Annotated in this window: 86 protein-coding genes (2 of these 86 only partly in view); 39 read left to right on the top strand and 47 right to left on the bottom strand. The window is 72.6% G+C overall.

Translation table 11 applies throughout. From position 1 onward, the window contains the following. Nucleotides 1-835: the 3' portion of a catalase/peroxidase HPI gene (gene katG / locus N5875_RS34680; RefSeq protein WP_318206304.1), read on the top strand. The gene continues 1,355 nt to the left of window position 1, outside the view; the window shows 835 of its 2,190 coding nt (coding positions 1,356-2,190); its start codon lies beyond the left edge, outside the window; the stop codon is at nt 833-835. An 86-nt stretch (nt 836-921) separates the two neighbouring features. Here the strand turns inward: katG and N5875_RS34675 are convergent, their stop codons facing one another. The 6 genes from N5875_RS34675 to N5875_RS34650 all read right to left on the bottom strand — a co-directional run bounded on the left by N5875_RS34675 (nt 922) and on the right by N5875_RS34650 (nt 8,180). Next, nucleotides 922-1,506 carry a GAF domain-containing protein gene (locus tag N5875_RS34675; protein ID WP_338498231.1) on the bottom strand — a complete coding sequence of 195 codons (585 nt, stop codon included), beginning with the start codon at nt 1,504-1,506 and terminating at the stop codon, nt 922-924. Nucleotides 1,507-1,531: 25 nt separating this feature from the next. Then, the gene (locus N5875_RS34670; RefSeq protein ID WP_318206306.1) at nt 1,532-2,443 is read right to left on the bottom strand and encodes a S8 family serine peptidase; all 912 of its coding nucleotides are present in this window, start codon (nt 2,441-2,443) and stop codon (nt 1,532-1,534) included. Next, nucleotides 2,440-5,844: an adenylate/guanylate cyclase domain-containing protein gene (locus N5875_RS34665; RefSeq protein WP_338498228.1), complete on the bottom strand. Its 3,405-nt coding sequence runs from the start codon at nt 5,842-5,844 to the stop codon at nt 2,440-2,442. Before N5875_RS34665 ends, N5875_RS34670 begins: the two co-directional genes overlap by 4 nt. A gap of 70 nt (nt 5,845-5,914) precedes the next feature. Then, nucleotides 5,915-6,133 (bottom strand): aroma-sacti cluster domain-containing protein, encoded by a 219-nt coding sequence (locus N5875_RS34660; RefSeq protein WP_318206308.1) that lies wholly within the window; start codon nt 6,131-6,133, stop codon nt 5,915-5,917. Further along, complete coding sequence (locus N5875_RS34655) at nt 6,130-6,684, bottom strand: iron-containing redox enzyme family protein (RefSeq protein ID WP_338498224.1); 555 nt, start codon at nt 6,682-6,684, stop codon at nt 6,130-6,132. The genes N5875_RS34660 and N5875_RS34655 overlap by 4 nt, the downstream gene beginning before the upstream one ends. Before the next feature lie 248 nt (nt 6,685-6,932). Then, a complete protein-coding gene (locus N5875_RS34650; RefSeq protein WP_338498222.1) occupies nt 6,933-8,180 on the bottom strand; it encodes a radical SAM protein in 1,248 nt (415 codons plus the stop codon). Between the two features lie 505 nt (nt 8,181-8,685). Between N5875_RS34650 and N5875_RS34645 the strand changes: the two genes are divergently transcribed. From N5875_RS34645 to N5875_RS34620, 6 genes are read left to right on the top strand one after another with little or no spacing between them, the layout of a single operon-like run. Further along, a complete protein-coding gene (locus N5875_RS34645; RefSeq protein WP_338498220.1) occupies nt 8,686-9,903 on the top strand; it encodes a glycosyltransferase in 1,218 nt (405 codons plus the stop codon). Next, nucleotides 9,875-10,921 (top strand): hypothetical protein, encoded by a 1,047-nt coding sequence (locus tag N5875_RS34640; protein WP_338498218.1) that lies wholly within the window; start codon nt 9,875-9,877, stop codon nt 10,919-10,921. Before N5875_RS34645 ends, N5875_RS34640 begins: the two co-directional genes overlap by 29 nt. A gap of 20 nt (nt 10,922-10,941) precedes the next feature. Continuing rightward, nucleotides 10,942-12,159, top strand: coding sequence for a radical SAM protein (locus N5875_RS34635; RefSeq protein ID WP_318207321.1), 1,218 nt, complete (start codon nt 10,942-10,944; stop codon nt 12,157-12,159). A gap of 2 nt (nt 12,160-12,161) precedes the next feature. Then, nucleotides 12,162-13,157 carry a hypothetical protein gene (locus N5875_RS34630; RefSeq protein WP_338498215.1) on the top strand — a complete coding sequence of 332 codons (996 nt, stop codon included), beginning with the start codon at nt 12,162-12,164 and terminating at the stop codon, nt 13,155-13,157. Further along, nucleotides 13,154-14,629, top strand: a complete 1,476-nt coding sequence (locus N5875_RS34625; protein ID WP_318206314.1) for an MFS transporter — start codon at nt 13,154-13,156, stop codon at nt 14,627-14,629. Before N5875_RS34630 ends, N5875_RS34625 begins: the two co-directional genes overlap by 4 nt. After that, nucleotides 14,626-16,842: a prolyl oligopeptidase family serine peptidase gene (locus N5875_RS34620; RefSeq protein ID WP_318206315.1), complete on the top strand. Its 2,217-nt coding sequence runs from the start codon at nt 14,626-14,628 to the stop codon at nt 16,840-16,842. Before N5875_RS34625 ends, N5875_RS34620 begins: the two co-directional genes overlap by 4 nt. 20 nt (nt 16,843-16,862) lie before the next feature. Here the strand turns inward: N5875_RS34620 and N5875_RS34615 are convergent, their stop codons facing one another. From N5875_RS34615 to N5875_RS34590, 6 genes are all read right to left on the bottom strand, one after another. Then, on the bottom strand, nt 16,863-18,752 hold the full coding sequence (locus N5875_RS34615) for a BTAD domain-containing putative transcriptional regulator (RefSeq protein WP_338498212.1): 1,890 nt from the start codon (nt 18,750-18,752) through the stop codon (nt 16,863-16,865). Between the two features lie 231 nt (nt 18,753-18,983). Next, a complete protein-coding gene (locus tag N5875_RS34610; protein ID WP_338498211.1) occupies nt 18,984-22,070 on the bottom strand; it encodes an AAA family ATPase in 3,087 nt (1,028 codons plus the stop codon). 71 nt (nt 22,071-22,141) lie between these two features. After that, entirely contained in the window at nt 22,142-22,342 is a 201-nt protein-coding gene (locus tag N5875_RS34605; protein ID WP_338498208.1) for a hypothetical protein, read from the bottom strand. Between the two features lie 112 nt (nt 22,343-22,454). Beyond that, a complete protein-coding gene (locus N5875_RS34600; RefSeq protein ID WP_338498206.1) occupies nt 22,455-25,664 on the bottom strand; it encodes a type 2 lanthipeptide synthetase LanM family protein in 3,210 nt (1,069 codons plus the stop codon). Between the two features lie 616 nt (nt 25,665-26,280). Further along, nucleotides 26,281-26,964: a transcriptional regulator gene (locus N5875_RS34595; protein WP_338498204.1), complete on the bottom strand. Its 684-nt coding sequence runs from the start codon at nt 26,962-26,964 to the stop codon at nt 26,281-26,283. Nucleotides 26,965-26,989: 25 nt separating this feature from the next. Further along, on the bottom strand, nt 26,990-29,242 hold the full coding sequence (locus N5875_RS34590; RefSeq protein WP_338498201.1) for a SpoIIE family protein phosphatase: 2,253 nt from the start codon (nt 29,240-29,242) through the stop codon (nt 26,990-26,992). 294 nt (nt 29,243-29,536) lie between these two features. Here N5875_RS34590 and N5875_RS34585 point away from each other — a divergent pair, with 294 nt between their 5' ends. Then, nucleotides 29,537-30,217 carry a hypothetical protein gene (locus tag N5875_RS34585; RefSeq protein WP_318206322.1) on the top strand — a complete coding sequence of 227 codons (681 nt, stop codon included), beginning with the start codon at nt 29,537-29,539 and terminating at the stop codon, nt 30,215-30,217. A gap of 300 nt (nt 30,218-30,517) precedes the next feature. Beyond that, nucleotides 30,518-31,003: a VOC family protein gene (locus N5875_RS34580; RefSeq protein ID WP_318206323.1), complete on the top strand. Its 486-nt coding sequence runs from the start codon at nt 30,518-30,520 to the stop codon at nt 31,001-31,003. A 747-nt stretch (nt 31,004-31,750) separates the two neighbouring features. On the opposite strand, the gene N5875_RS34575 is transcribed toward N5875_RS34580, so the two are convergent. After that, entirely contained in the window at nt 31,751-32,917 is a 1,167-nt protein-coding gene (locus tag N5875_RS34575; RefSeq protein ID WP_318206324.1) for an alanine--tRNA ligase-related protein, read from the bottom strand. A 238-nt stretch (nt 32,918-33,155) separates the two neighbouring features. Further along, nucleotides 33,156-33,740 (bottom strand): XRE family transcriptional regulator, encoded by a 585-nt coding sequence (locus N5875_RS34570; RefSeq protein ID WP_318206325.1) that lies wholly within the window; start codon nt 33,738-33,740, stop codon nt 33,156-33,158. A 47-nt stretch (nt 33,741-33,787) separates the two neighbouring features. Here N5875_RS34570 and N5875_RS34565 point away from each other — a divergent pair, with 47 nt between their 5' ends. Continuing rightward, nucleotides 33,788-35,392, top strand: a complete 1,605-nt coding sequence (locus N5875_RS34565; protein WP_338498197.1) for an MFS transporter — start codon at nt 33,788-33,790, stop codon at nt 35,390-35,392. Between the two features lie 182 nt (nt 35,393-35,574). After that, complete coding sequence (locus N5875_RS34560; protein ID WP_318206327.1) at nt 35,575-36,627, top strand: hypothetical protein; 1,053 nt, start codon at nt 35,575-35,577, stop codon at nt 36,625-36,627. A gap of 56 nt (nt 36,628-36,683) precedes the next feature. On the opposite strand, the gene N5875_RS34555 is transcribed toward N5875_RS34560, so the two are convergent. From N5875_RS34555 to N5875_RS34535, 5 genes are read right to left on the bottom strand one after another with little or no spacing between them, the layout of a single operon-like run. Further along, entirely contained in the window at nt 36,684-38,135 is a 1,452-nt protein-coding gene (locus tag N5875_RS34555; RefSeq protein ID WP_318206328.1) for a cytochrome P450, read from the bottom strand. Further along, nucleotides 38,132-38,755 (bottom strand): ATP/GTP-binding protein, encoded by a 624-nt coding sequence (locus N5875_RS34550; protein WP_338498194.1) that lies wholly within the window; start codon nt 38,753-38,755, stop codon nt 38,132-38,134. Before N5875_RS34550 ends, N5875_RS34555 begins: the two co-directional genes overlap by 4 nt. Continuing rightward, nucleotides 38,736-39,092, bottom strand: a complete 357-nt coding sequence (locus N5875_RS34545; RefSeq protein WP_030319496.1) for a DUF742 domain-containing protein — start codon at nt 39,090-39,092, stop codon at nt 38,736-38,738. Before N5875_RS34545 ends, N5875_RS34550 begins: the two co-directional genes overlap by 20 nt. Next, the gene (locus N5875_RS34540) at nt 39,089-39,496 is read right to left on the bottom strand and encodes a roadblock/LC7 domain-containing protein (RefSeq protein WP_229312772.1); all 408 of its coding nucleotides are present in this window, start codon (nt 39,494-39,496) and stop codon (nt 39,089-39,091) included. Before N5875_RS34540 ends, N5875_RS34545 begins: the two co-directional genes overlap by 4 nt. A 1-nt stretch (nt 39,497) precedes the next feature. Then, entirely contained in the window at nt 39,498-40,943 is a 1,446-nt protein-coding gene (locus tag N5875_RS34535) for an ATP-binding protein (protein WP_338498184.1), read from the bottom strand. 575 nt (nt 40,944-41,518) lie between these two features. Here N5875_RS34535 and N5875_RS34530 point away from each other — a divergent pair. From N5875_RS34530 to N5875_RS34520, 3 genes are all read left to right on the top strand, one after another. Continuing rightward, nucleotides 41,519-42,904 (top strand): rhodanese-like domain-containing protein, encoded by a 1,386-nt coding sequence (locus tag N5875_RS34530; RefSeq protein WP_338499355.1) that lies wholly within the window; start codon nt 41,519-41,521, stop codon nt 42,902-42,904. A gap of 101 nt (nt 42,905-43,005) precedes the next feature. Then, the gene (locus N5875_RS34525) at nt 43,006-43,593 is read left to right on the top strand and encodes a rhodanese-like domain-containing protein (RefSeq protein ID WP_318206331.1); all 588 of its coding nucleotides are present in this window, start codon (nt 43,006-43,008) and stop codon (nt 43,591-43,593) included. Next, nucleotides 43,590-44,525, top strand: coding sequence for a sulfite exporter TauE/SafE family protein (locus N5875_RS34520; protein WP_338498181.1), 936 nt, complete (start codon nt 43,590-43,592; stop codon nt 44,523-44,525). Before N5875_RS34525 ends, N5875_RS34520 begins: the two co-directional genes overlap by 4 nt. Before the next feature lie 69 nt (nt 44,526-44,594). Here N5875_RS34520 and N5875_RS34515 read toward each other — a convergent pair whose 3' ends face one another. Further along, on the bottom strand, nt 44,595-44,987 hold the full coding sequence (locus N5875_RS34515; RefSeq protein WP_318206333.1) for a VOC family protein: 393 nt from the start codon (nt 44,985-44,987) through the stop codon (nt 44,595-44,597). Further along, complete coding sequence (locus N5875_RS34510) at nt 44,984-45,286, bottom strand: metalloregulator ArsR/SmtB family transcription factor (RefSeq protein ID WP_318206334.1); 303 nt, start codon at nt 45,284-45,286, stop codon at nt 44,984-44,986. The genes N5875_RS34515 and N5875_RS34510 overlap by 4 nt, the downstream gene beginning before the upstream one ends. A 474-nt stretch (nt 45,287-45,760) precedes the next feature. On the opposite strand from N5875_RS34510, the gene N5875_RS34505 reads away from it, so the two are divergent. From N5875_RS34505 to N5875_RS34480, 6 genes are all read left to right on the top strand, one after another. Beyond that, nucleotides 45,761-46,429, top strand: coding sequence for a macro domain-containing protein (locus N5875_RS34505; RefSeq protein WP_318206335.1), 669 nt, complete (start codon nt 45,761-45,763; stop codon nt 46,427-46,429). Between the two features lie 124 nt (nt 46,430-46,553). Then, entirely contained in the window at nt 46,554-48,206 is a 1,653-nt protein-coding gene (locus tag N5875_RS34500) for an ADP-ribosyltransferase domain-containing protein (protein WP_338498177.1), read from the top strand. 208 nt (nt 48,207-48,414) lie between these two features. Beyond that, a complete protein-coding gene (locus N5875_RS34495; protein WP_338499353.1) occupies nt 48,415-49,923 on the top strand; it encodes an MFS transporter in 1,509 nt (502 codons plus the stop codon). A 73-nt stretch (nt 49,924-49,996) separates the two neighbouring features. Next, nucleotides 49,997-52,423, top strand: coding sequence for an alpha-N-acetylglucosaminidase (locus N5875_RS34490; protein WP_338498174.1), 2,427 nt, complete (start codon nt 49,997-49,999; stop codon nt 52,421-52,423). Between the two features lie 95 nt (nt 52,424-52,518). Beyond that, nucleotides 52,519-56,427: a Pls/PosA family non-ribosomal peptide synthetase gene (locus N5875_RS34485; RefSeq protein ID WP_338498172.1), complete on the top strand. Its 3,909-nt coding sequence runs from the start codon at nt 52,519-52,521 to the stop codon at nt 56,425-56,427. Nucleotides 56,428-56,471: 44 nt separating this feature from the next. Then, nucleotides 56,472-57,878 (top strand): M1 family metallopeptidase, encoded by a 1,407-nt coding sequence (locus tag N5875_RS34480; RefSeq protein WP_318207324.1) that lies wholly within the window; start codon nt 56,472-56,474, stop codon nt 57,876-57,878. 19 nt (nt 57,879-57,897) lie between these two features. Here the strand turns inward: N5875_RS34480 and N5875_RS34475 are convergent, their stop codons facing one another. Then, a complete protein-coding gene (locus N5875_RS34475) occupies nt 57,898-59,784 on the bottom strand; it encodes an AMP-dependent synthetase/ligase (RefSeq protein WP_338498169.1) in 1,887 nt (628 codons plus the stop codon). 156 nt (nt 59,785-59,940) lie between these two features. Between N5875_RS34475 and N5875_RS34470 the strand changes: the two genes are divergently transcribed. From N5875_RS34470 to N5875_RS34435, 8 genes are all read left to right on the top strand, one after another. After that, nucleotides 59,941-61,527: a hypothetical protein gene (locus N5875_RS34470; RefSeq protein ID WP_338498167.1), complete on the top strand. Its 1,587-nt coding sequence runs from the start codon at nt 59,941-59,943 to the stop codon at nt 61,525-61,527. Then, complete coding sequence (locus N5875_RS34465; RefSeq protein ID WP_338498166.1) at nt 61,524-63,941, top strand: hypothetical protein; 2,418 nt, start codon at nt 61,524-61,526, stop codon at nt 63,939-63,941. Before N5875_RS34470 ends, N5875_RS34465 begins: the two co-directional genes overlap by 4 nt. 109 nt (nt 63,942-64,050) lie before the next feature. Next, nucleotides 64,051-65,727, top strand: coding sequence for an FAD-dependent oxidoreductase (locus N5875_RS34460; RefSeq protein ID WP_318206342.1), 1,677 nt, complete (start codon nt 64,051-64,053; stop codon nt 65,725-65,727). Nucleotides 65,728-65,813: 86 nt separating this feature from the next. Next, a complete protein-coding gene (locus N5875_RS34455) occupies nt 65,814-67,316 on the top strand; it encodes an ATP-binding protein (protein ID WP_338499351.1) in 1,503 nt (500 codons plus the stop codon). Beyond that, a complete protein-coding gene (locus N5875_RS34450) occupies nt 67,313-67,666 on the top strand; it encodes a UBP-type zinc finger domain-containing protein (RefSeq protein ID WP_318206343.1) in 354 nt (117 codons plus the stop codon). The genes N5875_RS34455 and N5875_RS34450 overlap by 4 nt, the downstream gene beginning before the upstream one ends. Before the next feature lie 309 nt (nt 67,667-67,975). Beyond that, nucleotides 67,976-69,193 (top strand): alginate lyase family protein, encoded by a 1,218-nt coding sequence (locus tag N5875_RS34445; protein ID WP_338498164.1) that lies wholly within the window; start codon nt 67,976-67,978, stop codon nt 69,191-69,193. An 87-nt stretch (nt 69,194-69,280) separates the two neighbouring features. After that, nucleotides 69,281-69,853 carry an antibiotic biosynthesis monooxygenase gene (locus N5875_RS34440; protein ID WP_318206345.1) on the top strand — a complete coding sequence of 191 codons (573 nt, stop codon included), beginning with the start codon at nt 69,281-69,283 and terminating at the stop codon, nt 69,851-69,853. Between the two features lie 207 nt (nt 69,854-70,060). Further along, on the top strand, nt 70,061-70,723 hold the full coding sequence (locus N5875_RS34435) for a deoxynucleoside kinase (protein WP_338498163.1): 663 nt from the start codon (nt 70,061-70,063) through the stop codon (nt 70,721-70,723). Nucleotides 70,724-70,792: 69 nt separating this feature from the next. Here N5875_RS34435 and N5875_RS34430 read toward each other — a convergent pair whose 3' ends face one another. The 5 genes from N5875_RS34430 to N5875_RS34410 all read right to left on the bottom strand — a co-directional run bounded on the left by N5875_RS34430 (nt 70,793) and on the right by N5875_RS34410 (nt 78,184). Further along, nucleotides 70,793-72,175: a lamin tail domain-containing protein gene (locus tag N5875_RS34430; protein WP_338499349.1), complete on the bottom strand. Its 1,383-nt coding sequence runs from the start codon at nt 72,173-72,175 to the stop codon at nt 70,793-70,795. A gap of 175 nt (nt 72,176-72,350) precedes the next feature. Continuing rightward, the gene (locus N5875_RS34425; protein WP_338498160.1) at nt 72,351-73,157 is read right to left on the bottom strand and encodes a class I SAM-dependent methyltransferase; all 807 of its coding nucleotides are present in this window, start codon (nt 73,155-73,157) and stop codon (nt 72,351-72,353) included. A gap of 150 nt (nt 73,158-73,307) precedes the next feature. Then, nucleotides 73,308-74,051, bottom strand: coding sequence for an ABC transporter ATP-binding protein (locus tag N5875_RS34420; protein ID WP_338498159.1), 744 nt, complete (start codon nt 74,049-74,051; stop codon nt 73,308-73,310). Beyond that, complete coding sequence (locus tag N5875_RS34415; protein WP_338498156.1) at nt 74,048-76,918, bottom strand: ATP-binding cassette domain-containing protein; 2,871 nt, start codon at nt 76,916-76,918, stop codon at nt 74,048-74,050. Before N5875_RS34415 ends, N5875_RS34420 begins: the two co-directional genes overlap by 4 nt. Nucleotides 76,919-76,930: 12 nt before the next feature. Further along, a complete protein-coding gene (locus N5875_RS34410; RefSeq protein WP_338498155.1) occupies nt 76,931-78,184 on the bottom strand; it encodes an ABC transporter substrate-binding protein in 1,254 nt (417 codons plus the stop codon). Between the two features lie 521 nt (nt 78,185-78,705). Between N5875_RS34410 and N5875_RS34405 the strand changes: the two genes are divergently transcribed. From N5875_RS34405 to N5875_RS34395, 3 genes are all read left to right on the top strand, one after another. Then, nucleotides 78,706-80,025, top strand: coding sequence for a globin domain-containing protein (locus N5875_RS34405; protein WP_338498153.1), 1,320 nt, complete (start codon nt 78,706-78,708; stop codon nt 80,023-80,025). A gap of 89 nt (nt 80,026-80,114) precedes the next feature. Continuing rightward, nucleotides 80,115-80,888 (top strand): pyridoxamine 5'-phosphate oxidase family protein, encoded by a 774-nt coding sequence (locus N5875_RS34400; RefSeq protein WP_338499348.1) that lies wholly within the window; start codon nt 80,115-80,117, stop codon nt 80,886-80,888. 110 nt (nt 80,889-80,998) lie between these two features. Next, a complete protein-coding gene (locus tag N5875_RS34395) occupies nt 80,999-81,805 on the top strand; it encodes a polysaccharide deacetylase family protein (RefSeq protein WP_318206352.1) in 807 nt (268 codons plus the stop codon). Here the strand turns inward: N5875_RS34395 and N5875_RS34390 are convergent. Continuing rightward, nucleotides 81,777-82,595, bottom strand: coding sequence for an LLM class flavin-dependent oxidoreductase (locus N5875_RS34390; RefSeq protein WP_338498150.1), 819 nt, complete (start codon nt 82,593-82,595; stop codon nt 81,777-81,779). The two genes, N5875_RS34395 and N5875_RS34390, sit on opposite strands and share 29 nt — an antisense overlap. Nucleotides 82,596-82,755: 160 nt before the next feature. Then, nucleotides 82,756-82,914, bottom strand: a complete 159-nt coding sequence (locus tag N5875_RS34385) for a hypothetical protein (RefSeq protein WP_338498147.1) — start codon at nt 82,912-82,914, stop codon at nt 82,756-82,758. 223 nt (nt 82,915-83,137) lie between these two features. Here N5875_RS34385 and N5875_RS34380 point away from each other — a divergent pair, with 223 nt between their 5' ends. Beyond that, entirely contained in the window at nt 83,138-83,680 is a 543-nt protein-coding gene (locus tag N5875_RS34380) for a helix-turn-helix domain-containing protein (RefSeq protein WP_318207329.1), read from the top strand. Nucleotides 83,681-83,722: 42 nt separating this feature from the next. Here N5875_RS34380 and N5875_RS34375 read toward each other — a convergent pair whose 3' ends face one another. Then, nucleotides 83,723-84,085 (bottom strand): DoxX family protein, encoded by a 363-nt coding sequence (locus tag N5875_RS34375; RefSeq protein ID WP_338498145.1) that lies wholly within the window; start codon nt 84,083-84,085, stop codon nt 83,723-83,725. 151 nt (nt 84,086-84,236) lie between these two features. Here N5875_RS34375 and N5875_RS34370 point away from each other — a divergent pair, with 151 nt between their 5' ends. Then, nucleotides 84,237-85,088, top strand: a complete 852-nt coding sequence (locus tag N5875_RS34370) for a LysR substrate-binding domain-containing protein (protein ID WP_338498143.1) — start codon at nt 84,237-84,239, stop codon at nt 85,086-85,088. Nucleotides 85,089-85,098: 10 nt separating this feature from the next. Here the strand turns inward: N5875_RS34370 and N5875_RS34365 are convergent, their stop codons facing one another. Continuing rightward, on the bottom strand, nt 85,099-86,025 hold the full coding sequence (locus N5875_RS34365) for a chlorophyllase (RefSeq protein WP_338498142.1): 927 nt from the start codon (nt 86,023-86,025) through the stop codon (nt 85,099-85,101). 177 nt (nt 86,026-86,202) lie between these two features. Between N5875_RS34365 and N5875_RS34360 the strand changes: the two genes are divergently transcribed. Beyond that, nucleotides 86,203-86,793, top strand: coding sequence for a helix-turn-helix domain-containing protein (locus tag N5875_RS34360; protein ID WP_338498141.1), 591 nt, complete (start codon nt 86,203-86,205; stop codon nt 86,791-86,793). A 113-nt stretch (nt 86,794-86,906) separates the two neighbouring features. Here N5875_RS34360 and N5875_RS34355 read toward each other — a convergent pair whose 3' ends face one another. Continuing rightward, nucleotides 86,907-87,509, bottom strand: coding sequence for a TetR/AcrR family transcriptional regulator (locus N5875_RS34355; protein ID WP_338498139.1), 603 nt, complete (start codon nt 87,507-87,509; stop codon nt 86,907-86,909). A 91-nt stretch (nt 87,510-87,600) separates the two neighbouring features. On the opposite strand from N5875_RS34355, the gene N5875_RS34350 reads away from it, so the two are divergent. Both N5875_RS34350 and N5875_RS34345 read left to right on the top strand, forming a co-directional pair. After that, the gene (locus N5875_RS34350) at nt 87,601-88,047 is read left to right on the top strand and encodes a DUF1772 domain-containing protein (protein ID WP_338498136.1); all 447 of its coding nucleotides are present in this window, start codon (nt 87,601-87,603) and stop codon (nt 88,045-88,047) included. A gap of 6 nt (nt 88,048-88,053) precedes the next feature. Next, entirely contained in the window at nt 88,054-88,260 is a 207-nt protein-coding gene (locus N5875_RS34345; RefSeq protein WP_338499347.1) for a ferredoxin, read from the top strand. On the opposite strand, the gene N5875_RS34340 is transcribed toward N5875_RS34345, so the two are convergent. The 7 genes from N5875_RS34340 to rhaI all read right to left on the bottom strand — a co-directional run bounded on the left by N5875_RS34340 (nt 88,257) and on the right by rhaI (nt 98,576). Beyond that, nucleotides 88,257-90,401 (bottom strand): SpoIIE family protein phosphatase, encoded by a 2,145-nt coding sequence (locus N5875_RS34340; RefSeq protein ID WP_338498133.1) that lies wholly within the window; start codon nt 90,399-90,401, stop codon nt 88,257-88,259. The two genes, N5875_RS34345 and N5875_RS34340, sit on opposite strands and share 4 nt — an antisense overlap. Nucleotides 90,402-90,847: 446 nt before the next feature. Beyond that, nucleotides 90,848-91,510 carry an LUD domain-containing protein gene (locus tag N5875_RS34335; RefSeq protein ID WP_338498130.1) on the bottom strand — a complete coding sequence of 221 codons (663 nt, stop codon included), beginning with the start codon at nt 91,508-91,510 and terminating at the stop codon, nt 90,848-90,850. Continuing rightward, a complete protein-coding gene (locus N5875_RS34330) occupies nt 91,507-93,018 on the bottom strand; it encodes a LutB/LldF family L-lactate oxidation iron-sulfur protein (RefSeq protein WP_318207331.1) in 1,512 nt (503 codons plus the stop codon). Before N5875_RS34330 ends, N5875_RS34335 begins: the two co-directional genes overlap by 4 nt. 17 nt (nt 93,019-93,035) lie before the next feature. After that, entirely contained in the window at nt 93,036-93,791 is a 756-nt protein-coding gene (locus tag N5875_RS34325) for a (Fe-S)-binding protein (protein ID WP_338498127.1), read from the bottom strand. Nucleotides 93,792-93,876: 85 nt separating this feature from the next. Beyond that, a complete protein-coding gene (locus N5875_RS34320; protein WP_338498125.1) occupies nt 93,877-95,322 on the bottom strand; it encodes a rhamnulokinase family protein in 1,446 nt (481 codons plus the stop codon). Next, nucleotides 95,319-97,364, bottom strand: a complete 2,046-nt coding sequence (locus tag N5875_RS34315) for a bifunctional aldolase/short-chain dehydrogenase (RefSeq protein ID WP_338498123.1) — start codon at nt 97,362-97,364, stop codon at nt 95,319-95,321. The genes N5875_RS34320 and N5875_RS34315 overlap by 4 nt, the downstream gene beginning before the upstream one ends. A 51-nt stretch (nt 97,365-97,415) precedes the next feature. After that, nucleotides 97,416-98,576 carry an L-rhamnose isomerase gene (rhaI, locus tag N5875_RS34310; RefSeq protein WP_318206366.1) on the bottom strand — a complete coding sequence of 387 codons (1,161 nt, stop codon included), beginning with the start codon at nt 98,574-98,576 and terminating at the stop codon, nt 97,416-97,418. Between the two features lie 328 nt (nt 98,577-98,904). Between rhaI and N5875_RS34305 the strand changes: the two genes are divergently transcribed. Both N5875_RS34305 and N5875_RS34300 read left to right on the top strand, forming a co-directional pair. After that, entirely contained in the window at nt 98,905-99,225 is a 321-nt protein-coding gene (locus N5875_RS34305; RefSeq protein WP_318206367.1) for an L-rhamnose mutarotase, read from the top strand. Between the two features lie 136 nt (nt 99,226-99,361). Beyond that, entirely contained in the window at nt 99,362-100,387 is a 1,026-nt protein-coding gene (locus N5875_RS34300; protein WP_318206368.1) for a LacI family DNA-binding transcriptional regulator, read from the top strand. A gap of 138 nt (nt 100,388-100,525) precedes the next feature. Here the strand turns inward: N5875_RS34300 and N5875_RS34295 are convergent, their stop codons facing one another. After that, nucleotides 100,526-102,739: a non-ribosomal peptide synthetase gene (locus N5875_RS34295; protein WP_338498121.1), complete on the bottom strand. Its 2,214-nt coding sequence runs from the start codon at nt 102,737-102,739 to the stop codon at nt 100,526-100,528. A 348-nt stretch (nt 102,740-103,087) separates the two neighbouring features. Between N5875_RS34295 and N5875_RS34290 the strand changes: the two genes are divergently transcribed. Continuing rightward, nucleotides 103,088-103,990 carry a GNAT family N-acetyltransferase gene (locus tag N5875_RS34290; RefSeq protein ID WP_318206370.1) on the top strand — a complete coding sequence of 301 codons (903 nt, stop codon included), beginning with the start codon at nt 103,088-103,090 and terminating at the stop codon, nt 103,988-103,990. Nucleotides 103,991-104,048: 58 nt separating this feature from the next. Here N5875_RS34290 and N5875_RS34285 read toward each other — a convergent pair whose 3' ends face one another. The 7 genes from N5875_RS34285 to N5875_RS34255 all read right to left on the bottom strand — a co-directional run. Beyond that, nucleotides 104,049-104,771 carry a 2-phosphosulfolactate phosphatase gene (locus N5875_RS34285; protein WP_318206371.1) on the bottom strand — a complete coding sequence of 241 codons (723 nt, stop codon included), beginning with the start codon at nt 104,769-104,771 and terminating at the stop codon, nt 104,049-104,051. 82 nt (nt 104,772-104,853) lie between these two features. Then, nucleotides 104,854-105,897: an ornithine cyclodeaminase family protein gene (locus tag N5875_RS34280; RefSeq protein WP_318206372.1), complete on the bottom strand. Its 1,044-nt coding sequence runs from the start codon at nt 105,895-105,897 to the stop codon at nt 104,854-104,856. Continuing rightward, nucleotides 105,894-106,700, bottom strand: a complete 807-nt coding sequence (locus N5875_RS34275; RefSeq protein WP_318206373.1) for a phosphosulfolactate synthase — start codon at nt 106,698-106,700, stop codon at nt 105,894-105,896. Before N5875_RS34275 ends, N5875_RS34280 begins: the two co-directional genes overlap by 4 nt. 73 nt (nt 106,701-106,773) lie before the next feature. After that, nucleotides 106,774-108,378, bottom strand: a complete 1,605-nt coding sequence (locus N5875_RS34270) for an amino acid adenylation domain-containing protein (protein WP_338498119.1) — start codon at nt 108,376-108,378, stop codon at nt 106,774-106,776. 151 nt (nt 108,379-108,529) lie between these two features. After that, complete coding sequence (locus tag N5875_RS34265; protein ID WP_318206375.1) at nt 108,530-108,745, bottom strand: MbtH family NRPS accessory protein; 216 nt, start codon at nt 108,743-108,745, stop codon at nt 108,530-108,532. 133 nt (nt 108,746-108,878) lie between these two features. Beyond that, on the bottom strand, nt 108,879-114,179 hold the full coding sequence (locus N5875_RS34260) for an amino acid adenylation domain-containing protein (RefSeq protein ID WP_338498118.1): 5,301 nt from the start codon (nt 114,177-114,179) through the stop codon (nt 108,879-108,881). Nucleotides 114,180-114,229: 50 nt separating this feature from the next. Next, on the bottom strand, nt 114,230-115,343 hold the 3' portion of the coding sequence (locus N5875_RS34255; RefSeq protein WP_318206377.1) for a condensation domain-containing protein. The gene runs 278 nt beyond the window's last position; the window shows 1,114 of its 1,392 coding nt (coding positions 279-1,392); its start codon lies off the right edge, out of view — the gene reads right to left on this strand; it ends in the stop codon at nt 114,230-114,232.

Genomic DNA, 115,343 nt, shown 5'->3' with positions numbered 1-115,343 from the left:
CGACGCGGGTCTCTCCGTCTCCCGACTGGCCACCACCGCGTGGGCGTCGGCGGCGAGCTTCCGCGGCACGGACAAGCGGGGCGGCGCCAACGGTGCCCGGATCCGGCTCGCGCCGCAGAAGGACTGGGAGGTCAACGCCCTTCCCGAGGTGACCGAGACGGTGGCCGTCCTCGACCGGATCGGGCAGGAGTTCAACGGCTCCCAGGCCGGCGGCGTGCGGATCTCGCTCGCCGACCTGATCGTCCTCGGCGGTTGCGCGGCCGTCGAACAGGCCGCGAAGAGCGCCGGCCACGACATCACGGTCCCGTTCTCGCCGGGGCGCACCGACGCCTCGCAGGAGCAGACCGACGTGGAGTCGTTCGCCGTGCTCGAACCGCGGTCGGACGGGTTCCGCAACTACCTCCGGGCGGGCGAGAAGCTGTCGCCGGAGACCCTTCTCCTCGACCGCGCCAACCTGTTGACGCTGACGGCGCCCGAGATGACCGTCCTCGTCGGCGGTATGCGGGTGCTGGGCACCGGCTTCGGCGCGTCCCGGCACGGGGTGTTCACCGACCGGCCGGAGACCCTGACCAACGACTTCTTCGTGAACCTGCTCGACATGGGCACGGAGTGGAAGCCGTCGACCGCCACCGAGAACGTCTACGAGGGCCGGGACCGCGGCACCGGCGAGGTCAGGTGGACGGCCACCGCGGCCGACCTCGTCTTCGGCTCGAACTCCCAGCTCCGCGCGCTGTCGGAGGTCTACGGGTCCCGGGACGCGGGCGAGAAGTTCGTCCGCGACTTCGTGGCGGCGTGGAACAAGGTGATGAACCTGGACCGGTTCGACCTCTCCTGACCCGGCATCCCGGCCGGCCCCGGCCTGCCCCGGCCTGCCCCGGTCGCTTGTCGGGCGGCCGGGGCAGGCCGGGGCACCTCGGGTGCTCACCCCTCCAGGAGGCGGCGGGCCTCCGCGAGGAGGCGCAGGAGCTCGGTGCGCGCCGGGTCCTCGGATGCGGCGGGCTCCGCCCGGCGAGGTGCGTGGGTGGTGAGGACGTGCAGGGCGACGGCGGCCTGCCGGGCGAAGAGGCTCAGCAGGTCGAGCTCGGACAGACTGGACCGGGCCTGCGGAGACGGATCGAGGACCTCCAGTACGCCGAGGACCCGGTCCCCGTGCACGAGCGGCGCGGCCATCAGGGCGTTCGGGACGAAGCCGGTGGACTTGGCGACGTCCCGGTCGAAGGACGTGCTGTCGTGCAGGTCGTCGACGACCATCGGCTCGCCCGAGGCGGCGACCCAGCCGGCGATCCCCCGGCCCGCCGGGAACCGCCGGCCCACCAGGAACTCCTGTCCCTGCCCGGAGACGGCTTCGAAGACGAGTTCGTCCGCCGCCTCCTCCAGAAGCAGGATGGAGCTCGCCTCGGCGCCGAAGATGGCGCGCGCGGTGTCCACGACCGACTGCAGAAGCTCCGCCATGGCCGGATCGGGCCGGGGCGCGGGTGACATGGCGGGGGCGATCGTCTGGGCCATGGGGGTTCCCTTCCGGCGCCGGTCGTTACCGGCGGCCGTGGACACGGACGTTGGCTGCGGACAGGTACAGGGCGTTCTTCAGCTGGAACGGCGTCAGCCGCGGTCGGCTCGACAGGATGCGCGCGCAGAGCCCGGCGACGAAAGGGGTGGCGAAGCTGTTGCCGGACGTACGGATCGACGTACCGCCGAGCCACGCCACCTGCACCCGCTGGCCCGGGGCGAAGAACTCCACCGGGGGCTCCGGGTTGTAGAGGTGGAGGTCCGGGTCGTCCTCCTGGTGGCTGCCGACCGAGATCACCGAGGAGAAACGCCAGGGAAAGCTCTCCACGTGGGTGTTGTGCGCGGAGGCGACGATCACGGTCTGCTGGAAGTACGCCTCGTCGGCGAGCCGCCTCAGTTCCTCCACGAAGCGGTCGTGGCTGGTGGAGAGGCTGAGGTTCACGACGTCGAAGCGCTGACGGACGGCCCACCTGATCCCTTCGAGGAGGATGTCGCCGCTGCCGGAGAACCGCTCGCCGAGCACCCGGACGCTGGACAGCTCGCAGTCCGGGGCGGCGCGGCGGATGATCCCGGCACAGGCGGTGCCGTGACCGCAGGTATCGCCCTCGTCGGTCTCCTCGACGTGGACGCCGTCGTCGTCCTTGACGACGCGCCAGGACCGGTCGACGGGGCCGACCATGGGGTGGTCCCGTTCGACCCCGGAGTCGACCACGCAGACGCGGACGCCGCGCCCGGTCCCGCCGACCAGTCCGCCCTCGGGCGGCTCCGGTGGCTGGTCGGCCTCCACGGGTACGTCGGCGGGGCCGCGGCCCCGGAGGCCCCAGGTGAGTCCGGGGGCGGAGGTCGGGGCCCCGGCCCTGCCGGGTCGGCCCGCCGGCGCCGGCGGGCTCGGCGGGGCGGGGGCCGACGTCTGGGCCGGTCGCCGGCCAGTGGTCATCGCGGTGCGTCCTTTCCTGAGCCGCCGACCGCCGGGCCGACGGCGTCCGGCCACGGCGGGCGCGCCTGGCAGTACAGGGCGAGGGCCTCGGCCTCGCGGGCGGCGGGGAGGTGGCCCTTGGCGGCGAAGCTCCACCGGGCGCGCGCCGCCGCCTCGGCCGCGTCCTTCGTACGTCCCGACGCGAGGGCCGTACGGGCGGCGTCGAGGGCGGCGAGGCCCTGGACGATGGGCGAGTCGGTACGGACCGCGGTGGCGAGCGCCCGGTCGGCCAGGCGGGTGGCGGTCGCGGCCTCCCCTCGTACCGCGGCGATCCGGGCGCGCAGTCCGTCGAGGTCGGCCGACTCGGCGCGCGGCCGGGCCGCCGCGGGCTGCCCTCCCGGCGGTTCGAGTTCGGCGAGGGTGTCGTGTGCGGTACGCCAGTCGCCGAGGTCGAGGCGGATGCGGGTGGCGTCGAGGAGGGCGTTGCGCAGGAGGCCGGTGGCGCCGAGCGCCCGCGCGGCGGCTGCGGCCCGTTCCAGACTGAGGAGGGCTTCCTCGCGGCGGCCGGACAGGGCGTCGACGGTCGCGGTGAAGAGGGGCAGGAAGGCGTCGGTCTCGGCGTAGCCGAGCCGCTGGGCGAGTTGTTCGGCCTCCGCGAGGCAGGCGAGTGCGCCTTCGCGGTCGTCGTGGAGGGCGAGGACCACGGCCAGCGGGCAGTTGAGCGTCAGCCGAACGGCCCGGCGGCCGGGCCCCTGCTCGGCCAGCAGGGCAGTGCAGCGGGTCACGGCGTCCGCGACGGGCACGGGTCCGCGCCAGAGGGACACCCCCATGGCCCCGAGCGTCGCGGCCCGCTCCGGCTCGGCGTCGGCCCGTACCGCGTGGCCGAGCGCCCGGTCGAGCAGTCGCTCGGCCTCCCGGTGCCGGCCCTGCTCCTGAGCATGCTGGGCGAGCCGCAGACAGGCGCGGGCCTGACCGAACTCGTCACCGGCGGCGGCGAAGACGGGCAGGGTGACGGCGGCGGCCTCGGCCGGCGACTCGCCGCTCGGCGCGGACGGGGCGCGCGTCGCTTCGTCCGCACGGCTCCCTGCCGCGGCCGGCCCGCCGTCCGAACGGTCCGACCGTCCGCCGTCCGACCGGCTGTCGTCCGACCGGCTGCCCTCCGACCGTACGCCGCCCGACCGGCTGTCGTCCGGGCGGCTGCTGTCCGAACGGCTGCTGTCCGGGCGGCCCTCCTCCGTCCGGCTGTCTGCCGATCGGCCGGCGGACGCCAGACCCAGACGGGCGTGCGCGGCCTCCACCGCGTCCGTACGGGAGACGTCCGCCGGAACCTCGGCCAGGACCTCTTCGAGCAGTGCCCGGCCTTCCGTCACGCGCCCCAGGTCGAGCAGCGTCTGGCCGAGTCGTCGTCGCGTCGCCGTACTGCCCGGCTCGCCCGCCATGTACCGGGCCGTGGCCCGGCCCAGCAGGTCGGCGGCCCAGACGGGGTCGGCGTGGGCCAGCGCCAGACGGCCGCCGTCCGCGAGGGCGTCGGCGGCGCGTTGCCGCAGCCCGTCCGTGTGCGCGTCCTGGGCGCCCAGCTCGACGCGGTAGCGGTACGCCTGTTCCAGATGGGCCCCGACGGCGGCGCTGCCGCGCTGCCGGACGGTGTCGAGGCGTGCCGCGCGTTCGTGCCGGTCGGCACGGTCCTGCTTGGACTGGCTGGTGTGGACGACCTCCTGGATCAGCCCGCCGGCGAAGCGGAACGCTCCGCCGTCCGGTCTGATGAGACGGTGCCGGACCAGCCGGTGCAGGGTGGTTCGGAGCTCGGACTCGGTCCACGTCTCGGCGGGATGACCGGCGAGCGCCATGAGTTCGTCGGCGGTGAAATCGCCGCCGAGGACGGACGCGAGGCCGAGGGCCCGTTGTTCGGGCGGATCGAGCGCGTCGATCCGAGCGCCGATCAGGGCCTGGAGGGGCAGCGGGACGCTGTCCGCGTCGACGGGACCGCCCGCGACCAGCAGCTGCTCCAGATGCAGCGGGTTCCCGCCGACCCGCACCAGGACCTGGGGCGCGAGCGGCGCGCTCTCGGCCGTGTGCCCCGTCAGCTCGGCGGCGAGGAGCTGCGCCTCGTCGTCGGAGAGGCCGCCGAGCAGGACGGCGTCCGGGGCGAGGTCGGGCCGTACGTCGAACAGTTGGGGGCGGGTGAGCAGGACGATGAGGACGGCAGCGTCGGTCAGTGCGCGCAGGAGCCGGTCAAGGGCGTCGAAGAGCGGTTGGGCGGCCCCGTGGCAGTCGTCGATCACCAGCACGACGGGCTGCGTCTCGGACACCTCGGCGAGGACCTTGGCGAGCGCCGCGCAGGTGTCCGCCGGGGATGGATTGGGGGTCCCGTCGAGAAGCAGGCCCTGGTGGAGCAGGTCGAGTTCCGGCGAGGGCGCGACGGTGCCGACGCTCTTGAGCAGTCCGGCCACGGCATCGGCGAGCGGCCCGAGACTGGGCTGCTCACCCCGAGTCCGACAGCGGCCGACGCCGTAGCGGGGATCACGGGTGGGGAGCGGTGCGGGGAGCCGTGCTGCCGATGCGTCCGTCCGCCGCCCCGTGGTTGTCGTGCGGTGGAGCCACTCTCGTACCAGGCGGGTCTTCCCCTGGCCCGCCTCTCCGACCACCACCAGGCGCTCCACGCTCCCCACTCGCGCCACCCGGGTCAACGCCTCGTCCATCAGTGCCAGTTCGGGTCCGCGGCCGACGAAGCCGATGTCGAAGCGGCGTAGGGCTTCCGGGTCGTCCTCCTCGTCCACGGCGATCAGGCGGTGCGCCGCCACCCGCTCGCTCTTGCCCTTGAGGAGCAGGGGGCCCGTCTCCGTCGTCCGGATGCCCGGCCCGGCGGCCGCCAGGGTGTCGGGACCGAGCAGGATCTCCCCCGCGGCCGCGTTCTGTTCCAGGCGTGCGGCCACGTTCACCACCTCGCCGGAGACCATGGCCTGCCGCTGCGTGGCCGAACCCGTCACCGCCTGACCGGTGTTGATGCCGATCCGCATCTCAAGGCGTACCCCCACGGCCTCCTCCAGGCGCGCGTTGAACCCGGTGAGCGCCTCCCGCATCGCCAGGGCCGCGGAGGCCGCCCTCCGGGCGTCGTCCTCCCGGACCGTCGGCACGCCGAACACCGCCATCACCGCGTCCCCGATGAACTTCTCCACGGTGCCGCCCTGCTCCTCGATCCGCAGCCGCATCAGGTCGAACCAGCGGAGCGTGACCGACCTCAGGGTCTCCGCGTCCAGGGCCCCCGAGAGCGCGGTGGAGCCCACCAGGTCGCAGAAGAGGACCGTCACCACCTTGCGGCCGGTCGGCCGGGCCGTGACCGGCCCGGAAGCACACGGGCTGCCGCAGGACGGGCAGAACCGGGCTCCGGGCGGCAGTGCGCTCCGGCACGAGGCGCAGGGCATGGGTTCCTCCGGTGGACGGGGGACGAACGGGGCGAGGGGAGGGGACGTCCGAGGCGGCGGTGCGCCCGCGTCAGAACAGCGCGCCGCCCGCCACGTCCGCGTGGGCCTGGACCTCGGGGGCCGCCGCGTCCAGCCGTCCTCTGATGTCGACGAGCAGGGCCAGCTCCTCCGGCGTCAACGCCCGTACCACCTCCTGCTGTTCGTCGCTCAGGGCGTCCACGTCGAAGCCGGCGGCTGCGAGCGCCTCCAGCGTGGGCTCCGTGCCGTGCGGGATCGCGTTGTCGGTCATGGGTTTCCTCCGGGGTCCTGGGCGAGGGAAAGGAACAGGCGGGTGAGCAGGTCGGCCGTGTGCAGCGCGCTGACGGAGACCGCGGTCCGCTGGGCCGGAGTCGGCGCGAGTGCGTCGAGTACCCGGTACAGCTCGTCGAGGTGGCCGCCGTCGAGCTCCGCGTGTTCCCTGAGCGTGCGGAACGCGCCGCTCGGCAGCCCGGTGACCTCGGCGAGGCGGTCGGCGAGCCGGGGCCCGGGGGCGTTGCCCTCCAGGACCGCGATGTAGCCGAGCAGCGTCACGGGGTGCTCGTGCTCGATCCGGTAGTACTGCGCCCCGGCGAGTTCCACGACGATCGGGTGCGGCACGGCCGCCGGACCGGCCCCGGCGGCGGCCAGGTCGTCGAGGAGCCAGGCGTCGTGGTCCCGTTCCTCCTCGGCATGACGGAGGCAGTACGCGGCCAGGCGCCGCGCGGCCGGGTCGTCGGGCTCGGCGGCGCACCGCTCGGCCGCCCGTACGAGCAGCGGCACCGAGGCCCGTACGAGCGGCTGCATGGCGGCCAGATAGCGCACGTACCGCTCCCGCAGGGCGTCCGGTCGCCAGAGGGCTGCGGTGGCGGCCCTCAGGACGGGGGCGGTGGGCCTGAGTTTGGTCCGGAGCGCGAGGGATGCGGATGCCGTGGCCGTGGCGGTGCTCGGCGCTGCGGCTGTGGTTGCAGATGTGGCCGTGGCGGTGCTCGGAGCTGTGGCTGTGGCTGCGGCTGTGGCTGTGGCTGTGGCTGTGGCCGTGGCAGCGGTATCGACGGTGGTGGCGGTGGCGTTCATCGGCTGCTCCTCTCCTCTGCGGTGGGCGACGCTTGGGTGAGTCGGGGCGCGTTCGTGGGCACGAGTTCCTCTCCGGGCGGCGGCTCGACCAGGTGCGCATAGCGCGCACAGCCCATGCGCCGCACCAGCGCGGCGGGTCCCGCCGCGCGCTGCTGCTCCGTGGTGAGCCGGTCGAGGAGTTCGCCGACCCGGCCGCCGGCGTCCCGGGCCGCGCCTTCCAGGACGCTCGGCCGGTCGGCGAGCGCGTGACAGCTGCGGCAGTAGCCGGCCGGCGCGGGCGTGGTCTCGTAACGGGCGTGCAGCCGCCGCGGGCCGACCGCGCGCAGCATCCGCAGCACCGGGGAGCCGAGCGAGCGTTCACGGACGGTGGGCCAGTCGTCCTCGGCGATGTGTCCGAGCCGCAGATGTGGCGGGACGGGCCGCCGGTCGACCGTCCACTGGTTGCAGCAGGCCGCCACCGTCCCGTCGAAGGCGATCACCGGCCAGGCCGCGAGGGCGCAGGGTGCCGCCAGGCTGTCGTCCGGTCCCGGCGGTGTCGGCCGGACGATGCCGGCGGCGCGGCCGAGCGGCCGCACCTCGTTGACCAGCATGGGCATCCGGGAGCCGAAGACACGGCGCACGTCCGCGACGACATCCACCAGGTACGGGTCGTCGATGTCCGCTCCGATGCCGGTACCAGTGCCGGTACCAGTGCCGGTGCCGGTGAGGTGGATGCTGGCGGTGACCCCGGCGTCGAGTACGGCACGGAGGGCCCGCAGGACGTCCGCGCGGGGGACCTCGCGCTCGTGGTGGACGTCCAGACTCGCCGAGAAATGGTCGAGGGCGCTGATCGTCCGCATGATCCGGTCGGGGACGCGTCCCCCACGGGCGAAGAACATCCCGCTGAGCAGTGCGACCCGCGCCCCCTTGGCCTGCGCGAGACCCGTCACACGGGCGGCCAGCTCGGGCAGCAGCAGCGGTTCACCGCCGGTCAGCATGACCGCTTCGGGACGGTCTTCGGCACCGAACGAGCCGATGAAATCCAGGAGTTGTCGCTGGTCGGGCTCGCCCGAGACCTCCATGGAGGAGTTCGTCGAGCAGTGGGCGCAGCTCAGGGGGCAGCGGCGGGTGAGCGCCACCAGGAGGCCGCCGCAGGGCACCGGCCGCAGGCCGATGAGCTCCGCCAGGTCCATGTCCGACTCCTCCTCCATGAGTTCGCACGCGGCCGCACTCGTACCGCGCGCGGACCATGTCCGGATCGTCACCCCGGGCGGCAGGCTTCCGGTTCACGAACGCCTGGTGATCGGTTAAGTCCCAGGTCCGGAGGGTTGCGGGCACGCTACGGACGACCGGGCGCGGCGGCCCGGCAGGGGCAGCGGGCCACGTCCCGGGGTCGTACCGCTTCCGCGTCGTCGGCGTATACCGGCGTCGAACCGACGACCAGGCGTTCCCATACCCGCCGTTCGTACGTTTTTCCCAGCCGGCGCAGCGACGCCGCCAAACGAGGAGGACGAACATGCCCGAGAACACGAACCCGAAGCCGGTCGAGGACGAGGACATCGAGGTCGTGGCGCACGGGGAGGCCGAGGAGGACGAGGCCGGCTGCATCATCAACAACTCCAGCGACATCTCCTGACGCGACTCGTCTCGTCCTGAGTACTTCGCGGGCCACCCGGTTCCCGGCAGATCGCGCCGAGAACCGGGGGGCCCGCGGCCACTCGCCCGCCGACCACCGTCGGTCCCGCCCGACTCCGAGGGAGCGCGCACGTCGTGAAGATCCTGCTCTGCCCGCTCAGCGACGGCGGCTACCTCTACCCGGCGATCGCGGCGGGCCGCGAGCTGCACCGCCGCGGCCATCACGTCAGCGTCCTCGCCAGGTCCTCCGCCGGGCCCGTCGTGGCCGAGGCCGGGCTGCCCTGCGCGGTGGCCGAGGATCTCGGCGGCCACCGGGCGTTCTCCGCCACGTGGTGGGGGAAGACCGGTGCCGCGCAGTACCGGGCGATCCTGCGCGCGGCGCGGGCGACACAGGCCGATCTCCTGGTCACCTCGGTGCTGTGCAACGGCGCCCTGCTCGCCGCCGAGGCCCTGGACATTCCGGTGGTCGTGGTCGGGCTCTCGGTTCATCTGTGGGACTACCGGAGCGGCGGCGACGGGGAGCCGCACCTGGGCAGGACCCGGGAGAGCCGGACCCACGACAGCCGGGCGCTCCATGCCGCCGTACGGGAGGAGGTCGGTCTGGCCGGGCGCGCCTCCCGCTGGGAGGACGATCCGCTCCTCGGTGACGCGCTGCTGCTCCGCGGGGATCCGGTACTGGAGCACCCGGGCGCGGAACTCCCCGAACGGGTCCGTCACGTGGGACCACTGGCCTGGGAACCAGCCCCCGGAAACGGCGAGTTGGAGGCCATCGAGGATCACCTGGAGCGGACGGGGACGCGGACTGGTGCGGGGAAGCCCGTCGTCTACGTCCATCTCGGCCGCTTCTTCGGCGGCCGGACCCTGTGGCCTCGACTCAACGACGCTTTCACCGGCGGACCGTTCCAGGCGGTGGTCGAGCAGGGCCGGTCCACCGAGCCCGCGCCCGCCCCCGAGGCCGACATCCTGCTCGTACGGAAGCCCTGGATGGGACCGCTCGTCGACGCGGCCGACCTGGTGCTGTCCAACGGCACTTCGGCCCCGGTCCTGTCGGCTCTCCTGCGCGGCCGCCCCCTGGCGCTCTCGCCCAACGGGTCCGAACAGCCGCTGCTCACCGGCGCCTGCGTACGGGCCGGCGTGGCCGTGCGCGACCCGAAGACCCCGTCCGTGGACCTGTCGGCGCTGCTGGAGTCGGTGTCGCGCGACGAAGGACTGCGGACCCGAGCCCGCGCGCTCGGCGACAGGCTGGCCGCGGTGGACGGCGCGGCCCGCGCGGCCGACATCGTCGAGCGGGTGGCTCAGGCATCCGCAACCCCGAAGGAGAACCATGAGTACGCGATCAGTCGGCCTCGATGAGGCCGTGGCGAGTCTGTCCATGGGTGCGCGGCACTGGATAGCGCGGCACGCGGGGTACCTCGACTCCCCCGCCGGTCACGCGGAGCTGCCGGTGACCCCCCGCGTCAAGGCGCTCCTGCAGCTCGCGCTGCTCTGCCGCTACTGGGGAGAGGCCGCGCCGGCGGAGACCGCCCTGCGCGGGGCCACCTCGATCGTCGAACGGGCCTGGCAGCGGCCGGACTTCCCGCAGCTTCTCACCCTCGACCCGCGGTACGCCCGGCAGTTCGAGCTGATGTACGCGGCACTGGCGCCCACCGGGTCCGTCACCGACGCCCCCCGCGCCGTCCTCGCCCGGTTGAAGGAAGACGGCTATCTGGCGCCGCTCCGCAAGGCCCCGTACCTCCATCTGGAGGCGAGGTTCTACGCCGATCTCGCGGGCGCGGACCATGAGTTCGCCTCGTACGACGAGCTGTACGCGGCCAGTCTTCCGGCCCGGGCCGCCACCCTTCCCGTGGCCGACCTGGACGCCTGCGTGGTCACCCACACCGTCTTCTACCTCAGCGACTTCGGCCTCCGCGACCCCGGCCTGACCGACGAGGCCCGCAAGCAGGCCCTCCAGGTCGTGGAGCGGCTCACCCAGCACTGCCTGGGCCTCGGCGAATGGGACCTCGTCGGCAAGCTCGTCCTCGCGCAGTACTGCCTCGGCGCCGATCCCCTGGGTACGCCCTCCGGGGCGGCCGGCATCCGGATGCTCGCCGAGGTCCAGGCGCCGGACGGAGCGATCCCCGGGAAGTCCGTCGTCCGGCGCGCCCCCGCGGACGCGACACCGGTGCAGTACTTCCGGAAGTCGTACCAGGCGACCCTCGTCACCGCGCTCACGACGCTGATCGTAGGGAACGGCCGCCCCGCCACGCCCGCCGCTCGCTCGATCGCAGGAGGCGTGGGAGGCCTGGGAGGCGCACGAAGCGCAGGAAGCACAGGAAGCACAGGAAGCACAGGAGCCACCGGGGCGACGGCAGTACGGGAGGCGACACGGTGAGCATCGACCCTTCGACGCGTGTGGAGGGGGCGGCCCTCTCCGCCCCGCCGGCCGGCACCGACCTCCTCGCGTCCTCCGGCGCCCGCCTCCTCCAGGGCGAGCGCACCTGGTGGTTCCTCGGTCCGGGCGGCGTCGCCCGGCTCGCCTCCCGCCACGTCACCCCCGAGGGAGGACTGCGCCCCGAGGCCGAGCAGCGGCTCCGCGAGAGCGGCATGTTCACCCCCGCCACGGTCCGCGCCTACGCCCTGACAGTGCTCACCAGCACCCACTGCAACCTGGGCTGCGGCTACTGCTTCCAGAACACGGCTCAGGACCTGGCGGGCGGGAGCCGTCCGCCGCGGATCGCCCGGACCCGGCTCACCTCGGAGACGATCACCTCGATCCTCGGGTTCACCGAGCGCCGGATGGCCGCCGCGGGCCTGGAGAAGCTCAGGATTCTCCTCTTCGGCGGTGAGCCCCTGCTCAACCCGCGCGGGTGTCTCGAACTCCTGGAACGGGCCGCGGACCTCGCTCCCACCTCGGCCTGGATGATCTCCAACGCGACCCTGCTCACCCCGTCCCTCGCGCGCCGGCTCCACGACCGCGGCCTGACCTCCGTCCAGGTCACCTTCGACGGCGACCGCGACGACCACGACCGGATCAGGGTCGGCAGGGCGGACGGCAGCGGGACCTTCGACAAGATCGTCCGCAATATCGTGAAGGCCTCCGAGGCCACCCCGCTGCGGTGGACCCTGCGGGTCAACGTCTCCCAGGAGACCTTCCACGGCGTCGACGCGCTGATCGACCGACTGGGGGCCGCGCTCGACCCCACGCGCTGCACGCTGTACTTCGCCCGGATCGGGGATGTCGGCGTCGGATACGCCAACAGCCTCCTGCACACCGGTGAGCTCTCCTCCGCCTTCACCCGGTGGCAGCGCAGGGCACTCGACCTCGGCTTCGCCGTGAACCGCCCCGGTGGCCGGAAGACCTGCGTCACCTGCGGTCACACCGACGGCCGTTACGGAGCGGTCGTGAGCGCGGACGGGACCCTGGCCAGCTGCTGGGAGACCGCGGGCAAACCCGACTGGGAGGTCGGCACGGTCACCGACGGCTACCTGCCCAGCGCGGAGACCGGTGACCGGTGGATCGCCTGCCAGGACCTCTACAGCTACGACGAGGACGCCCGGACGCTCGCCAGGTTCCGCGACACCGTCGACACGGCCCTGCTCGACCATCTGCACGAGACGGGGCGCCTGTAGCCATGCCGCCCTCACCCCTGGAGCAGCTCTCCGTCGGCGCGCTGGACTGGCTGGCCGGGAACCTCGACCACTTCGACCCGTTCTCGGCTTCCGCCTCGTCGGCGACCCATGGAAAGGCCAAGGCCGCACTGGAGTTGGGGCTGCTCTGCCACCGCGCGGCGCGCCCGGACGACACCACCCCGGACCCGCTGGGCGGGGCGACCGCACTTGTACGGAAGCTCTGGCAGGACCCGGAGTTCCCGCGGCTCTTCGACGACAGCCCGGCGTACGCCTCCACGTACCGGCTGGTCCACGCCGCGCTCGCCCCCGACGGAATCGACGACACGGCGTGCCGGGAGGCGCTCGCGCGGCTCGACCCCGACTTCCTCTCCCCGGGCGGGAAGTCACCGTACCGGCGCATCGAGATCCGCTACTACGCGGACAAGGCGGGTGTCCGCCACGGCATCGAGCCGTACGCCGAGCTCCTCCCGCAGAGCCCGCTCGTCGCGTTCCCCGCCGCCGGGGCCACGGTCGCGGCCTCGAAGGGCACGGTGGCGCCGCTCACCGTCCCGCAGGCGTACGCGCTGACGCACACCGCCTTCTACCTGGGCGACTTCGGCCGCACCGGCCCTCGTGTCGCCGGAGCGGACCTGGACCACGCGCGGGACCTGACCCACCGGATGCTGCTCCACTGCGTCGCGGACGATCTCTGGGACCTGGCGGCGGAGCTCGTCCTCACGCAGTTCGTGCTGGGCGAGGATCCGCGCCGTACGTCCTCGGGAGCGGCGGCCCTGGAGTGCCTGGCGCGCGCCCAGCGACCCGACGGGGCGATCCCCGGAAGGTCGGCGGCGCTCGCGGGCGCGCCGCAGGTCACGGCCGCGCCGCAGGTCACAGACACGCCGCACGTGACGGACGCACCGCCGGTCACGTCCGGCGAGTTCTTCCGGAAGGCGTACCACACGACCCTCGTGACGGCACTCATGGCGTCGATCGTCTCGTCGCCGGGGCGGCTCTCATGACGCCGCGCCTGACGCTGATCAACCGCGACTACACCCGCCTCTGGTTCGGCCAGGCCGTCTCGTCCGTCGGCGACGCCGTCTTCAGCACGACGCTGGTGCTCTGGGTGGCGACGGTACTGGCGAAGGACGAGTCGTGGGCGCCGCTGGCGGTCAGCGGCGTACTGATGGCGTCCAGCGTCGCCGTCCTGGTCATCGGCCCGCTCGCGGGCGTGTTCGTCGACCGCTGGGACAAGCTCGCCACGCTGCTCCGCACCGAGGTGGTGCGCGGCACGCTCGTGGTGGTCCTGACCGCCGTCTCGTTCCTGCCGACCGACGCGCTGCCGGTGGGCGTGTGGCTCGCCCTCGTCTACGTGACGGTGCTCCTGCTGCACGCCTCCGGCCAGTTCTTCTCACCGGCGCGGTTCGCCATCCTCGCCGACCTGGTGAAGGGGGACGCCAACCGCGCCCGGGCCGCCGGCATCGGTCAGGCGACCGGCGAGACCGCCTGGATCATCGGGCCTCCGCTCGCCGCGCCGCTGCTGTTCGCCGCCGGAATCCAATGGGCCCTGCTCTTCAACGCGTTGTCCTACGCCGTGTCGTACGTGGCGATCCGGTCCATCGAGGCGCCCGCGCCTGCAGCGACACCGGACGGCGGGAAGCCCGCTCCCGGGCCCGCTGCGAGCGACGCGAAGCCGGCCGGGCGGCGGTCCAGTCTGCGCGGCGAGTTCGCGGACGGCGTGCGCTTCTTCGCCCGCAGCCGGTTCCTGGTCGTCCTCCTTCTGCTCGCCGTCATCGGGCAGTTCGGGCTCGGCGCGCTCAGCACCCTCAACGTCTTCTTCACCACCGACAACCTCAACGCCGACGCCCATCTCTACGGATACATCGGCATGGCGATGGGAGTGGGCGGCATCACCGGCGCGTTGAGCGGGGGCCGGGTCGTGCAGTGGCTCGGGGCGCGCCGGAGCACCTGGATCAGCCTGCTGGTGAGCGGTGTCCTCCTGATCGCCTACTCCCGGCAGACCACCTTCCTCGGCGGCATCGCGCTGCTCTTCGTCTTCACGGTGCCGCTGACCGTCCTCAACACCGCGATGGCACCGCTGCTGCTCGATGCGGCGCCCCCGGCCTTCCGGGGACGGGTGATGGCCGTGTTCTACCCGGTGACGAAGCTGGCGTCGATGCTCGCCGCGGTCCTGTCCGGCTGGCTCGCCGGCTCGGTACTGACGGACGTCGCGGGCTCGGTCGCCGGGGTCCGGTTCGGCCCGATCGACACGATCTTCGCGGTGTCCGGGGTGATCGTCGTCCTGTCGGGCGTCTTCGCGTGGCTTGCCCTGCCGGGCACGGAGACCGCGGAGAAGGGCGCCGGGGCGACCGAGGGGCCGGATGCCGAACCGGGTGCGGAGAAGGCCGCTGCGCTCACGGTCGACGTCACGGCTCCGGCCGGACCCCGCGGCCACCGTCCGGCCGCCGACGACGAACGAGGGAGACCGGAGTGACCACCGACGCGCGACGGACACGGCGCCCGTACCCGCACGCGGAGCGGCAGGACGTCGTCCAGGAACTCCACGGGGTGCTCGTCCCCGACCCGTACCGCTGGCTGGAGGACGCCGAGACCGCCGAGACGCGCCGCTGGAGCGCCGAGCAGGAGGCCCTGTACACGGCGGAGCGGGCGGCCTGGCCGGGGCTGGAGCGGTGGGAGGCGGAGGTGGCGGCGCTCGGCGCCGGCGTTCGTGTCCGGTCGCCCAAGGTCCGCGGCGGCAGGGTCTTCTGGCTGCGGCAGGAGGCGGGCCAGGAGCATCCGGTCCTGGTGGTGGCGGAGACCGGGGTGGGCACGGGTCGGGTCTCCGGTGCGGCCTCGGAGCGGGTCCTGCTCGATCCCAGCGCCCTCGATCCGTCCGGTCGTACCGTGCTCGACGCCTGGGAGCCCTCACCGGAGGGCGATCTGCTGGCCTACCAGGTGTCCCGGGACGGCACGGAGGACTCCCTGCTCCGGGTGATCGACGTGGCCACGGGCGAGGTCGTGGACGGGCCGGTGGACCGGGTGCGGAAGTCGTCGATCGGCTGGCTTCCCGGCGGCGGGGCGTTCTACTACGTCCGGCGCCTGGACCCCCGCCTGAACCCCGGCGAGGAGCGCTACCACCGCAGGGTCTGTCTGCACCGGCTCGGCACGTCACCGGACGCGGACGCCGTGGTCTTCGGCGAGGGGCGGGACAAGACCCAGTTCTACAGCGTGTCCGTGACCGGGGACGGTCGCTGGCTCGGCATCACGGCCACGCTCGGCACCGGCCGTGGGACCGACGTCCACCTCGCCGATCTGTCGGCCGGGCCGCTCGACCGCCCGCTGCTGCGGCCCGTCCAGGAAGACATGGGGGCCGCCACCCGGCTGCACGCCGTGCCCGGTACGGGCCCGGCGGACCGGGTATGGCTCCGCACCGACCGCGACGCGGCCCGCGGTCGTGTCGTCGCGTGCCGCCCGGACGAGCTCCACCTGGGCCCCGCCGCCTGGCACGAGGTCGTCCCCGAGCGACCGGACGCGGTACTGACCCATCTGGTCGTGCTCTCCGGTCCCGAGCTGAAGAACCCGCTCGGCCTGGCCGCCTGGACCCGCGACACGGTGGCCGAGGTGACGTTGCACGATCTCGTCGAGGGCCGCCAGGTGGCCACGGTGCCGCTCCCCGGCACCGGCGCGGTCGGCGACTTCTCGGCCGTGTCGTCGGGCGGTCACGAGGCCTGGTTCGCGTACACGGACTTCGTCACGCCGGTACGCGTACTCCACTTCGACGCGCGTACGCACCGCCTGACGCGCTGGGAGCGGGACGCCCCGGCGGACGGTCCGGAAGGTCCGGCGGTGGGCGGTCCGGCAGCGGGCGCTCCGGCGGTGGACGGCGCGATGACCCGACAGGTCGCGTTCCCGTCGCGGGACGGGACGACGGTACGGATGTTCGTGATCTCCCCCAGCGGGCACCCGGACCGGCCGCGCCCGGCGCTGCTCACGGGGTACGGCGGCTTCGGCCGCACGATGTCGCCCCGCTACCGCGCCCAGGTCCTGGCCTGGGTCAGGGCGGGTGGGGTGTTCGCCTGGGCGGGTCTCCGCGGCGGCGGCGAGGAGGGCGAGGCGTGGCACCGGGCCGGGAGCGGGGAGCACAAGCAGAACACCTTCGACGACTTCGCCGCGGCGGCCGACCGGCTGATCGAGGCGGGCTGGACCGAGCCCGGCCGGATCGCGATCATGGGCGGCTCCAACGGCGGGCTGCTCGTCGGCGCGGCACTCACCCAGGAGCCGGGGAAGTACGCCGCCGTGGTGTGCTCCTCCCCGCTCCTGGACATGGTCCGCTACGAACTGTCCGGCCTCGGCCCCAGCTGGACACCGGAGTACGGCAGCGCGCAGGACCCGGCGCGGCTCCCGGTGCTGTTCGGCTACTCCCCCTACCACCGGGTCACCCCCGGGACCGCGTACCCGGCGGTGCTGCTGACCGCCGCGGACGGCGACACGCGGACCGACCCCCTGCACGCCCGCAAGATGTGCGCCGCGCTCCAGCACGCCACGGCGGGCACCGGCCCGGTCCTGTTGCGGCTCGAACACGGCGTCGGCCACGGGGACCGGGCCGCGTCCCGCGCGGCGGCGCTCCAGGCGGAGTGCCTTGCCTTCCTGGCATCCCACGTGGGTCTCCCGGCCCCGGGCTCCGACGCGGCTCCGTCGCAGCGGTGAGGTGACGGCGGCGACGGCCCCTACGTCAGCACCGGTGTCCCGTAGCCGGCACCCCGTGCGTAGAGCCGTATCAGGTGCGGCATGTCGTACTGCGCCGCGTGCGCGGTCACCTCGCCGCCCGGCGAGGTGACCATTCCGGCGTCGATGAGCGCTTCCACCACCCTCATCGCATGCCGCTCGTCGCAGCCGAGCGCCTCCGCCGCCTCCGTCAGGCCGAACGGCCCGTCCCCCGTGCCCGCGGCCAGGCGGCCCGCGTCCCTGCCCCGCTCCTCCGGGAGCGTCTCCCAGCCGTGGGCCAGCCGCTGCCGTACGGACACGTCCCCGGCGGTCAGTTCGTCCAGGGCGCCGGTGGGATCCGTCAGCCGGTCGGCGAACTCCCGCAGCGGTACGTGGCGGAGCACCGCGAGCCGCATCCCACTCACCCGGACCGCGAGCGGCGACCCACCGCACGCCCGGACGATCCGCAGCGCGGCCTCCCGGTCGGCCCGCACCCGCCGCGGGCCGACGAGCCCGGCCAGGAGTTGCACGGCCTCGGCCGTGTCGAGCGGCGGGACGGTGATCCGGTGCACCGGTGCCAGCCCGCCCAGTTGGCCGCGCGCGGTGAGCAGCACCCTGCCCTGTCCGCCGCACGGGAGCAGCGCTCGTACGGCGCGTTCCTCGGGTACGTCGTCCAGGATCACCAACACCTGGTGCCGCGCCAGCCACTCCCGCCACGCCTCGGGAGTCGACAGTCCGGTCCGACCCGTTCGTTCGCCGAGCTCCGCGAGTACGGCGGACAGGGACCGGGTGCGGCCGTCCGCGTCCCGTAGGGAGACGCAGAGCCGACCCTCGGGAAACCTGCTGCCGAGGAGGTGGGCGGCCCGCACCGCCAACGTGGTCTTCCCTGCACCCGCGGGGCCGGACAGCAGCACGACATGGCCCGCCTCGCCCGCACCAGCCACCCCACCGGCCCCGCCTGCCCCACCGTCCCCATGGTCGCCCTCCAGCAGGTCCAGGACGTCATGGAGTTCCTCGCCGTGTCCGGTGAAGTCGACCAGGTCGGGCGGCAGCAGCACGGCCGCCTGCGGTACGGCGGCGGGTCTCGCGCCCGGCGGCCCGCCGGCTGTGCCCGCCCCGGCGGCCCGGGTGTCCCCCGCGAGGATCGCCCGGTAGCGGGCGGCCATCGCGCCGCTCGGCTCCAGGCCCAGCTCCCGGGCCAGCAGCTGCCGGTAGTCGTCGTGGACCGCGAGCGCCTCCGGCTGTCGGCCGGAGGCGCTCAGCGCGCACATCAAGGCCGAGCGGAGCCGCTCCCGTAGCGGATGCCGCTCCACCAGGTCGCGCAGCCCCTCGACCACGGCCGGTGCGCGGCCCAGCTCCAGCTCCGCCTCCGCCCAGCTCTCGTACGCCGTCACATGCCGCAGCCGCAGCCGCTCGGCCTCCTCGGCCAGCGTGGGCGACTGACGGAGGTCGTCGCCCAGCGGCGGCCCCCGCCACAGGTCGAGTGCCTGTCTCAGCAGTCGGGCGGCGGCCTGGGGCGGCCGGCCCTCGGCGGCCCGTACCAGGGAGCGGAATGTCAGCAGGTCGAGTTCCTCCTCCGTCACCCGCAGCACGTATCCGCCGCCCGTGTGCGTGAGCCGTGGCCGGTCCCGGGCGTCCCGGTCGTCCTGCCCGAACAGCGCACGCAGGGCGCTGACGTACACCTGGATGTTCTTGCGGGCGGTCCGAGGGGGCTCCTCCGGCCAGACCGCCTCGGTCAACGCGTCGACGGACACCGGGGAGTTGACGGCTCCCAGGAGCGTCGCCAGGACCATGCGCTGCTTCAACGGACCGAGGGGCAGCTCCCGTTCACCCCGGTGGACCGTGAGCGGGCCGAGGACGGAGAACCGGAGTGCGCCGGGTGAGGCGGCGGGCTGCGCGGACGGACTCGGCATCGAGCGAACCTCCGTATGGTGACGGGAGTTGGTCGGTCCGCTCGATGATCCATCGCGCCGGACCTTCACACATCGGTACCGGACCCTCACAGTCGCGCCTCCGCCGACGGTGTCCTGGGGGACAGGACCCCCATGAGGGCGGGAGCGCCCCCCATCCCGGGTTCGCCGAGCCCCCACATCACCGGATCGGCCGGACCTGGCACGAGAGCCCCGGGGGGCCGTCGTCCCGGATCAGGCCGACGGCTGCCGGAACGCGATCCCGGCCGGTCCCCCGTCCTCCGCCCGCTCCGCCGACAGCGCGCAGAGCGCCGAGCGGTCGACGCAGCCGGTCTTGGTCATCAGGCTCGCCATGTGCTTCTCCACCGTCCGGGGCGAGATGCACAGCCGCTGGGCGATCTGCAGGTTGCCCGGACGCTCCATGAGCAGCACGAACACCTCGTACTCGCGCGGTGTGACGCCCGCGGTGCGCAGCTCCGCCGGGATCCGTTCCCGGCCGCCCCGGCGCTGCGGCACACTGACGCCCGCCTGCCGCAGCAGTGCCCGGCAGGCACCGGCCACCGGCTGTACGCCCGCCTCGTGGAAGTACTCCTCTGCGGTCCGCAGCCAGGCGACCGGTTCGCCCCAGGAGTCCGCGAGCGCCGCCTCCGCGACCAGCCGCAGGGCGAGATGCCAGGCCTGCGGGAACACGGTCGCCGCACGTCCGGCCTCGGCCACCGCGCGCCGCGCGCCGTCCGGATCACCGCCCCGGCCACGCAGGACCGCGTCCGCCATCCCGAGGAACATCCGGTTCCAGGCCAGCTGCCCGCCCGGGGAGGCGAGCGCCTCCCGGTACGCCTCCCGGCCCCCGTCTCCACCGCCTTCGCCTCGGTCGCCATCGCCGTCGCCGTCGACATCGCCATGGCCGTCGCCGTCGCCGTCGCCGTCGCCGTCGAGGATCCGTAGCAACGGGCGGAGCCCGTACCGACCGCTGAGGTAGAAGAAGCTCGGATGCTCCCGTTCCCATGCGCGCGCCGCGTCGAGCTCGGCCGTGGCCCGTTTCCGGTCCTCGGCCATGAGCGCGCCGATGGCCTGGCACAGTCCGCGTTGCAGAGGTACGAGCATCGAGTCCTCGCCACCCGCCCGGCGGAACCGGGCGAGGGCACGTTCCTGTTCGCGGGCCCGCCCCTGGTGGGCGGCGAGCGTGGCGTCGACGAGGAGCAGATAGCGGTGGGCCGACAGGTTCTGGAGGCGGGCGCTGGCCTCCACGGAACGATCGACGGTCTCCCGGGCCCGGTCCCAGCGGCCGGCGAGGACGCTCTGCATGGCGAGCAGCCCGTCGACGGTCTGGAGCACGGTCAGCGAGCCGAGTTCGTGCGCCGCCGCGCGGGCGGTCTCCAGCTGGGTCGCCTCTCCGGTGCGCATGAACGCGTTGGTGCCGAGCCGCACCAGTGCCTCGGCCCGCGACACCGCGAGCCGGTGCTTCTCGGCGACCTCCAGCATCCGCACCAGACAGGCGTCGGCCTCGTCGAACCCGCGCTGCCGGGACAGCAGGGCGAGGAGCTGCCAGGCCTGGCAGGCCACCACGGGCCGGCCACGCTGCTCCGCGGTGAGCGCGGCGCTCCTGGCGGAACGTTCCGCCTCCTTCAGTCGCTCGCGCCCGTCCTGGCCCGCAGGGCTCCGGGGGTCGCCCTCCTGCTCCGGCAGGAGCGCCAGATGGCCCTCGACCACCACGAGTGCCGCCTCCTGCTCCGGGCGGGGCTCGGCCCCGAGCAGAGCGCGGGCCGCCCGGATCCGGCGGCGTGCCTCCTGCTGCTGCTCGGCCATCGTCGCGACCCAGGCGACCTGGGTGTGCGCCTGCGCCCGCTCCTCCGCCGCAGGGGTCCCGACGGGCACCGGTGCCAGGTCGTCGAGCAGCGCGGATGCCAGATCGATCCGCCCGGACTCGGCCTGGGCAAGGGCGAGTTGAACCGTGACCTCGTCCCGTTCCCCGTCGGCCGCGAGACCCCGGGCCCGCTCCAGGAGCACGGCGGCCGAGCCCGAGGCACCGGCGTCCAGCATCTGCCGGCCGACCTGGGCGAACTGCCGGGAGGCCGCCGCCTTGTCACCTGCCGCGAGCCGCAGGGTGGCGACCAACTGGCTCTGCTCCCGAGCCAGTTCGTCCGCGCGATCACCGGAGTGCGACGCACCGGCCGACTGCTCGATCGCCGAGGCCGCACGGCGGGCGAGCGCGGCCTGCTCGGCGGGCGGCAGCGACGCCCTGAGCGCGTCCGCGGTCAGGACGTGGCGGAAGGTGTAGTGGTCGTGGGCCGCACCGTCCGGGGCGATGATCCCGGCCTCGGAGGCGGACCGGAGGTGGGCGAAGAGAGCCCGGTCGTCGAGCCCGGTCACCGCCCTCAGCGCCCCGACCGAGAACCGGCCGCCGAGCGTCGCCGCGATGAGGAGCAGCTCGCGCACCGGCTCGTCGAGCCGGGCGAGGCGGCGCGCCCAGCTGCGTACCGCTCCCGTGGGAACCGTCGCCTCGCCGTGGTCGGCGAGCAGCCATTCGCCGTCCGCCCGGCTCAGCCGCCCCATGTCCAGCAGGTCGGCCAGAAGCACCTCCACGAGGTACGGGTTCCCGCCCGCGCGCTCCGAGAGGTGCCGATGCGCGGCCGGGGGCACCTCGCCCGGGGCCGCGTCCAGGCACGCGTCCACCATGTGCCGTACGGCGGTCTCGTCCAGCGGCCCCAGCTCCGTCACCGAGGCGGTGTTGCGCAGCTCGGCGGCGAGGGCGAGGTCCGACGCCGGGCCGGGGTCGGGCCGGAGCGTGCCGACCAGCAGGACCGGGAGGTCCGCGACATTGTCGGCGACGTACTCGACGACCGCGATCGTCTCGGTGTCGGAGTCGTGCAGGTCCTCCAGGAGGATCACGCAGCCGCGCTCCCGGCCCAGCACGGCGAGCAGTCTGAGCAGTGCCTCGGCCAGTTCGACGAGCGAGATGGCATAGCCGGGCGCCGTCGTGGCGGCCCGCCATTCCGGCACCAGGCCGGCCAACGCGGGCCGGTAGGGGTCGAGTTCCGGATCGTCCGGTGCTCCGGCTGCCCGGAACCGCGAGGACAGTGCCTCGACCAGGGGGCGGAAGGGGACGACGAGCCCGGTGGACGTGGCGCGGCCGCGCAGCACCGGCATGTCGCGGCCGTAGGCGCGGAGAGCGCACTCGCCGGCCAGCCTGGACTTTCCGATCCCCGCCTCGCCGACGAGGAACACGGCCCGTCCGGCACCCCTCCGGGCGCTCTCCAGGGCCTCGTCCAGTAACTCGATCTCGGCGTCCCGCCCCACGATGACCGACGACGTCGCACGCATGTCCGCAGGCTACTTGATCCTTTTCGTGCACGGCAGTGGGCCGGGGAGCCCCCGGCCCAGCCGCTCTCGCGTCAGGACACCGTGATGGTGCCCGTGGTGAAGGGCATGTCCCACGAGGCGACCGTGTCCACATCGGCCGTTCTGAGCAGCCGGCTGCGCCGCCCCAGCATGCCGCCGGTGCCGAGCGTCACCTCGCCCACCGGGTCGTCCTGGGCCGCGGCCTCCGTGCCGGCTCCGCCGTTGACGTATGTCACCGAGTCACTGATCTGCATGGTCCTCACTCGTCCTTCGTGTCCGCGGGAGTGGTGGTCGTGCCGAGCTGTGCGTGGGGTGTTGGTAGGTGGGTCGGGTATGCCGGGTTCGTACGTGGCGGTGCTCGTACGTCTATGGGGTGTGCAGCAGGAGGAGCGACGGTACGCGCTCCGGGAATCCCGCCCGGAGGAGTCCGTGGCCGATCCCCGCGAGACCGGTCAGCAGGCCGGGGTGCGGCACTCCGTCCGGGGCGCCGCTCCTGGCGTCGTTCTCCTCGACGGAGGCGAGGAGCGCCCCCGCTCGGCGGATCCAGTGCGGTCGCGCCTCGGGGAGCGCGGCATGGCCGAGGAGCTCGCACAGGCCGGCCTCGCCGTGGCACAGGCTGTCGTCGGGAGCCGTCCCGTTCTGCCCCAGCCGCTCGACCGTCCCGCGCGCCCAGGCCGCGAGGTGCGGGTCGGCCAGGGCGCCGGGGGCGTCCAGCACGGCGAGTGCGATGCCGGCGTCTCCCCGGCACCAGGCCGAGGCCCTGGCGATGCCGGCGAGCCCGGCGCCCGGGGTGGGGGCGGAGACTCCCCTGCGGCCTCCGCCGCCCGGACTCGGGCTCCCGTCCGGCGCATCCGCGCCGACGGCCGCCCGGAGCAGGGACAGCCCCGCGAGCCGGTACGGCTCGGCGCCCCTGAGTCCCGCCCCGGCGGCGGCCCCGGCGACGGCCCCGACTGTGTCCCCGGCAATGGCCTCGGCCTCGGCCTCGGCCTCGGCTTCGGCTTCGGCTTCGGCTTCGGCTTCGGCGAACCGCAGCAGGGCCCATCCGACCCCGGCAGCCCCTTCGGTGAAGCCCCGTCCGAGGGTGGGGAGTTGGGCCTCCATGGGATCGGAGGCGGCGGAGTGGGCGGCGACGACCAGCCGGTCCGCGCAGGCCCGAGCAGCCCGCGCGATCTCCGCACCGGCACCCGCACCGTCGCCCGTACCGGCACCCGGCCGACCGCCGCGCGCGGCCAGCAGCGCCACGAGACCGCCCGCGAGCCCTGCGCCCACCCCGTACTCCGGTTCGGCCCCCGTCGCCGCGGCGGCCAGCCGCACCGCACCCGAAGCCCATGCGCCGACCTCCGGATCGTCCAGCAGCCGTGCAGTCTCCCCGAGCGCGTACGCGATGCCGCCGAGGCCGGAGAAGGCCCCCGAGCCCACCGCGCCGAGCTCTTCGGGTCGGGCGCGCAGCGCGTCGAGCAGTACGGGCATCGGCGCCAGGGCCGTACGGGCCGCGTCGGCGTAGTGTCCGGCGCCCGTGAGGGCCGCCAACTGGGCCAGGAACAGCGCCGGACCGGTGTAGCCGTCGGCCAGACCGGCCGCCATCGGACCGATCCGCCAGTAGCGGTCGGCGAGGAGTTCCAGGCCGATCCAGTTGCTGCGCGGCCCTTCGCGGTACGCGAGGGAGACCAGCTGGTCCCCGACGGACCGGGCCGCCGAGAGCAGCCGCTCCGGCTCGGGGGCGCGGCCCGCGACACGAGTGCGCCGCCCCTCGACCGGCCGGTGTGCGGGGGCGCGGGAGGTCGTCGCCATCGCGGCCCGTACGATCCGTTCCTGGTCCTGCCGGTCGACGGTGTCCAGGGCATCGAGCTTCGCGGTGACGCGGTCGATCCCCGGCAGGTCCGTACGGTCGGCCGGCGGTCGTCCCGGCGCGCCCCGTAGGCCTGTGCGACCGGGCCGTGCGGTGAACAACGGCACGTCCCCGTCCCAGAGTTGGGCGATCTCCTCGTCGATCACGCCGGGCGCGAGGAGAGGGCCGAACTGCTCGGTCCGCAGGGTCTCAAGGACCCCCTGCCGCGCGTCCGCGTCCTTCAGGAGGTCGGGGTGTGTCGACTCGTCGAGCAGCAGCGTGTACACCCAGGTGGGACGTACGACCACCCGCACCTCGTCCTCCTCGAACGACCTCAACAGGCCCGCGTGGCCCAGCAGTTCGTCCCCGGCCGCGCCCATGGCCGTATAACCGGCCCGGAACCCGGCGCAGAGCGCGTCGATGTGGGCGCCCGGTTCGACGGGCGCGCCGTCCGCCGCCCGGGGCTGGTTGGCGGATTCACCGAACGTCCCGGCCCTGCGCACCAGTCGCATCCGGTCGGTGCCTGCGTCGGCGAAGTCCGCACGCGCGACGGGCGACACGCCCTCATGGCCGCCTCCGACGGCCGATACGTCCAGGGCGCTGTGGTCGCCCACCAGGAGCTGCGGCAGCAACCCGACCCGGTACACCGAGTCATGGAGCGCGCGGGCGGCGGGATCGGCCGTGCCGGAGCCCGGCAGCGGCGGATGGAACAGGGTCTCCACGTCGACGAGGACGGGGTGGGCGCCGACGGCGATCAGGTTCTCGTGGTGCAGGTCGGTGCCGTCGAGCAGGTGCAGCAGCGCGAGCAGCGCGCCCTGGCGGCGGTAGAACGTCTCGACCTCCGCCGCGGAGGCGCAGGGTCGCGCGGCGACGAACTCCACCCATCCGTACGCGCCCCGGTCGAGCAGCCGCAGGGTGCGCAGGTCCACGGTGCCGGGGAGTCCGTTGAACCAGGCGACGAGGTCGTTGAAGTGGCGGTGTACGGCGAGGGGGCGCGGCTTGTACACCAGCCGCGCGCCGTCGGCGAAACGCAGCAGCATCACGGTGCGCCCGCCCCGGTGTCCGTCGCCCGCGCCGGGCTCGATGCCCACGAGCGGTCCCGGGTCGCCGCCGGACTCCGCGAGAAGGCCGGAGGCGATCAGGAGCGCGCGGTCGTCCGCGAGCCGTTCCAGGGCCTCCGCCACCGCGTCCGCCGCGTCGAGCGCGGTCCGCCCCAGGATCCGCGCGAGTACCGGACGTCCGGCCAGCAGGTCGGCGAGTCCGCGCCGGGACGCGGTACGCGCCAGGAAGTCCCTGAACCGGGCCCGCGCGTCGTCCCCTTCGATCCGCCCGGCACCGCGCGCCTCGTGCAGCTCGCGGACCAGCGTCCGCGCGGCCGCCCGCGCCAGCCTGCCGCTGAGCTGTCGCTCCAGGTCGTCCCGTACGGCGGTCAGGTCCACGAGCGTCCGCGCCCGGCCCGACAGACGCCGCTCCAAACGCTCCCCCGCGCAGCCGGTGAACGGCCGCAGGACCCATTCGAATCCACTGAGCCCAGGAAGCTCCCCGGCGGGCACCACGGCGTCTTCGGTAGCGGCGGGGTCCCCGTCAGGGGCGGCCACGGCCACGTCAGGGGCGGCGGCCACGGCCTCCTCGGCCAGCGCGGCCCAGTCCGGCCGCTCCTCGTCCCTGCCGCCGCGGACCAGCCCGCTGTCCCACCACCGCTCGACCGCCGACAGCGAGGCCGCCGCCCGCTCATGCCCGACTCTCACCGCCGTCCCCCCTCCTCGAACCGACCCGGCCCACCGCTCCGGGCCACGTCAGATCCTGGTACGGGGTGGACCTCCGGGACATGGGGAAGAACCCCCCATGTTTTCCACCGGGAGGCGACGGAGCAGAACGGCCGCTCGTAGGGGCGCCGGGACGGCCGCGCGCCACAGCGCCGTCAGCCCGCCGGAGACCCGGGTCACGGGTCGCGGCGCAGCAAGGCGTAGTACGCGCCGTCGTCGGGGTCCCCATGAGTGACACATACAGCTTCGGGTGTTCCGCGCTCCCCGAGACCAGCCAGTCGTCCATGGCGCAGCCTCCGACGGACACGGTCACCCTCTGGGAGCCGGGGGCAGTGCCCGTGTCGTACGTCCAGGTTCCGGTGCCCGTGCACGCGCGTACCTCGACCCTCGACCTCGAACGCTTCGCCGAAGTCGAACGTCTCGATCCGGGTCGCCGTGGCCTTGCCGTCCGACGACAGGGTGAGCGTTCCGTACAGCGCCACCCACCCGAACACCGCTTTTGTCGCTGTCCGAGTTTCTGAACGCATTCAAATCCCTCCCGCCCCGCATACTCCCCCATGCGGAACGGGCCCCCTCCACCGGGGTCGCCTGTGCACGCTCAGGCGCGTGCCGCGGGTTCCTCGCCGCGGGTGATGCCGAGGGTGGCGAGCAGGTCCTCGTGGAGTTCCATCCACACCGTGTGGCAGGAGTCCTCCTTGACCCGGTCGACCCACGACAGTTCGCCGCGTCGGACCCGCGCGAGCGCGCCCGTGAAGCGGGAGCCGTACCCGCCGAGGCGGTCGATCCGCGTCCCCAGCTCCTCCGACAGCACCTCGATGACCCCGCCCAGGGCGGCGAGTTCGTCGAGCACCCGCCCGTCCCAGGCCGCGTCCCCGTGGTTGTTGACGGCGAGCCGCCCCGCGTCGTCCGGCCGCAACTGCCAGTCGGTGCACGCCCGGAGACAACGGGCGTTGTGGGCGAGGAACGTCTCGTACCGCTCCCGTACGAAGGATCCGAGCCCCGCAGCCGCCAGTTCCCCGGCGAGCTGCCGCTCCCCCTCGGCCCGGCCGGAGTCGGTCAGGGTCCACCCCCGCGTCCCGGCGAACGCGCGCCGGGTCACCCAGCCCCTCGCCTCGTGGTCGAGAAGCGCTTCCCGTACGACCTCGGGGTCGAGCCCGTAGCGCGCCGCCGCCTGGGCGTCGTCGGCCACGCCCTTGAGCCGTACGGCATGCAGGGCGAGCAGCTCAGGGGCGGAGACGACGGGGCCGGCCGAGGAGTCCTGGAGATCGCTGGGGTTCACCACACGTCAGAGCATAGGTCGCCGGTGGCTACGGCGAAGGCGGAGGCGACTGCGGTGGTCTCCCTACCAGGAGGAGGGCCACGTCGTCGGTACGGTGGGCGCTGTCCCTGACGTGCAGGGTCAGCTCGTCCGCGAGCCGGTCCAGGTCAGGGGCGCCGGACGCCCCGAGCCGCTCCGCCAGGTCCGCCATGGCCGTACCGATGTCGAGGCCCGGTGCCTCGACGAGGCCGTCGGTGTACAGGGCGAGGACGGAGCCGTGGTCCCAGGGCAGCTCCATGGTGTCGTACGTGACGTCCGTGGCGATCCCGAGCAGGAGCCCCGGCGGGACCTCGAGCACCTCGGCGGCGCCGTCCGCCCGGCGCAGGAGGGGCGGCGGATGGCCCGCGCTCGCCAGCCGCAGCCGGTTCTGGGCGAGGTCGAACTCGGCGACCAGACAACTGGTGAAACGGTCCGCGTCGAGGTCGTCGAGCAGCCGGTTGGTGCGCGCCAGGATGTCGCCGGGCGACGCACCGGCCGTCGCGTGAGCGTGGACGGCGGTCCGCACCTGCCCCATGAGAGCGGCGGCGGTCGTGTTGTGCCCCTGGACGTCACCGATGACGGCGACGACGGAGGTGGGAGTCGCGCGGACGAGGTCGTAGAAGTCCCCGCCGATGTCCATGCCGTGGCCCGCCGGCAGATAGCGGGCGGCGACGTCGATGCCCGGGAGCGGGGTCAGACTGTGCGGCAGCAGAACGGTCTGGAGGCTCCGCGCGAGGGAGTGCTCGGCGTCGTACAGCCGGGCCCTGTCCAGCGCCTGGGCGATGAGCCCGGCCAGCGAGGTGAGCAGCGCGCGCTCCGCCGACGGGAAGGGGCGCGGCCGTTCGTACGAGAGGACCAGCGAGCCGACGGGACGGCCGGAGGCGATCAGGGGCAGGTGCGCCCAGGCGTTGCGGCCCTCGTAGCGCGGGGCGTGTGGGTGGGCGCGGCGGAGATCCTCGTACGTGGGGAAGAAGAGGGGGAAGCCGGTGGAGAGCACCTGGGTGTCGGCGACCGGCGCCGTGAGCGGTTGGCCGTCGAAGCGCTCGACGAACTCGTCGCTGTAGCCGCGGTGACCGATGACGCGCAGCCGGCCCTCGTCGACGCTCATGAGGGCGAGGCCCTCCGGGCCGAACGCGGGCACGATCTGGTCGGCGACCAGCTCGACGACGTCGCGCACGCCGGCCGCCTCGGACAGGGAGGCCGCCAGATGCATCAGCTGGTAGACGGCGGTCGCACCGACGGGCTCGCCGGGGCGGGTCGGCAGCGTCGGGACGGGGGCGGAGCCGGACGAAGAGACGGAGCCGGGATCGGGGCCGGACTCTGGAGCAGTCCCGGACCCGGGGGCGGACCCCTCGTAGGGCACGGGCACGGGGCCGTCCTGGAGCGTGGGCTCCTCCGCCTTCGGGATGATGAGCACACTGATGCCCGTCGCGTCCGGGTACAGCTCGAACAGCAGCGACGCCGCCGGCCGTCGCACCACGGTGAACGACGTCGGCCGCCGGGTCACGACGGCGGCGCGATAGCGGTCCTCGAAGGCGGGGTCGTTCAGCCACAGCAGCGCCTCCCACGGCCGCCGCCCGAGGAGCGCTGCCGCCCCGGCGTTGACCAGCTCGGCGGCGGCGGTGTTGATGAAGGTGATCCGCCCGTCGAGGTCCAGCGCGCAGCACCCCACCGGCAGCCGCTCCGCGAGGTCGAGGGCGGCCGCCGCGAGGGCCGGGTCGGCCTCGGAGGGGCGCTCCGGGTGGACGACGAGCGGCTCGGTGGGGTGGGGCGGCGGCGGATCCTGGTCGGCGGCCCGCCGCAGCAGCCGTGCCGACAGGCGACAGTGGGCGTCGAGCGTCTCGTGCTCGCGCGCGTCGAGTTCCGGCGGATGCGAGACCGGCCAGAGCAGGACGACACCACCCCATACGGTCGTGTCGTCGGCGATGGGGGCGGCCGCCAGCATGAACTCGTACGGCAGCACGATCCCGAGCCGCGGGTAGTGGTGGGCGATCTCCTGCAGACCGCTCAGCCAGACGAGCCTCCGCTCCCGGATGGCGTCGGCGACCGGGATCGGGGCGTCGGCCGGGATCCGTACCCAGGGGGCGGCGATCTCCCGGGACAGGCCCGAGATGAGCACCAGGCGCAGCATTCGTTCCCCCGGGACCAGCAGGTAGACCAGCCCCACCGAGGCTTCGGTGTCCCGCACGAGACCGGTGAGTACGGCGGCCATCCGGCCGTCGGCGAAGACGTCCTCGGGCCCGCTGCCCGCGCTCCCGCCCACGGGCCTCATCCGCCTGCGGCGGCCGGCAGGGCACCGCGCGGGTCTCGGCGTCGAGTACGGCGGAGTCCACCGGCCCGCGCGTCCGGGCCCGGCGGCCCGGAGCGCCGTCGACGGTGGCATACGCGCTCGTCACGCATATTCGGACGATACGTCGCCCACCCGGCGCCCGCGCGACGGAGCCCCCTCCGCCTCCCTTCCGCCTTCCAGTCCGCCTTCCAGCCGCCGCCCGTGGGCTATCGTGCACCGTCGCCCGCAGTCCCTCCGTGAGGGGCGCTCAGAACCAGGAGAACGTGCATGTCAGAGGCCATACCCGGCAGCGCGGCAGCACCCGGCGTCGGCCATCCGCCCGCCTCCGTGCGCCGGTCCGCCCGACGGCGTACGGCGGTGGGTCGCACCCTCGCCCTGGTGCTGTACGTCTGGGGTTCGGCCGCTGTGGTCTCGGGTGTCTCGTTCCTCGTCCCGAGCGCGGAATGGGTCGCCATCGCCGCCGGAGTGGTGCTGTGCGTGGTCTTCGGGGTGCTTCTGCACGCGCTGCACCGGGGCATCTGGCTGGTGCTGCTCGCGGCAGCTCCGGCGCTGTTCGTGCTGGTCGGCGCGGTCCAGTACGCGCCCGAACTGGCACTTGAGCGGTACGGGATCCGTGAGGACGTCGTCGTGGTGGCCGACAGCGCGGCCGGCACCACCAGCAAGAACCACGAGCTGACCCTGCGCGGCTCCGACGGCCAGGAGCTGGCGGAGAGGTTCGTCCACCGCGGCAGCGGCGCCCCGGAGGTCGGCGAACGCCTCGCCGTCGTGCGCGACTCACGCGGCAAGGTGCCCATGGAGCAGGCCGACGAGATCGACGCGGCCGGCCGGCTGGACGGGCTCGTCGGCGGCCTCGTCGCCTGGACCGTGCTGGTGCTGCTGGCCGGCTGGCGCGGCCATGTGTCCCGCCGCCGTGACCTGGAGCGATACGTCGGCGGCGCCCCCCGCTGAACCACCGGAGGGCCCGCACGGCGGCCTGCCGGATCGTTCATGCGGTGAAGCCGTTCCGCCAAGCGGCGCACCCGCCCCACCGGTGACCGCGGGTCCGCGCGTACGGACGGGTAGCCCCACGGGCGTCACAGGCCGTCGCACGGTCGCGGGACGAATGGGCGCCGACGACGCCGCTGCCGCTCTTCGGGGCATCCAGTGGCCGCCCGCCGCGCGGCTTCGGTGGCCGGCCCGGGGCCCCGGGATATCAGTGGGCGGAGGTGGCGGTCGAGGCGACCGCCCTTGTCGGGAAAGGCGGAAACCGTGACCGTACAACCCATCCCCGAGGGGTACCCGCGGGTCACGCCGTACCTCTGTATCGACGGAGCCGCGGCCGGGATCGACTTCTACACGGCCGTGCTCGGCGCCGAGGAGCGCATGAGGATGCCGGCCCCGGGCGGCAAGATCGGCCACGCGGAGCTGGCCCTCGGGAACGCGGTCATCATGCTCGCGGACGAGTTCCCGGACATCGGGTTCCGCTCCCCCAAGGCGATCGGCGGCACGCCGGTCACCCTGCACGTGTACGTGGCGGACGTCGACGCGGTCTTCGCCAGGGCGCTCGCCCAGGGCGCGAAGGAGCTGTCGGCGGTCAAGGACGAGTTCTACGGCGACCGCACCGGCCAGTTCGAGGACCCCTTCGGGCACCGCTGGAGCGTCGCCTCGCACATCGAGGACGTCCCGGCCGAGGAGATGGGCAAGCGGGCCAAGGAGGCGATGGAGTCCAGGACTCCCGGGGCGAACGGCGGCTGATCCCCGGGGCGAACGGCGCCTGATCCCGGGCGCGGATGCTCAGCGTCCGTACATGCCGCGGCACAGGTCCGCCGCACCCATGGGGGCGTCGATGTCCTGGGCCTGACGGCACAGTTGACGCATGGCCGGAGTGCCCGCGGTCGTCGGCTGCGGCCCACCGCGCGGGGCGGACGGCGCCTTGGGGCGTGGTGTGCCTCGCCGCGACGGGACCGCCGCCCGGAGTTCCGTCCCTGTACGCGTCTTCCCCGCGGCCGGCTTCGCGGGATCCACCGGATACACCGGATTCACCGGATTCCGCGTGGCCGTCGTGCCTGTGCGCGCCGGCGGCGCCGGAATTCGCCGCTCCGGTGACCGCCCGGCGGCGGGAACTCCGGCGGCGCCCCCCACTCGCTGGGTGACCGGCCGCCCCCTCGGCCTCCCGGTCGGCGTGCCGGGGAGCGGTTCCGTGTCGGCGATCTCCTCGTGCGGGACGGGCTGCGCGGGTACGGGCCAGGCGGGGACCGGGATCGGGGCCGGAGGCCGGTCGGCGGCCGGCGCCGGCCCTCCGGGCACGGGCTGAGGCCGGGGCGACGGCGGGTGGGGAACGGCCACACAGCCGGCCGTGAGGAGTACGGAGAGCAGGAGCAGCGTCGTACGGCGGGGGTGCATGAGGATCACCGTGCCCGAACCGGCTCGGGGTGCGTGGCGGCTCGGACCGGGTCCACCGTCACGGGTGAACCCGGTCGTGCCGACGGGGATTCACACTCCTCACTCCTCGCGCAGAGTCCTCACCAGGTCCCGGGGCAGGCCATGCGTGTCGTGGAGGTAGTGGAGGTCCTCCTCGTCCAGCGGACGCCGGAACCGCGGACGGGCGAGCACCTGCCGGCCGCGTTCGAGGAGCCGCCCGAACCGGCGTTCCTCGTCGAGGAGCATCCGGCGCACGTCGCCCGGGTCCGTGTCCTGCCGGAAGTGGTCCAGGGTGTGCTCGATCAGTTCGGACGGCAGGTCTCCCAGGCTGCGCGTCGGATCGTCCCGCCACAGCACGGTGAGCACCCGGCGGACCAGGCGGCGGACCACATAGCCCCGTCCCGTGCTGCCGGGGCGTACCCCGTCGCCGCTCACCACGACGGCCGAGCGCAGGTGGTCGTGGACGACACGCCGGGTCGGTTCGTCGAGCGTCCAGATCAGGGGGACAAGCCGACGCCAGGGGTCGAAGACGTCGCATTCGAACACGGACGGCTTCCCCTGCAGCAGCGAGGCGAGCCGCTCCAGGCCGAGCCCTGTGTCGACGTTGCGCTGGGGAAGGGGGAGGAGGGAGCCGTCCTCGAGGCGTCGGTGACGCATCATCACGTGGTTCCACACCTCGACCCAGCGGTCGTCGTGGGTGGGTGTCGAGCGGGGCGGGGTGTCCCCGCTCCACAGGAAGATCTCCGAGTCGGGGCCGCAGGGGCCGGTCGGCCCGTTGGACCACCAGTTGTCGGTGACGGTGAGTTCCACGGGGACGCCGCGGTTCTGCCAGAGCTCCAGCGAGGCGCTGTCCTGTCCCGTCCGTTCGTCTCCGGCGTACACCGTGGCGTGGAGGAGGCCCGGATCGATGCCGAGGCCCTCGGTGAGCAGGCCGTATCCCCAGTCGAGGCTCTGGGAGCCCTCGTAGTCGCCCAGCGACCAGGTTCCGAGCATCTCGAAGACGGTCAGATGGGTGGCGTCACCGACCTCCTCCAGGTCCGTCGTGCGCAGACAGCGCTGCACGTTGACGAGCCGCCGTCCCTTCGGATGGGGACGCCCCTCCAGGTAGGGGGTGAGCGGGTGCATGCCGGAGGTGGTGAACAGGACCGGGTCGCCGGGCGGTGGCAGCAGCGTCGACCCGGTGATGCGGTGGTGGCCGCGCTCCTCGAAGTACTCGACGAACGTGCGGACGATGTGCTCGGTCTTCATGGGATGGCTCCTTCGCGTACGGCAAGGGAGGCACCGGAGAACGGGTCGGCACGGTCGTCGAAGCGGGCTGAGGAGCCACGGAACCACCGGCGGGCCGTTTCCGGTCGCCAGTGGGAGGGGGAAGGTCAGGCGGCGGCAACCGGCGAGCTGGTCGCTCGCGCGGTCGCGGTGAGGCTTCGGCCGGTGACGTTCATACGAGCGACCGTAACGCACCGCCGTCGTGCGGGCACCCGGTTTTTCACTGCGCCGTCCCGCTCGGGTCCTTCTCCGTCCGGTGTCCGCGGCGGGCGTCGCGGTCGAAGATGCCGAGGATCTCGCACGGACCGCCCTCGGCGCCGATGGCGTGGGGCAGCATCGTGGGGAACTCCGCGGCCTGGTTGGTCTCCACGCGGAAGCGGCGGTTCCCGAGCAGCAGGACGGCGGTGCCGGAGAGGACGACGAGCCACTCGCGGCCCGGGTGGGCGCGCAGGCGCGCGGGGTTGTCCGGTGGCGGTTCCGTCATCCGCTGGCGTACGACGGTCATGCCCGGTTCCGCCTTGATGGGCCAGCGCATCAGGCCGTGGGCCCCGTCGATCATCGGGCTGGTGATGATGTCGTCGGTGGCCGTCTCGACCAGCTGGTCAAGGGTGGTGTCCAGGGCTCGGGCGAGGGTGACGAGCTGGTCCAGGGCCAGGCGGCGCCGGCCGTTCTCGATCCGGCTGAGGGAGGACTGGCTGAGGTTCGCGCGGGTGGCCAGTTCTTCGAGGGACCAGCCCTGAGCGACGCGCAGGGCGCGGATCCTCTTGCGTACCAGGCTGTCCAGCTCACCATCTTCTTGCGTCATAGGCATCAATGTATGCCCTTTCCGCAAAGCGTGCCTACCGTCGGGGCATGAATCCGAACCAGTCTGCCGACGAAGGCGCACCCGATGCGCGTCGTCGTCGCACGATCCTGATCGCCGTCTGTGTCGCCCTCATGGCCGTCATCGCCTCCGTGTCGGGTCTGAACGTGGCCCAGCCCGACCTCGCCGTCATCTTCGGCGCCTCGCAGAGCACGATCCTGTGGATCATCAACATCTACACGCTCGCCCTGGCCGCGCTCCTGCTGCCGCTCGGCGCGATCGGCGACCGCCTCGGCCGCAAGCCCATGCTGCTCGGCGGCCTGGCCGTCTTCGGGGTGGCCGGAGTGGCCGCAGCGCTCGCCCCCTCCACGGAGGTCATGCTCGCCGCGCGTCTGCTCAGCGGTGTGGGCGCGGCCATGATCATGCCGATCACCCTCGCCGTGATCACCACGACCTTCCCCGAGGAGGAGCGCGGCCGGGCCATCGGGGTGTGGACCGGTGTGGCCGGTGGCGGCGGCGTCCTGGGCATGTTTCTCTCCGCCGCCCTGGTCGACGTGGCGAACTGGCGGTGGCTGTTCGCCCTGCCCGTCGCACTCGTCGTCGTGGCCTTCGCCATGACGCTGCGGTCGGTGCCCGACTCCAGCGAGACCTCGGGGCACCCCTTCGACTCCGTCGGCGCGCTGACCTCGGTCGTCGCCGTGGTCGGCCTCATCTTCGTCCTCCAGGAAGGCCCGGAGCGGGGCTGGTCCGCCCCCGCGACCCTGATCGGCGGCGCCGTCGGTGTCGTCGCCGCCGCCGGTTTCGTCGGGTGGGAGCTGCGCCGCCGGGACGCGGCCCTGCTGGACCTGCGTCTCTTCGGCAAGCGCTCGGCCGCGGCCGGATCGTTGACGCTCCTGGCGCTGTTCGGCGTCCAGGCGGGCATCTTCGTGGTCCTCTTCCCGTTCTTCCAGGCCGTGCTCGGCTGGTCCGCCCTGCTGTCCACGCTGGCGCTCATGCCGATGGCCGTGGCCATGATGGCGGCCTCGGGTCTCGCCCCGAGGCTCGCGGTGCGGGTCGGCGCCCGGTCGACGATGGCGAGCGGCACCCTGCTGGCCGCCGCCGGTCTGGTTCTGATGGCCACGTTCGTCTCCGTCGACGGCGGCTACCCGGCCCTGCTCCCCGGCATGCTCGCCATGGGGATCGGCATGGGTCTGGCGATGACGCCCTCGACCGAGGCCCTCACCGGTTCCCTGCCGCGGGAGCGCCAGGGTGTCGCCTCCGCGCTCAACGATGTCACGCGCGAGTTCGGTACCGCGCTCGGCGTGGCGCTGCTCGGCGCGCTCGTCTCCGCCGGATACCGCAGCACCATCGGCACCCGGCTCGACGGCGTCCCCGGGGGTGTGGCCGACACCGCCCGCGAAGGCGTCGCGAACGCCGTCGAGGCGGCGGGCGGAGCCGGTGTCCATGGGCGGGTGCTGATCCGCGGGGCCCAGGAGTCCTTCGTCGACGGCTGGCAGCAGGCCATGTGGGCGGGCGTCGCCATGATGGCCGCCCTCCTCCTCTACATTCTCACCCGCGGCCCGCAGGGCAGTCGGGTGGAAACACCCGGGAAGGATGACGACACTGTGCGCAGAATTGCGGAACGTTCTCCAGAAGGATCGTTTCCTTCCGCATGAAGCTGTTCTGAATACTGGTCAGGAACAGTTGAGGGGTTGACGATCGTCCTTGGCGGGCAGGTTTGGAGGGCCGTGGGCCGGGCATCGTCCGGCGTCACGGCAGTGCGGCCGTCACCACGTGCGGGAGTCCACACAGCCCACCGCGTCCCTCCGCGGCCGAACGAAGAAGGAGGTTGGTCCCCATGACAGTGCGTGCTCTCGAGCAGCCCCGGCTGTGGATGCCCTATCCGCTGCGGGTGAATCCGTATCTGTCGGCCCTGCACGAGGAGAGCGAGACGTGGGCACGCGCGATGGGCATGCTGGACGGTGCGGAAGGACCGTCCGGCCATCCCCCCATATGGACCCGGTCGCAGTTCCATGCCATGACGGTCGACCAGTTGACCGCCTGGGCACTGCCCGACGCCTCGTTCGCCGACCTGCGGCTCAACCACCGGTTCAACATCTGGGCACTGGCCTGGGACGACTACTTCGCCACCGCCTTCAAGCAGACCGGTGACCTGCCCGGCGCCGCGGCCTTCACCGCCCGGCTGCGCGAGTTCCTGCGGCCGGACTTCGGCACCGGGGCCAGGTCGCCCGAGCCGTCGAACCCGGTCGAGCGGGGTATCGCCGATCTGCAGCGGCACTTCTTCCCGCCCCGACTGGCGCACTGGCGGCACGAGTTCAACCGGGCCCTGGTGCGCTACGTCGACGCGGGAGTCGAGGAGCTCGCCAACAGCCGAGGCGGCCGTGTCCCCCATCTGATCGAGTACGCCCCGTTCCGGCGCGAGAGCTTCGCCGCCCACACCGCCCCGTACTCCGTCGAGCTGGCCACCGGCGCCCGCATACCCGAGCAGATCCGGCACAGCCGGACCGTGCGGGCCCTGCTCGACGCCTTCATGGACTACATGGGGCTGGCCAACGACCTCGCGTCGTACGAACGGGAGGTCCACGAGGAACACGACGTCAACAACCTGGTCGTGGTCCTCGGTACGTCCCTGGGCATCGCCCTCCACGACGCCGTACCCGCCGCCCTCAACCTGGTGAACACCAGGCTGCGGGACTTCGAGCACCTCCGGCAGAGCGAACTGCCCCAGCTGGTACGGCGATCAGGTCTCGACCACGACGAGCGGGCCGAACTGGAGACCTGGCTCCAGGGAGCCTGCGGCTTCCTGTCCGGCATCCATGCCTGGTACACCGGCGCCCCCCGCTACGCCGCCGCGGACCTCTCCGTACCGGAACAGCGGCAGCGGTCCTGATCACGACGAGGGGGATACCGGCGGACCGGCCGCCGGCAGCCCCCTCGACGTGCGGTCTACCGCATCCGCAGGAGGCGCTTGAGCCGTGACCGCCACGAGGGACGGGGGGCGGGCCCGCGCTCCGGCTCGGGCTCCGGCTCGGCCGCCTGCCACGGCGGCGCCGCCGGCGTCCCGACGCTCGGGGCCGGCGGGGTCGGCAGCGGGCTCGGGACGTCGAAGTCCTGCGGTGCGCGGGCGGCGAAGCTCACGGGCAGGGCCGTCAGGTGCCGGGCCCAGGTGGAGGAGCGCCAGGCGAGGTCCTCCTCGGGGATGGACAGGGCGATGTCGGGGAGCCGGGTGAGCAGGATGTCGATGCCCGTGTCGGCGATGATGCGGCCGATGTCCTGCCCGGGGCACTCATGGGTGCCGGCGCTGAAGGACAGGTGCGCGCGGTTGTGGTGCACCGGCGTCGAGGGATCGGGGCGGATCGCCTCGTCGACGTTTCCGGCGGCCAGGCCGAGCAGGAGCATGTCTCCCGCCTTGATCTGCTGTCCCCCCAGGGTGGTGTCGCCGTTGGCCCAGCGGCCGGGGCACACCATCAGCGGGGGCTCGTCCCAGAGGACCTGCTCCACCGCTTCCGGCAGGGTCATCTGACCGCCCGCCAGCGACCCGCGGAACCGGGGGTCGGTGACCACCATGCGCAGGACGTTGGACATGAGGTTGGCGGTCGTCTCGTACCCGGCGAGGAGGATGAGGCGCAGGTGGTGCTGCACCTCCTCGTCCGACAGGTTCGCGGGGTGGGCCATCAGCGCGGACGCGATGTCCTGCCCCGGGCGGGCCCGCTTGGCGTCGACGAGCTGCGCGAGGCTCTCCAGGACGTACGCGTTGCTGGCGAGCGAGGTCTCGGTGGCCTTGAAGAGGTCACGGGCGGCGTGGACGAGCCGGGGGCCGGCCTCGTCCGACATGCCGAGCAGATGGGTCAGCGTGAGCATGGGGACGTGCTCGGTGAACTGGCCGACCAGTTCCGCCTCGCCGTCCTCGCAGAACGTGTCGATCACCTGGTGCGCGAAGCGGGTGATGTGGCGGCGGATGCCGCGGTGGTCGAACTGGCTGAGGCCGGCCGTGACCGCGCCGCGCAGCCGCTGGTGCTCCTCGCCGTCCGCGCAGACGCAGTCGGGGCGCCAGCCGATCATCGGCACCAGGGGCGAGGTGGCGGGGTCGATCTCGCCGCTGCGCCAGCCGTGCCAGACGCGCGGGTCGCGGGAGAACTGGGTCGGGCGGCTGGCCACGTCGCGGTTCTCGAGGTAGCCCAGGACGAGCCAGGCGCGTACGTCGCCGTCGAGCAGTACGGGCGCCACCGGACCGTGTTTGGCGCGCAGTTCCTCGTACAGGCCCATGGGGTCCGTCTCGGCGGCGCCGCCGTAGAGACGGGTCGCTCCCCCGGGTCCGGTGGCGACGTGGGCCGGGCAGCCCGGAGGGGGGATCGCCCCGGGCGTCTCCGTGGTGTGTTCGGCGGGTGGGAGGGTCATGCGGTCTCCTGGGCGGCGGCGAGGGTGCGCAGGTAGACCATCAGCGAGAGCAGGGCGTCGCGGCAGGACGCCCGGTCACGTGCGTCACAGGTGACCATGGGCACGGATTCGCTGAGGGCCAGAGCAGCGCGCAGTTCTTCTGCGGGGTGGTGCGGAGCCTCCGGGAACGTGTTGACGGCCACGACGAACGGGACGCGGCGGTCCTCGAGGCGGGTGATGACTTCGAAGCAGACTTCGATCCTGCGGGTGTCGACGAGGACGACGGCGCCGAGCGCGCCTTCGAAGATGCCGTTCCACAGGAACCAGAAGCGCTCCTGTCCCGGCGTCCCGAACAGATAGAGGATCAGCTCCTCGTTGATGCTGATCCGTCCGAAGTCCATGGCGACGGTCGTGGTGTTCTTGCCGTGGGCGCCGGGGTTGTGGTCGATGCCCACGCCCGCCTGCGTCATGGTCTCCTCGGTGGTCAGGGGCGGGATCTCGCTGACCGCCCCGACCATGGTCGTCTTGCCGACCCCGAAGCCTCCGACGATCACGACCTTGACGCCCCTGGCACTGTGGGGCAGCGGCATGTCTGTGCCACGTGGGCCGGCATCGCGTACGTCAGAGCTTGCGTAGTCCATGGATCACCGCCTCCAGCAGGCCGCGTTCGGGGAATGCCGCGACGGGCACGGGTGCGATGGCCTCGACCCGTTCGTCCTCGACGAGTTGGGAGAGCAGCGTGGTGACGACGCTGAACGGAAGGCTGAGGTAGGCCGAGACCTCGGCCACCGAGAGCGGGTAGGCGCACATCGTGAGGATGGCCGCCTGCTCGGGCTGCATCGCCGCGTCGGGCTCGGAGCGCGTCGCGATGAGGGTGACCAGGTTGAAGGTGTTGGCCGCGGAGCCCGTGCCCCCGGTAATGACGTAGAGCGGAACGGGATCGTTTTCATTCCAGGGGTCCTGGTTCTCCGATGTCACATCGCCTGCCCGACGTCCTCACGAGGAGGGCTGGTCATGTGCTGCCCGATCCGGACCACCAGCGTCCGCATGCGGTCGCCCAACAGGCCGGCGTCCACCTGGTCGTCGGCGAGCACCGCGAGGTAGGCCCCGGGGCCGGCCGCCATCAGGGAGAAGTAGCCGCCGTCGGCCTCGATCCCGACCATCCGCGTCGAGCCGTCGCCCTCGGGGAACCGCTGGGCGATGGCCCTCGCCAGGCTCTGGATTCCGGAGCAGGCCGCGGCGATCGCGTCGGCCGTGTCGGGCTCCGTGTTCGACTGCCCGATGCACAGGCCGTCCGCCGACAGCACCACGACGTGTCGTACGTACGGGACGCCGCCCACGAGCTCCTTGAGCATCCAGTCCATGTTCGGCAGTGGCAGCATGTTACTCGACCTCATCTGAAGGATCGCTGTGAGAAGGGGAAGGTTCGGCGGTCGCGCGCTTGTCGCCGTTGAAGGCCTCCCACATCAGACCCGGCTGACGGGTCGTGCCGGAGGATCCCCGGCCGGCGGCCGGAGCGGGGGGTGTGGGGCCCACCTGGACGATCGGCGTCTGGACGGGGGTCTCCCGTCGCCGCTGCGGGAGTCCGTTGACGGTCTTCCTGACCTCCGCGGATTCCTTCGGGGCATCGCCCGGGGGCGTCGGCCTGGGCAGGATCGGGCCTCCCGTGCGTCGCCGGGCGGGCGGCTGCGGGTACCGCACCGCGGACTGCGGCACCGTGGTGATCAGGTTCCTGGGGACCAGCACCACGGCCCGTACGCCTCCGTAGGCGGAGGTGCGCAGGTCGACCTCGCAGCCGTGCTCACGGGCCAGCCGGCTGACGACGGGCAGACCGAGCTGCGTCACCTCGCCGAGTCCGGCCAGGTGGATGCCCGACGCCGACTGCGCCATGATGCGCTCGACGCGCCGGCGGACCTCCTCGGTGAGTCCGACTCCGCGGTCCTCGATCTCGATGGCGATGCCGGAGGGCACCTCGCTCGCGGACACCTCCACCGGGGTGTGCGGCGGCGAGAACGTGGTGGCGTTGTCGAGCAGTTCGGCGAGCAGGTGCATGAGCGGCTCGGCTCCGGGGCCGACGACGGCCACGGCGGTCACCGACTGCAGCTTCACCCGGGGGAAGTCGACGATGCGCGACATGGCTCCGCGCAGGACGTCGTAGAGCGGGATCGCCTTCGACCACTGCCGGCCGGGCCGGGCGTCGCCGAGGACGGCGATGCTGGCCGCGAGGCGGCCGATCAGGGCGGTGCGGTGGTCGACGCCCTGGAGGCCGCGGGAGACCACCAGATCGGTGCCGTGGAGGATCTGCATCGAGCGCAGGTCCTTGGCGAGCTGGTGCACGATCGCCTGGACGCGGCGCGCGACGGCGACGAGTGCCCGCTGGGAGGCGTCCCTGGTGTACTCCTCGGCCTCCACCGCTTCCAGGAGCGTCTGCAGAGCCCCCCGGACCGCTTCGGTGAACTCCTCGTCGAGGTGCGCGCCGAAGTCGACGGTCCGCAGGATCTCGGAGGCGGGGTCGCCCTTCTTCATCCGGGCGACCGCGGCCGGGAGCAGCTCCTCGGCGAGCCAGACGGTGGTGGCGCGCTGGTCGGCCAGCCGTCCGAGGAGCGCGGCCTCGCGTTGCGCGTAGTACTCCTGCGCGTCGGCGATCGCCCGCTCGTAGCGCAGCACGCCCCCCGACCGCAGACGGCGCGCGGTCACGGCGGACGTGACGGCCGTGAGGGCGACCGCGGCGAGCCCGCACCAGGCGACCGGTGTCCGTATCTGTGCGGAGGAGAAGAGAAACGCCAGGGCAAAGGCTCCGGCCAGAACTCCAGGGGGGAGGAGCCACACGCGATCGACCGCGGGTGGCCGGGCTCTGGAAGACGAACCTGCACGAACCATCAAGGGGTCCCTAATCAGTCTGGAATGAACGGACTGAGGTGATGCGATGCACCGTCAGGAACGAATCGGGCTTCATTCGGGCGAGTGCCACGTTCCGTCCGTGCGCACCACAGCGTTCATGACTCGCTGTGATCGCAGCGCAACACACGGGGGAGCATAGTCAGTTCGGGTTCGCCATGTGCCCGTGCTGGAAGGGCTGCCTCCAGTGGTCATCCTCGACCCATAAAACGACCAATCACCGCACGGAAAATGCAATGAACCGATCACATCGTGGCGCCCGTTCATCAGATTTCCCGGTCCCCGAACAGACGCCCGCCCTGCGGGGGGCGCGGGGCGGGGGCGGCTCTGCGCCGTTTCGCACCCTCGGCGCCCTCACCCCCGCCTCAGCCTCCCTGGGACGAATACCTCGGGGGGTATTTGACTTGTCGCGACGAGTCCCCTTACGGTCGAGTGCGCACATACCCAGGGGGGTATGAGGGGTCAAGGGGTACCCCGGTACGTGCATGCCGCACGAAAGGATGGCCGTGTTCTTCGCCCAGTACTACCTCGACTGCCTCTCCCAGGCGTCGTACATGATCGCCGACGAGCGGACCGGCCGGGCGGTGGTCGTCGACCCGCGCCGGGACGTCTCCGAGTACCTCGCCGACGCCCGGACCCACGGTCTGACCGTGGTCGGCGTCATCAACACCCACTTCCACGCCGACTTCGTCGCCGGCCACCTGGAACTCGCCGACAGCACCGGCGCCTGGATCGGCTACGGCAGCCGGGCCGAGACCGAGTATCCGATCCGCGAGCTGGCCGCGGGCGAGCGGATCGCCCTCGGCGACGTCGCCCTGGAGATCATGGAGACACCAGGACACACCCCGGAGTCGATCAGCGTCCTGGTGTACGAGCACGGCGGCGACACCGTCCCGTACGGCGTCCTCACCGGCGACGCCCTCTTCATCGGCGACGTCGGCCGCCCCGACCTGCTCGCCTCCGTCGGCGTCACCGCCGAGGAACTCGGCGCGATGCTCCACGACAGCGTCCAGAACAAGCTGATGGCCCTCCCCGACGAGGTACGGGTGTTCCCGGCCCACGGGGCCGGCTCCGCCTGCGGCAAGAGCCTCTCCACCGAGAAGCGGTCCACGATCGGGGCCCAGCGCGCCACCAACTACGCCTGCGCGCCGATGAGCCGCGACGCCTTCGTCGCGCTGGTCACCGCCGGGCAACCCGCCGCGCCGGGCTACTTCGCCTACGACGCCGAGCTCAACCGCAAGGACCGGGGCCGGTACGACGCAGCGGCGGCGCGCCCGCTCTCCCGGGCAGAGTTCGCCGAGCTGCGCCGCTCGGGCTCGGTCGTCGTCGACGCGCGCTCACCCCAGGACTTCGCGGCGGGCCATCTGTACGGAGCGGTGAACGTTCCGGCCGACGGGCGGTTCGCCGAGCAGGCCGGCACCGTCCTCGACCCCGTCGACGGGCTGGTCGTCATCGCGCCGGAGAACCGTGAGGAGGAGGTCGTCACCCGCCTCGCCCGGATCGGCTTCGACCGCGTGGCGGGTTACCTGCGCGACCCCGAGGAGGCCCTGGAGGAACTGGCCGACGAGGTCAGCCCGGCGAGCCGGCTGACCGCGGCCCAGCTCCGGGCCGCGCTCGCGGGCGACCGCCCTCCCGCCGTCGTGGACGTCCGCACCCTGGGCGAGCGCGAGGCGAACGGCTTCGTCGACGACGCCCTGCACATCGCCCTGAGCGAGCTTCCCCGGCGTACGGCCGAACTGCCCACCGACCGGCCGCTGGTCGTGCACTGCGCCGGCGGTCACCGCTCGTCCATCGCGGCGAGTCTGCTGCGCCGGCGCGGCTTCGAGGACGTCTCCGACGTCCTCGGCGGCTACGCGGCCCTGGCCCGGCCCGTGGTCCCGTCCACCGACTGACCTGCCGGCCGCTCCCGGGGGCCGCGCCACTCCCCCACCGCGGCCCCGCACGCCCTCTCCTATACCCCTACAGGTATCCCGTCGCCCCTCAGGAGTCACGCATGAGCCCCACGCCCTCGGCCACCCCGCCCTCCCTCACCCCCGCCGTCCTGCACCGGCTCGTCCGGGAAGGGCGCGCCCCGCGCCTCCTCGACGTCCGCACGCCCGGCGAGTTCCGTACCGTCCACATCCCCGGCTCGTACAACGTCCCCCTGGAGACCCTGCGCGAGCACCGCGCCGAACTCCTCTCCCACCTCGACGAGGACGTCGTCCTGGTCTGCCGGTCCGGAGCCCGGGCCGCACAGGCCGAGCAGGCGCTCGCCGGGGCGGGGCTGCCGAACCTCCGCGTCCTCGCCGGCGGAATGAACGCCTGGGAGGCGGCCGACGCACCCGTGAACCGCGGCCCCGAGCGCTGGGACATCGAGCGCCAGGTGCGCCTCGTCGCCGGCTCCATCGTCCTGATCACCGGTCTCGTCGGCATCCTGGTGCCGGGCGTCCATCTGATCGGGACGGCGATCGGCGCCGGACTGACCTTCGCGGCCCTCAGCAACTCCTGCATGATGGGCGTCCTGCTCTCCAAGCTGCCGTACAACCGCGGTCCGCGTCCCGACATCCGCTCGGTGATCGCGGAGCTGCGGAGCACCCCGTGATCGTGCTCGTCGTCGCCGCCTCCCTGCTGATCGGCGTCAGCCTCGGCGTGCTCGGGGGCGGCGGCTCGATCCTGACCGTGCCGATCCTGGTGTACCTGGCGGGTCAGGGCACCAAGGAGGCGATCGCCACCTCGTTGTTCGTGGTCGGCGTCACCAGCCTGGCCGCCCTGGTCCCGCACGCGCGGGCGCGACGGGTCCGGTGGCGGACCGGGCTGCTCTTCGGCGGGTTCAGCATGGCGGGTGCGTACGGGGGCGGGCGGCTCGCGGAGTACGTGCCCGGCACCGTCCTCCTCGCCGGCTTCGCGCTGATGATGTTGGCCACGGCGGTGGCGATGCTGCGCCGGCCACGTCCAGGGCGTGAGGCGGATCGGCCCGCGGTGGCGCGGCCGGAGGAGGAGCGGCCCGAGGAGGTCCGGACCGAGGAGGCGGTGGCCGAGAAGGCCCGGACCGAGGAGGGTGGTCCGGTCCTCGCGGGCCTCGCCGCCAAGGGGCTGGCCGTGGGTGCCGTGACGGGACTGGTCGGCTCCGGCGGCGGGTTTCTCGTCGTCCCGGCCCTCGCGATCCTCGGCGGACTGCCGATGGGTGTCGCGGTCGGGACCTCGCTCCTCGTCATCGCGATGAACTCGTTCGCCGGACTCGCCGGTCACCTCACGGGCGTGACGCTCGACGGGGGTCTCGCCCTGACCGTCACCGCGGCCGCCGTCATCGGCAGCACGGCCGGCGCGCGCCTGTCGGGCCGCATCCCGCAGGACACCCTTCGGGCGGCCTTCGGCTGGTTCGTCGTCGTCATGGGGGTCTTCGTCCTGGCGGAGCAGCTGCCCCCGGCCGCCTGGACGCACCCCGCCACCTGGGCCGTTCTCGGAGCGGGCTTCGGAAGCGGGCTGACGGCCGTGGCGGCCTCCCTCGTACGGCGCGCCCCGCGGCACCCCTGACGGGACGCGCGGGGGCACGGCGGCTGTCGCGATCCTCGCGCGCGAGCCGCCGCCGTACGTACTCCGCCGCTACTCCGGCTTGGTCGCGATCTGGATCAGGTTGCCGCAGGTGTCGTCGAAGACGGCGGTGGTGACGGGCCCCATCTCCAGGGGCTCCTGGGTGAACCGGACCCCGAGGGCGGTCAGGCGCTCGAACTCGGCCCGCACGTCGTCCACGGCGAACTGGGCGAGCGGGATGCCGTCCTGGACGAGCGCGTCGCGGTACGGCTTGACGGCCGGGTGGCCGGCAGGCTCCAGGAGGAGTTCGGTGCCGTCGACTTCGTCGGGCGAGACGACGGTCAGCCATCGGTCCGTCTCGCCCAGCGGAACATCGTGCTTCTTCACGAAGCCGAGGATCTCGGTGTAGAAGCGCTCGGCCTCGGCCTGGTCGTCGACGAAGACGCTGGTCAGGTGGATCTTCATGGGGTGTTCTCCTCCGGTCCGGACGGGTGGGGGGCGAGCCACCGGTCGGCGATCTGCCGCAACGGGGCCGTGTTCAGGTCGTGGAACTTGTAGCGCCCCTCCCGTCGGGTCTCGACGAGCCCGGCGCCCTCCAGCACGGCAAGATGCTGGGAGACGCCCTGGCGCGAGATGCCGAGCTGGTGCTTCATGCTCAGCCGGGCGCAGATCTCGAACAGCGTCTGTCCGGACTTCTGCGTCAGCTCGTCGAGGATGGTGCGGCGGGTGGGGTCGGCCAGTGCTTTGAAGAGGTCGTCGGCCACCACCCCAGGATAGGCAAGCATCCACTTGCCTATCAAGTCGAGGGGAGCCACCTGGGGCCGGCCGGGGCCGCCGAGGCGACCGGGCAGCCCAGGAACCGGCGGCCAGGGTCCGCGGCGGAGCGGCCGCGACCTGCTTCGCCGTCCATCCGGACGGCACCGCGAAGGCGACGGTCCGGTCGCGGCCGTGGTGGCGGGCCTGGTTCCGCTCGGCGAAACGGCCGGCGAAGGTGCCGTCGCGGACCTCGGAGCGCAGTGACACGTTGGTGTCGGGCAGCCGGGGCCGGACGATGTCCTCGCCGGATCCTGGAGTCAGCGGCTCGGGCTGTCACCCAACCGGCGCACTCCCCCGGATCCGGGCACGGGGTCCGTCCCACCGGCGCCTGCGGGCCGCCGCCGTCTCTGTCACGGCCGCGTTGTCAGTGCCTCGCGATAGCTTCGATCTTGTTCGAGCGGTAGTGCGAGAGGGGCGAATTCGTGGGTGTCGAGCGTGCGTTGAGGGTCGTTCTGGTCGATGTCAACGACGAGGTGGTGGCGGCCTGGCGGTCCGCGTTCGCGGACACGCCCGAGGTGGAGATCCGGCGCGGCTCCCTGCTCGACGTGGATGTCGACGCGTGGGTGTCCCCCACCAACGCCCGGGGCCGGATGGACGGTGGCGTCGACGCCGTCGTCAAGCGGCACCTCGGCGCGGGAATCCAGGTGAGGGTGCAGCGGGCGATCCGCGACCGGTTCGGCGGGAGCCTGCCGGTGGGCAGCGCGGTGTGCGTCCCGTCCGGGGCGGCCGTACCGCGGTATCTGATCTCGACGCCGACCATGCGGCAGTCCTCGCAGAACGTCAGCGAGACGATGAACGTGGCGCTGGCGTGCGCGGCGGCGTTCCAGGCGGTGCACCTGCAGAACCGGGTGAAGCCCGGGAGCATCAGGTCGGTGGCGCTCGTGGGGATGGGCGCGCAGACGGGCCGGGTGCCCGCGGGGGTGTGCGCCAATCTGATGTGGACGGGCTACGCGCTCTTCCACGACCACGGATTCGCGGACTACGACGAGCTGCGGGCCGCGGTGCTCGGGCAGCTCGACGACATCGAGGGAGCGGGGTCCGCGCGGCGGGTCCGGATCAACGTCCCGCAGCGACGTTCCTTTCGTCACTGACGCGAAGGTTCCGCAGGCCGGCACCGCACAGGGCGGGGACGCCGGCGACGACCACACCTCATCCGTACAGCACTCCGGTGGGCCCGAGGGGGCGGCCGGTCCGAGTTCTGGGAGTTCTGTTCTCGTGAATGATGTCGACGTGACGGCCGGCGGCGACGCGGGTTCCTCCGCCGGGGACCCCCTGGGCCTCGCCGATCTGTTCACCGGGGGCGGTGAGCCGTGGCTTCCGCTGCTGGCTCCGGTGATCGAGGCGCAGCCGGGGGCGGCCGACTTCATCGGTCCGAAGCGCAGTCCGGAGGTGGTTCCGGTGCGCGAGTTGACGTTTCAGGCGTTGAAGCCTCATCCGCCGCACAAGTGGAAGGTGGTCGCCTTCGGGCAGAATCCGTATCCGCGGGCGGAGAGCGCGACCGGTATCGCGATGTTCGACAACACCTTCAACGACTGGAAGGACAGTCAGTTCGGCCGTGTGGTCAGCATCCGCTGCATCATCAAGGCGGCCGCGGTGTGGAAGTACGGCATCGTCAAGAAGACGCCGATCGCCGACGTCCGGGCGCTGTTGAAGAAGGAGGACACCGTCGCACCGCCCGAGTGGTTCCAGGCGATGCTCACCCAGGGTGTGCTGCTGCTCAACGCCTCTCTCACGGCGAGTGCGGACGGGGCGATGCCGACGGATCATCACACGACGTTCTGGCGGCCGGTGGCCGAGCAGATCGTCGAGGAGATCCTCCGGGCGAAGCAGGACGCCTCGGAGGAGGACCGGGGTGTGGTGTTCGCCTGGTGGGGCGCGCACGCCCGGAGCCTGAAGAGGGTCGTCCAGCGGCTGGAGAAGAAGTATCCGGGTGTCGAGGTCCGTCACCTCGACCACGCGAACCCGGCCGCCCAGGGCGACAGCTTCTGCGACGGGGACCACTTCGCCCAGGTGAACGACGCGCTGGCCGCAGTGGGCGCCGAGCCGGTCGACTGGCTGCCGAGCAAGGGCTGGGACCGGAAGGCGGCAGGCGCGGACGGCACGGCGGGCGGCGACGTCGCGGAGCGGATGGGGGCGTTCATCGCCTCGACGATGGAGCTGCACCAGCTGTATCTGGAGCGGCTCACGAGCGTCAAGGACGAGGGACTCGTCCTTCCGGCCATCACCGGGGTGTTCGACACCCCGCTGATGGACTTCCGCAAGGCCGTCGAGCCGGTGTCACGGGTCCTCGCACGGCTGGACCGGCACATCGAGAGGTCGAGCACGTTCGGCGAGTCGAAGGTCGCCGAGGCGGCGCTCGGGGAGTCCGCGTTCGGTGAGGGACTCTCCGCCGACGCGATCTCGGCGCTGCACCTCTACACCTGCGAGTCGGCGTTCTACCGTGAGATCAACGCCGTGCTGCGGTCCCCCGACCGGGAGCGGCTGGTGCCCTACCTGCCGTATCTGCGGCTGCTGTTCTCGGCGGTGGAGTCACTGCCGGCGCAGACCCGGCCGTTGTGGCGGGGTGTGGCGCTGGATCTGCGGTCGCAGTATCCGCTGGGGCAGACGGTGACGTGGTGGGGCGTGTCGTCGTGCACGTCCGAGCTGGGCGTGGCGAAGGCCTTCCTCGGGAGTCGCGGCAGGCGGACCCTGTTCGAGGTCACGCCGGCGCGGGCGGTGGCGATCCGGCGGTTCTCGGCGTTCACGGGCGAGGAGGAGTACATCCTCGCGCCGGGCACCCAGCTGACGGTGACGGAGGTGAAGGCCGAGCGCGGGGGTCTCTGCACCGTGCGGCTGACCGAGCTGGAGGGCCAGGGTCTGGTGTCCTAGCTTCGGCTGAGCCTCGTCCGGCGGGGCTCGGTACGGCTCCCGTCGTCAACGCTTCACCCTTCCGGCGCCGCCGCCCCCCGGGCGGCGGCCCCGGCATGCACGCCCGGTGTCCCGGGACGATCATCCGTACATGGCAGGTACTCCCCCACCCCCCGCGCCGGCCCGCACCACCGCCGAGGCGCCCCGCCGGCAGCTGGCGCTCACCGCCATGCTCTTCGCGGTGTCGATGACCTTCATCGACCAGACCATCGTGTCGATCGCCGCCCCGAACATCACCGCCGAGCTCGGGCTCTCCTCCTCCGGCATGCAGTGGGTCGTCAACGCCTACCTGCTCTCCCTCGCCGCGTTCTTCGCGCTCGGTGGCCGGCTCTCCGACCTCTTCGGACACCGCCTCGTCATGCTGGTCGGCACCCTGGTCTTCGTCCTCTCGTCGGTGCTGTGCGGATGTGTGCCGGCCGGCGGCCTCGCGGAGACCTGGCTGATCGTCTTCCGCGCCACCCAGGGCCTCGGCGCGGCCCTGATGTTCCCGGCGGCGCTGGCCGTCGTCATCGCCGTCTTCCCCGTCGAGCGGCGCGGCCGGGCCCTCGCGCTCTTCTTCGGGCTCTCCGGTGCCCTCACCGCCCTCGGGCCCCTGCTCGGCGGCTGGCTGACCGCGTGGACCTGGCGGGCGATCTTCTGGGTCAACGTGCCGGTGGCCGTCGTCGCCATCGTGCTCGCCCTGCTCGCCCGAATCCCCGAGAGCCGCCGCTCCGAACGGCTGGACGTCGTCGGTGCCGCGCTCGTCGCCGTCGGGATGGGTCTGAGCGTGCTGGGCTTCCAGCAGGCCTCGTCCTGGGGCTGGGGCAGCGTCGCGACCTGGGCCTGTGTCATCGGCGGCCTGCTCGTCCTGGTGCTCTTCCTCGGCCACGAGCGGCGCACCACCCACCCGCTGATCGACTTCGACGTCTTCCGGGACCGGGCCTTCACGGTCGACAGTCTCGTGCTGTTCTTCGCGATGCTCGCCTTCGTGCCGGTCTTCTTCTTCTCGTCCGTGTACGCCCAGGTGTCGCTGAGCGCCTCGCCGAACCAGGCCGCGCTGTTCCTGTTGTACTTCTTCATCGGCTTCGGCATCGCCTCGCAGTGGGGCGGCAGGATCCTCGACAAGCGTGGTGCCCGCCCGGCCATGAAGCTCGGCTGCGCGCTCGGCGCGGTCGGGTTCTCCCTCTGGGCCCAGAAGATGACCGATCTGTCGATGCACGACCAGTGGCCGTACGCGGCCATGGCGGGCGCCGGAATCGGCTTCCTGCTCGCACCCGCCTCCACCGACGCGGTCAACCGGGCCATCGGCGCCTCGTACGGCGAGGTCACGGGCATCACCCAGACGATCCGCAACTACGCGGCCGCCATCGGCATGGCCGTCTTCAGTACCCTGCTGGCCCATGTCTCCACGGACCGCATCACCGCCACGCTCCAGGACCGCGGCCTGCCGCCGGCCGAGGCCTCGGCCACGGCGGAGAAGGTCGCCGAGGCGGTCACCGGTCACCCGGACGGCCAAGGCCCCACCGGTGACGGGCCGGTGGCGAGGGCCCTGCAAGGGGCCGGGGACGCGATCCGGATGGACTTCGCCGAGGCCAACCAATGGGTGTTCTACGGCATGGCGATCGCCCTGGCCGTCGCTTTCCTGTGCGCGCTCGCCCACCCTGGGACCCGGGTCACCGAGCGCACCCCCGACAGCTGAACTCGCCCTCCCCGTCGCTGACCTCTTCCCCCAGTTCCCCCCTCCCCCCCCCAGTTCCCCCAGCAGGAGCCACATGGGCCGCAGCCTGTTCCGTCGATGCCGTTCCGTCCTCACCTCCCGCCGCCATGGCGTCCTCACCCCTCGTCGGCGCACCGCCCTCGCCGCCACCGTGCTCGCCGCCATGGCGGCGGTCGCGCCCGGAGTGCAACCGCTGCCGGGCACCACCGCCGCCGCGGCCGGGCCGCCGCACGCCTCCGTCGCCCCTTCGGCGGCCCTCGGCCCGAACGTCCCCTTCGACCCGGCGCCCGCCCGGGCCGCCCTGGAGCGCCTGCTGCCCTCCCGGGCGGCGCAGTTCACCCTCGTCCCGGTCGAGGAGCCCACCTCGGGCGACTACTTCACGGTCTCGGGCAAGGCCGGGGCGATCGTGGTCCGGGGCACCTCGCCGGCCACCCTCCTCACCGGTGTCGGCTGGTATCTGGAGCGGGTCGCCGGGGTCGACCTCGGATGGCCCGGCGCCAGCGTCGGCCGGCTGCCCCGCACGCTGCCCGCGGTCGCCAGGACCATCACCCGCTCGGCGTCCGTGCCCCACCGCTACGCCCTGAACGACACCGACGAGGGGTACTCCGGCGCCTACCGCGACTTCGCCTCCTACCAGCACGACATCGACCTGATGGCGCTGCACGGCGTGAACGAGGTCTTCGTCCCGACCGGGGCCGAATACCCGTACTACCGGGCGCTCCAGGAGTTCGGCTACAGCGCGGCGGAGCTGCGCGACTGGATCCCCGCCCCGGCCCATCAGGGGTGGTGGCTGCTGCAGAACCTGTCGGGCTTCGCCGGTCCGGTCTCCGAACAGCTCGTCGAGGCCCGCGCGACGCTGGGCGGCCGGATCACGCGTCACCTCCGCTCGCTCGGGATGACGCCCGTCCTGCCGGGGTTCTTCGGCACCGTGCCCTCGGACTTCGCCACCCGGAACCAGGGCGCGGTCACTGTTCCGCAGGGCAGATGGGTGGGCTTCGACCGGCCCAACTGGCTGGATCCGACCGGGCCGGTCTTCGCCCGGCTCGCCGCCGCCTACTACCGCTTCCAGCAGGCGCGGTTCGGGGTCAGCGACATGTTCAAGATGGACCTGCTGCACGAGGGCGGGGTCGCGGGAGGGGTCGACGTCGCGGCGGCCGCGGGGGCCGTCCAGCGAGCCCTGGACACCGCCAGCCCCGGCGCCACCTGGGTCATGCTCGGCTGGCAGAACAACCCGACCCCGGCCCTCCTGAGCGGCGTCGACCGCCGCCGGGTCCTGATCGTCGACGGCCTCTCCGACCGGTACGACGGGCTCGACCGCGAGACCCGGTGGGGCGGCACGCCGTACGCCTTCGGCACGATCCCCAACTTCGGCGGCCACACCAGCATCGGCGCCAACACCGGCGCGTGGGTGAACCGCTTCCACGCCTGGCTCGGCAAGCAGGACAGCGCCCTGCGCGGCATCGCGTACCTCCCCGAAGGCACCGGCGGGAACCCCGCCGCGTTCGACCTCTTCACCGAACTCGCCTGGCAGCCCGGCCCGATCGACCAGAAGAGCTGGTTCGCCGCGTACGCCGCCCGGCGCTACGGGGGTACGGATCCCCATGCGGCCGCCGCCTGGGAGCAGCTGCGTCGCGGCCCGTACAGCATGCGGTCCGGCACCTGGAGCGAGCCGCAGGACAGCCTCTTCACCGCGCGGCCGGCTCTGACGGCGGCCACCGCCGCGAAATGGAGCCCGCGGGCCATGCGGTACGACGCCGCCACCGTCGAGCGGGCACTCGCGGAGCTCCTCCAGGTGGCGCCCCGGCTGCGGACCACGGACGCGTACCGCTTCGACCTCGTGGACGTGGCACGGCAGGCGCTCACCAACCGCAGCCGGGTCCTGCTGCCCCGTATCAAGGCCGCGTACGAGGCCGAGGACCTGGCGGGATTCCGGGCGCTGGTACGGGAGTGGCAGGAGCAGGAGGAACTGCTCGGGCGGCTCGTCGGATCCGACCGGCGGTTCCTGATCGGTCCCTGGCTCGCCGACGCGCGCTCCTGGGGAGCCGACCGGGCGGAACGCGACCGGTTGGAGTACGACGCCCGCTCGATCCTCACCACCTGGGCCGACAAGGGACCGAGTGAGTCGGGCGGTCTGCACGACTACGCCAACCGTGAGTGGTCCGGCCTCGTCCAGGACGTCTACGCGCCGCGCTGGGCCGCGTACTTCGCGAGTCTCGACCGTGCGCTGGTGAACGGCACGCAGCCGCTCGCCGTCGACTGGTTCGCGCACGACGACGCCTGGGCGCGCGGCCATCAGCGCTACCCGACGACGCCCACGGGTGACCCCTTCGCCCTGGCGGGCGAGGTGCTGGCGGCTCTGGCTGCCCCGGCCGGTCCCGCGGCGTCGGCGGACACCCTCCGGTCACCTCGAATCCGGCTCCAATACCGCTCCCAACCAGCCACGCGCAAGGTGTCGACCGGAGAATCCTGGCCTACGCACTAGACTGGCGGGCTGTTTGGCGTCGGACCGGAACAACCTGGGCAGACCCGGGCTCCGCCGACGACCCGGACGTTGCCGGGAACGAGACGCGAGGTCCGATGGCAGCCACACCAGAGCACGGTGACGCCACTCTGCTCCACGACGGGGACGCGTGGGAGGAGGAGTCCGGAAAGTCCGCCCGGTTCTCCGCCGGGCCCGCCGCCCCGGTGCGCACCCTCGTCGACGTCTTCGAGGCGTCGGTACGGGCCCACCCCGACGAGCTCGCCCTGGACGACGGCAGCACCCGGCTGACCTACCGGGCGCTGGCCGCCGAGGTGGAGCGCCGGCGGCGCGCGCTCGCGGCCGCCGGTGTGGGGCTCGGCGACCGGGTGGGCGTCCGGGTGCCGTCCGGGACCAATGAGCTGTACGTGGCCATCCTCGCCGTGCTCTCCGCGGGAGCCGCCTATGTGCCGGTCGACGCCGAGGACCCGGACGAGCGGGCCGAGCTGGTGTTCGGGGAGGCCGGCGTGCGGGCCGTCGTCGGCGCGGAGCAGCGGATCGAGGTCACCGGGCGGGAGGGCGACGGGGCCGCCGCCGCGCGCCCCGGGCCCGAACACGACGCGTGGATCATCTTCACCTCGGGCTCCACGGGCAAGCCCAAGGGCGTCGCCGTCAGCCACCGCAGCGCCGCCGCGTTCGTGGACGCCGAGGCCGCGCTGTTCCTGGTGGACGAGCCGATCGGACCCGGCGACCGGGTCATGGCGGGCCTCTCCGTCGCTTTCGACGCCTCCTGCGAGGAGATGTGGCTGGCCTGGCGCTACGGCGCCTGCCTGGTGCCCGTCCCCCGGTCGCAGGTGCGCAGCGGCGCCGACCTCGGCCCCTGGCTGGTGGAGCAGGAGATCACCGTGGTCTCCACCGTCCCGACCCTCGCCGCGCTCTGGGATCCGGAGACCCTCGACGAGGTCCGGCTGCTGATCTTCGGCGGCGAGGCCTGCCCGCCCGAGCTGACCCAGCGCCTGGTCACCGAGGGCCGCGAGGTGTGGAACACGTACGGCCCCACCGAGGCGACCGTCGTCGCCTGCGCCTCCCTGCTGACCGGTGAGGAGCCGATCAGGATCGGTCTCCCCCTGAACGGCTGGGAGCTGGCCGTCGTCGACGAGTCCGGCGAGCCGGTGCCGATGGGCGGCAGCGGCCAGCTGGTGATCGGCGGCGTCGGTCTCGCCCGCTACCTCGACCCCGAGAAGGACACGGAGAAGTACGCCCCGCTGGAATCCCTCGGCTGGGAGCGCGCGTACCGCAGCGGCGACCTCGTCCGCGCCGAGCCGGAGGGGCTGGTCTTCCTCGGCCGCGGCGACGAGCAGATCAAGCTCGGCGGCCGCCGCATCGAGCTGGGCGAGGTGGACTCCGCCCTCCAGGGCCTGCCCGGTGTCGCGGGCGCGGCCGCCGCCGTCCGTACCGCGCGCAGCGGCAACCAGCTGCTCGTGGGCTATCTCGTGACGCAGGAGGGCTGGGACCACGCGGCGGCGGTCGAACGGCTGCGCGCCGAGCTCCCCGCGGCCCTGGTGCCGCTCCTCGCGCCCGTCGCCGAGCTGCCCACCCGTACCTCGGGCAAGGTGGACCGGGACGCGCTGCCGTGGCCCCTGCCCGACCTGGAGACCACCGGCCCCGCCGAGCAGCTGTACGGCACGGAGGCCTGGCTGGCCGAGCAGTGGAGCGAGACCCTCGGCGTTGCCGTCACCGGCGCCGCCGACGACTTCTTCGCGATCGGCGGCAACAGCCTCGCCGCCGCCCAGCTCACCACCCGGCTGCGCACCCGCTATCCGAGCGCGGCCGTCGTCGACATCTACCAGCAGCCCACCCTGCGCAAGCTGGCCCGGCGCCTGGAGAAGTCCGTCCAGGACGACGGGGACGTACGGACCATTCCGCCGGTCCCGTTCCGGGCCGGACTCCTCCAGACCGTCCTGCTGCTTCCGCTGTTCACCGTGATCGGGCTCCGCTGGACGGTGGCGCTGCTCGCGCTGGGCAACGTCCTGCACTGGTTCGGGGCCTATCCGTGGGCGCCGACCGCCTCGTGGTGGATGGTGGCCGCCGGTGCGGCGCTGCTCTTCAGCCCGCCCGGGCGGCTCGCGATCGCGGCGGGCGGCGCCCGGCTGCTGCTGCGCGGGGTGAAGGCGGGGCGCCACCCGCGCGGCGGCAGCGTCCACCTGCGGCTGTGGACGGCCGAGCGGCTCGCCGAGTTCGTCGGCGCGACCTCGCTCACCGGGTCCTGGCTGGAGCGCTACGCGCGGGCGCTCGGCGCCAAGGTCGGCCCCGACGTGGATCTGCACTCGCTGCCTCCGGTCACGGGCATGCTCAAGCTCGGGCGCGGCTGTGCCGTGGAGTCCGAGGTGGACCTCTCCGGGTACTGGCTGGACGGCGACCGGCTGGAGATCGGCCCGGTGAAGGTCGGGGCGGGCGCCGTGGTCGGCACCCGCAGCCTGCTGTTCCCCGGGGCTCGGGTCGGCAAGCGGGCCGAGGTGGCCCCCGGCTCCGCCGTGGCCGGGCAGATCCCGACCGGACAGCGCTGGGCCGGGGCGCCCGCGGGCAAGCTCGGCAAGGCCAAGCGGAACTGGCCCAAGGAACGGCCGGCGCGCCCGCTCCACTGGCGGGCCACGTACGGGGCGACCGGCTTCCTCCTCACCGTGCTGCCGGTGCTCGCCGCCCTGCCCGCGCTGCTCGTCGTGAGCCTCTTCGTGCCCGCCGACGCCGGGCTCGCCGAGGCACTGCGGGGTGCGCTGCTCGCGGTGGTGCCCGGGGCGCTCGCGTACGGCTTCGCGTACGCGTCCCTGGTCCTGGTCGCCGTACGGCTGCTCAGCCTCGGGCTGCGCACCGGTAGCCATCCCACGCACAGCCGGGTCGCCTGGCAGGCGTGGACCGTCACGCAGCTGATGGACCTGGCGCGGGAGACGCTGTTCCCCCTGTACGCCGGGCTGATCACCCCGGTCTGGCTGCGGCTGCTCGGGATGAAGATCGGCCGGGGCGCCGAGGTGTCGACAGTGCTCGCGCTGCCGAGCCTCACCACGGTCGGCGAGGGCGCGTTCCTCGCCGACGACACCCTGACCGCCCCGTACGAGCTGGGCGGCGGCTGGGTGCGGATCGGGCACTCCGAGATCGGCCGCCGGGCGTTCCTCGGCAACTCCGGCATGACCGCGCCGGGCCGCACGGTGCCGGACGACGGACTGGTCGGCGTGCTGTCGGCGACGCCGAAGAAGGCCAAGAAGGGCAGCTCGTACCTGGGCCTGCCCCCGGTCAGACTGCCGCGGTCGGCGGCGGACTCCGACCAGAGCAGGACGTACGACCCGCCCGCGCGGCTGCTGTGGGCGCGCGGTCTGGTGGAGCTGTGCCGGCTGCTCCCGGTGTTCTCCTCGGCCGCCCTGGCGGTCCTGACCGTGGCGGCCCTCTGCGCCCTGGCGACGGCGAACGGTCCGGGGGTCTGGGGCACGGCGCTGCTGTCCGGGGCGGTCCTGCTCGCCGCCGGTGCGGCCGCGTGTTTGGTCGCGGTGGCCGCCAAGTGGCTGCTCGTGGGCCGGCACCGGACGGGCGAGCACCCGCTCTGGTCCGGCTTCGTGTGGCGCAACGAGCTGGCCGACACGTTCGTCGAGGTCCTCGCCGTGCCGTGGCTGGTCGGCTCTGTGCCGGGGACGCCGCTGCTCAACCTGTGGCTGCGCGGGCTCGGGGCCAGGGTCGGCCGGGGTGTGTGGTGCGAGAGCTACTGGCTTCCCGAGACGGACCTGGTCGTCCTCGGCGACGCGGTCAGCGTGAATCGTGGCTGTGTCCTGCAGACTCACCTCTTCCACGACCGGATCTTGAGGACGGATACTGTGGTCCTCCGCGAGGGCGCCACCCTGGGCCCGGGCGGAATCGTCCTGCCCGGCAGTTCGGTCGGGGCCCGCAGCACGCTGGGTCCCGCCTCTCTCGTGATGGCCGGGGAATCCGTCCCCGCCGACACCCGCTGGCTGGGCAATCCGATCGAGGCGTGGCGGGCCTGAACGGGCAGCACGAGCACAGCACAGGGCAGGGAGCGGGAGCAGCAGTGAGCGGCGAGCGGACAACGGCATCGGACCCGTACTTCCCTGACCACGGCGACTCCCGTTACCGCGTGCATCGGTACGAACTCGCTCTGGAGTACCGTCCCGGCCCCAACCGGCTGGCCGGGACGGCGCGGCTCAGCGCGATCGCCGGCCGGGCGCCGCTCACCGAGTTCCAGCTGAACCTCTCGGAGTTCAAGGTCGGCCGGATCCTGGTGAACGGCCGGGCGCCGCACTACACCCACCGCGGCGGAAAGCTCCGGGTGCGCCCCGCCAAGCCGCTGTCCGCGGGCGCCGCGTTCACCGTGGAGGTGCACTACGCCGGCAACCCCAAGCCGGTGCGCAGCCCGTGGGGCGGGCTCGGCTGGGAGGAGCTGACCGACGGCGCGCTGGTCGCGAGCCAGCCCGTCGGCGCGCCCTCCTGGTACCCGTGCAACGACCGGCCCGCCGACAAGGCCTCGTACCAGATCTCGGTCAACACGCCCTCCGCGTACACCGTGGTGGCGGGCGGCCGGCTGCTCACCCGTACGACCAAGGCCAGCACGACCACCTGGGTGTACGAGCAGGCCGCACCGACGTCCAGCTATCTGGTCGGTCTCTCCATCGGCATGTACCAGACGGTGCTGCTCGGGGACCCCGGGCTCGGCGGGGTGCCGCAGAGCGCCCATGTGCCGGCGCATCTGCTGCCCCGCTTCTCGCGTGACTTCGCCCGGCAGCCCGCGATGATGCAGTTGTTCGAGGAGCTCTTCGGGCCGTATCCGTTCGGCGAGTACGCGGTGGTCGTCGCCGACGAGGAGCTCGACGTGCCGGTGGAGGCCCAGGGGCTCTCCCTCTTCGGCGCCAACCACGTGGACGGCGCGCGCGGTTCCGAGCGCCTCGTCGCGCACGAGCTCGCTCACCAGTGGTTCGGCAACAGCGTGACCATCGCCGACTGGCGGCACATCTGGCTGAACGAGGGCCTGGCCAAGTACGCCGAGTGGCTGTGGTCGGAGCGCTCCGGCGGCCGCACGGCACACGAGCTCGCGGCCATCGCGCACCGGCTGCTCTCCGCCCAACCGCAGGACCTGAAGCTCGCCGACCCCGGGCGCAAGCTGATGTTCGACGACCGCCTGTACGAGCGCGGGGGCCTCACCGTGCACGCGATCCGCTGCGCCCTGGGCGACGGCGCCTTCTTCCGCATGCTGCGCGACTGGGCGACCGTGCACCGCCACGGCGTGGTGACCACCGCGGCCTTCACGGCCCATGTGTCCCGCTACGCGACGGAGCCGGTGGACGCCCTGCTCACGGCCTGGCTGCAGCAGCCGTCCCTGCCTCCCCTCCCGTCCCCGCACGGTTCCCCGTCGATACCGGAACGCCCCGCGTACCCGCCCACGAACGGCGGATCCGGGGGTCTCGGCAGGGCGTCCGCGTAGGGGCTCGGGCGGGCGGACGTCACGCTTCGCGGGCACCCTCGTACATGGCCTCGACGACCTCGGCGTACTTCCGTTCCACGACGGGCCGCTTGACCTTGAGGCTCGGGGTGAGTTCGCCGTGCTCGATGTCGAGGTCGCGCGGCAGCACGGCGAACTTCTTGATCGTCTGCCACCGCTGCAGGTCACCGTTGACCCGCTGGACGAAGCCGTCGATCAGCGCGTGCGCCTCCGGCGAGGAGACGACCTCCGCGTAGCTCCGCCCTTCGAGGCCCTGCGCCACCGCCCAGGGCATGATCACGCTCTCTTCGAGGGTGATCAGCGCGGTGCAGTAGTTGCGGTTGTTCCCGATGACCAGGATGTTGCCGGCGTACGGGCAGACCGCTTTGCATCGGCTCTCGATCTCGGTGGGCGCGATGTACTTGCCGCCCGAGGTCTTGAACAGGTCCTTCTTGCGGTCGGTGATCCGGACGAAGCCGTCCTTGTCGATCTCGCCGATGTCGCCGGTGTGGAACCAGCCGTCGCTCTCCAGCACTTCGGCGGTCTTCTCCGGGAGGTTGTGGTACCCGCGCATCACGCCGGGCCCCTTCAGGAGAATCTCCCCGTCCTCGGCGAGCCGGACCTCGGTGCCGGGCAGGGGCCTGCCGACGGTGCCCACACGGAAGTCCTCGACCGGGTTGACCGTGACGGCCGCGCTGGTCTCCGTCAGGCCGTAGCCCTCGAGCACGGGCACGCCCGCGCCGGCGAAGAAGTAGCCGATGTCGGAGGCGAGTGCGGCGCTGCCCGAGGCGCTGCCGCGGAGTTCGCCCCCGAAGGCCGCACGGATCTTGCCGTACACCAGCTTGTCGGCGACGGCGTGCTGCACGGAGAGCCACCAGGGCAGCGTCCGCCGCCCCGTGGCCACCATGGTCTCCTGTCCGGTCCTCGCGTGGTCGCGGGCGACCTGCGCCGCCCACAGGAAGATCTTGTACTTGGCGCCGCCCTCGGCCTTCGACCTGGCGGCGATCCCGTTGTAGACCTTCTCGAAGATCCTCGGTGCGGACGCCATCACGGTGGGCCGGACGGCGGGCAGGTTGGTGATGATGCGGTCGATCCGTCCGTCCACCGCGATCACGCTTCCGGTCCTCACCTGACCGGCGATCAGGGCGTTGCCGAAGACATGGGACAGGGGCAGCCACAGGAACTGCACGTCGTCGGGGAGCAGCAGCCCGCTGACCTCCTGAGCGACGGCCTGGTAGGACCAGCAGTCGTGCACCAGGCGCACGCCCTTCGGGCGGCCGGTCGTGCCGGAGGTGTAGATCAGGGTGGCGAGCTGGTCCGGCTGGATGGCCGCGACCGTCGTGTCGATCGCGTCGGGATGCTCCCGCAGGTGCGCGGAGCCCCGCTTCTCCAGCTCGGCGAGGGTCAGCACGTCCAGCCCGTCGACCTCGGGCAGGTCCGCCTCCGGGTCGATGACGACGACGGTGCCGAGCGCGGGCAGGGCTTCCGTGTGGGCGGCCACCTTGGCCAGTTGCTCGGCGTTCTCGACGAAGATCGCCCGGCTGCCGGAGTCGGCGAGGATGTACGCCGTCTCCTCGGCGTCGGTACTCGGGTAGACGGCGGTCGCGGCGACGCCGGCGCACAGCATGCCCAGGTCGGCGAGGATCCACTCGACCCGCGTCGAGGAGGAGATGGCCACCCGTTCCTCCGGCCGCAGCCCGAGGGTGAGGAGTCCGGCCGCGATCGCCTTCACGCGCTCCGCGGTCTGCGCCCAGGTCAGCGAGCGCCACTCCTCGGCGCCGGGTGCGCCGTGCTCGGCCGGCACGGGGTAGCGGTAGGCCTCCCTGCCGGGTGTGGTCTCGACCCTGGAGAGGAAGATGTGCGCCATGGACGGGGGGCGGCTTTCAAGAAGGTGCTGCGCGGAACTCATCTCAACCCCCCGGGATCTGACAGCCCGTCAGCGATTCAATGACCGGCCGGTAACTTGTGAGTGGTGGTGAGGCTAGGCGGAAACGCGTCGGTGCGTAAGGGAGCGGGCGAAGAAAGCGCGGATGGTGTCAGCGGGTCTTCGGGGAGGCGGATCGCCGTGCCGGGACTGGAGGAGGGTCAGATTGCCCGCGGCCCGCTCGGCGAGGGGCACCGGCTCCGCGTGGGCCGCCTCGGTCACCGCGAACTGCATGGCGACCACGGCCGGGACGAACGGCAGCAGCGCCACGGCCCGCTATTTCCCATGCAAATGTATCCCGTTCCACCACTCCGCCCACCTCTCGGTGCCGAACACCTGGGCAGGGACTCGTTCCACTCCACTCAATGGACAGGGGCTCCGGAGCGTCGCAAGCTGGAAGGAGAAGCACATTCCTGTGCCGACGCCCAGGCTCACACCGGCGCTCTTTCAGGTGTCCATCAGATGCCCATCAGCTGCCCGTCAGATACCCAGGAGGCGTGCGTGATGGAGGGCTCACTGGTATTCGTCCACGGCACGGGGGTCCGGGAAGGGCTTGACGACACCCTCAAGAGGGTGCGCGCGGGCGTGGCGACGGCGCCGCTGTCCCTGCCCCCGGGCTCCGTATTCGGACCCCCTTGGGGCAAGGAGCACGGCCCGGCCGATCTCGATGTGACACCCGTACTGCCGGAATCCTCGGCACGTACGCGTGCGGCGGCGGACGGGGAGACCCCCGACGCCGACGCGACCGACGTGGCCACCTGGGGGCTGCTCATCGACGATCCCCTGCTCGAACTACGGCTGTTCGCCCTCGAACCGCCCGCGGAGACGGGCATCGCGATCAACGAATTCCCGGCGGAGGTCGAGCTGCAACAACTCCTCGACGATGCCGAGGTGGCAACCGAGGCGCTCGAGGCCGCCGGTGTCGGCGACGAAGAGCTGCGCTCGGCCATCGCCTTCGTACGTGACTCGACGGCCCTGGTCGCCGCCGCACAAGCAGTGGGAAGCGCCAGTGACGAGAAGCTGCTCGACGCGGTCTCCCAGTCCGTGGTCGCCGCCGTCCTGCGCGGTCAGCGCACCGCCGCCCCTCCGAAGCTGTCGCCCGTCGCGCTCTCCGGCGACCGGCGAGCGGCCTTCGTCGACGCGGTCTACACAGCGGTGTCCGAAGCGGGCACCAGGCCGGCCTACACACGGGCGATCTGGAAGATGCTCGGACCTCTGGCGGTGCGCATCGGCAATGCCAAGGTCAGGGAGAACCGGGCGAAGCTCATGGATCCGTTCTCCGACTTCATTCGCGATGTGGCGTTCTACATACGTCGTGGGGACGACGTCCGGAAGTTTCTGGCGAAGTACATCTCGGACCTGCCGTCGAACGGGCCCGTGGTCGTCGTCGGGCACAGCCTCGGCGGGATCGCGATGGTGGATCTGATGTCCGGTGACAACGCCCCGCACGTCGATCTGCTGGTCACCGTCGGATCACAGGCGCCCTATCTGTATCTCCTGGACTCTCTCGTGTCGCTGCGGCCCGGCGGGAACGTGCAGCCCTTCACTCCTTGGCTGAACATCTACAGCCCGGCGGACTTCCTCTCGTTCCGCGCGGCACCCGCGTTCCCGAACGCGGACGGAATCGTGGACGAGGAGGTCGACGCCGGTGTGCCCTTCCCGGAATCGCACAGCGCCTACTTCTCCCACGACAAGACGTACTCCTTGATCGAAAAGCATTGGCCATGACCAGCACGTACGAGGACAGCTGGGCCCTGGTCGTCGGAATCGACGCGTACGACGATCCGAACATCAAGGATCTCGGCGGCGCGGTGCGGGATGCGTGCGGGGCGCTGAACTGGCTGCGGGGCGCGGGTGTTCCGGACGATCACATCCTTCTGCACGCGCAGCCGACGGAGGCGAGTCGGCCGCTGCTCGAATCGCTGGAGCCGAGAATTCCCTGGCGGGATGCGACGGCTACCGCCATCGCGGAGTCCATCTCAGGGCTGCGCGAGCAAACCGGCAGTCATTTGTTCGTGTTCCTCGTGGGACACGGAATCTACGAACCCACCACGAAGAGGCTCTTCATCACCAAGGAGGCGTCGCTCGGGGAATTCGCCGTGCTCTCGAATCTCGCCGTCGAGGAGTACATCGAGCTGTTCCTCTCCATGTCGTTCCGGGAACAACTGCTGGTCATGGACGGTTGCCAGAATCTGCCGTACAGCGAGAGCCGCCGTTCCAGGATCCAGGCCGGGATGCCTTTCGCGGGCTTCAACGCGAGGGCCGGGAACACGCTGGTCTTCTGTTTCGCATGCCAGCAGGGCGAGCGATCGGTGGAGATCGAGGGCCGGGGCCTCTTCCTCACGAACCTGCTCGCGGCCATCGACACACGGAACCCGTCCCCCCTCGCTCTCCATCTGGACTTCGACAGCGGTGACGTCAGCATCGACCTGCGCAAGGCGGTGACCGAGGTCGTCGGGAAGAGGGTGAAGGAGATCGCTGAGGCGCAGCGGCCTCGCATCCGACAGGAACCCGGGGTACAGGTGTACGGCGCCGGTACCGCACGGGATGTGTGGCCGCTCCACCTGCCGCCTGCTCCGGCCGCGCGCCTGTCCATCGCCGTGAGGCCGGCCGCGGCCGTACGGAATGTGGGAACCATCCTTGTCCAGGTCGAGGACCCGCCCTACTGGCAGCGCCGCGAGGCTCCCGTACCGCCGAGCACGGCGGTACGGCTCCCTCATGAGACGAGCCTGAGCGTGATGTGCCGGTTGAAGAGCAACTCCCCCTGGCGCAAACCGGCCGAACGTCGTCTCCGCATCGACGACAGCGACCGCGAGGTCGTCTTCACCCTGCGGCGGGCCACGATCGGGGAGGAGACCCGCAGATCCTCGTCGGAGGCGAGGGGCGACGAGCCCGCATGGGTGTTCGTGGAGGGTGTGGACGCCGCCGGTCGGTCCGTTCCCTCGGCTCTTCGGAACATCGGCGAGAGCACGCTGGACAGTCCACCGGAATCGCCGAGCGGGATCGAGGTCAGGAGGAAGGACGGGGGGCTGTTCATTTCCGGCCGGTACGACGATCGGGAGCGTCTCGCGCGGTTCGCGTCGCACATCGCCGCCACCGTCGCTTCCGGCGCGCCGGAGGTCATGTCCGCGACGATCAGCGAATCACCGGAGTTCCGCAGGACCGCCCTCCGGATCGTGCTCCCGGAGGGCGGTCCGAGGTCCTTGGCCGGCTTCCTCGTGGATACCCCCGCCATCACCGTGGGACAGGTGACGAGGAGCGTCCGGGAGGTCGCGGAGGACCCGCTGGTCGAGGTCCAGCCCGGCCGTGTCCAGGTGGGAGTCGCCCTCCCCTGGGGGTCCTGGTCCGACATGGTCGAGGTGTTCGAGGGGATCGAGAAGGACGTCCATCTGCCTCTCACCGTCGGAAACGGCCTCGTACCCCTTCGCATGGCCATCGGCTCCGACGTCTGGGAGGACCTTCCGGGGTGTTCCGTCCTCGGCTTCGGCCCCGGTGCGGCCTCGACGCGGCCCCTGTCCGGATCCGGCGGCCGGCTCCTCACCGCGCATCCGGAGGAATCCCCATGGGGGACCTGTGTGTCCGTGCCCGACACCGGCACGGACAGAGGCACCGGCACCGGCCTGACGTTCCCCCTCCACCCCTCGCTCCCCCTCGCACTCGACACCGGCGAAGGAGCGCCCCGGGTGGAACCCCTGTCGACCCTTCCTGTCGCGGACTGGGACGCGCTCGTGTCGCTGGGGCGCCTGAGCGGGCACGATCCCCAGCGTCTCCTCGCGGACGACAAGGCCCGGGAACCCGACCCGGTGCTGACCCTGGCCCGCGCCTACGCCTGCTACGCCGCCCGTGCGGACACGTACACCCGAAGGCTCCTGAGACTCCTGCGGGAGCGGGGCGCCGACATCTGCGACATCGCCGTGCTGGAGGGTGCGACCGCCCTCCGATCGACCGGCTCCGTACCGAAGGCCGCCCGCTCCGCACTGGCGCCCTGGGCCGAGGCGGGCACCGTACCGGTCCTGAGGTGGGGCGTGGCCCCCGCCGCCATCCTGGCCGAGGAACTGGGCCAGAAGGAGTGGAACGCGCGGCTGGAGGCCGTCGAGGCGACGCTGTCGCCGGTCTCCGTCTGGACGGTCTGGCAGACGTGACCCGCCGTCGCGCTCCGGAGCGGTCCCCCGCGATCGAACATACGATGGGCGGGAGCCGGCGTCGGCAGCCCGCCGTGCCGGCCGTCCGAGGTGAGCAGGGCGGAGACGCATGGCACAGGTCACCGATGCGGCACGGACCGTCATCCTGACGGTGGACGACGATCCGGGAGTGTCCCGCGCCATCGCCCGCGACCTGCGACGCCGCTACGGCGGGGGCTACCGGATCGTGCGCGCCGAATCCGGCGAGTCCGCCCTCGACGCGCTCCGCGAGCTCAAGCTGCGGGGCGATCTGGTCGCCGTGATCCTCGCCGACTACCGCATGCCGCAGATGAACGGCATCGAGTTCCTCGAACAGGCCCTCGGCGTGTACCCCGGGGCCCGGCGCGTCCTGCTGACCGCGTACGCCGACACCAACGCGGCCATCGACGCGATCAACGTCGTCGACCTCGACCACTACCTGCTCAAGCCGTGGGACCCGCCGGAGGAGAAGCTCTACCCCGTCGTGGACGACCTGCTGACGGCCTGGCGCTCCAGTGACTACCGGCCGGTCCCCGCGACGAAGGTGGTCGGTCACCGCTGGTCGGCGCGCTCCTCGTACGTACGCGAGTTCCTCGCCCGCAACCAGGTGCCGTACCGCTGGTACTCCTCCGACGAGCCCGAGGGCCGGCGTCTCCTCGACGCGGCCGGGGCCGACGGCCTCCGGCTGCCCCTGGTGATCACGCCGGACGGCACCGCGCTGGTCGAGCCGGACGCGCCCGAGCTGGCCGCCCGGGTGGGGCTCGCGACGACGCCCGCCGCCGACTTCTACGACCTCGTCGTCATCGGCGGCGGCCCGGCCGGGCTCGGCGCGGCGGTGTACGGGGCATCCGAGGGACTGCGGACCGTGCTGGTCGAGCGCTCGGCGACGGGCGGGCAGGCCGGCCAGAGTTCCCGGATCGAGAACTACCTCGGCTTCCCCGACGGCGTGTCCGGCGGGCAGCTCACCGAACGCGCCCGCCGCCAGGCCACCCGCTTCGGCGCCGAGATCCTCACCGCGCGCGAAGTCACGGGTCTGGAGGTGAACGGCGCGGCACGCGTCGTACGGTTCTCGGACGGCACCGAAGTCGCCGCGCACAGCGTCATCCTCGCGACGGGAGTCTCCTACCGGCAGCTCCTGGCTCCCGGCTGCGAGGACCTGACCGGGCGCGGCGTCTACTACGGCTCCTCCCTCACCGAGGCGTCGTCCTGCGAGGGGCAGGACGTGTACATCGTCGGCGGCGCGAACTCCGCCGGGCAGGCAGCGGTGTTCCTGGCGCGGGGCGCGAAGTCGGTGACGCTGCTCGTACGCGGGGAGTCGCCGGCGGCATCGATGTCGTACTACCTGATCCAGCAGATCGAGGAGGCGCCGAACATCAGCGTGCGGCCCAGGACGGTCGTCGAGGCGGCGCACGGCACGGAGCACCTGGAACGGCTGACCCTGCGGGACGCCGTGACCGGGGCCACCGAAGTCGTCGACGCCCAGTGGTTGTTCGTCTTCATCGGGGCGGCCCCGCTGACCGACTGGCTCGACGGAACGGTGCTGCGCGACGAGCACGGCTTCATCCTGGCCGGCCCCGACCTCACGCCGGACGGGCGGCCGCCGGCCGAGTGGGGCCTCGACCGGCCGCCCTACCACCTGGAGACGAACGTTCCCGGCGTGTTCGTGGCGGGCGACGCGCGCGCCCAGTCCGCGAAGCGCGTCGCCTCCGCCGTGGGAGAGGGAGCCATGGCCGTGATGCTCGTCCACCGGTATCTGGAGCAGTCATGAGCGGACAGGACAGGAGCGGGCAGGGCACGGGCGGGCAGGGCAGGGACGGGCAGGGCAGGGACGGCGCGGACGCGGGTGGCGAGATCATGCCCTGCGACCAGCACGAGATCGGCTCGCTGTTCCTTTTCGAGAAGCTCTCGCCCGAGCAACTCTCCCGCCTGTGCGCCGAGGGACGGGTGGAGCGGTTCGGGCCCGGCCCGGTCTACACCGAGGGCGACCCGGCGACCTGCTTCTACGTGATGATCGAGGGCACCGTCGTCCTGGACCGGCGGGTCGGCGGCGACGCCGTGGAGGTGAGCCGCACCTCGCAGCGCGGCGTGTACGCGGGGGCCATGCAGGCGTATCTGGGCGACCGGGTGCCCCAGACGTACAACAACTCCATGCGGGTGACCGAGCCCACCCGGTTCTTCGTCATGCCCGCGCAGTCGTTCGCGGACATCATGGCCGAGTGGTTCCCGATGGCGGTGCACCTCCTCGAAGGGCTGTTCTTCGGCTCCAAGAACACCCAGCGCGCCATCGGGCAGCGTGAACGGCTCCTCGCGCTCGGCTCGTTGTCCGCCGGCCTCACCCACGAGCTCAACAACCCGGCCGCGGCGGCCGTACGGGCCACGGCGGCGCTCCGCGAGCGGGTCGGCAAGATGCGGCACAAACTGTCCGTCATCGCCCGCGGGCCCTACTCCCGGGAGGTACTCGCCGACCTCATCGAGATCCAGGAACGCACCGCGGAACGGGTCGCCAAGGCACCGGTGCTGAGCCCGCTGGAGGCGTCCGACCGGGAGGACGAGCTCGCCGACTGGCTGGAGGACCACGGCATCCCGGAGGGCTGGCGGTTCGCGCCCACCTTCGTCCAGGCCGGTCTGGACACGGACTGGCTGGAGCAGGTGGCGGCGACCGTGGCCGAGGACGTCCTGCCGGGGGCCGTCGGCTGGCTCAACTACACGGTCGAGACAGAGCTGTTGATGGACGAGATCGACGACTCCACCAACCGCATCTCCCACCTGGTGGACGCGGCCAAGCAGTACGCGCAGCTCGACCGTGCCCCGCACCGTGACGTCGACGTCCACGAACTCCTCGACAGCACGCTGCTGATGCTGTCCGCCAAGATCGGCTCCCGGGTGCGCGTCGTCAAGGACTACGACCGCTCCCTCCCCGCAGTGCCCGCCTATCCGGCGGAGCTGAACCAGGTGTGGACCAACCTGATCGACAACGCGGTGTCCGCCATCGGGAGCGCCGGTGGCGAAGGAGTCCTGACGGTCCGTACGGCCCGGGAGGGCGACCGGCTGCTCGTGGAGTTCCGCGACACGGGCCCCGGCGTCCCCGAGGAGATCCGCAGCCGCATCTTCGACCCCTTCTTCACCACCAAGCCGGTCGGCGAGGGCACCGGTCTCGGCCTCGACATCTCCTGGCGGATCGTGGTCAGCAAGCACCACGGGAGCCTCCAGGTCGAGTCCGTCCCGGGCGACACCCGGTTCCAGGTGCTGCTGCCGCTGACCGCACCCGACACCGAAACCGATACCGATACCGAAGCCGAGCCGGAATCAGAGCCCGGAACCGAGACCCACACCCACACCGCCGAGGAGCGCGCATGACCGAGATCGAGGGAATCGACCCGAGCGTCCCGCCCAGCGGCACGGGCTGCGGGGACTGCGACACGGTGGGCGGCTGGTGGTTCCACCTGCGGCGCTGCGCCCAGTGCGGCCACATCGGCTGCTGCGACTCCTCTCCGGCCCAGCACGCCACCGCGCACTGGAAGTCCACCGGGCATCCCCTCGTCCAGAGCTTCGAGCCGGGCGAGAGCTGGTTCTGGAACTACGCCACGGACGACCTGTACGACGCCGGACCCGCACTGGCCCCGCCGGACGGCCACCCGTCCGGCCAGCCCGCCCCCGGCCCGGCCGGCCGCGTCCCGCAGGACTGGCAGCAGCGCCTCCACCGCTGAGCTGCTGCGGCCCTGCGCGAGACGCTGCCGGCGCGCTGTCGAGGGCGGTCGGCGTCGGCGTCGGTGTCGGTGTCGGTGTCGGCGCAGGACGTGCCCTCGGCCGGACAGGAGGCGCCGTCCCCGTCGCGGACGAGTACGACGAGTCGACGATGTCCCCCTGAAGGGGGCGACTGACCGCCTCGCGCTCGGGGCTGTGGTCCGGACCAACACCTTGACGTGTCCATGGAGTGCCTCTAAGTTCCACGCTCGACGCGGAGTTCATTCTCCCGACCTGCGTTCAGATGGACGAACGAAAGGTGCCCCCCACACATGCGTCTCCGAACCCTGGTCGCCACCCTGGCGGCAGCCCTCGCCCTCACCGTGGCCCCGACGGCCGTCGCCGGACCGGAACCCGTCCCCAGCGCCCGCACCGCGGAGACGGCACCCGCCGCCCCCGCGGTCTTCACCCACCCCGGCGTCCTCGTCAGCGCCTCCCAGCTGGACTTCGTCCGGGCCAAGGTCCAGGCCGGCGCCCAGCCCTGGAAGGCCGCCTTCGACCAGATGATGGCGAGTCCCTACGCCTCGACGACCCGCACCCCCAAGCCGCGCGCGATCGTCGAGTGCGGCTCCTCCTCCAACCCCAACTACGGCTGCACCGACGAACGTCAGGACGCCGTCGCCGCGTACACCCAGGCCCTCGCCTGGTACATCACGCGCGACGCCCGGCACGCCAGGAAGGCGATCGAGATCATGGACGCCTGGTCGGCCGTGATCAAGGACCACACCAACTCCAACGCGCCGCTCCAGACCGGCTGGGCCGGCTCCTCCTGGCCCCGCGCCGCCGAGCTCGTCAAGCACACCTACACCGGCGGCTGGCCGAACGCCGGCCGCTTCGCGACGATGCTGCGCAACGTCTACCTGCCCGAGGTGTCGGGCGGCGCCGCCCTCACCAAGAACGGCAACTGGGAACTCATCATGACCGAGGCGGCGATCGGCATCGCCGTCCACCTCGACGACCGCGCCGCCTACGACAAGGCGGTCGCCACCTACCTCGGACGGGTCCCCGCCTACATCTACCTCGCCGGTGACGGCAGCACGCCCGAGCCGCCGCCGAACAGCTCCATCGACACCCGCGACGAGATCGTGAAGTACTGGCAGGGCCAGAGCACCTTCGCCGACGGCCTCTCCCAGGAGACCTGCCGGGACTTCGGCCACACCGGCTGGGGCATCGCCGCCGCCGTCCACACCGCGGAGACCAGCCGCATCCAGGGCCAGGACCTCTACCCCCAGGTCTCCGAACGGCTCCGCCACGCGCTCGGCTTCCACACCAAGTACGAGAACGGGACCGCGGTTCCGTCCTGGCTCTGCGGCGGCACCGTGAAGAAGGGCCTGGGAGCCGTCACGGAGGTCGGCTACAACGCGCTGCACCACCGCCTGGGCATCGGCATGACCAACACCGGGACCTACACCGAGGCCCGCAGGCCGGCGGGCACGGACAACTACTTCATCTCCTGGGAGACCCTGACCCACGCCGAGAACCCGAACTAGGCCGCGCCCCGGAGGCGCCGGCACTCCTCCTCACGGCGGTCCATGCGTAAAGTACGGGCGGGCGCGGTGAGATCAGATGGAGTTCATGTGACCGCGATCAGCCTTGAGCACACCGCCGTCCCCGCCGACACGGGCGAGGTGACCCTCCTCATAGCCCGTCGGGTGGAACCGGGCCACGAGGCGGCCTTCGAGCTGTGGGCCGAGGGCATCCTCGAAAGCGCCGCCGCCTTCCCGGGCCATCTCGGGTACGGGCTCTTCCGCTCCTCCGGCGGCGACGCCCCGTGGTTCCTCGTCCACCGCTTCCGGGACGAGGCGGCGTGCCGGGCCTGGCAGGAGTCTCCGGAGCGGGCGGCCTGGTTCGCCGGCTGCGAGGGGCACCACCACTCGGAGATCGCCCGGCGCACACTGACCGGCATGGAGACCTGGTTCGCGAAGCCCGGCTCGACGCGGCCCGCACCGCCGCGGTGGAAGATGGCGATCAGCGCGACCCTGGCGATCTACCCGATCTCGGTCCTGGGAAGCCTCGTGCTCATCCCCCGGCTGACCGCTCTCCCCCTCCTGCTCAGCAGCGCGATCGTCGCCTGTGTGTTCAACGTGCTCATGACATACGTGGCGATGCCCGCCGTGAGCAGACTCCTGCGCCGCTGGCTCACGCCGTAGCGCACCGTCATCTAAGATTCAGGGCGGCCTCAGGACCGCGGCTCGTCGCTGCGCGCGGCGGCCGCGGGACGGTCGGGCCGGCCAAGGCGCCGATCACGAGGATCCCCGGGAATCGGGTGACCACCGGTGTGCGTCTCATGGGTGCGGGTTCCCAGCTCAGCCGGCTCGCCCGCCCATGCGAAGAAGACCCCCAGGGAGAAGTGAGGTATGTCCGTGATCTGCGTCGGCGGCATGATCGGAATCGGCAAGACGAGTGTGGCCGAGCTGATCGCCAAGGATCTGGGCAGCGACGTCTTCTACGAGAGCGTGGACGACAATCCGATCCTTCCCCTCTTCTATACGGCGAGCCCCGAGGAGATCCAGGCGAAGCGCTACCCCTTCCTCCTCCAGCTGTACTTCCTCCAGACCCGCTTCGCCGCGATCAAGGAGGCCTACAAGCAGGGGGACAACGTCCTCGACCGCTCCATCTACGAGGACTGGTATTTCGCCAAGGTCAACCACGACCTGGGGCGGATCACCTCCCTGGAGATGCAGGTGTACGAGGGGCTGCTCGGCGAGATGATGCGCGAGATCGACGGTCTGCCCTACCGCAAGGCACCCGATCTCATGGTCTACCTCAAGGCCGACTTCGAGACCGTGCTGCACCGCATCGGCCTGCGCGGTCGCGACTTCGAACAGGACGAGAGCCTCGTCGAGTACTACCGGACCCTGTGGTCCGGCTACGACGACTGGGTGCACAAGCACTACTCGGCCAGCGAGGTCCTCGTCATCGACATGAACCACACGGACGTCGTCAACAACCCCGAGGACGCGGACCGCGTGGCCCAGGAGGTCAGGCAGGCCCTGGCGGCGGCGACCCGGCGGGACTGAGCCGGCCGGCGGGACACGCGGGGGCGCGGACTCGGCTGTGGCCGGAGTCCGCGCCCCCGTCGTCGGGGCTCAGCAGTCGACCGTGCCCCTGCGCAGCGCGTGGCCGCCGGTGTTGCTGTCGTCGGCCCAGTACACGGGCTTGGTGCCGCCGACGCACTCGTCGGCCCCGGCCACGGCGAAGCCCTCGTTGTTGAGGTCGGACATGCCGCTCGGGCGCTGGTAGGAGGCCGCGGGGGCGAAGGTGCCGGAGCTGCCGATCTTCATGGTCCTGTGCAGTCCGCCGCAGGTGTCGTCGCAGACCGTCCACAGCCGGGCGGCCTGCGGCTCCCACTGGAGCTCCATCACGCCGGCCATGCCACTGGCGACGGTGGCGACCCGGGTGGCGGTGCCGCTGTCCTGGAGGACGTACGCGTGGACCGCGCCGGTGCCCTCGACGCCGAGGAGGAAGACGCCGCCGGTGTGCGCGCCGTACCGGTTCGGGTCATAGGCCGCGCCGGTCGACTCGTCCTTGAAACCGGCCGCGACGAGGGTGGCGTCGGGGATCCAGGTGATCGCCTCGAAGCCGAGGTTGGAGCCCACGGCCGGCAGGCCGGCGGTCAGGTTCCACTCCTTCGTGGCGGTCAGGCCGGTACCGGTGCCGGTGGCGACCTCGTAGCGGAGGACGGACAGGCGGCTGGTGCCGGAGGCGTCGCCGTTGCGCTCGGTCGCGACGTACGCGCCGCCCGCGGCGCCGGCGGCGGTCAGGGTGACGGCCTCGCCGTCGGGGCTGCCGCTCCCGCCGGGGTAGCGCAGCGTCTTGCCGGAGGTCCAGCCGTTGGCGGTGTCCGGCCGCCAGCCGCCGGAGCCGTCGCGGACCAGACGCCACAGCTCGCCGGAGTTCTGGGCGGCCCAGAGGACGGAGCCCTCCTGGTACAGGCCGCTGAGGTCCTCGCCGAAGACGTTGGACCCGTCGGCCGTCGTCACGGAGCTTCCGCCGGGCCAGGACACCGGGTTCGTACCGCCACCGGAACCGCAGTCGTTCGGCGCGCCCAGCGTCAGGGCCGACTTCCCGAAGGCGCCCGTGCCGTCGGGGCAGCGCGACCAGGACGGGGCGGAGTGGGCGCTCCAGCTGTAGCTGTCGACGAGGGTGCTGCCGCCCGGCAGATAGAGGCGGGCCTTGTCGCTGGAACCGAGCCCGAACGCCGCGTCCACGGCGAACGCGCGTGCCGCCCCGGGGGCAAGACTCGTCCCGGCCGGAACGGTGAACGTGTGGCTCGCGTCGTTGTCCTTGAGGATCCAGCCGGAGATGTCGACCGCGGCCGCCCCCTTGTTGTACAGCTCGATCGAGTCGGCGACGCTGCCGGTCGTCACCACCTCGTTGATGCGGACGTCGTCCGCCGGAGCGGCGTGCGCGGTCGGCGTGACCAGCGTCGCGGCGGCGAGCAGCGTGGCACCGGCGACGGCGAGGCGGATCGGGGCGAGGCGACGACGCCCCCGGGGAGCGCGTACTTCGAGCACGGAGTGTCCGTCCTGAGAGAGGGGCGAAGGGCGTCACGAGACTCATGCCCGCGGCCGAACGCCGGTCGGCGGCGGACCCGTCGTCGTGTGAACGCCCGTCGAACGACAGGCCGCGCGCCCCGTCCCGGGGTCAGGTTCGCGGGCGGGTGGCCGTGACGATGTAGTAGTCGAGGTTGCCCTGCTCGTAGGCCTTCAGGAAGTTGCGGGGCCAGGTGCCCGGCTTCCACTGGTCCGACAGCCAGCGGTCCCAGCCCTGCCACACGTCCGGTCCGATCGACACGGCCCGCGCGTCCGCCAGGCCCGCCCGGGTGAACGCATCGGTCACGAGCGTGACGGGACGCGCGATGTCCAGCCCGTCCGCGAACGTCTCCAGGTACGACGCGAGCCGGGCTCCGTGATCCGGGTCGTCGTCCGGGGTGAAGAAGCTCGCGACGACCACCCGTCCACCGGGCCGCAGTACCCGGGCCGTCTCCCGGGTGAAGGCGATCATGTCGTCGAAGTGCTGGGCGGCCTCGACGCTGTAGACGCAGTCGAACTCGCCGTCACCGAACGGCATCTCCTCCGCCGCACCGCGGACGAACCGGAGCCCCGACGGCGATGCCCCCAGCAGATCCGCGTTGGCCCGGCGGGCACGGTCCAGCTGTTGCGGATGGATGTCCATTCCTGTCACCCGCTCCGGTCGGCACTCGCGCAGGGCGAGCGCACAGCCGACACCCAGCCCGCAGCCGATCTCGACGATCCGCCGGTCGGCGAGCGCACCGGCTGCGCCGAGCACCTGCCGGTACATGTCCTCCTGGCTGCGGACCCGGTCGTCGACCGTGAGCGGTCCGCCGAGGTCGATCGAGCGCCAGTACCCGAAGTTGATGAACCCCCCGGCGAACACCGGGACCGAACTGAGGTCGGCCGGACCGTACGTCTCCCGAACAGCGGCCCGCATGTGCACCGGCTCCACCACCCGCGTCACCTCCGCGGACAGTCTGACGGCCGGAGCCATCCCTGTCGACGGCGCCCCACTCCACCCGACCCGAAAGGACGCACGCACCGAGAGCGCCGAGCCGCCGCGGCTTCGCGGCACCGCGGCGCCGTCCTACGCCCCGCCGGGACCGGCACCCAGGTACGCCTCCCGTACCGCCGGGTCCGCGTGGACCTCGGCCGCCGACCCTTCGGCCAGCACCCGGCCGAGGTCGAGCACCACGACGCGGGAGCACAGCTCCATCACGAAGGCCACGTCGTGCTCGACGAGCAGCACCGCGCACTCCTCCTCGTCGGCCATACGACGGATGACGGCGGCGAGTCCGCGACGCTCCTCGGCGGTCGTCCCGGACGCGGGCTCGTCCAGGAGCAGGACCCGGGGCGGATCGGCGAGCGCGCGGGCCAGCTCGACCAGGCGAGCCTGCCCGACGGGCAGGCCGCCCGCGTACGAGTCGGCGAGTGCGCCGAGCCCGCACTCGTGGAGCACGGCGGCGGCCCGCTCCCGACGGCGGCGCGCCGCGGACCGTACTCCGCCCCGCCAGTCCTGTGCCACGACGAGATTGTCCGCGACGGTCAACTGCCCGAAGAGCTGCTGTCGTTGGAAGGTGCGACGGATGCCGTGCCGGGCCCGCCAGACGGGCGATCGGCGGGTGATGTCCGTACCGTCGTACGCGATCGTTCCCGCGTCCGGCCGCCGTATCCCCGACACCACGTCGAAGAGCGTCGTCTTGCCCGCGCCGTTCGGCCCGATGAGGCCGCAGATCTCCCCGGGGCCGACGGAGACGGTCACTTCGCGCAGGGCGTGGACGCCGCCGAAACGGACGTCGATCCCGCTCGCGCGGAGCAGAGGGTGGCTCATCGGCGTACTCCCGTCCCCAGGTAGGCCTCGGCGAGCCGGTCCCGGTCCACCTCGGACCGTGGCCCGGACCAGGCGATCCCGCCCTGTACGAGGTACGCGACGGTGTCGGCGATGCCGAGCACCTCGGCCGCCTTCTCCTCGACGAGGACCAGCGCGGTGCCGTGGTCGCGGAGTTCGGTCAGGAGGCGGAAGACCTCGTCCACGACGCGCGGCGCGAGGCCGAGGGACGGTTCGTCGGCGACGAGGACCGCCGGCGGTCGCTGGAGGAGCGGGGCGAGGGCGAGGAGCTGCTGCTCGCCGCCCGACAGGGACCCGGCGGCGACGGTGCGGCGGGCGGCGAGCGCGGGGAACCGCACGTACACGGCGTCGCGGTCCTCCGCTGCCGTGAGCTGCAGGGTCAGGTTCTCCTCGATCGACAGCCCGGCGAAGATCCCCCGCCCCTCGGGAGCCAGCCGCACGCCCCGGCGGGCCCGCGCGACCGTCACGTCGCGGGTGGCGTCCTCACCGCGCACCCGGACGAGCCCCCCGGTCGGCCGCACCAGTCCCGCCGCCACCCGGCAGAGGGTGGACTTCCCGGCCCCGTTGGGCCCGAGCAGCACCAGCACCTCGCCGCCGCGCACCACGAGGTCCACGCCGTGCAGCACAGGAGCGCCGCCGTACCCGGCGTGTACGCCGCTCAGTTCGAGCGCGACGCTCGGGCCGCTCGGCTTGAGCGCGCTCGGGCTGCTCAGTTCGAGCGCGCTCGGCGTCCCGCCGGGGCCGCTGCCCGTTCCTGGGACCGCGCTCCCGGTGCCGACGACATACGGCTCGGCCGTCCGCGCGCGGAGCGGCGCGGAGCCGCCGTCCCCGGCCGGCCGGGGGCCTCCCGCCTGTTCCGGGAGGTGGTGGTCCGCCCGCACCTCGCGGTGCGGGGGAACGACCCCCGGCACGGCCTCCCGCGCCGCCGCCCCCCGCCGTGCGGCGCGCCGGGCCGCTCGCCTCGACGGCAGCGCGGCGCAGTACCCGTCCGGGTCGTTCGCCAGCGCGAGCCCCGCCAGACCGAAGAGGATCACCGGCAGATGCGCGGACTCCGTCACGTACGTCGCCATCAGATGCGGGACCACCGCGAAGACCAGCCCCGCCACCACGGCGAACTGCGGCCTGCGCACCCCCGCCGCGACCACGACCGCCAGCCACACCAGGCCCGTCATCGCCGTGAAGTCCGTAGCCGTGATCCTGGTGTTGTACGAGGCGTAGAGCACCCCTCCGAAGCCCGCGAGGCCCGCCGACACCGTGAACAGCAGGAGCTTCGTCCGTACCACCGACACCCCCGACGCCGCGGCGGCCTCCGGCGCCGAGCGGACCGCCAGCATGGCCCGGCCCCAGCGGGAGCCGCGCAGCCGGGTGAGCAGCGCGACGAGCACCCCGCTGAGCAGCACGAGCGCGAGCCCCATGGCCCGGTCGTCACTCAGGTCGACGGGTCCGGCCACCGGCCGCGGGATCTCCCACCCGGTGTCGCCGTTGCGGAGCCACCCGAGCTGGAAGAGCACCTGGTCCGCCAGGAAGGCGAGCGCCAGGGTGGCCAGGGCCAGTGATCTGCCGCCCAGCCGCAGTGCGGGCAGCGCGACCACCGCGCCGAGCAGGGCGGCCGCCGCCGTGCCGACGGCCGCGGCCGCGACGAAGGGCCAGCCGTGGCTCATCAGCAGCCCCGCGACGAGTGCGGCGCCGGTCACGAACGTCGCCTGGGCGAGGGACACCATCGCACCGAGACCGGTGACCACCGTGAACGACATGAACACGAGCCCGATCGCGAGCCCTTGGGTCAGGATCCCGCTCCAGAAGGGGGTGGTGACGGTGTAGAACGCGGTGCCCAGGAGCGCTCCGGCCACCACCCAGGCGCCCCAGCGGCGGCCCCACCCCTTCCCGGCGAGATACTCCACCGGCGGTGGGTCCGCGGCCGCCGTGCCCGCCGCGCGGCGCCGCCGCCGTACCAGGACGACGAGCCCGGCGAAGAGGATGAGGAACGGTACGGCGGTGCGGAAGCCGGTGATGCCCTCGGCGAACGACGCGTACCCCGCCACGAGGTTCTGCAGCACCCCGAGCCCGAGGCCGCCCGCGAAGGCGAGTGGCACCGACGCGAAGCGTCCGAGGACCGCCGCGGTGGCCGAGACGAACAGGAACAGCGTGTAGTCGTGCGCGGAGAGCCCGAGGAGCGGGGTCGCGAGGACTCCGGCGAGGCCCGCGAGACCGGACGACAGCATCCACGCCGTCGAGGACAGCCGGTCCGCGCTGATCCCCCGCAGCTCGGTCAGCGCGCGGTTGTCGACCGCCGCGCGCAGCCGCAGGCCGAGCCGGGTGTGCCGCATCAGGACCCACAGGCCCGCCGCCGCGAGGGCGGTGACGATCCAGGTGATCAGCTGGTCGGAGTCGATGCCGACGCCGTCGAGCGGCTGCCAGGACACCGCGGGGCTCGGCCCGACGCCCGGCAGACCGAACTGGTTCTCGGCGGGCAGGACCGGGGCGCCCGCCCGCTCCAGGAGTTCGACGACCCACAGTCCGGCCGCGGGCAGCGCGACCAGCAGACCGATGGTGGCCACGATCTGCGCCGTCTCGCCGACCGTGGCGAGCTTTCTGAACATCAGCCGGTCCAGGCCCCAGCCGAGGCCGGGCGCCACCACGAACACCAGGAGCAGAGCGGTGGGGACGGCCGGCCAGCCGAAGCCGGAGTGGAGCTCGTAGAAGGCGAGCGCGCACAGATAGGCGGTGGCGCCGTGCGCGAAGTTGAAGAGCCCGGAGGCGGAGTAGGACAGCACGAGGCCGGTCGCGAGCAGCGCGTACAGCGCGCCCGAGACCAGCCCGCTCAGCACGAAACCCAGCAGGTCACCCACGTGACGCGCCCCTCAGCCGAAGGGGATCGGCGGATAGCACGTGAACGGCACCGCCACCTCGTACCGCCCGTTCTTCAGCTGGACGAGCGCCCCGCAGCCGAAGCTCTCCTTCTTTCCCTTGGGCAGGGTGCGGTCGCCGACGAGCGTGCCGGTGTCGGAGAAGCCGTTCGCCGCCGTCTGGAAGGACTCGACGGTGAGGTCCTTGCCCGCCTTCTCGGCGATCGAGAGGAAGAGGTCGGCGCTCATGTAGCCGGTGAGCATGTGCATGTTCAAAGGCACCTCCTTTCCGCCCGCCGCCTTCTTGATGTCGGCCTTGAACTGCCGCATCGCGGGGCTGTCCGACTCGAAGGGCTGGAACTGGAGCAGTACGTGCACCCCGTCGAGGGCCTGCTTCGTCGCGTCCTTCGCGAGCAGCCCGGGGTCGCAGTCCGTCGGGTCGGAGATGACCCCCTTGTAGCCGGACCGCTTGAGCGCGGTGAACAGGCCGATGTTGTACGGCGTCTGCATCACGGAGACCACGGCGTCGGGCGCGCCGCCGCCGGGGCCCGAGCGGAGGATCTCCTTGGTGTACGCCGACCAGTCGCTGGGCATCGAGGTCGCCGGCACCACGGCCTTGGCGTACGCGACCCGGAAGCCGGCCGCCTTGAAGCCCTGGGTGAAGGTGCGGATGCCGAACTTGCCGGCGTCGTTGTCGCCGGCGATCAGCGCGACGGACTTGCCGCGCGCACCCCCGAGCACGGCCGCGAGTCCTTCGGGCCAGGTCTGGTTGAGCGTGCCGCCGGGCATCGGGACGAGGCAGCCGTTGAAGCCGTAGAGGTGCGCCGGCCCGCAGAACGAGGGGAGCGTGCCCCAGCCCACCGTCGGGACCTTCTGGGCGTCGAGGAAGTCGGCCCCGGCGAAGGTGACCGAGCTCATGGGCGAGACGGCGAAGACCTTGTCCTGCTGGACGAGTTTGCGGGCCGCGGCCAGGTTCCTCGCGGGGTCCTGGCCGTCGTCCTCGGCCCCCAGGTACGCGATCCTCCGTCCGTTGATCCCGCCCTCGGCGTTGGCCCGGTCGTAGCGGGCCCGGGCGCCCAGGTCGGTGTCCTTCTTGGAGTAGCCGCTGGCGGTCGTCATGGAGACGATGCCTCCGACCTTGATCGTGTCGGCGGTGACTCCACGTATCGAGGAGGGGGTACCTCCACCTCCACCGCTGGAGGCGGAGTTGCAGGCGGTGACGAGGAGCAGGGCGAAGGTGGCGGCGATGACGCGCAACGGTCGAGGCACGGGCGATCCCTCCGTCGGGTGACCGCATTCTGTGACCGAACCGATGAGGCGTCAATGACTGATACAGCGTCAATTGACGAACCGTCAGAATCCCTGTGGGTCCACACCCACCATGACCGTCCGAGCCCTGCGGAACCGACGCGTCCGCCGCGCGTGCCGCCGGTGGCACGTGCACCCGCGAAGGGAGGGGAGACAGCCGCCCCGACCCCACGGCCACCGACTCCGGAAATGTGGAGGAGTTCAGTCCACCCTGTGAGTTTTCGGTCGGCAATTCCCCTCCCCCTCCGGCACCCGCATCGGTTCCGTACCGGTCCGACTCTTCAGTAACCAGCCTCTGACCAGCGAAAAGGTATTCACGGGGAGCGTCATCGCGGGCACCCCTCCCGTTTCCGCAGGCGGGGTATGGTCGGGCCCGCTCACTCGTCCGGTATTCGCCGAACATGTGGGCGACAAGCGAAACGGGCCACCTGCGGACCCCGCGTACGAAGACCGACCGACGACGTTCGAGGCGAGGCAGACCGATGGAAGCTCCGACCACCCCGTCGGCCGACGGCTCCGGCGCGGCCGCCGGCGGCGGTCAGGGCGGCGGCTGGTTCGGGCGGGATCCGGGGAAGGCGAGCGGCCCGCCGCGCCCCCCGGGCACCGGGCCCGGCGGGCCGGCTCCGGAGTCCGTACGGCCGCCGGAGAAGCCTCCGGCGCCGGCCGCCCCGGAGGCCTCGTCCGGTGCTGCGCTGCTGCGCCGCACGATGGCGGAGATCGAGCCGATCGCCGACCGGGTCACCTCGTACTTCTACGCACTGCTCTTCCTCCGCCACCCCGCCCTGCGGGAGCTCTTCCCCGCGGCGATGGACGCCCAGCGCGACCGCCTGTTCAAGGCGCTGCTCACCGCCGCGACCCACGCCGACGACCCCGCCACCCTGACCACGTACCTGACCCACCTCGGCCGCGGGCACCGCAAGTACGGCACGCTCCCCGGGCACTATCCCGCCGTCGGCGAGGCCTTGATCGGTGCCCTCGCCCGCCACGCGCCGGAGACCTGGGGGCCGCGGACCGAGGCCGCGTGGGTGGACGCCTACACCACGATCTCCCAGATCATGATCGACGCGGCGACCGAGGACGAGCTCCGTGCGCCCGCCTGGTGGCAGGCCGAGGTGGTCGCCCATGAGATGCGTACACGGGACATCGCGGTGGTCACGGTCCGGCCCGACGGGCCGTACCCCTTCCTCGCCGGGCAGTACACGAGCCTGGAGACCCCGTGGTGGCCCCGGGTCTGGCGGCACTACTCCTTCGCTTCCGCGCCCCGTTCCGACGGGCTGCTGTCCTTCCACGTCAAGGCCGTACCGGCGGGCTGGGTCTCCAACGCCCTCGTCCACCGCGCCCGCCCCGGGGACGTCGTCCGGCTCGGACCTCCCTCCGGTTCCATGACGGTGGACCACACCACCGACAGCGGGCTGCTGTGCCTCGGCGGCGGCACCGGCATCGCACCCATCAAGGCACTGGTGGAGGACGTCGCCCAGCACGGCCGGCCGCGCTCCGTGAACGTGTTCTACGGCGCCCGCGGGAACCAAGGGCTGTACGACATCGACACGATGCTCCGGCTGCAGCAGTCGCATCCCTGGCTCTCGGTGCGCCCGGTCCTGGACGACGGGCCCGCCGGCCTGCTGTCCGGAGGACTCCCGGAGGCGGTACGCGAGTACGGCCCGTGGCACACCTACGACGCGTACCTGTCCGGCCCGCCCGGAATGATCCGCCGCAGCGTCGACACCCTCGTGGGCATCGGCGTCCCCACCCATCGCATACGGCACGACTCCATCGAGGAACTGGTCGGGGCAACGAGTTGAGCACTTTCCGACAGGCCGGACCACGGCCGACGACCTCCGCACGCACCGTCCGGCCGGGCGGCGACGGCGAACATCTGGTCCAGCAGCGCATGGCGACCACGGAGCGCGCGGACCGCTTCTACGCCGCCCAGGTCCTCGACCGGCTGAACACCCGCATGCGCGAGTTCGTCGCCCGCCAGGAGATGTTCTTCCTGGCCACCGCCGACCGGCACGGCGCCTGCGACAACACCTTCCGGGCGGGCCCGCCCGGCTTCCTCCACGTGCTGGACGACAGGACGCTCGCCTACCCCGAGTACCGGGGCAACGGCGTCCACGCCAGCCTGGGCAACATCGAGGAGAACCCGCAGGTCGGCATCCTCATGGTCGACTTCCTCCGGGACCGCATCGGACTCCACGTCAACGGCTCGGCCAGGAGCCTCACCGACGAAGAGATGCGTCGCGCCCACCCGTGGCTCCCGGCCGACCAGGTACCCGGCCGACGGGCCGTGGTCTGGGTGGTGATCACCGTCGAAGAGGCCTACATCCACTGCGCCAAGCACATCCCCCACCTCCAGAAGGTTCCCGCGCACGGCCCCGGTCGCCCGTGGGGCACGGACGACGTCAAGCGCAAGGGCGGTGACTTCTTCGGAGCGGCCGCCGAAGCGCCGGAGCGGGGACCCTTCCTGCCCCCGCCCCGGGCGGACGCCGACGCGGCGACGTGGCGGGCGGAGGCGCAGAGGGCCCTGGCGAGGGCCGAACGCCTCGCCTCCGGTGCCCGCCACCGGGCCGGCACGGGTTCCGGCGCCGGCACGGTCGCCGGCGCCGAACCCGAGGTCGGGGCACAGGCATTCAGCGGCTGGTTCAACAGAAGCTCGTCGCTCTGAACCCTCACGCCACACCGCCCGTACTTGGCGCCGAACTGGGGAAACCGTCCGGCCGTATCCGCCGTCTTCTCAGCGGGGAGAACGTCAAGGACCGGCAAGGAGCAGCATTCATGGGGCTGAGGGGCAAGTACACCGCGCACATAGTCGTGGCGGCTTCGGCGGTCGCAATCAGTCTGGCGGCGTGGGGGGCCGCCGCGCTGGCGGACGGCGAAGCCGCCGCCCGGGCGGAGACGGGATCACACGGTCCCGCGCCCGCGGAACGGGCCAAGGAGCCGGCGGCGCCCGCGCCGGTGTCGCGGGTGAAGGTGCCCGAAGGCATCGCGCACGCCGCCGAGGCGGGTGGGAAGGCCGTGAACATCACCATCGATGACGGGCCCGACCCGCGGTGGACACCCCAGGTGTTGGACGTCCTCAAGGAGAACGGCGTCAAGGCCGTGTTCTGCATGGTCGGACCGCAGGCCAAGGCACACCCCGACCTGGTCCGGAGGGTCGTGGCGGACGGGCACCGGCTCTGCGACCACACCACGTCCCACGACACCACGATGGACAAGAAGTCCGTCGCCTACCAGAAGCAGCAGATCCTGGAGGCGAAGAAGATGATCGAGGAAGCGGCCGGCGGGGCTCGGGTGGAGTACTACCGGGCGCCGGGCGGTGCGTTCACGCCCAGCAGCCGGCGGATCGCCGCCGAGGCCGGGATGCGGCCACTGGGGTGGAACGTGGACACCAAGGACTTCGAGACGCCGGGCACGGGCGCCATCGTGGCCACGGTCAAGAACGAGCTGCCCAACGGGCCGACGATCCTCTTCCACGACGGCGGCGGTGACCGGGCCCAGACCGTCGCGGCCCTGAAGCAGGTGCTGCCGTGGCTCAAGCAGCAGGGCCGCACCTTCAGCTTCCCCGTACGGACCGCCCCCTGAAGTGCTGGGAGGCGGGGAGGAGTTCGGCGAGTCGCTCCCACTCCCGTACGGGCGCGAAGCCGGGTCCGGGGGTGACGAGGTGGAGGCTGACGTGGTCGGCCCCGGCGTCGAAGTGCTCCTGGACACGGCGGGCGATGTCCTCGGCACGGCCGTGGGCCACCAGTGCGTCGACCAGCCGGCTGTCGAGCGCGTCCGGGTTCGGGTGTCCCCGGCCGCGCAGCAGGTCGCGGCGGTTCGGCAGGGCGGCCGCGGCGGCGGTGCGGGCCAGGTCAGTGGTGCGGGCCCGGTCGGCGGTGTCCGCGCGATCGTGGCCCAGCACGCAGAGCTGGGTGATGGCCAGCAGGGCGTCCTCGCCGAGGACGGCCCTGGCTTCTCGGGTGTACGCGACGGGCATGCCCAGCACGGTCGCGCCCCGGGCGCGTTCGGCGGCGAGCGCGAGCATGGCGGGGTCCAGGGCGGCGAGCACCCGGTTCGGTGAGGCGGCCGTGCCGGGCGGTCCGAACGGGGCGTCGTCCAGCGCGTCGAGGTAGCTGCGCATGGTGGCCGCGGCCGGGCCGTAGTGGTGGCCCCGGACGGCCTCGGCCAGGCTGGGGTGGCTCTCCCACAGGCCGAGCAGGAACCGCCCGGGGAACGCCTCCTCCAGGGTGCGCTGCGCGGCGCCGGCCGTGACCGGGTCGCGGGCGTAGATGAGATGTCGGTCATGCCGGAGGCGACGGTGAGGTGCCGGGTGGCCGCCAGGAGGATCGCGGCCTGCGCCATGGCCTCCCGTCCGGTGGTCTCGGGGAACCACAGGGTGCCGAAGCCGAGGTCCTCGACCGCGGCGGCGGCTCTGCGGACCTCGGGTGCGGAGAGGTGGTCGAGATCCGCCGCCCAGATCCCGACGCGGCCGAGTCCGTGGGCGGGGACGGGGGCTGTGGCGGGGGCGCTGGCGGGGGTGTGGGCGGAGGTGCTCACGCGTCCTGCCCGGCGGTGCGGGCGGCGTGGAGGAACGCGGCGATCCGGGAGGCGCCGGTGCGGTCCAGCCAGGTGTCGAAGTCCATGGCGCCGGGATGGACTTCGCGGGTGCCGGTCGCACCCACCACCACGACGGTCTTCTCTGTCAGCTTCACGATCATCTCCATCGCGTTCATCGCGTTCGTCGCGTTTCGCGTTCATCGCGTTCATCGCGTTCGTCGCGTTATCGCGTCAATCGCGCCCATGGGGAAGGAAGACCATCCCCTAAGTGGGGTGGCACTCCGGTTACCGCTCGCTACGATATGGAGGGCCACCCCGTTTATCAACCCGTCAGGAGTGCCCGTGCACCGGGACGCCGCCACACCGCCCCGTCGACCGATGCGCGCCGACGCCCGCCGCAACGCCGAGAAGATCGTGGCCGCCGCCGGGGCCCTGGTCGCCGAGCACGGCGCCGACGCCTCCCTGGAGGAGGTCGCCCGCCGTGCCGGAGTCGGCTCCGCCACGCTGCACCGCCACTTCCCCTCCCGGCAGGCGCTCCTGGAGGCGGTCTTCAAGGACCGGGTGCAGTCCCTCTGCGCGAAGGCGGACGAGCTTCTCGCCGCACCCGACCCGGGTCAGGCGCTGTCCACCTGGCTGCACGCCGTCGGCGCGCACGCCGTGGCCAACCGGGGCCTGGGGGCTTCGCTGATGCGGGACGGCGACCCCGCGCTGGGCGAAACCTGCCACGACATGATCACCACGGCGGGAGACGCCCTCCTCACGCGCGCCCGGGCGGCGGACGCCGTGCGTGCCGGGATCACCATCACCCAACTGCTGAAGCTCGTCGGCGCCATCGCGCTGGCCACCGAGCGGGAGAGCGACGGCCCGGCCGAGGCCGACGTCCTGCTGTCGATCGCCCTCGACGGCGTACGCGCACACTGACCCCGCCCCTCACCGGGAGCGTGATGCGGCCGACGCGGGACGTCACAGCCAGGCCGTTGCCAGCCAGGTGGTGGCGGCCGCGGCGAGAAGGAGCGAGATGTTGAGGGCGACCTGACGGTCTCCCCGGCGCAGGTGAACCCCGGTCGCCCCGATCTGCAGGACCACGAACCCGATGGCCGCGGCAAAGGCCAGCCAGGACGCGACACCGGTCAGCGGCGGGAGGACCAGCCCGATCGCGCCCAGGACTTCGGTCACCCCGACGGCCCGGACGGCCGGCATCGGCGTGCTGTCCACCCAGGCCATCATCGGCCGGAGCTGTTCACGGCTCCGGGCCACCTTCACCCCGCCCGCGTACAGGTAGAAGAGGGCAAGCAGGCCGGCCACGATCCCATATGCGATGTTCACGGATTCCATCCAGGGTTGACAGCTGCGGGTGAACAGGTCGGCGCCGGAGTGTGCCGACGGCTTCCCGACTCACGTCGATTCCACCGCCGGGGCACGACAGCTGTCCAAGACCGATTCCGCGGCCTCGATACCGTACGGGTATCGTCACGCCATGGAGCTACGCACGCTGCGCTACTTCGTGGCGGTCGCCGAGGAACTCCACTTCGGCCGGGCCGCGGTCCGGCTGCACATGAGTCAGCCGCCTCTCAGCCGGGCGATCAAACGCCTGGAGGCCGAGGTCGGCGCCGCGCTGTTCGACCGGTCGTCCGCCGGTGTCACGCTCACTCCGGTGGGCGCGGTGCTGCTCGAAGAGGCACGCGGCCTGCTCGGCCGGGCCGACCGGGTACGAGAACGCGTGGCGGTCGCGGCCGGCGCCGCGCGCATCACCGTCGGCGTCCTGGGCGACAGCGCCGACCCGGGCATCGCCCGGCTGGCCGGCGCGTACCGTCGGCGCCACCCGCACGTCGATGTCCGCATCCGCGAAACCGACCTCGCCGATCCCACCTGCGGACTGCACGCCGGGCTGGTCGACCTCGCCCTGACCCGTGGCCCGTTCGACGAGACCGGCCTGACCGTGCGTACGCTGCGCGCCGACCCGGTGGGAGCGCTGCTGCGCGCCGACGATCCCCTGGCCCGCCGCGACGGCCTGGAGCTGTCCGACCTGGCGGACCGCCGCTGGTTCCGGTTCCCGGAGGGGACGGACCCCACGTGGCAGTCGTACTGGAACGGCGGAGAGCCTCGCCGGGGGCCGGTGGTGCGCGCCGTCCAGGAATGCCGGCAGGCGGTCCTGTGGAACGGCACGGTGGGCATGACCCTCGTGGACCACGAGCCGGGCAAGGGGCTCACCGTGGTTCCGCTGACCGACATGCCGCCGAGCCGCGTGGTCGCGGCATGGAACGAGGGAGACCCGAATCCGTTGATCCGCTCGTTCGTCGAGCTCGCGACCGTCGCCTATCGGGCCTGAGTACCGCCCGCTACTTGCTCCGCAGCTCGCCGAGCGGGCTGGGGGCTGCTTCCAGGGCGGCGGCCGCCGCCTCCCAGCCGGGGTCCTCCGGACAGAGGGCGCTGCGCAGGAACGCCGTGGTGAGGCGCTGGATCACGGCGACGCGTTCGGGGCTCTCGTCCGTCGTCTCGGCGACCTCGTATCCGGGGACGCCGCCGAGCGAGTGCTCCGCGCCGAACAGCGTGAGCAGGCTCTTTCTTCCGGGGCTGTGGGTATAGGGGTCGGTGAACCAGTCCGGTCCGCGCGTGGACAGGTGGGACCGGTCGTGGTCACCGGCGACGATGAGGGCCGGTGCGGTCATGGTGCCGAAGGACGGCTTCATGAAGGGGAAGTGTTCGGCGGCGAACGGAGTCAGGTCGTCGCCCAGCCCGGTCAGCGCCAGCAGCACACCCGCCTTGACGCGGGGGTCGGACAGGTCCTCGCCGGGAACGCCGTGGGAGTCGAGGACGCGCGCGCCCAGCAGCGTGCTCGCCGTCTGGGCTCCCCAGGAGTGGCCGGCCACGGCGACGCGGTCGCGGTCGAGGCGTCCGGCGAGGCCCGGCACCGCGGCTTCCAGTGCGTCGAGTCCGTCCAGTACGCACGTGAGGTCCTCGATACGGAAGCGCCAGATCCGCGGTGTACGGGGGTCCTCGGCGGGGAGGGCGAGCGTCCTGGAGTCGAGGTGGGTCGGCTGGACGACCACGAAGCCGTGGGCGGCCCAGAAGTCCGCCAGCGGGGCGTAGCCGTTCATCGACCAGCCGAAGCCGTGCGAGAAGACGATGACGGGCAGGTCGTCGCCGGTCGCGGGGGCGGACACGCGGACCTGGAGGTCCGCGCCGCGACCCGGCGCGGTGGGCAGGACGAGCGGCATCGCGGATATGACCGTGGAGGGCGCGTTCGCGGTCTCAGTGAAGTTCATTTCCAGTTCCAGGCCTTCCGGTCGGTGCTTTCGCACTCTTGGTTCGGGGGCCGACGGCCGGTGGCGCCCGCGGCGGGTCGCCGCGGGTCTGCCATCATGAATGAAACGGAACGTCGTTCCGGAAACAATACGGAACGCTGTTCCGTTTTTCAAGACCGGTTACGGAAGGAGGGTTCGGTGAACGACATCGACCAGGCCCCGGGAAGCTCAGCCAGGTCCACGCGCAAGGACGCCCGGCGCAACCAGCAGACCTTGCTGGACGCGGCCGCCGCGGTCTTCGTCACCTCGGGCGTGGAGGCCCCGGTGCGCGACATCGCGGCCGAGGCCGGCGTCGGGGTGGCCACGATCTACCGCCACTTCCCCACCCGCGCCGACCTCGTCATCGCCGTCTACCGCCACCAGGTCGAGGCCTGCGCCGAAGCCGGCCCGGCTCTGCTGGCGAGCAGCCGGACACCGCACGCCGCCCTCGCGCGGTGGGTGGACCTCTTCGTCGACTTCCTGGTCACCAAACACGGCCTCGCCGCCGCGATGCAGGGAGACAGCGCCGGCTTCGAGACGCTGCACGCCTATTTCCTCGACCGCCTCCTGCCGGTGTGCGCCCAACTCCTCGACGCCGCCACCGCCTCCGGCGAGATCCGCTGCGGCGTGGACGCCTACCCGCTCATGCGCGGCATCGGGAACCTCTGCATCGGAGCCGAGAGCGATCCCCGCTACGACGCGCGCCGACTGGCCGCACTCCTGGTCGCGGGACTACGCCAAGAAGGCTGACCGCGATGCCCGCCGAAGGGCGGGCCGCAGCCGGGCGGCGAGGGCCCGGGGCGGGGCACAGGCGCCCGGACGCCCGGACAAGGCCCCGGCGGCCCGCCCGCCCGGACGGCGCGTCAGACGATGGCGAGCCGGTCCACCAGCAGCTGCGTCCTCAGCTCGGCGTCCTGCGGCGGCAGCCGTCCCGCCCGGGTCAGGGTCGCCAGCCCGTGCAGGGCCGCCCAGAACACCTCGGTGAACAGCCCCGGGTGGACGCCGTCCCCGGCGACCTCGTCGAGGCTCTCCAGCAGGGCGGCGAACCCATCCTTGAGAGGCTCCGGCGTGTCCTCGTCCGCGAAGGCCAGACCGCCGTCGAGCTGGAACATCGCGTCATAGACCGCCGGGTTGCGTGCCGCGAAGTCGAGATAGGCGCGGGCCAGGGCGGCGACCCGGGCGCGCGGGCCATCCGCAGCAGAGGTCGCGGCGGCGGACGCGGCGGAGGACGCGGCCCGCAGCGCCGCCGCCATCTCGGCGGCGCCGTCGAGGGCGACGGCGCCGATGATCTCGCGCTTGCCGCGGAAGTGGCTGTAGAGGACGGGCTGGCTGTATTCGATGCGCTCGGCGAGCCGGCGGGTGGTGACCGCGTCCCAGCCCTGCTGCTCGGCGAGTTCGCGGGCCGTGGCCACGATGAGGCGTTCGCGGTCCGCCCGTTCGCGTTCCTTGCGTTCCTGTACCGACATAACTCGACCCTAGCATCGCTAGACAATCGAGCGGCAGCAGCACTAGCGTTGCCTCGACAGCTAGCGGCGCTAGATCCCAGGAGGGGTCATCATGCTCAACGCACTTCAGGTCGTCACCACCGTGGTCGTCGGCGTGATGGTGGGGGTGGAGTTCTCCGTCGCCTTCGTCATCAACCCGATCCTCAACGCCCTCCCCGAGGACAGCGGCATACTCGGCCGCGCCCACGGGGGCCGGATGCTCGGCGCCGTGATGCCGGTCTGGTACATCTCCTCGCTCATCCTGGTCGCGGCCTGGGCCGCCGCCGCGTGGCACGACCCCGGCACCCAGTTCGTCGTCACCGCCGGCGCACTGCTGGCCCTCAGCGTGATCATGTCGATCCTGCTGCTCGTACCGATCAACAACCGGGGCAAGACCTGGACCCCCGAGAACCGGCCCGCCGACTGGAAGCAGCAGAAGAACCGCTGGGACCGCCTCCACTACGTCCGCGTCGCCGTCATCATCGCCGCCTTCGCCCTGCTGGCCACCGCCCTCGTCTGAGCCCGCCTGCGCGTAGACCGTGAGCGCTGCATCGGTGCCGGGATGTGCGCGATGACCGCCCCCGAGGTGTTCGACCAGGACGAGGACGACGGCCTCGTACTCCTGCTGCACGCCGAGCCGCCCACCGCCCATCGCGCGGCCGCGCAATTGGCCGCCGGCGTCTGTCCCTCCGGGGCGATCACCCTGGACGAGCCCGAATCCGGCCGCTCCTAGGCCTCGGCGGCGTGGCCGTGTCCGGAGGCGGGAGCCGGAGCCGGAGCCGGAGCCGGAGTCGGAGTCGGAGTCGGAGTCGGAGTCGCTGCGAGGATGCGTTCGGCCCAGAGCGTCTTGCCCCGTCCGGAGGGTCTCACGCCCCAGCGCTGGGTGAGCTGGGCCGTGATGAACAGGCCCCGGCCGTTCTCGTCCGTGTCCAAGGCGCGCCGGAGGTGGGGACTGGCATTGCTGTCGTCGGTGACCTCGCACACGAGCGAGCTGTCGCGGATGAGGCGCAGCCGGATCGGCCCCTTCGCGTAGCGCACGGAGTTGGTGACCAGCTCGCTGACCACGAGCGCGGTGTCGTCGATGACGTCCTGGGTCAGTCCCCACTCGGCGAGTTGGTCCGCGGCTCGCCGGCGGGCCTGCGCGGCGCTCTCCGGGGTGTTGGGAAACGTCCAGGCTCTTGTACGGGAGCCGTCCAGGGTCCGCGTACGGGCGAGCAGCAGGTAGGCGTCGCGAGGGGGCTGCTGGGGCGCGAGGGCCTCCGCACACGCGTCGCACGCGGCTTGAAGGGAGGGCCGCGGTACGGCGAACAGGTCGCTCAGCAGGCTCAGCAGCGATTCCTCGGCACCGCCGACGGAACCGGTCAGCAGCTCGGTGTTGTAGATCAGCAGCATGGTGCCCTCGGGCAGGGCACGCTCGGTGAGCGCGTAGTCCGCGAGCCCCTGGCCCAGCGGGGGCCCCGCCGCCACATCGAGCAGCTCGACGTCTCCGCCCGGATGCACCAGGACCGGTGACGGATGTCCCGCACTCGCCGCGGTGCACAGGCGGGTGACCGGGTCGTAGACGAGGCAGAGGCAGGTCGCGGGAGCCGCGTCACCGCCGTCGGGCCCCGTCGCCTCCGAGAGCGTACTGGGGCGGCTGGCCAGGTCGTGGAGGCGGAGGAGGATCTCGTCCGGCGGCAGATCGAGGTCGGCCAGCGCCTCGATCGCCGCGCGGACCTCGCTCATCGCCGCCGGGCCCGATGTCCCGGAAGTGGTGTCCCCGGCGACGAGGGCGACCCGGGATCCGGAGAGCGGGATGGCGTCGAACCAGCCACCACCCGTGCCGGCCGGCAGATGGGTGTGGGCGAGTTCGACGGCCGTGTCGACAGAGGCCCGCGCCTGGGCGAAACCCCCGGACAGGATGCGGGCCGCCGAGCGCTCACGCCCGTAGAGGCGGGCGTTGTCCAGGCACTGGGCCGCGTGAGTGGTGAGCTGCCGCGCGAGTCGCAGGTCGCGGTGGTCGAACGGGGCAGGATTACGCCACCGGTAGAAGCAGGCCAGGCCGAGCACCACACCCCGCGCTCGGATCGGGACCAACAGCATCGAGTGCACCCCCGCGCTCAGGAGCCGGGCATCACGAGGGCGTGCGGGATCGAGCCAGCCGGAGTCCGGGCGCAGTTGTCGGATCAGCTTGGGTGCCAAGGTGTCCAGGACCGTGCGGTGAGGCGTGCCGATCGGGTACACGTCGACCTCGCCGACGACGGGGACGCCCTCGTGGTCCAGTCCGGCGACCGAGCGGTACCCGGCCCGCCGAAGAGTGGGATCCCGGTCGGCCGCGTCCGCGGCGGGAGCCCTGCCGCGCAGGACCGCGTCGTAGACGTCGACGGTCACGGTGTCGGCCAGGGCCGGAGAGGCGACCTCGCAGAACTCGGCCGCCGTACGAAAGACGTCGAGCGTGGTACCGATCCGTGCGGCCGCGTCGTTCAGCAGGCGCACCTCCGCTTCCGCCCGCCACCGGGCGGTGACGTCGGTCAGCGCGGCGGCCAGACCCAGCACGGCGCCGTCGGCCCGCTGCAGCCGGAACACGGACGCCGAGACGACTGCCACGATCGCGGGGTCGCGTCGGTCCCGGACACGGATGCTCAGATCGAGCTCGGTCTTCCCGGTTTCCAGGACGCGCCGGGCTGTCCGTTCCACGACCGCCGGGTCGGTGATGTCGAAGGACCGCAGGATCTCCGGCAGCGAACGGCCGAGCAGCCGCTCGGCCGAGAACTCCCGCATCATCCCGGCGGCTGTGTTCACCCGCATCAGCCGCAGCTCCCGGTCGTAGACGTGCAGGCCCACGGGCGACTGGGAGAACAGCGCGTCCAGTACGGCGTCCTCCAGCCCCTCCATCGCGGACCCGGTGTCCGGGTGATCCTCACCAACCACTGTGAACGCCCATTCGACGAGACGGTGGACTGCGCTGGCTTCCATGCAACGCCCACAACGCCCACCCGGCCACCCGACTCGCCCGGCCGGAGCGGATCCGCTCGGCTCCGACAGGGGCACGCCGCGCTGGGTGAGGATCCGCAGACGGTCCCTCCCCGCGGGACGGGATGCCGAAGGCGCTGTGGCCGTGACAGATACCGAGGTCCGGTGGGTGGGCCACGACACCGCGCCGAAGCGTCGGTCCCGAGGGGCCACGGTGACGATGGCCGACACGGCGCAGTGGACGGCTTCGGAGCACGGTGGACCAGGCCGGTCCTGTGGATGTGGCGGAGGCCCGGGCGAGCCCGTTGGCCCCCGCCCCTGACCGCCGCCCCTGACCGCCGGCTGAATTGTCGTGTTCCGCCCTGTGGTTACGCGGCGACGCCTGGCGGATCACTCACCAGTACGACCTCCAGGGTGCGCGGCCCATGGACGCCTTCGACGCGGTCCAGTTCGATGTCACTGGTCGCCGAGGGGCCGGAGATCCAGGTCGACGGGCGCGTCGGGTCGAGGCGTTCGAGGGCCTCGGGGAGGGAGGAGACCACCTGGTCCGGGACGCGCACCACGCAGATGTGGTGGTCGGGGACCAGCGTGACGCGGCGGCGGCCCTGACCGGGGCCGGCGTCGAGCACGATGGTGCCCGTCTCCGCGATGGCCACCGCGCAGGCGGTGACCACGCTGTCGATCCGGTCGAGGTCGTGGGGGGTGGAATCCGCCCGGTCCGGAACCTGCACGACATCGGTCGCCGAGAGCCAGGCGGGATCCAGGCCCGGTGGGGCGAGCACCGTCGCCGCTCCCCGGGCGGCCAGCATCGCCGCGATCGTCCTCGCCAGCTCGTCCTCCGTGCAACGGCGCACGATCGCGCGATAGTCCGCCAGGTTCTCCGCGAGGAGGTCCACGGTCTGCTCAACGTCCAGATCGCCGTGGACGCGCAGGTAGGAGCGATCGACGGCCTGTTCGTACGACGTGTCGTCCGGCGGTACGTCGGCGAGCGCGCGCCGCACCCGGCCGAGGATCCGGTCCCTGCTGCTCATTTCCCGTCCTTCGTCACGCCGTCGGTCTTCCTCACGCCGTCGGTCTTCTTATCGCCGTCGCTCTTCTTCCCGCCATCCGTGCGCTGCCACCAGTCGCGGAACGGCTCCGCCGGGACCGGCGGCAGGTCCCGCGTCGCGCTCCACGCCTTGCCGGGGCCCGGCAGCGTCCGTGGATGCAGCTTCCGCGTGCGTGAGGCCAGTCGCTGTCCGGCCCGCAGCGCACCGGGGCGGCCGAAGGCCCAGCGCGCCGCCCGCATCGCCGCACGCTCGGCGGCATGCCCCTTGGCCGGCTTCAGGACGGCCTTGTTGCCCTCGCGGGTCACCGGCCCGCCCTGGGCGATCCGCTCCCGCAGATGCACCAGGACCTCGGGGATGTCGATGGCGACGGGGCAGACGTCGTAGCAGGCGCCGCACAGGGAGGAGGCGTACGGCAGCGAGGCGTCGACCTCGCTCTGCGTGCCGCGGAGCTGGGGGCTCAGGATCGCGCCGATCGGGCCCGGGTAGACCGAACCGTACGCGTGGCCTCCGGCCCGCTCGTACACCGGGCAGACGTTGAGACAGGCCGAGCAGCGGATGCAGCGCAGGGCCTGGCGGCCGACCTCGTCGGCGAGGGTGTCGGTGCGCCCGTTGTCGAGGAGGACGAGGTGGAAGTCGCTGGGACCGTCGTCCTCGCTCGTCCCCGTCCACATGCTCGTGTACGGGTTCATCCGCTCGGCGGTCGAGGAGCGCGGCAGGGTCTGGAGGAACACCTCCAGGTCGCGCCAGGTCGGCACGACCTTCTCGATGCCGACGACCGAGATCAGGGTCTCGGGGAGCGTCAGACACATCCGTCCGTTGCCCTCGGACTCCACGACGACCAGCGTGCCGGTCTCGGCGACCATGAAGTTGGCGCCCGACACGCCGACCTTGGCCCGGAGGAACTTGTCCCGCAGGTGCAGCCGCGCGGCGTCGGCGAGATCGGCGGGGTTGTCGGTGAGGCCTACGGGTGCGGCCCGGCCCCATTCGCTCATCTCCCGGGCGAAGATGTCGCGGATCTCGCCTCGGTTGCGGTGGATCGCCGGGACCAGGATGTGCGAGGGCCGGTCCTTGCCCAACTGGACGATGAGCTCGGCGAGGTCGGTCTCGTAGGCGGCGATGCCCTCGGCTTCGAGGGCTTCGTTGAGGCCGATCTCCTGGGTCGCCATGGACTTGACCTTGACGACCTCGGTCTCGCCGGTGGCCTTGACCAGGTCGGCGACGATCCTGTTGGCCTCGTCCGCATCGGCCGCCCAGTGGACGGTGCCGCCCGCGGCCGTCACCGACTCCTCCAGCTGGACCAGGTAACGGTCGAGATGGCGGAGCGTGTGGTCCTTGATCTGCTTGCCGGCCTCGCGCAGCTGCGCCCAGTCGTCGAGTTCGGCGACGGCGGCCGCGCGCTTGTCGCGGATGGTGTGGGTGGCGTGGCGGAGGTTGCCCCGCAGGGTGGGGTTGTTGACCGCGTCGTGCGCCGCCTTCGGGAAGGCCGGCATTCCGACGAACGTACCGCTCACAGCAGGGGCTCCTTCTCCGTACTCGCCAGGATCTCCGCGATGTGGACGGGCCGCATGCCCACCTTGAGCCGCGACATCGTCCCTCCGATGTGCATCAGGCACGAGTTGTCTGCCGCGCACAGCACCTCGGCACCCGTCGACTCGGCACTGCGCACCTTGTCCGAGCCCATGGCGGCCGAGACGTCGGAGTTCTTCACCGCGAAGGTGCCGCCGAAGCCGCAGCACTCCTCCGCGCCGGGCAGCTCCACCAAGTCCAGGCCCTTGACCGCCTGCAGCAGCTGGTACGGGCGGCCGCCCAGGCCCAGACCGCGCAGGCCGTGGCAGGTCGGGTGGTAGGTGACCTTGTGCGGGTAGTACGCGCCGACGTCCGTCACCCCGAGCACGTCCACCAGGAACTCGGTCAGCTCGTACGTCTTCGGTACGACCGGCGCGAGACTGCGGGCGAGCGTGTCGCCGCGGCCCTCCGCGCGGGCGCGCTCGCCCATGCGCGGGTACAGCTCACGGACCATGGCGCCACAGGACCCGGACGGGGTCACGATCGCGTCGTAGCCGGCGAAGACCTCGGCGTAGCGGAGCGCGAGGGGCTCGGCCTCGTGCCGGTAGCCGGTGTTGTAGTGGGCCTGTCCGCAGCAGGTCTGGCCCGCGGGGAAGTCGACGTCCACGCCCAGGCGGGACAGGAGCCTCACCACGGCCCGGCCGGTGTCCGGATAGAGCGTGTCGTTGACACAGGTCAAGAACAGAGCGACACGCATCGCGGCTCCTTCTTCTCGGTGTGCGGGGACCGGGTGGGCACGGTTGTCGGTTTCCATGCCCACCCTGAGTGTTCAGGGGGTGGCGTCAGCGGGCGATCCGCCGGGCCGCCGCGTCCCACTCTGCCCGGTCGCCCCGGGGCTCGTAAGTGGTCAGCGACCGGGTACGGGCCAGCAGGCCGCGCATCGAGGCGAGATCCCCGACCACGCCGTGGGCGCGCGCCTGCACCAGGACGTTGCCGAGGACCGCGGATTCGGCCGGTCCGGCGACGACCGGCAGTCCGCAGGCGTCGGCGGTCAGTTGGCACAGCAGCGCGTTGCGGGCGCCGCCGCCGACGATGTGGACCACGTCGGCCGGGCGGTCGGCGAGTCGCTGCGCGTCCTCGATCGCCTTGCGGTGAGCGAGGGCGAGGGAGTCGAGGATGCACCGGGTGATCTCGGCCGGCGTCTCCGGGACGGGCCGGCCGGTGGCACGGCACGCCGCCTGGATGCGCTGTGGCATGCCGCCGGGGGCCAGGAACACCGGGTCGGCCGCGTCCACCACCGCGGGGAGGCCCGGCACCCGGGCGGCCTCGCGCAGCAGGGGGACGACATCGGCCAGGCCCCAGTCGCGCATGCACTCCTGGAGCAGCCACAGACCCATGATGTTGCGCAGGTAGCGGACCGTGCCGTCGATGCCCAGCTCGTTGGTGAAGTTGGCGGCGCGGCCGGCCTCGGTCAGCACGGGCGCGTCCAGCTCCAGGCCGGCCAGGGACCAGGTGCCCGTGCAGATGTACGCGAAGTTCCGCTCGGTCGCGGGGACGGCGGCCACCGCGGAGGCCGTGTCGTGCGAGCCCACGGCCGTCACCGGCACCGGTCCCTGGAGCCCCGTCTCCTTCAGCACCTCCGGCCGCAGCAGCCCGGCCGGATCGCCCGGCTGCCGCAGCGGGGCGAACAGCTCCAGGTCGATGCCCAGGCGGGCGGCCGTGTCGTAGGACCAGTCGCGCGTCCGGGGATCCACGAGCTGGGTGGTGGAGGCGTTGGTCAGCTCGGTGCCCTGCTCACCGGTGAGCCAGTACGAGATCAGGTCGGGGATCAGCAACAGTCGTTCGGCGCATGCGAGTTGACTGGTCTCGCGGGCCGCCGTGAGCTGATAGAGGGTGTTGAACGGGGCGTACTGGATGCCGGTCGCCGCGTACAGCTCGGCGGCCGGCACGGTCGTCCACGCCTTCTCCGCGACGCCCTCCGTGCGGGTGTCGCGGTAGTGCACCGGGTTGCCCAGCAGCGCCCCGTCGCCGTCGAGCAGGCCGTAGTCGACGGCCCAGCTGTCGATGCCGACGGAGTCGACCTGGCCGGCGGCACGCAGGCCGTCGAGCACACCCGCGTACAGCCCGAGGATGTCCCACCGCAGGCCTTCGGGCAGGCGGACGGGCCGGTTGGGGAAGCGGTGCGCCACGGAGACGTGGAGGGTTTCCGGCCCGACGTGGCCGACCATGACGCGCCCGCTGGACGCGCCGAGGTCGACCGCGGCGAACGCCTTCGTACGACCGTTCATCGCAGGAAGGCGGCGGCGACGCCCGCGTCGACCGGGACGAGAAGGCCGGTGGTGTGGGTCAGCTCGCCGCCGGTCAGCGCGAACACGGCGTTCGCGACGTGCTCGGGCAGCACCTCGCGCTTGAGGATGGTGCGCTGGGCGTAGAACTCGCCGAGCTTCTCCTCCTCGATGCCGTACGTCGCCGCACGCTGCGCACCCCAGCCGGCGGCGAAGATGCCCGAGCCGCGCACCACACCGTCCGGGTTGACGCCGTTGACGCGGATGCCGTGCTCTCCGAGCTCGGCGGCGAGGAGCCGCACCTGGTGGGCCTGGTCGGCCTTGGTCGCGGAGTAGGCGATGTTGTTGGGTCCTGCGAACACCGCGTTCTTCGACGCGATGGAGACGATGTCGCCGCCGAGGCCCTGCTCGATCATGATGCGGGCCGCCTCGCGGGAGACGAGGAACGAGCCGCGGGCCATGATGTCGTGCTGGAGGTCCCAGTCGCGTGCCGAGGTCTCCAGGAGCGGCTTGGAGATGGAGATGCCCGCGTTGTTGACGACGAGGTCGACGCCGCCGAAGGCCAGTGCGGCCGCCTTGAACGCCTCGGCGATCTGCTGCTCGGAGGTGACGTCCACGGTCACGGCCACGGCCTTGTCGGGCCCGCCGAGCTCCTCGGCGACGGCCACCGCGCTCGAAGCGTTGAGATCGGCGACGACGACACAGGCGCCCTCGGTGACGAGCCGCTGCGCGATGGCCTTGCCGATGCCGCTGCCGGCACCGGTGACCAGCGCGACGCGGGTCGCGAGCGCCTTGGGCTTCGGCATCCGCTGGAGCTTGGCCTCCTCAAGGGCCCAGTACTCGATGCGGAACTTCTCCGACTCCTCGATCGGCGCGTACGTCGACACCGCTTCGGCGCCCCGCATCACGTTGATCGCGTTGACGTAGAACTCGCCGGCCACCCGCGCGGTCTGCTTGTCCTTGCCGAAGGAGAACATGCCCACGCCCGGGACGAGCACGATGGCCGGGTCGGCGCCGCGGATCGCGGGCGAGTCGGCGTCCGCGTGCCGGTCGTAGTACCCCTGGTACTCCTCGCGGTACTCGGCGTGCAGCTCGTGCAGCCGCGCGACGGCCTGGTCGACCGGAGTGGTCGGCGGCAGATCGAGGACGAGCGGCCGGACCTTGGTCCGCAGGAAGTGGTCCGGGCAGGAGGTGCCGAGCGCGGCGAGCCGAGGGTGCTCCGCGCGGGCGACGAAGTCGAGGACGGCGGCGGAGTCGTCGAAGTGGCCGACCTGCGGCCGGTCCTGCGAGGCGATGGCCCGGATGTGCGGCGCGAGGGCGGCGGCCCGGTCGCGGCGTTCGGTCTCGGGCAGCGCCTCGTACCCGTCGAGGAGGGGACCGAAGGGCTCGGGGCGGCCGCGCTCGGCGAGGAAGCTCTCCGCGGTCCGGATGATGAGCAGCGAGTTCCGCTCGCACTCCTCGGCCGTGTCGCCCCAGGCCGTGACCCCGTGTCCGCCGAGGACGCAGCCGATGGCCTGCGGGTTGGCCTCCTTCACGGCGGCGATGTCGAGGCCGAGCTGGAAGCCGGGGCGCCGCCACGGCACCCACACCACGGTGTCGCCGAAGCACTCGGCGGTCAGCTTCTCCCCGTCGGCCGCGCAGGCGAGCGCGATCCCGGAGTCGGGGTGCAGATGATCCACGTGGGCGGCGTCGACCAGGCCGTGCATGGCGGTGTCGATGGACGGAGCGGCCCCGCCCTTGCCGTGCAGGCAGTAGTCGAACGCGGCGACCATCTCGTCCTCGCGCTCGACGCCCGGGTAGACGCCGACGAGGGCGCGGAGCCGGTCGAGGCGGAGCACGGCGAGACCGGACTCCGTGAGCGTGCCGAGGTCGCCGCCCGAGCCCTTGACCCACATCAGCTCGACGTCTCCGCCGGTCACGGGGTCGGGCTCGGTGCCCTTGGCGGACGTGTTGCCGCCGGCGTAGTTGGTGGTGCGGGGATCGGCGCCGAGTCGGTTGGAGCGGGCGAGCAGAGCGGCCGCTTCGGGGTGGAGCGAGGGAGCCATGTGGGTGTCCTTGCGGGTGGGTGCGGTGGGGTGTCTCGTACGGTTCGGGGCTCAGGCACCCCAGCCGGCCTGGGCACCGCCGACGCGCTCGGCGGCGATCCGCTCCTGCCATCCGGAGCGGCGGTACGCGGCGATCGGGTCCGCGTCGATGCCCATCTCCTCGCGGACTTCGGCGAGCAGGGGCCGTACGTCGGTGTTGTAGGCGTCCATGAGCACGGCGTTCGCGGCGAGCACGTCGCCCTCCCGCTGCGCGGCGGCGAGCGCGGACCGGTCGACGAGCAGCGCCTTGGCCGTCGCCTCCTGCACGTTCATCACCGAGCGGATGATCGCCGGGATCTTGGCCTCGATGTTGTGGCACTGGTCGAGCATGAACGCGACGTCGGAGCCGAGTCCGCCGCCGCGGATCACCTCGTACATGATCCGGAAGAGCTGGAACGGGTCGGCGGAGCCCACCATCAGGTCGTCGTCGGCGTAGAACCGCGAGTTGAAGTCGAACGCGCCGAGCTTGTCCTCCCGCAGCAGCGTGGCGACGATGAACTCGATGTTGGTGCCGGGCGCGTGGTGGCCGGTGTCGACGACGACCTGCGCCTTGTCACCGAGCTTGAGGCAGTGGGCGTAGGCGGTGCCCCAGTCCGGCACGTCGGTGGTGTAGAAGGCCGGCTCGAAGAACTTGTACTCGAGCAGCATCCGCTGGTCGTCGCCGAGGCGCCCGTAGACCTCGGCGAGGCCTTCGGCGAGCCGGTCCTGCCGCTCGCGGATGTCGTCCTGGCCCGGGTAGTTCGTACCGTCGGCGAACCAGAGCTTCAGGTCCCGCGATCCGGTCGCGTCCAGGATGTCGACGCACTCGAGGAGATGATCGACGGCCTTACGGCGTACCGCCGCGTCGGGATGGCAGATGCTGCCCAGCTTGTAGTCGTCGTCCTGGAAGGTGTTGGAGTTGATCGCTCCCAGCTTCACGCCGCGCTCGACGGCGCACTTCGCGAGGGCCGCGTAGTCGTCGACCCTGTCCCAGGGGATGTGCAGGGAGACGGTCGGGGCCACGCCGGTGAGCTCGTGCACCTTGGCGGCGTCGGCCAGCTTCTCCTGGGGGGTGCGGGGCACCCCCTCCTGGGCGAAGACCTTGAAACGGGTCCCCGAATTCCCGTACGCCCACGACGGCGTCTCGACGGCCTGGCTCCTGAGCGCGGTCTTCACCGCGGCGAGGTCGGTCACTTCAGGGCTCCTACAGGGGTCTGAAAGGGCATGGGCGGCGGTTCCGACGAGGTGGACGGCGAGATCCACACGACGACGATCATGTTCTGAAACGATTCAAGAAGGAAGCTAGGAGCGTTCACCGAGGGTGTCAACCCCCGCCGCGACCTTCGGCTGTACGGACCCTGCTATGACTGCGAGCAGCCCGAGATTGCGCAGCTCAGACCATTGACGCGATGCGACCGGAATGCTTAATGTCCCGGCAAACCCCTTTGAAACCTTTCACAACGCTGCGGCGGCTCCCCCAGCGTGGTTTCTGATCCGACTGCCTGCTTCAGGGACGGCCTCCATGCAACGCGTCTGCTTCCTGCTCAAGGTCCGCCAGGACCGGCTCGCCGAGTACCGCGAGCGCCACGCCGACGTCTGGCCCGAGATGCTCGACGCCCTCTCGGCGAGCGGCTGGCACAACTACTCGCTCTTCCTCAGTGAGAACGGACTGCTCGTCGGCTACCTCGAGACCGAGGACTTCCCGGCAGCCGTGGCTGCCATGGAAGCCACCGAGGTCAACGCCCGCTGGCAGGCGGAGATGGCCGGCCTCTTCGAAGCCCTGGACGGGCAGCGCCCCGATGAGGCCATGAAGCCCCTGACGGAGGTGTTCCACCTTTCCTGACCCGGCCTCATGGGTCCGCCGCCCTCCGTCGCGGCGTCGCCGGCACTGCCCCGCCCGGCGCCGCGACGGAGGGGCATCGGACCCCGCGGGTAACCTGAGGACACCGTGGCTCCACACACCGGGAGGTTCCAGTCCGATGACCCGGTCAGTGGGTATCAAGGACATCGCACGCGCCGCCGGCGTGTCCGTGGGCACGGTCTCGAACGTGATCAACCGGCCGGAACAGGTCTCTCCTCACACCCTGGCCCGGGTCCGGGCCGAGATAGACCGCCTCGGCTACGTCCGCAGCGAGTCGGCCCGGCAGCTGCGGGCCGGCCGCAGCCGCATGATGGGCCTGCTCGTCCACGACATGGGCAACCCGTTCTTCGTGGACATCGCACGCGGCGCGGAACGCGCGGCCCGCGCCGCCGGGCTCGGTGTCATGGTGTGCAACACCGCCCAGAGCCCGGCCGAGGAAGCCGAGTACCTGTCCCTCTTCGCCGAGCAGCGCGTGCGCGGCGTACTCCTCACCCCCGCCGACGCCACCGGCCGCACCATCGAGGACTTCCGCCGCCACAAGATTCCCTTCGTGCTCGTCGACCGCGTGGCCGAAGGCAGCTCCGAGTGCTCGGTCTCCGTCGACGACGTCGCCGGTGGCGCCCTCGCCGTGCGTCACCTGATCGAAGCCGGACACCGCTCGATCGCCTACATCAGCGGCCCGCCCGACCTCAACCAGGTACGCGACCGGCGCAGCGGCGCCCTCACCGCCCTCACCGCGGCCGGACTCGGTCACGACGCCCTCCGTGAGCTCCCCACCGAGCGCCTCGACGTCGCCGCAGGCCGCGACGCAGGCAGCCGCCTGCTCGGCCTCGCGGACCGGCCGACCGCCGTGTTCTGCGCCAACGACCTGCTCGCCCTCGGCGTCCTGCAGGCCATGTACGACGCCGGCATCAGCGTCCCCGACGACATGGCGATCGTCGGCTACGACGACATCGAGTTCGCCGCCGCCGCGACCGTCCCCCTCACCTCGGTCCGCCAGCCCGCCGTCACCATGGGCGCCCTGGCCGCCGAACTGCTCCTGAGAGAGATCGAAGCGGAAGGCGAAGCGACCCCGCACGAGCACCGCCGGGTCGTACTCCAGCCCGAGCTGGTGGTACGGCGCTCCAGCCCGCCGACGCGTTGAGCGGCCGCTGCCCCCGCGGCGAACAGGAGGCACTCCTTCGGGGGGGCGGCGGGCAGCAGCCGTCCGTGACAGCACTCTGCCCGCCACACTCCCACCGCCCGACGTTCCCCAGGTCAGGCAGCGAGTCCTGCTGCAGTGCTAGTCCCCGAGTTCGGTCAGCTCGGCGACGGTCGGGCTGAGATAGAGGGTGCGGGCCGACAGTTCGCGGCCGGTTTCCCGCTGGACGACGACCAGGAGTTCCGCGGCGGTCAGCGAATGCCCTCCCAGCTCGAAGAAGTCGTCCTCGATCCCGACGTCCTCGACGCCGAGCACTTCCGCCCACAGATCGCACATCAGCCGTTCCTCCGGGGTCCGGGGCGCGACGTAGTCGTTCATGGCGGCGCGCGGCAGCCGGTCGGTCTCCGGCAGCGCGTTCCGGTCCACCTTGCCGTTGGCGGTCAGCGGGAGCTCCGGGAGCACCATGATCCACGAGGGTACGTACGAGGGCGGCAGCACCTCGCGCAGGTGGCGCTTCAACTCCCGTTCCAGCGAACGGGCGTCCTGTCCGGCGTCCTCGGGGACGGCGTAGGCGACCAGACGGTTGCCGCCCCCGGGCCCGGGGCCGGCGATCACGGCCGCCGCCCGTACCGCGGGGTGGTCCGTGAGGGCCGTCTCGATCTCCCCCGGCTCCACCCGGTAGCCGTTCACCTTGACCTGCCGGTCGGCCCGCCCGAGGAAGTCGAGGGATCCATCGGGGCGCCAGCGGGCCAGGTCGCCGGTCCGGTAGAGGCGCGCGCCGGGCCGTCCCCCGGTGGGGTCGGGGACGAAACGCTCCGCGGTGGCGCCGGGACGGCCCAGGTAGCCGCGCGCCAGACCGGCTCCCGCCGCGTACAGCTCGCCGGCCACTCCCACCGGGACGGGCCGCAGGTGGGAGTCGAGCAGCAGCACGCGGGTTCCGCCGATGGGACGCCCGATGGGCACGGAGCTCGTGAGGTCCTCGGCGCCGAGCGTGGCGCACGTGGTGAAGGTCGTGTTCTCCGTCGGCCCGTAGCCGTTGATGACGGTCAGGTCGGGGTGCTCCGCGAGCACCCGCTCCACGGCGGCCGGCGGGACCACGTCTCCGCCGGTGATCAGCTGCCGGACCCCGCGCAGGCTGTCGACGTGCTCGGACGCGAACCGCTGGAACAGCCCCGCGGTCAGCCACAGCACGGTCACCGACGCCTCCACGACCAGTTCGGCGAGCCGGTCCACCTCGACCCTGCCGGTCGGCGGGAGGACCAGTTCGGCCCCGTTGGCCAGGGCGCCCCAGATCTCCAGGACCGAGGCGTCGAAGGCCACGGGCGCCGTCTGCAGGAAGACATCGGTGGGCTCGAACCGGGCCCAGTCGGGCGAGTGGACGAGCCGGGACACCGCGGCGTGCGGCACGCCGACCGGCTTGGGCCTGCCCGTGGAGCCCGAGGTGTAGCTCACGTAGGCGAGGTCGGCCGGGTCCGGCGCGGGGAGCTCGACGGACGGCGTGCCGTCCTCGTGTCCGGTGCCGTCGAGCTCCGCCAGCGGCATGGCCGTCACACCGTCCGGGAGCGTCCAGCCGGACGGGTCCTCGTCGACGACCACCAACGAGACGGCGGCGTCGGCCAGTTCACCTGTCCGCCGCGCCGGCGGCGACTGGGGGTCCAGGTACAGATAGGCCGCCCCCGCCTTGAGGACGGCGAGCAGGGCGACGATCAGGCGCGGCGAGCGCTCGGCCAGCACGCCGACCACCCGCTCGGGCCCGGCCCCGGCGGCGACGAGACGCCGGGCCAACTGGTCGGCAGCGTGATCCAGTTGCGCGTAGCTCAGCTTGCCGGCCTTCCCCGAGACGGCGACCGCCTCGGGGGAGTCGGCCGCCCACGCGCCGACCAGCTCCGGAAGAGTGCGCGGTGGGGCCGCGGGTACGCCGTCGCCGCCCCAGGCCCGTACGAGCTCCGTGTCCGCGTCCGAGGCCAGGGGTAGGGCGGAGACGGGAAGCCGCGGGTGCGCGCGGCCCGCCAGGACGGCCCGCCTCAGCTGGTTCCGCACGTCGTCGGCCGGGAAGGCGCGCGGTCCGCGGATCCGCACGGTGCCGAGGCCGTCGACAGCCACGGAGACGCCCTCGCCGGATGAGGCGGCCTCGTCCGCGCCGGGCGCCGCGCGTTCGGTCCGGAGCACCACATCGGCGTCCTCCGTACCGTCGCCGTCGGCTTCGGATGCCCGTATCGCCCTCAGCAGTTCCTCGGTGGACGGGTCGTCCGACAGGTCCAGAGTGCGGACGCCCCGGAGAAGGCCGTCCTCGTGGTGACCGACCAGCACCGAGTCGCGGAGCGTGTGCCGGTGGAGGACAACGGCCGCGGCCACCAGGGCTTCCGCCGCTGACGGCGCCGCTTCCGGCGCTGCCGGAGCAGTACGCCTCAGATCGTCGCCCACTGGCGACCTCCGCCCCTCAGTACGCCGCTCGTCATGGTGCTCCTCCCGCTTGCCCTCTGGTTCCGGTGCTCCCTCTTCCCTCCCTGATATACCGGCGCGCCACCACAGCGGGGCAGTCAGGAGACTCCCCTACCCCCGAGGAGCGGCCGTCGGGCCCGCGTTCTCCTAGCCTTGTGTGAGAACACACGAGAGCGCACGAGAGCATCCGGCACTGGCACCGCGTCGCGCGTGAAGAGCTGATGCCCGTGCGCACACCGCACTTTGGGAGCCCGTGACGGTATGAACGACCTTCTGATCCGGCACCTCGCCGAGGACGAACTGCACCTCTTCGACTCCATGCCCGCGTCCACGCTCGTGGGCTTCGGCGCCTTCGGCGACACCTTCGCCGACATGGCCGCGCGGGGCGAGTACCGGCCCGAATGGGTCTGGGTGGCGCTGCGCGAGGGCACGGTGGTCGCCCGCGCCGCGTGGTGGGGTGGCCCCGAGGACACGCAGCCCGCCTCGCTCGACTGGTTCGACTTCACCGACGCCGAGGACGCGACCGAACTCCTGCGCACGGTACCGCTTCGCGCGCAGTACATGCTCAAACTCCCCCCGGGCTGGCGGGAGGATCCGGCGGTACGGGCCGAGGCCGAGGTCCGGATCGCGGCGGCGTCGGCCGCCGGGCTCGTGGAGCAGGGCGAGCGGAACCACTACCGGTGGACGCCCGACTGCGGGCTGCCGCCGCGTCCGGACCGGCTGACGTTCACTCCCGAGCCGGACGACGCGGTGATCCTGGAGGTGTTCCGGCGCGTCCACCTCGGTTCCCTGGACACCCAGGTGCTCCGTACCGTCGAGGAGTCCGGCATCGACGCCGCTGCCCAGGAGCAGCTGGACTATCTGCGCTGGATGCCGAGCCCCCGGTCCTGGTGGCGGCTCGCCCACACGTCCGACGGTGAACTCGTCGGTCTCGTCGCGCCGTGCCGCAACTACGCGGCCCCACTGATCGGTTACGTGGGGGTGGTCCCCGAACAGCGTGGCCACGGCTACGCGTACGACCTGCTCGCGGAGGCGACGCACTTCCTCGCCGCCGAGGGCGCGGAGGTCGTCACGGCGGGCACCGACCGCTCCAACACCCCCATGGCGGAGACCTTCGTGCGCGCCGGCTACCCGGTCACACAGCACCGGATCGACCTGGTCTGATCCCGGCGCCCGGCCCGGAGCACAGCCCGGGCCCGGGCGCCGCGGACCGCGTTCCCCGTCAGCCCTCCGGGCCGGGCCGGTCCGGGTACCGACGGAGCAGTTTCCCGTCGTAGTACGGAAGGACGGGCGAGTCGGGCCGCTGGGCGAGGATGAACGCGAGGTCGTCCGCTCCCGTCTGCTCGTGCCGGACGAGCCACTCGGCGGAGGGGCCGTGCGCCAGGTCGTCCACCGTGACGCCGTCCAGCGAGCGGCACAGGCGCGCGAGGCGCGGTCCGACGGCCCCGGGGAGGCGTCGGGCGAGCTCGACGCAGACGAAGTCGTCCTCCGTCCGGCGCTCGCCACGGCACCCCGCCGGGACGCAGAGCCACCGGCCTCCGCGCGCGACGGTGGCGGCCAGCGCGTCGAGGTTGGCCAGGTCACCCGTCAGCACGGTGTCCGCCACCCGGGCGGCCTGCGTGAGTGCCCGTGCGCCGTTGGAGGACAGGAAGGACAGCGGGGTACCCGTGACGGGCAGGTCCCGTACCCGGGTGGGGGAGTTCCCGCAGACGAAGCCGTCCAGGACGGCCCCGTGCCACTCCCCCAGACACCGGCGCCCGCGCCGCAGGGCCTCGGCGGCCTCCTCCGGCGTGGCCAGGATCTCCGTCTCATGGCCGTGCTCCACCAGGCTGCGCAGGGTGGAGGTGGCCCGGAACAGGTCCACCACCACCACGCCGGTGACCGGTGCTCCGTCGCCGAGCAGTTCCAGCTCCCACGGGTCGCACAGTTCCAGACCGGTGCTCAACTGTCCGTTCCTCTCGCGTTTCCGGGTGTGTCCGGGGCCCAGGGCGCCCCGTGCGAGCCCGGCATGATCCGAAAGACAGGCCCTAGCGGGGAAGGACGCTGCCGAGCCCCAGGGCTTGGGCCCGCTGGGCCACCTTGGCGGCCAGCGCCATGTCCTGGGCGGACATCCCGATCGGGTTCACCAGCACGATGTCGTGCTCGTGGGTGCGCGCCGGCCGTGTGCCGGCGACAACCTCGCCGAGGTGGGCGGTGACCGCGCGGCCCTCGCCGAGTGCCGGGGCACCCGGCCCGCCCTGCTCGGCGATCCGCCCCGCCCGGTGCAGCTTGCCGAGGATGCGCCGCCGGTCGGCCGTGATGAGTCCCCACTCGTCGACGACGAGGGCGTCCGCGGCGAGGAACACCTCCGGGAGCGGGTCGTCGAGAGAGACGTTGACGAGGACGCTGCCCTTCTTCAGCCAGCCGTACCGGATGTAGCCCTCGTCGGTCGTCGTGAGCGTGACGACGACGTCCGCCCCGGCGACCGCCTCCTCCGCCCCTGACGCCGTCGAGCAGTCGACGCCGCGTCCCGCCCAGGCTCCGGCCGCGTGGGCCGCGAGCTTCTCGGCGCGCCGCGGGTCGTGGTCGTGGATCACGAGCCGTCGCAGCTCCCCCAGCCGCGGAACGAGCACCTCCAGATGGACCTCGGCCAGAGTTCCCGCGCCGATGACCGCCAGGGTGCGCGGCGGTCCCGCGCTCAGGTGCTCGACGGCGACGGCGGTGACGGCCGCCGTGCGCAGCGCGGAGATACGTGCCGCCTGCATCATGGTGCGGACGTGACCGGTCTCGGGGTCGAACAGCAGGATCAGGCCCTCGGCCCGGCGCAACCCGAGGCGGGCGTTGGCGGGATTCCCGTTGATGATCTTGGTGCCGACCAGGTGGCCTTCGGGCCTGCCCAGCCACGAGGGCATGTTGAGCGTGCGCGCGGCACCCTCCTCGGCCGGCCACTGGAGGAACGCCTTGGCGGGTGTCCGCACGAGGCCGGCGGCGTGCAGTCGCAGTACCTCCGCCGCCGTCTCCACCACGTCGATGCCGTCGAGCGCCCGGTCGACGTCCGCCGAGCCGAGGTACTCCATTCCCGTGTCGGTCATCGCGGGGCCACCTCCGGCAGCCCCGGGCGGAGCTTCTCGTTGCGGTAGGCGTCGGAGTGCAGTCCGCGCCGGTACGTCTCGACGCGGAGTACCTCCGCCAGCCGGACGTTGGACAGGCGGACCCCGGCCCCGAAGTGGTCGAGCAGCGCGAACTGGCTGCGCTTCGTGGGGGCTTCGAAGCAGAGGCCCTCCAGTCCCCAGACCTCGACGAAGCGGTCGGCGAAGCCCGCGTGGAGCTGCTGCCGTTCGTCGAAGAGCCCGACGTCCCGCGCGTCCTCGCGAGCTTCGATCACCAGGTCCACCGCGCCCGCGTCACGCCAGGTCCGGCCCTCCGCCAGCAGTTCCTCGACGGCCGCCGCGTCGAACGACCCGGTGTGCTTCGAGCCGAGCTCGTACTGGACTTCGAGTCCGAGGGCGTTCGCCTCGGCGACGATCCGCCGCGCGTCGAGCGGGGACCTGACGAATCCCTGGCTGACCTCGATGCGGTCGAATCCGGTCTCGGCGCACAGTTCGAGGTAGGGGGCGACCTTGTCGTGGGCCGCGGCGATCTCGAACGGTCCGCCGCCGGCGACGGTCGGCACGCCGTGCTTCCGCGCCGTCGCGATCTTGGACCGGGTGGCGTCGTAGTCGGCGATGATCCAGCACGACATCGAGAGCTTGAGGCGCTCCATGAGCCCCGCACTCTGCTGGAGATGGCTCTCCAGCAGGAGCGGGGCCTCCCCCGGGTCGAAGGGAGAGGTCAGCGCGGGGGGCTCGGCCACCCCGAGTTCCCGCAGGTACCCGCTCGACAAGCTGTCCGCCATGTAGTCGTCCTCCTGATGTTGTTGCGTCGACCGCGCGGCCGTCGTCCGTGCGAAGAGTGCGGGACGAGGCCGCTCACGGCCGATCGGGCCCGCGGGATGCGGCGAGCGCCGCCCGGTCGACCTTCCCGTTGGCGCTCAGCGGGAACTCCTCCACCGTCACCACTTCGGCCGGCACCATGTAGTCGGGCAGGTGCCGTGCCAGTACGTCCCTGACCTGGGCGGGATCCACCATGCGGCCGGGCTTGGGGACGACGAAGGAGACGAGCCGGTTCTGATCGGTGCGGTCCCGCCGTGTGAGGCTGACGGCCGCCGAGACGTCCGCGTGCGCGCAGAGGGCCGTGTCGACCTCGCCGAGCTCGACCCTGTTGCCGCGGATCTTCACCTGCTCGTCGATCCGGCCGAGGTAGCGCAGCGTCCCGTTCTCGTTCCAGGCCACCAGGTCGCCGGTGCGGTAGACCCTGCCGCCGGGCACGAAGGGGTCGGGGACGAAGCGTTCGGCGGTCAGGCCGGGGCGGTTGAGATAGCCGCGTCCGACTCCGACGCCGCCGATCCACAGTTCCCCTTCGGCTCCCCGCGGCAGCAGAGCCCCCGTTTCGTCCACGACGTACGCGGTGGTGTTGGCGAGGGGAACGCCGATGGTGCTGATCGTCTCGACGGGGTCGGTCGGCACCCGGCCGTGCACACAGCAGATGGTGGTCTCCGTGGGCCCGTAGAGATTGTGGATCTCCACGCCCCCGCCGGCCGCGAGCCGCTCGACGAGGGTGCCGGGGAGGTCCTCGCCACCGCACCAGACGCCACGGAGCTCCGGCGTGGGGTGGCCCAGGTCCGCGTAGAGCCGCCAGGTGGCCGGAGTGGCCTGGCAGATGGTGACGCGGTGCTCCGTCAGCAGGGCGTGCAGCCGCTCCGGGTCCCCGGCGGCGCCTCGGGGGGCGACCACCAGACGTGCCCCTGCCGTCAGGGTCACGTAGATGTCCGTCCCCGACATGTCGAACGAGAACGGCACCACGGCGAGGGTGCGGTCGTCCGCGCCCATGCCCGCCGCCGTCAGCAGTCCTTCGACCAGGTTCGCCAGGCTGCGGTGCTCGATCATCACCCCCTTCGGACGGCCCGTGGACCCCGAGGTGTAGATGACGTAGGCGAGGTCCAGCGGCCCGGGGCCCTCCCCGGCCGGCACGTCGGGGAGCGCGTCGACGTCGACGTCCTCCACCCGGACGACGGTCGTACCGTCGGGGGCCCGCAGCCGGGAGGCGAGTTCCCGCGTCGTGACCAGAACCGCGGGCCGCGCGTCGAGCAGCACCCCCTCGACGCGGGCGACGGGGTGGTCGGGATCCAGCGGCACGTACGCCGCCCCGGCCTCCCAGGCCCCCATCATCACCGTCAGCATCTCGGGGGTACGGGGCAGGCAGACCGCGACGAGCGAACCGCGCCCGGCTCCCGCGTCCGTCACCACCCGGCCCCAGCGGCGGACACGGCCGATCATCTCGGCGTACGAGAGCCGCGTGGCCCCGTCGATCGCGATCCGGTCCGGGGCCTCGGCGGCCACACCGGCGATCCGGCGGGGGACGCTCCACTCGCGGAAGTCAGGGCCGAGGGAGCCCGGTCCCGGTACGGAACGGCCGACGCCCAGGCCCCGCACGGGGGACGTGTCGGTTCCGTGCGCTCGGGGCACATTTCTCATGAGGTGACGTCTCCAGATCGCTGCGACCCGTGCGCCCGGACGTCCGGGCGCACACATCCTCGTGAACGGTCGGCGCGGACAGCAGTCGGGGAAGCCCCCTACAGCGCCTGCCCTCGCGGTGTCGGGGTGCGCCTCGGAGCAGCGCCCGCGCTCAGGCCCCCTGCTGCTCCATGTGACGGCGCAGGCTCAGCGGCCGCATGTCCGTCCAGACCCGGTCGATGTGCGCGAGGCACTCCTCCCGGCTGCCCTCGGCGCCCTCGGCGCGCCAGCCCTCGGGGACGTCCGTGCCGGAGCGCCAGATCGAGTACTGGAGCTCGTCGTTGAGGACGACCAGGTATCGGTCGTCGTCCTGCAGTGCGTCAGCCATCTCATGCTCCTGGTGTGCGCGTAAAGGTCCGGCCAATCGGAAGGTGCAGTCAATCTGGCACAGGAAGCCCGGCGGGCCATGTCCGGAAACCTCCCTACTCCCGTTCCGCTCGGGGCCCGGGAGCAGGGGGTGGTCATACGTCGTCGCCGGCGTCCAGCAGACCGGTCACGGCCTCGTCGGAGATGCCGTCCAACTCGCGCAGGAGCCGTTCCAGTTCGTCGGGTGACGTCTGGTCCAGCTGTGCGCGTTCCACCGTTCCGGCGAGCGACCGGATCGTGGTTCCGGCCCTCAGGAGCTCGGCGACGGACAGCTCCACGCCCACGTCCTCACGGATGCGGGCCACCATGCGGGTGGCCAGCAGGGAATGCCCGCCGAGCTCGAAGAAGCCGTCCGTGACGGAGACCCCCGGGATGTCGAGGAGTGCGCTCCATATCGCCGCCAGCCGGTGTTCCGTCTCGGTGGCGGGCGCCACGTGGGCGGACGGCGCGTCGGCCGGTTCCGGGTCGGGCAGGGCGCGGCGGGCGAGTTTGCCGTTCGGGCCCAGGGGCAGGGCGGGGAGCTGGACGAAGGCGGCGGGGATCATCGCCTCCGGCAGCCGTCCGGACAGGAACGACCGCAGCTCGGCGGCGTCCGCCGTCTTCTCCTCCCCCGCCGCCGGCACGGTGTAGGCGACCAGGCGGAGCCTGCCGTCGGGACCGGGCCTGGGCACCACCGCCACGGCACTGACGGCCGGGTGCCCGGCCAGCGCGGTCTCCACTTCGGCCGGTTCGATCCGGTGGCCCCGGATCTTCACCTGGTCGTCCGCCCGGCCGAGGAAGTCGAGCGTTCCGTCGGCGGTCCAGCGGCCGAGGTCGCCCGTTCGGTAGAGACGTCCGCCCGGCTCGAAGGGGTCGGGCACGAACCGCTCGGCGGTGGCCCCGGGGCGCCCCCAGTAGCCGCGGGTGACGGGCAGGCCGCCGATGCACACCTCACCGGGCATCCCCACCGGCGCCGGACGGCCGCGGTCGTCGAGGACGTACACGCGGGCCCCCGGGATCGGGCGGCCGACCGGCAGCCGGGCGCCCTGGTGGGCGCCGGGGCGCACCGAGTGGCCGACGACCTCGATGGTCGCCTCGGTGGGTCCGTACAGGTTGAACAGCTCCACCGACGGCAGGCGCTCGTGGAAGCGGTCCGCCAGTGCGGGTGACAGCGCCTCGCTGTTGGAGAACACCCGGCGCAGGGGACGCGCGCATCCGCCGACGCCCGGCTCGTCTAGGAACACCGCGAGCATCGAGGGGACGAAGTCGCAGGTGGTGACCGCCTGTTCCTGGATGAGCCGGACCAGGTACCGGGGGTCCTGCTGCCCGTGGGGCTTCGCCAGCACGATCCTCGCGCCGACGCTCAACGGCCAGAAGATCTCCCACACGGAGACGTCGAAGCCCACCGACGTCTTGTGGAGCACCGCGTCCGACCGGCCGAGGGGGAGGTCCCGCTGCATCCACTCCACGCGGTTCGTGGCACCGGCGTGCGGGGTCATCACCGCCTTCGGCGTGCCGCTGGTTCCCGAGGTGTAGACGACGAAGGCCAGGTTCCGGCCGTCCGCCCGCCGGGACGGGCGGGAAGCCGGGAATCCGGCGGCGGGATGCGGCGCCGCGTCCAGGCGGACCACCACGGGCGCGCCGCCCCCGGCGGCGCCGTCTCCGTCGTCGAGCCGCGCTCCGTGCTCTCCCAGGCGTGCGGCGAGTTCCCCCGTGGTGAGCAGGGTGCTCGGGCGTGCGTCGGCCAGCAGGCCGGCGAGGCGACCGGGCGGGTGCTCGGCGTCGAGGGGTACGTAGGCGGCCCCTGCCTTCAGCACGGCGAGGAGGGCGACGACCAGTTCGGGAGAGCGGGGGAGGCAGACCCCGACCCGTGCGTCCGGTCCCGCCCCCATCGAGCGGAGCAGGCCGGCCAGCCGGTTGGCCCGTTCCTCCAGCTCGCCGTAGGAGACCGTGGCGTCCTGCGCCACCACGGCGGTCGCTTCCGGGGTGCGCTCCGCCTGCGCCTCGAAGGCCGTGTGGAGCAGGCCGTCGGCGAGTGCCGGCACGTCGCGCCCGCCGAACTCGTGGACCAGGCGGTCGAGTGCCGTCTCGGAGACCAGCGGCAGCTCCCGCACGACGGTGTCCATCCGGTCCGCCGCGGTTTCCAGGACGAGCCGCAGCGTGTCGAGCAGGGACTCGACGGAACCGCGCTCGAAGAGCGAGGTGTCGTAGACCGCGTGGCCGTCGAGACCGCCGTCGGGCCGCTCGAAGACGTGCAGGGCGAGTTCGAACTGTGACCCTGGGCTGGGGAGTTCGAAGGGTTCCGCGTGAACACCCCGCGCCTCCCAGGGGAGGGCCGGCAGGTTCTGCAAGGCCAGCGACACCCGTACCAGGGGCGCCCGGCCGCCGGTGCGGTCGACTCCCGCGTGCCGCTGGATCTCTTCGTACGGATGGTCCTGGTACGGGTAGGCGGTCAGGCAGGTGTCGCGCACCCTGTCCAGGAGTTCCTCGAACCGGGGGTTGCCCGACGCGTCGACCCGCAGGGGCACCAGATTGACGAGCAGTCCGACCGCCTGTTCGGTGCCGGGCCGGTGCCTGCCCGCCGCCGGCGTGCCGATCACGAGGTCGTCCTTGCCGGTCCAGTGGGTCAGAACGGCGGAGAGGCCCGTGAGCAGGGCCATGAACGGGGTCGCGTTGCGCGCCGCCGCGGCGGACTTCAGCCGTGTCGTTGCCGCGGCGTCGAGCCGGAACGGCAGCGCCGCGCCCTGCCAGGACGGCGTGGGCGGCACGGGCCGGTCCAACGGGAGTTCGACGGGTTCGGCGCCGTCCAGACGGTCGCGCCAGAACGCCTCGGCGGCCGGGTCGAGGGCCGGCGACGGCAGGAGCACCGGGTCCGGAAGGGCCACGCCGTCCGCCCGCCCCTCTCGGTAGTACGCGCCGAGTCGCCCGAGCAGGAGGCCCATGGACCAGCCGTCCAGGACGACGTGGTGGGCCACGACGCCGAGGTACCACTCGTCCTCGGCCGCGCGCAGCAGCACCGCGCGCAGCAGCGGTCCTTCCGCCAGGTCGAACGGCTCGGCCGCCAGTTCTCCGATGGCCTCGGCGGCGTGCACGGGAATCGCGTCCCGCGGGTCGGCCTCGTCCCGGCCGGGGCTCGCGGGGATGTCGCGTACGGGCAACTCGACGGCGTACGGAGGCGATTCGACGGTCCTCAGCACGTCGTCGGCGCCGAGCGCGAAGACGGTGCGCAGTCCTGAGTGGGCCCGGACGAGTTCGGTCAGGCCGTCACGGAGCAGTTCCGGACGCACGGGTCCGGTCAGCCGTACCCCGCCGACGACGTGGTAGGCGCGACCGGCGCCCATCCGGTCGAGGAGCCACATGTTCCGCTGACGGTCGGTCGCGTGGTCCCGTACGGCTGGTTCGACGAGGGCGGAGGGCGGGGTCTCCACGGGTGAGGAAGGGCCGAGGGAGAGGGCCCGGTCGAGGTCGGCCGGGGTCATGCCGCCGAGCAGTTCGGCGACGGGGACGTCGCGGCCGTACGACTCCCGCAGCGCCGAGGCGAGGTGCACGGCCCGCAGCGAGTCCAGTCCGAGGCCGACCAGTGCGGTGTCCGCCTCGGCCCGGTCCGCGTCGTCGCCGAGCACCTCGCGGAGGAGCGCGGCCAGTTCGGGGTGCGCGAGGAGTCCGGAGGCGGGTCCCGTCTCCGGGTCCGCGTCGCGGGCCGTGGCCGCGGGCGCCACGCGGGCCAGGGCGTCGGACGCCCACAGCTCGCGGCAGGCGGAGCGGCGGATCTTGCCGCTGGTGGTACGCGGGATGGTGCCGGGCCGTACCAGGGCGACATCGTGGAGGTGGATCCCGTGTTCGGAGGCGACGGCCCTGCGCACGGCCGTCACGACGTCGGCCGCCTCCGCCGGGGCGAAGCCGCGCTGCACCTCGTGGACGAGCACGACCCGCTCCGTGTCGCCGTCGTCGACGGAGAAGGCCGCGCCGCGCGTCGGCCGCAGCCCCGGGTGCGCGGACTCCGCGGTCTGCTCGACGTCCTGCGGGTGATGGTTCCTGCCCCTGACGACCATGACGTCCTTGACGCGGCCCGTGACGTACAGCTCGCCGTCCCGAAGGAAGCCGAGGTCGCCCGTGCGCAGGAAGTCCTGGTCGCCGTGGCCGGCGAGGCGCGCCCGGAAGACCCGCTCGGTCTCCTCGGGACGCTTCCAGTACCCGTCGGCGACGGTCGGTCCGGCGACCCAGACCTCGCCGACGCGGTCGGGCCCGGCCCGCAGGCCGGTGTCGGGGTCGACCACCACCACCAGGTCCTCGCCCCGCGGGCGGCCGCTCGACGTGAGCACGGCGGTCGGCCCGGACACGGATCCGGTCCGGTCCGTCGCCCGGCCCTCCGCCAGGTCCTGCCGGGAGACGCGAGCCGTGCGCGGTCGGCCGTCGGCGGGCGTTCCGCCGGTGACCAGCAGCGTGGCCTCGGCGAGGCCGTAGCAGGGGTGGAGGGCCGAGGGACGGAAGCCCGCGGGGGCGAAGGCCCGCGCGAACGCCTCCATCGTGGACGCGCGCACCGGCTCCGCGCCGACCAGCGCGTGCTCCCAGCGGCTGAGATCGAGCCGCAGGCGCTCCTCGGGGGTGGTCCGCCGGACGGCCTCGAGGTAGGCGAAGTCCGGTGCGGCGGAGAGCGTGGCCCCTCGGCTGCTGATGGCGTCGAGCCACCGCATCGGGCTGCGCAGGAAGGCCGTGGGGGGCAGCATCGTGCTGGGGAAGCCGCTGTAGAGCGGCTGCAGGATGCCGCCGATCAGTCCCATGTCGTGGTACGGCGGCAGCCAGCTGACGCTGGAGCTCTCGGGTCCCGCGCCGATGGCGCCCGCGATGATCCGCGAGTTGTGCACCAGGTTGTCGTGGCGCACCACGACGCCCTTGGGGGTGCCGGTCGATCCCGAGGTGTACTGGAGGAACGCGGGCGCGTGCGGGGCGGGCGGCCGACCGGGGGCGGGCTCACCGGCCGGCTCCGGCAGGCCGTCGATCTCGATCCACCGCAGGCCGGGCACGGTGAGCAGGGCCGATCCGCGGCCGTGGAGCTGGGCCTTCGTCGCCGTGTCCGTGAGGGCGACGACGGCTCCGGAGTCCGCGGCGACGGCCAGGACCTGGGGCTCGCCGCGCGCGCCGGCCGGCAGGGCTACGGGGACGGCGACGGCCCCCGCGTACAGGCAGCCGAGGAACCCCACGATGTAGTCCTCGCCCGGCGGGAAGAGCAGCAGGACGCCGGCGCCCGCCGCACGGTGTTCCCCGAGCACCCGGGCGAGAGTGCGGGCCCTCTCGTCGAGCCGCGCGTAGGTGAGCACCGCCGACGTGCCGTCGTCGGACGGGAACTCGAAGGCCGTGCGGGACGGGGTCGCTTCCGCCCGTCGCGACAGGATGTCGACGAAGGTCGAGGCTTGCACGCTGGCTCCAGATGATCGTCGGCGGCCGGACACCACCGGTACTGAGCGGGTCACAGATCTCCCGGGCGGGCGAACACCCGGCGTTCCTGGTGCGCCGTCATCTCCTCGAGCACGTCCACGTACCGGCTCATCAGCCGCTCGATGCGCGACGGGGAGAAGTGGGAGGTCCGATAGCGGACCTGGACCACGGCGCCGTTCGCGTCGTGGCGCAGCCGGACGCTCAGCGGGCGCAGTACGTACTGGCGGGCGGCCGTGATCCTCTCGGTCCGCAGCTCCCCGGTCTCCAGGAGGACGTCCAGTTCCTCTTCGGCGGTGAACTGGACGTCGTCGATGCGCTTCATCAGGTCGGGGGTGTCGAGGTACGGCTCCAGGAGGTGGGGGGGCAGCTCGGGATAGGCGAAGTCCTGGGTGACGCGCTCGTGGGTGGCGGAGACGAGTTCGGCGAAGGTGGGGTCGCCCGACAGGTCGGTGCGGATGACGACGTCGCCGGAGAAGTCCGCCACGAGGTCCCGCAGTTCGCTCCGGTTGCGGTACGACACGGGTGCGTTGACCGCGATGTCGCGCTGGCCGGAGTGGCGCGCGAGGAGCACGGTGAAGGCGGAGAGGCCCAGTGTGTAGAGGGTGGTGCGGCGCTCTTTGGCCAGGGCGAGCATCCCCTGGTGGAGTTCGTCGGGGAGCGGGACGATCGACATCCCGCCCAGGGGGCCCGCGTCGGCGCCGGGTTCCCGGTCGTTCGGCATGACGGCCGGTTCCGCGCCGGCCAGTCGCGCGGACCAGTACGCGATCAGCTCGGCGCCTCTGGCCCCCTCGAGCCGGTCCCGCTGCCAGGCCGCGAAGTCGGCCCACTGCACCGGCAGCGGCGGCAGCGCGCACGGCACGCCCGCGAGGTCGGCCGCGTAGTGGGCCGAAAGGTCCCGGACGACCACCTCCAGGGAGCGTGCCTCGCCGATGATGTGGTGCAGCAGGAGCAGCGCCACGTGGTCGTCCTCGGCCACCCGGAAGAGCCGGAGTCTCGCGAGCGGTGCCCGGTCGAGCGGGAAGGGGCGGTCGACCTCCTCGTACACCGTCCGGTCGAGATCGGCGAGGTCCAGGTCGTCGACCCGCAGCGTCGCCGCCACGCGTTCCGCGACGATCTGGGTGAGCCGGCCGTCCTCGACGCGGAGC

Source organism: Streptomyces sp. SJL17-4, assembly GCF_036826855.1.
In the GTDB taxonomy this organism is placed as follows: domain Bacteria; phylum Actinomycetota; class Actinomycetes; order Streptomycetales; family Streptomycetaceae; genus Streptomyces.
The sequence above is the reverse complement of the archived record's forward strand: the minus strand, read 5'-3'. Positions and strand labels throughout refer to the sequence as shown.

Excerpts from the sequence above, each read along its gene's own strand:
- N5875_RS34675 (WP_338498231.1), bottom strand. The coding sequence starts at position 1,506 with ATGGCCCAGACGATCGCCCCCGCCATGTCACCCGCGCCCCGGCCCGAT.
- N5875_RS34670 (WP_318206306.1), bottom strand. The coding sequence starts at position 2,443 with ATGACCACTGGCCGGCGACCGGCCCAGACGTCGGCCCCCGCCCCGCCG.
- N5875_RS34665 (WP_338498228.1), bottom strand. The coding sequence starts at position 5,844 with ATGCCCTGCGCCTCGTGCCGGAGCGCACTGCCGCCCGGAGCCCGGTTC.
- N5875_RS34660 (WP_318206308.1), bottom strand. The coding sequence starts at position 6,133 with ATGACCGACAACGCGATCCCGCACGGCACGGAGCCCACGCTGGAGGCG.
- N5875_RS34640 (WP_338498218.1), top strand. The coding sequence starts at position 9,875 with ATGAGTACGCGATCAGTCGGCCTCGATGAGGCCGTGGCGAGTCTGTCC.
- N5875_RS34630 (WP_338498215.1), top strand. The coding sequence starts at position 12,162 with ATGCCGCCCTCACCCCTGGAGCAGCTCTCCGTCGGCGCGCTGGACTGG.
- N5875_RS34625 (WP_318206314.1), top strand. The coding sequence starts at position 13,154 with ATGACGCCGCGCCTGACGCTGATCAACCGCGACTACACCCGCCTCTGG.
- N5875_RS34615 (WP_338498212.1), bottom strand. The coding sequence starts at position 18,752 with ATGCCGAGTCCGTCCGCGCAGCCCGCCGCCTCACCCGGCGCACTCCGG.
- N5875_RS34610 (WP_338498211.1), bottom strand. The coding sequence starts at position 22,070 with ATGCGTGCGACGTCGTCGGTCATCGTGGGGCGGGACGCCGAGATCGAG.
- N5875_RS34605 (WP_338498208.1), bottom strand. The coding sequence starts at position 22,342 with ATGCAGATCAGTGACTCGGTGACATACGTCAACGGCGGAGCCGGCACG.
- N5875_RS34585 (WP_318206322.1), top strand. The coding sequence starts at position 29,537 with ATGTCAGAGGCCATACCCGGCAGCGCGGCAGCACCCGGCGTCGGCCAT.
- N5875_RS34575 (WP_318206324.1), bottom strand. The coding sequence starts at position 32,917 with ATGAAGACCGAGCACATCGTCCGCACGTTCGTCGAGTACTTCGAGGAG.
- N5875_RS34570 (WP_318206325.1), bottom strand. The coding sequence starts at position 33,740 with ATGACGCAAGAAGATGGTGAGCTGGACAGCCTGGTACGCAAGAGGATC.
- N5875_RS34565 (WP_338498197.1), top strand. The coding sequence starts at position 33,788 with ATGAATCCGAACCAGTCTGCCGACGAAGGCGCACCCGATGCGCGTCGT.
- N5875_RS34560 (WP_318206327.1), top strand. The coding sequence starts at position 35,575 with ATGACAGTGCGTGCTCTCGAGCAGCCCCGGCTGTGGATGCCCTATCCG.
- N5875_RS34555 (WP_318206328.1), bottom strand. The coding sequence starts at position 38,135 with ATGACCCTCCCACCCGCCGAACACACCACGGAGACGCCCGGGGCGATC.
- N5875_RS34550 (WP_338498194.1), bottom strand. The coding sequence starts at position 38,755 with ATGGACTACGCAAGCTCTGACGTACGCGATGCCGGCCCACGTGGCACA.
- N5875_RS34540 (WP_229312772.1), bottom strand. The coding sequence starts at position 39,496 with ATGCTGCCACTGCCGAACATGGACTGGATGCTCAAGGAGCTCGTGGGC.
- N5875_RS34525 (WP_318206331.1), top strand. The coding sequence starts at position 43,006 with ATGAGCCCCACGCCCTCGGCCACCCCGCCCTCCCTCACCCCCGCCGTC.
- N5875_RS34515 (WP_318206333.1), bottom strand. The coding sequence starts at position 44,987 with ATGAAGATCCACCTGACCAGCGTCTTCGTCGACGACCAGGCCGAGGCC.
- N5875_RS34495 (WP_338499353.1), top strand. The coding sequence starts at position 48,415 with ATGCTCTTCGCGGTGTCGATGACCTTCATCGACCAGACCATCGTGTCG.
- N5875_RS34490 (WP_338498174.1), top strand. The coding sequence starts at position 49,997 with ATGGGCCGCAGCCTGTTCCGTCGATGCCGTTCCGTCCTCACCTCCCGC.
- N5875_RS34485 (WP_338498172.1), top strand. The coding sequence starts at position 52,519 with ATGGCAGCCACACCAGAGCACGGTGACGCCACTCTGCTCCACGACGGG.
- N5875_RS34475 (WP_338498169.1), bottom strand. The coding sequence starts at position 59,784 with ATGAGTTCCGCGCAGCACCTTCTTGAAAGCCGCCCCCCGTCCATGGCG.
- N5875_RS34465 (WP_338498166.1), top strand. The coding sequence starts at position 61,524 with ATGACCAGCACGTACGAGGACAGCTGGGCCCTGGTCGTCGGAATCGAC.
- N5875_RS34460 (WP_318206342.1), top strand. The coding sequence starts at position 64,051 with ATGGCACAGGTCACCGATGCGGCACGGACCGTCATCCTGACGGTGGAC.
- N5875_RS34455 (WP_338499351.1), top strand. The coding sequence starts at position 65,814 with ATGCCCTGCGACCAGCACGAGATCGGCTCGCTGTTCCTTTTCGAGAAG.
- N5875_RS34450 (WP_318206343.1), top strand. The coding sequence starts at position 67,313 with ATGACCGAGATCGAGGGAATCGACCCGAGCGTCCCGCCCAGCGGCACG.
- N5875_RS34445 (WP_338498164.1), top strand. The coding sequence starts at position 67,976 with ATGCGTCTCCGAACCCTGGTCGCCACCCTGGCGGCAGCCCTCGCCCTC.
- N5875_RS34435 (WP_338498163.1), top strand. The coding sequence starts at position 70,061 with ATGTCCGTGATCTGCGTCGGCGGCATGATCGGAATCGGCAAGACGAGT.
- N5875_RS34425 (WP_338498160.1), bottom strand. The coding sequence starts at position 73,157 with ATGCGGGCCGCTGTTCGGGAGACGTACGGTCCGGCCGACCTCAGTTCG.
- N5875_RS34420 (WP_338498159.1), bottom strand. The coding sequence starts at position 74,051 with ATGAGCCACCCTCTGCTCCGCGCGAGCGGGATCGACGTCCGTTTCGGC.
- N5875_RS34405 (WP_338498153.1), top strand. The coding sequence starts at position 78,706 with ATGGAAGCTCCGACCACCCCGTCGGCCGACGGCTCCGGCGCGGCCGCC.
- N5875_RS34400 (WP_338499348.1), top strand. The coding sequence starts at position 80,115 with ATGGCGACCACGGAGCGCGCGGACCGCTTCTACGCCGCCCAGGTCCTC.
- N5875_RS34395 (WP_318206352.1), top strand. The coding sequence starts at position 80,999 with ATGGGGCTGAGGGGCAAGTACACCGCGCACATAGTCGTGGCGGCTTCG.
- N5875_RS34380 (WP_318207329.1), top strand. The coding sequence starts at position 83,138 with ATGCGCGCCGACGCCCGCCGCAACGCCGAGAAGATCGTGGCCGCCGCC.
- N5875_RS34370 (WP_338498143.1), top strand. The coding sequence starts at position 84,237 with ATGGAGCTACGCACGCTGCGCTACTTCGTGGCGGTCGCCGAGGAACTC.
- N5875_RS34365 (WP_338498142.1), bottom strand. The coding sequence starts at position 86,025 with ATGAACTTCACTGAGACCGCGAACGCGCCCTCCACGGTCATATCCGCG.
- N5875_RS34355 (WP_338498139.1), bottom strand. The coding sequence starts at position 87,509 with ATGTCGGTACAGGAACGCAAGGAACGCGAACGGGCGGACCGCGAACGC.
- N5875_RS34350 (WP_338498136.1), top strand. The coding sequence starts at position 87,601 with ATGCTCAACGCACTTCAGGTCGTCACCACCGTGGTCGTCGGCGTGATG.
- N5875_RS34340 (WP_338498133.1), bottom strand. The coding sequence starts at position 90,401 with ATGGAGGGGCTGGAGGACGCCGTACTGGACGCGCTGTTCTCCCAGTCG.
- N5875_RS34335 (WP_338498130.1), bottom strand. The coding sequence starts at position 91,510 with ATGAGCAGCAGGGACCGGATCCTCGGCCGGGTGCGGCGCGCGCTCGCC.
- N5875_RS34330 (WP_318207331.1), bottom strand. The coding sequence starts at position 93,018 with ATGCCGGCCTTCCCGAAGGCGGCGCACGACGCGGTCAACAACCCCACC.
- N5875_RS34325 (WP_338498127.1), bottom strand. The coding sequence starts at position 93,791 with ATGCGTGTCGCTCTGTTCTTGACCTGTGTCAACGACACGCTCTATCCG.
- N5875_RS34320 (WP_338498125.1), bottom strand. The coding sequence starts at position 95,322 with ATGAACGGTCGTACGAAGGCGTTCGCCGCGGTCGACCTCGGCGCGTCC.
- N5875_RS34315 (WP_338498123.1), bottom strand. The coding sequence starts at position 97,364 with ATGGCTCCCTCGCTCCACCCCGAAGCGGCCGCTCTGCTCGCCCGCTCC.
- N5875_RS34305 (WP_318206367.1), top strand. The coding sequence starts at position 98,905 with ATGCAACGCGTCTGCTTCCTGCTCAAGGTCCGCCAGGACCGGCTCGCC.
- N5875_RS34300 (WP_318206368.1), top strand. The coding sequence starts at position 99,362 with ATGACCCGGTCAGTGGGTATCAAGGACATCGCACGCGCCGCCGGCGTG.
- N5875_RS34290 (WP_318206370.1), top strand. The coding sequence starts at position 103,088 with ATGAACGACCTTCTGATCCGGCACCTCGCCGAGGACGAACTGCACCTC.
- N5875_RS34280 (WP_318206372.1), bottom strand. The coding sequence starts at position 105,897 with ATGACCGACACGGGAATGGAGTACCTCGGCTCGGCGGACGTCGACCGG.
- N5875_RS34275 (WP_318206373.1), bottom strand. The coding sequence starts at position 106,700 with ATGGCGGACAGCTTGTCGAGCGGGTACCTGCGGGAACTCGGGGTGGCC.
- N5875_RS34270 (WP_338498119.1), bottom strand. The coding sequence starts at position 108,378 with ATGAGAAATGTGCCCCGAGCGCACGGAACCGACACGTCCCCCGTGCGG.
- N5875_RS34265 (WP_318206375.1), bottom strand. The coding sequence starts at position 108,745 with ATGGCTGACGCACTGCAGGACGACGACCGATACCTGGTCGTCCTCAAC.